General features: G+C 66.6%; 74 protein-coding genes, 2 tRNA genes and 1 riboswitch (1 of these 77 running past the window's edge). Of the genes, 40 read left to right on the top strand and 36 right to left on the bottom strand.

The genetic code is table 11. From position 1 onward, the window contains the following. Positions 1-141: 141 nt before the first annotated feature. Positions 142-591, top strand: a complete 450-nt coding sequence (locus ACETK3_RS07945; protein WP_236801060.1) for an Rrf2 family transcriptional regulator — start codon at positions 142-144, stop codon at positions 589-591. Between the two features lie 139 nt (positions 592-730). Then, positions 731-1,891, top strand: coding sequence for a globin domain-containing protein (locus tag ACETK3_RS07940; protein WP_236801058.1), 1,161 nt, complete (start codon positions 731-733; stop codon positions 1,889-1,891). A 154-nt stretch (positions 1,892-2,045) separates the two neighbouring features. Here the strand turns inward: ACETK3_RS07940 and ACETK3_RS07935 are convergent, their stop codons facing one another. After that, complete coding sequence (locus tag ACETK3_RS07935; RefSeq protein WP_236801056.1) at positions 2,046-3,872, bottom strand: phosphoenolpyruvate carboxykinase (GTP); 1,827 nt, start codon at positions 3,870-3,872, stop codon at positions 2,046-2,048. 276 nt (positions 3,873-4,148) lie between these two features. On the opposite strand from ACETK3_RS07935, the gene ACETK3_RS07930 reads away from it, so the two are divergent. From ACETK3_RS07930 to ACETK3_RS07910, 5 genes are all read left to right on the top strand, one after another. Continuing rightward, positions 4,149-4,225 (top strand) — tRNA-Arg (locus ACETK3_RS07930). Positions 4,226-4,300: 75 nt separating this feature from the next. Continuing rightward, complete coding sequence (locus tag ACETK3_RS07925) at positions 4,301-5,755, top strand: NAD(P)/FAD-dependent oxidoreductase (protein WP_236801055.1); 1,455 nt, start codon at positions 4,301-4,303, stop codon at positions 5,753-5,755. Between the two features lie 68 nt (positions 5,756-5,823). Next, positions 5,824-6,600 (top strand): ABC transporter ATP-binding protein, encoded by a 777-nt coding sequence (locus ACETK3_RS07920; protein WP_237429831.1) that lies wholly within the window; start codon positions 5,824-5,826, stop codon positions 6,598-6,600. Then, complete coding sequence (locus ACETK3_RS07915; protein WP_237429830.1) at positions 6,597-8,633, top strand: YhgE/Pip family protein; 2,037 nt, start codon at positions 6,597-6,599, stop codon at positions 8,631-8,633. The genes ACETK3_RS07920 and ACETK3_RS07915 overlap by 4 nt, the downstream gene beginning before the upstream one ends. Continuing rightward, entirely contained in the window at positions 8,630-9,277 is a 648-nt protein-coding gene (locus tag ACETK3_RS07910; RefSeq protein WP_237429829.1) for a TetR/AcrR family transcriptional regulator, read from the top strand. The genes ACETK3_RS07915 and ACETK3_RS07910 overlap by 4 nt, the downstream gene beginning before the upstream one ends. A 568-nt stretch (positions 9,278-9,845) precedes the next feature. On the opposite strand, the gene ACETK3_RS07905 is transcribed toward ACETK3_RS07910, so the two are convergent. Further along, positions 9,846-10,847, bottom strand: coding sequence for an EamA family transporter (locus tag ACETK3_RS07905; RefSeq protein WP_373992716.1), 1,002 nt, complete (start codon positions 10,845-10,847; stop codon positions 9,846-9,848). 72 nt (positions 10,848-10,919) lie between these two features. Between ACETK3_RS07905 and ACETK3_RS07900 the strand changes: the two genes are divergently transcribed. Continuing rightward, positions 10,920-11,831: a LysR family transcriptional regulator gene (locus tag ACETK3_RS07900; protein ID WP_373992715.1), complete on the top strand. Its 912-nt coding sequence runs from the start codon at positions 10,920-10,922 to the stop codon at positions 11,829-11,831. A 41-nt stretch (positions 11,832-11,872) separates the two neighbouring features. Here the strand turns inward: ACETK3_RS07900 and ACETK3_RS07895 are convergent, their stop codons facing one another. The 3 genes from ACETK3_RS07895 to ACETK3_RS07885 all read right to left on the bottom strand — a co-directional run bounded on the left by ACETK3_RS07895 (position 11,873) and on the right by ACETK3_RS07885 (position 15,224). Continuing rightward, positions 11,873-12,400: a histidine phosphatase family protein gene (locus tag ACETK3_RS07895; protein WP_236801049.1), complete on the bottom strand. Its 528-nt coding sequence runs from the start codon at positions 12,398-12,400 to the stop codon at positions 11,873-11,875. 447 nt (positions 12,401-12,847) lie between these two features. Further along, positions 12,848-13,714: a winged helix-turn-helix domain-containing protein gene (locus tag ACETK3_RS07890; protein ID WP_236801047.1), complete on the bottom strand. Its 867-nt coding sequence runs from the start codon at positions 13,712-13,714 to the stop codon at positions 12,848-12,850. A gap of 574 nt (positions 13,715-14,288) precedes the next feature. After that, positions 14,289-15,224: a hypothetical protein gene (locus tag ACETK3_RS07885; protein WP_373992714.1), complete on the bottom strand. Its 936-nt coding sequence runs from the start codon at positions 15,222-15,224 to the stop codon at positions 14,289-14,291. Between the two features lie 231 nt (positions 15,225-15,455). Between ACETK3_RS07885 and ACETK3_RS07880 the strand changes: the two genes are divergently transcribed. The 6 genes from ACETK3_RS07880 (at position 15,456) to ACETK3_RS07855 (ending at position 24,689) form a co-directional block, all read left to right on the top strand. Beyond that, entirely contained in the window at positions 15,456-16,196 is a 741-nt protein-coding gene (locus ACETK3_RS07880; protein ID WP_236801045.1) for a response regulator transcription factor, read from the top strand. Positions 16,197-16,208: 12 nt separating this feature from the next. Continuing rightward, entirely contained in the window at positions 16,209-17,687 is a 1,479-nt protein-coding gene (locus tag ACETK3_RS07875; RefSeq protein WP_373992713.1) for an ATP-binding protein, read from the top strand. A gap of 120 nt (positions 17,688-17,807) precedes the next feature. Next, positions 17,808-19,283, top strand: coding sequence for a glycosyltransferase (locus ACETK3_RS07870; protein ID WP_373992712.1), 1,476 nt, complete (start codon positions 17,808-17,810; stop codon positions 19,281-19,283). Continuing rightward, positions 19,280-21,484, top strand: a complete 2,205-nt coding sequence (locus tag ACETK3_RS07865) for an ArnT family glycosyltransferase (protein ID WP_373992711.1) — start codon at positions 19,280-19,282, stop codon at positions 21,482-21,484. Before ACETK3_RS07870 ends, ACETK3_RS07865 begins: the two co-directional genes overlap by 4 nt. Positions 21,485-21,508: 24 nt before the next feature. Further along, positions 21,509-23,599 carry an ArnT family glycosyltransferase gene (locus ACETK3_RS07860; RefSeq protein ID WP_373992710.1) on the top strand — a complete coding sequence of 697 codons (2,091 nt, stop codon included), beginning with the start codon at positions 21,509-21,511 and terminating at the stop codon, positions 23,597-23,599. A gap of 171 nt (positions 23,600-23,770) precedes the next feature. Further along, a riboswitch (cyclic di-AMP (ydaO/yuaA leader) is annotated at positions 23,771-23,931 on the top strand. A gap of 5 nt (positions 23,932-23,936) precedes the next feature. Then, a complete protein-coding gene (locus ACETK3_RS07855) occupies positions 23,937-24,689 on the top strand; it encodes a hypothetical protein (RefSeq protein WP_373992709.1) in 753 nt (250 codons plus the stop codon). 177 nt (positions 24,690-24,866) lie between these two features. On the opposite strand, the gene ACETK3_RS07850 is transcribed toward ACETK3_RS07855, so the two are convergent. From ACETK3_RS07850 to ACETK3_RS07840, 3 genes are read right to left on the bottom strand one after another with little or no spacing between them, the layout of a single operon-like run. After that, positions 24,867-25,283, bottom strand: coding sequence for a glyoxalase superfamily protein (locus tag ACETK3_RS07850; RefSeq protein WP_373992708.1), 417 nt, complete (start codon positions 25,281-25,283; stop codon positions 24,867-24,869). A gap of 44 nt (positions 25,284-25,327) precedes the next feature. Continuing rightward, entirely contained in the window at positions 25,328-25,963 is a 636-nt protein-coding gene (upp, locus tag ACETK3_RS07845) for a uracil phosphoribosyltransferase (protein ID WP_142030188.1), read from the bottom strand. A 12-nt stretch (positions 25,964-25,975) separates the two neighbouring features. Then, positions 25,976-26,800, bottom strand: coding sequence for a phosphatase PAP2 family protein (locus ACETK3_RS07840; RefSeq protein ID WP_236802781.1), 825 nt, complete (start codon positions 26,798-26,800; stop codon positions 25,976-25,978). A gap of 56 nt (positions 26,801-26,856) precedes the next feature. Here ACETK3_RS07840 and ACETK3_RS07835 point away from each other — a divergent pair, with 56 nt between their 5' ends. Next, the gene (locus ACETK3_RS07835; RefSeq protein ID WP_306970961.1) at positions 26,857-27,366 is read left to right on the top strand and encodes a nucleoside deaminase; all 510 of its coding nucleotides are present in this window, start codon (positions 26,857-26,859) and stop codon (positions 27,364-27,366) included. Between the two features lie 26 nt (positions 27,367-27,392). Here ACETK3_RS07835 and ACETK3_RS07830 read toward each other — a convergent pair whose 3' ends face one another. The 4 genes from ACETK3_RS07830 to ACETK3_RS07815 all read right to left on the bottom strand — a co-directional run bounded on the left by ACETK3_RS07830 (position 27,393) and on the right by ACETK3_RS07815 (position 31,769). Continuing rightward, positions 27,393-28,514, bottom strand: coding sequence for a glycosyltransferase family 4 protein (locus ACETK3_RS07830; protein ID WP_373992707.1), 1,122 nt, complete (start codon positions 28,512-28,514; stop codon positions 27,393-27,395). Between the two features lie 2 nt (positions 28,515-28,516). Continuing rightward, complete coding sequence (locus ACETK3_RS07825) at positions 28,517-28,912, bottom strand: 6-carboxytetrahydropterin synthase (protein ID WP_306970956.1); 396 nt, start codon at positions 28,910-28,912, stop codon at positions 28,517-28,519. A 3-nt stretch (positions 28,913-28,915) separates the two neighbouring features. Continuing rightward, positions 28,916-29,956 carry a zinc-binding alcohol dehydrogenase gene (locus ACETK3_RS07820; RefSeq protein WP_373992706.1) on the bottom strand — a complete coding sequence of 347 codons (1,041 nt, stop codon included), beginning with the start codon at positions 29,954-29,956 and terminating at the stop codon, positions 28,916-28,918. 226 nt (positions 29,957-30,182) lie between these two features. Continuing rightward, a complete protein-coding gene (locus ACETK3_RS07815) occupies positions 30,183-31,769 on the bottom strand; it encodes a DUF222 domain-containing protein (protein WP_373992705.1) in 1,587 nt (528 codons plus the stop codon). A gap of 184 nt (positions 31,770-31,953) precedes the next feature. Here ACETK3_RS07815 and ACETK3_RS07810 point away from each other — a divergent pair. Beyond that, a tRNA-Ser gene (locus ACETK3_RS07810) sits at positions 31,954-32,043 on the top strand. A gap of 140 nt (positions 32,044-32,183) precedes the next feature. After that, positions 32,184-32,867, top strand: coding sequence for a hypothetical protein (locus tag ACETK3_RS07805; protein WP_236801031.1), 684 nt, complete (start codon positions 32,184-32,186; stop codon positions 32,865-32,867). Positions 32,868-32,893: 26 nt separating this feature from the next. On the opposite strand, the gene ACETK3_RS07800 is transcribed toward ACETK3_RS07805, so the two are convergent. Next, positions 32,894-33,946 (bottom strand): alpha/beta fold hydrolase, encoded by a 1,053-nt coding sequence (locus tag ACETK3_RS07800; protein WP_236821214.1) that lies wholly within the window; start codon positions 33,944-33,946, stop codon positions 32,894-32,896. Between the two features lie 199 nt (positions 33,947-34,145). On the opposite strand from ACETK3_RS07800, the gene ACETK3_RS07795 reads away from it, so the two are divergent. The 3 genes from ACETK3_RS07795 (at position 34,146) to ACETK3_RS07785 (ending at position 36,544) form a co-directional block, all read left to right on the top strand. Then, positions 34,146-34,709, top strand: a complete 564-nt coding sequence (locus tag ACETK3_RS07795; protein ID WP_306970948.1) for a hypothetical protein — start codon at positions 34,146-34,148, stop codon at positions 34,707-34,709. A 264-nt stretch (positions 34,710-34,973) separates the two neighbouring features. Next, positions 34,974-35,690 (top strand): CPBP family intramembrane glutamic endopeptidase, encoded by a 717-nt coding sequence (locus ACETK3_RS07790; RefSeq protein WP_373992704.1) that lies wholly within the window; start codon positions 34,974-34,976, stop codon positions 35,688-35,690. Continuing rightward, positions 35,687-36,544: an alpha/beta fold hydrolase gene (locus ACETK3_RS07785; protein WP_373992703.1), complete on the top strand. Its 858-nt coding sequence runs from the start codon at positions 35,687-35,689 to the stop codon at positions 36,542-36,544. The genes ACETK3_RS07790 and ACETK3_RS07785 overlap by 4 nt, the downstream gene beginning before the upstream one ends. A 443-nt stretch (positions 36,545-36,987) precedes the next feature. Here ACETK3_RS07785 and ACETK3_RS07780 read toward each other — a convergent pair whose 3' ends face one another. Further along, on the bottom strand, positions 36,988-37,824 hold the full coding sequence (locus tag ACETK3_RS07780; RefSeq protein ID WP_306970943.1) for a hypothetical protein: 837 nt from the start codon (positions 37,822-37,824) through the stop codon (positions 36,988-36,990). Positions 37,825-38,031: 207 nt separating this feature from the next. On the opposite strand from ACETK3_RS07780, the gene ACETK3_RS07775 reads away from it, so the two are divergent. After that, positions 38,032-38,913: a Rho termination factor N-terminal domain-containing protein gene (locus ACETK3_RS07775; protein ID WP_306970940.1), complete on the top strand. Its 882-nt coding sequence runs from the start codon at positions 38,032-38,034 to the stop codon at positions 38,911-38,913. 80 nt (positions 38,914-38,993) lie between these two features. Here ACETK3_RS07775 and ACETK3_RS07770 read toward each other — a convergent pair whose 3' ends face one another. From ACETK3_RS07770 to ACETK3_RS07725, 10 genes are all read right to left on the bottom strand, one after another. Then, entirely contained in the window at positions 38,994-41,249 is a 2,256-nt protein-coding gene (locus ACETK3_RS07770) for a gluconokinase, GntK/IdnK-type (RefSeq protein ID WP_306971004.1), read from the bottom strand. A 114-nt stretch (positions 41,250-41,363) separates the two neighbouring features. Then, positions 41,364-42,593, bottom strand: coding sequence for a D-mannonate dehydratase ManD (manD, locus tag ACETK3_RS07765; RefSeq protein WP_236821212.1), 1,230 nt, complete (start codon positions 42,591-42,593; stop codon positions 41,364-41,366). 39 nt (positions 42,594-42,632) lie between these two features. Beyond that, a complete protein-coding gene (locus ACETK3_RS07760) occupies positions 42,633-44,000 on the bottom strand; it encodes a mannitol dehydrogenase family protein (protein WP_306968784.1) in 1,368 nt (455 codons plus the stop codon). A 56-nt stretch (positions 44,001-44,056) separates the two neighbouring features. Then, complete coding sequence (gene uxaC, locus ACETK3_RS07755; RefSeq protein WP_236821210.1) at positions 44,057-45,460, bottom strand: glucuronate isomerase; 1,404 nt, start codon at positions 45,458-45,460, stop codon at positions 44,057-44,059. A 2-nt stretch (positions 45,461-45,462) separates the two neighbouring features. Further along, the gene (locus ACETK3_RS07750; RefSeq protein ID WP_236821209.1) at positions 45,463-46,368 is read right to left on the bottom strand and encodes a sugar phosphate isomerase/epimerase; all 906 of its coding nucleotides are present in this window, start codon (positions 46,366-46,368) and stop codon (positions 45,463-45,465) included. 4 nt (positions 46,369-46,372) lie between these two features. After that, on the bottom strand, positions 46,373-47,533 hold the full coding sequence (locus tag ACETK3_RS07745) for a Gfo/Idh/MocA family protein (protein WP_236821208.1): 1,161 nt from the start codon (positions 47,531-47,533) through the stop codon (positions 46,373-46,375). Next, the gene (locus ACETK3_RS07740; protein ID WP_236801017.1) at positions 47,530-48,378 is read right to left on the bottom strand and encodes a sugar phosphate isomerase/epimerase; all 849 of its coding nucleotides are present in this window, start codon (positions 48,376-48,378) and stop codon (positions 47,530-47,532) included. Before ACETK3_RS07740 ends, ACETK3_RS07745 begins: the two co-directional genes overlap by 4 nt. Before the next feature lie 2 nt (positions 48,379-48,380). Beyond that, positions 48,381-49,304, bottom strand: coding sequence for a carbohydrate ABC transporter permease (locus ACETK3_RS07735; RefSeq protein WP_236801016.1), 924 nt, complete (start codon positions 49,302-49,304; stop codon positions 48,381-48,383). Next, positions 49,301-50,311 (bottom strand): carbohydrate ABC transporter permease, encoded by a 1,011-nt coding sequence (locus ACETK3_RS07730; RefSeq protein WP_236801015.1) that lies wholly within the window; start codon positions 50,309-50,311, stop codon positions 49,301-49,303. The genes ACETK3_RS07735 and ACETK3_RS07730 overlap by 4 nt, the downstream gene beginning before the upstream one ends. Positions 50,312-50,317: 6 nt before the next feature. Next, a complete protein-coding gene (locus tag ACETK3_RS07725; RefSeq protein ID WP_236801013.1) occupies positions 50,318-51,679 on the bottom strand; it encodes an ABC transporter substrate-binding protein in 1,362 nt (453 codons plus the stop codon). 220 nt (positions 51,680-51,899) lie between these two features. Here ACETK3_RS07725 and ACETK3_RS07720 point away from each other — a divergent pair, with 220 nt between their 5' ends. Both ACETK3_RS07720 and ACETK3_RS07715 read left to right on the top strand, forming a co-directional pair. Next, on the top strand, positions 51,900-52,952 hold the full coding sequence (locus tag ACETK3_RS07720; protein ID WP_373462148.1) for a LacI family DNA-binding transcriptional regulator: 1,053 nt from the start codon (positions 51,900-51,902) through the stop codon (positions 52,950-52,952). Between the two features lie 277 nt (positions 52,953-53,229). After that, complete coding sequence (locus ACETK3_RS07715; RefSeq protein WP_236801011.1) at positions 53,230-53,766, top strand: hypothetical protein; 537 nt, start codon at positions 53,230-53,232, stop codon at positions 53,764-53,766. A gap of 101 nt (positions 53,767-53,867) precedes the next feature. Here ACETK3_RS07715 and ACETK3_RS07710 read toward each other — a convergent pair whose 3' ends face one another. Next, positions 53,868-54,647, bottom strand: a complete 780-nt coding sequence (locus ACETK3_RS07710) for an SDR family NAD(P)-dependent oxidoreductase (RefSeq protein ID WP_237429799.1) — start codon at positions 54,645-54,647, stop codon at positions 53,868-53,870. A 92-nt stretch (positions 54,648-54,739) separates the two neighbouring features. Continuing rightward, the gene (locus tag ACETK3_RS07705) at positions 54,740-55,087 is read right to left on the bottom strand and encodes a hypothetical protein (RefSeq protein WP_236821207.1); all 348 of its coding nucleotides are present in this window, start codon (positions 55,085-55,087) and stop codon (positions 54,740-54,742) included. Positions 55,088-55,300: 213 nt separating this feature from the next. Here ACETK3_RS07705 and ACETK3_RS07700 point away from each other — a divergent pair, with 213 nt between their 5' ends. Then, on the top strand, positions 55,301-55,522 hold the full coding sequence (locus ACETK3_RS07700) for a hypothetical protein (RefSeq protein WP_236802777.1): 222 nt from the start codon (positions 55,301-55,303) through the stop codon (positions 55,520-55,522). A 160-nt stretch (positions 55,523-55,682) separates the two neighbouring features. After that, entirely contained in the window at positions 55,683-56,345 is a 663-nt protein-coding gene (locus ACETK3_RS07695; protein ID WP_237429798.1) for a DUF4232 domain-containing protein, read from the top strand. Between the two features lie 130 nt (positions 56,346-56,475). Here ACETK3_RS07695 and ACETK3_RS07690 read toward each other — a convergent pair whose 3' ends face one another. Beyond that, positions 56,476-56,949, bottom strand: a complete 474-nt coding sequence (locus ACETK3_RS07690) for a DUF4383 domain-containing protein (protein WP_373462147.1) — start codon at positions 56,947-56,949, stop codon at positions 56,476-56,478. Between the two features lie 192 nt (positions 56,950-57,141). On the opposite strand from ACETK3_RS07690, the gene ACETK3_RS07685 reads away from it, so the two are divergent. From ACETK3_RS07685 to ACETK3_RS07675, 3 genes are read left to right on the top strand one after another with little or no spacing between them, the layout of a single operon-like run. Further along, complete coding sequence (locus ACETK3_RS07685; RefSeq protein WP_306968775.1) at positions 57,142-58,707, top strand: FAD-dependent oxidoreductase; 1,566 nt, start codon at positions 57,142-57,144, stop codon at positions 58,705-58,707. A gap of 44 nt (positions 58,708-58,751) precedes the next feature. Further along, positions 58,752-63,857 (top strand): DNA glycosylase AlkZ-like family protein, encoded by a 5,106-nt coding sequence (locus tag ACETK3_RS07680; RefSeq protein ID WP_237429796.1) that lies wholly within the window; start codon positions 58,752-58,754, stop codon positions 63,855-63,857. Continuing rightward, positions 63,850-64,680: an Fpg/Nei family DNA glycosylase gene (locus tag ACETK3_RS07675; RefSeq protein WP_237429795.1), complete on the top strand. Its 831-nt coding sequence runs from the start codon at positions 63,850-63,852 to the stop codon at positions 64,678-64,680. Before ACETK3_RS07680 ends, ACETK3_RS07675 begins: the two co-directional genes overlap by 8 nt. Before the next feature lie 19 nt (positions 64,681-64,699). Here ACETK3_RS07675 and ACETK3_RS07670 read toward each other — a convergent pair whose 3' ends face one another. After that, complete coding sequence (locus ACETK3_RS07670) at positions 64,700-65,320, bottom strand: YitT family protein (protein ID WP_237429794.1); 621 nt, start codon at positions 65,318-65,320, stop codon at positions 64,700-64,702. A gap of 60 nt (positions 65,321-65,380) precedes the next feature. On the opposite strand from ACETK3_RS07670, the gene ACETK3_RS07665 reads away from it, so the two are divergent. After that, positions 65,381-66,889, top strand: a complete 1,509-nt coding sequence (locus ACETK3_RS07665; RefSeq protein WP_237429793.1) for a PLP-dependent aminotransferase family protein — start codon at positions 65,381-65,383, stop codon at positions 66,887-66,889. Positions 66,890-67,044: 155 nt separating this feature from the next. Further along, a complete protein-coding gene (locus ACETK3_RS07660; RefSeq protein WP_237430465.1) occupies positions 67,045-68,013 on the top strand; it encodes an RluA family pseudouridine synthase in 969 nt (322 codons plus the stop codon). A gap of 15 nt (positions 68,014-68,028) precedes the next feature. On the opposite strand, the gene ACETK3_RS07655 is transcribed toward ACETK3_RS07660, so the two are convergent. Then, a complete protein-coding gene (locus ACETK3_RS07655) occupies positions 68,029-68,553 on the bottom strand; it encodes an O-acetyl-ADP-ribose deacetylase (RefSeq protein ID WP_236821201.1) in 525 nt (174 codons plus the stop codon). 34 nt (positions 68,554-68,587) lie between these two features. Here ACETK3_RS07655 and ACETK3_RS07650 point away from each other — a divergent pair, with 34 nt between their 5' ends. Further along, complete coding sequence (locus ACETK3_RS07650; RefSeq protein ID WP_236801000.1) at positions 68,588-69,211, top strand: DedA family protein; 624 nt, start codon at positions 68,588-68,590, stop codon at positions 69,209-69,211. Here the strand turns inward: ACETK3_RS07650 and ACETK3_RS07645 are convergent. From ACETK3_RS07645 to ACETK3_RS07630, 4 genes are all read right to left on the bottom strand, one after another. Then, entirely contained in the window at positions 69,208-69,513 is a 306-nt protein-coding gene (locus tag ACETK3_RS07645; RefSeq protein WP_236800999.1) for a hypothetical protein, read from the bottom strand. The two genes, ACETK3_RS07650 and ACETK3_RS07645, sit on opposite strands and share 4 nt — an antisense overlap. Positions 69,514-69,547: 34 nt before the next feature. Next, positions 69,548-72,355 carry a phosphoenolpyruvate carboxylase gene (gene ppc, locus ACETK3_RS07640; RefSeq protein ID WP_236800998.1) on the bottom strand — a complete coding sequence of 936 codons (2,808 nt, stop codon included), beginning with the start codon at positions 72,353-72,355 and terminating at the stop codon, positions 69,548-69,550. A gap of 79 nt (positions 72,356-72,434) precedes the next feature. Then, positions 72,435-73,007 carry a hypothetical protein gene (locus ACETK3_RS07635; RefSeq protein WP_236821200.1) on the bottom strand — a complete coding sequence of 191 codons (573 nt, stop codon included), beginning with the start codon at positions 73,005-73,007 and terminating at the stop codon, positions 72,435-72,437. 8 nt (positions 73,008-73,015) lie between these two features. Next, entirely contained in the window at positions 73,016-73,702 is a 687-nt protein-coding gene (locus ACETK3_RS07630; RefSeq protein WP_237429791.1) for an NADPH-dependent F420 reductase, read from the bottom strand. 103 nt (positions 73,703-73,805) lie between these two features. On the opposite strand from ACETK3_RS07630, the gene ACETK3_RS07625 reads away from it, so the two are divergent. Beyond that, the gene (locus ACETK3_RS07625) at positions 73,806-74,678 is read left to right on the top strand and encodes a DUF1684 domain-containing protein (RefSeq protein ID WP_237429790.1); all 873 of its coding nucleotides are present in this window, start codon (positions 73,806-73,808) and stop codon (positions 74,676-74,678) included. Between the two features lie 13 nt (positions 74,679-74,691). On the opposite strand, the gene ACETK3_RS07620 is transcribed toward ACETK3_RS07625, so the two are convergent. After that, positions 74,692-75,897 carry an acyl-CoA dehydrogenase family protein gene (locus ACETK3_RS07620; protein WP_237429789.1) on the bottom strand — a complete coding sequence of 402 codons (1,206 nt, stop codon included), beginning with the start codon at positions 75,895-75,897 and terminating at the stop codon, positions 74,692-74,694. Further along, on the bottom strand, positions 75,894-76,688 hold the full coding sequence (locus ACETK3_RS07615; protein ID WP_237429788.1) for a 3-hydroxyacyl-CoA dehydrogenase: 795 nt from the start codon (positions 76,686-76,688) through the stop codon (positions 75,894-75,896). The genes ACETK3_RS07620 and ACETK3_RS07615 overlap by 4 nt, the downstream gene beginning before the upstream one ends. Positions 76,689-76,834: 146 nt before the next feature. On the opposite strand from ACETK3_RS07615, the gene ACETK3_RS07610 reads away from it, so the two are divergent. Beyond that, complete coding sequence (locus ACETK3_RS07610) at positions 76,835-78,115, top strand: glycoside hydrolase family 76 protein (protein ID WP_373992702.1); 1,281 nt, start codon at positions 76,835-76,837, stop codon at positions 78,113-78,115. Here ACETK3_RS07610 and ACETK3_RS07605 read toward each other — a convergent pair. Further along, positions 78,112-78,714: a YdeI family protein gene (locus tag ACETK3_RS07605; RefSeq protein WP_236800990.1), complete on the bottom strand. Its 603-nt coding sequence runs from the start codon at positions 78,712-78,714 to the stop codon at positions 78,112-78,114. The two genes, ACETK3_RS07610 and ACETK3_RS07605, sit on opposite strands and share 4 nt — an antisense overlap. A 106-nt stretch (positions 78,715-78,820) precedes the next feature. Between ACETK3_RS07605 and ACETK3_RS07600 the strand changes: the two genes are divergently transcribed. The 7 genes from ACETK3_RS07600 to ACETK3_RS07570 all read left to right on the top strand — a co-directional run. Continuing rightward, the gene (locus ACETK3_RS07600; protein WP_373992701.1) at positions 78,821-79,567 is read left to right on the top strand and encodes a VOC family protein; all 747 of its coding nucleotides are present in this window, start codon (positions 78,821-78,823) and stop codon (positions 79,565-79,567) included. Positions 79,568-79,576: 9 nt separating this feature from the next. Beyond that, positions 79,577-80,116 carry an NUDIX hydrolase family protein gene (locus ACETK3_RS07595; protein ID WP_236800987.1) on the top strand — a complete coding sequence of 180 codons (540 nt, stop codon included), beginning with the start codon at positions 79,577-79,579 and terminating at the stop codon, positions 80,114-80,116. Between the two features lie 88 nt (positions 80,117-80,204). After that, positions 80,205-81,236, top strand: coding sequence for a DUF6707 family protein (locus tag ACETK3_RS07590; protein ID WP_373992700.1), 1,032 nt, complete (start codon positions 80,205-80,207; stop codon positions 81,234-81,236). A 72-nt stretch (positions 81,237-81,308) separates the two neighbouring features. Then, a complete protein-coding gene (locus ACETK3_RS07585) occupies positions 81,309-82,037 on the top strand; it encodes an SRPBCC domain-containing protein (RefSeq protein ID WP_373992699.1) in 729 nt (242 codons plus the stop codon). A gap of 70 nt (positions 82,038-82,107) precedes the next feature. After that, a complete protein-coding gene (tgt, locus tag ACETK3_RS07580; protein ID WP_373992698.1) occupies positions 82,108-83,394 on the top strand; it encodes a tRNA guanosine(34) transglycosylase Tgt in 1,287 nt (428 codons plus the stop codon). Between the two features lie 35 nt (positions 83,395-83,429). Beyond that, positions 83,430-84,188: a dienelactone hydrolase family protein gene (locus tag ACETK3_RS07575; RefSeq protein WP_373992697.1), complete on the top strand. Its 759-nt coding sequence runs from the start codon at positions 83,430-83,432 to the stop codon at positions 84,186-84,188. A gap of 155 nt (positions 84,189-84,343) precedes the next feature. Then, position 84,344: a 1-nt sliver of a hypothetical protein gene (locus tag ACETK3_RS07570; RefSeq protein WP_237429782.1), read on the top strand. Its footprint extends 935 nt past the window's final position; a 1-nt sliver of its 936-nt coding sequence is all that appears in the window; the start codon is cut by the window's right edge — 1 of its three bases falls inside, at position 84,344; its stop codon lies off the right edge, out of view.

The raw sequence follows: 84,344 nt of genomic DNA, 5'->3' as shown, positions 1-84,344 counted from the left end.
GGAGTCAGCCGGGCATTACGGTGGGACATGAAGACCTCTTAGTCGTTGGCTGTGTGTGGTAACCACCAACCTAAGAGGTCTTCACCTATTCACGATGTAACCAACGTCCTGACTCAGTACAACTAGACCGGAACTCCAGCAATGAAGATCAACGCCTTCGCCGACGTCAGCCTGCGCGCGCTCATGGTGCTCGCAGCCGTGCCGGACGGAACGCTGCTCACCACCCAGAGCATCGCGGACTCCGTGGGGACGCCCTACAACCACGTGAGCAAGGCCATGGCCAAGCTGCGGAGCATGGGGCTGATCGAGGTGGTCCGCGGCCGGTCCGGCGGCTCGCGGCTCAGCCATGCCGGGCGGGTGGCCACGGTGGGCCAGATCCTGCGGCAGCTGGACACCCGTACGGATCCCGCCGACTGCGTGGCGCCGGGCGGCAATTGCCCCCTGATCAACGAGTGCAAACTTCGTAGCGCGCTGGCCCGCGCCCGTGAGGCCTTCTACGCCGAGCTCGACTCCGTAGTGATCGCCGACCTTCCGCAGGCCCGGCAGATGGCGCCGGTTTTCCAAATGATCGGCCTCCGGCCCGGGCTATAGCTTCCCCATAACCGGGCGCTTGCTATCGGTTTGGATCAAACTTCTACAAGGTGTAGAACTGAGTCAGAAATACTTGTATTTGAAATATGAGTTTTCCTCCGGCCGGACGAAGGCCCCGGCCATAACCTCAGGAGTACAGATGCTCTCGGACAAGTCCCGCCCCGTCATCGAGGCCACCCTGCCGCTGGTCGGCTCCCGGATCGGATCCATCACCCCCAACTTCTACGCCCGCCTTTTCGCGGCGCACCCAGAACTGATGGATGGCTTGTTCAGCCGCTCCAACCAGCGCTCCGGCAACCAGCAGCAGGCGCTCGCCGGGAGCATCGCCGCCTTCGCCACCCACCTGGTCAACAACCCGGGCACCCTGCCGGAAACCGTCCTTTCGCGCATCGCCCACCGGCACGCTTCCCTGGGCATCACCGAACCGCAGTACCAGGTGGTCTACGAGCACCTGTTCGCGGCCATCGCCGAAGACCTGGCCGAGGTCATCACGCCGGAGATCGCCGAAGCCTGGACCGAGGTGTACTGGCTGATGGCAGATGCTTTGATCAAGCTCGAGAAGGGCCTCTACGCCGCCCAGGCCAATGACAGGATGTGGACCCCCTGGCGTGTGGCCGCGAAGACTCCCGCGGGAACCGGGTCCATGACCTTCACCCTGGAACCAGCGGATGACACCCCCGTCACCCCCGCCCTGCCCGGCCAGTACATCAGCGTCAAGGTGGCGGTTGCGGACGGCCTGCGCCAGGTCCGGCAGTACTCCCTCTCCGGTGACGCCGGCACCAGCCGCACCTTCACCACGAAACTGGACGACGGCGGCGAGGTCTCCCCCGTCCTGCACAACACCGTCCAGGTGGGTGACGTCGTCGAAATTTCCAACGCCTACGGTGAGATCACGTTGAAGGAGGGCGACGGCCCGGTGGTCCTCGCGTCGGCGGGCATCGGCTGCACCCCCACCGCCTCCATCCTCCGCTCCCTTGCCGAGTCCGGCTCCGACCGGCAGGTCCTGGTGCTGCACGCAGAAAGCACCCTGGACAGCTGGGCCCTGCGCAGCCAGATGACGGACGACGTGGAACGCCTCGACGGTGCCGAACTGCAGCTTTGGCTTGAAAAGCCGGTGGACGGCGCCAAGGAAGGCTTCATGTCCCTGCGCGAAGTGGACCTTCCCGCGAACGCCTCGCTATACCTCTGCGGCCCGCTTCCATTCATGAAGAACATCCGCAATGAGGCCATCAACGCCGGCATCCCCGCCACGCGCATCCACTACGAGGTCTTCGGCCCGGACATCTGGCTCGCCAGCTGAATCCACTGCTCCGCACTTGTCGTTTTGCCGGTTGAAAACGACAAGTGCGGAGCAATCGAGGGAGTGGGCCCAGAGCTCTTCGGGAACGACGACGGCCCCGCACCTTTCACAAAAGGTGCGGGGCCGTCGTCGTACTTATTGCGGTGAAGCCTGATCAGCCGAGGCGGGCCTTGAGGCCGGCCAGCTCGGACTGCAGTGCCTGCGGCAGGGACTCGCCGAAGTTGCCGAACCATTCCTCGATCGAGGCAAGCTCGGTGGCCCATTCAGCGGGGTCGACCTTGACGGCTTCCTCCACCTGCGCGGGGGTCATGTCCAGGCCGTCCAGGTCAATGGCGTCGCCGGTGGGCACGAACCCGATGGGGGTTTCAACGGCGTCCGCCTTGCCCTCGAGGCGCTCGATGGCCCACTTGAGGACGCGCGCGTTGTCGCCGAATCCGGGCCAGGCGAAACCGCCCTCGGAGTTCCGGCGGAACCAGTTGACCAGGAAGATCCTGGGCAGCCGCTCCGGGTTGGCCTTGGCGGACAGGTTGACCCAGTGGTTGAGGTAGTCGCCTGCGTCGTAGCCGATGAAGGGCAGCATGGCCATGGGGTCGCGCCGGACCACACCGACGGCGCCGGCAGCAGCAGCCGTTGTCTCGGAGGACAGGGTGGAGCCCATGAAGATGCCGTTGGACCAGCTGCGGGCCTCGGTGACCAGCGGGATAGTGGTCTTGCGGCGGCCGCCGAACAAGATGGCTGAGAGCTCCACGCCGTCGGGGTTGTGGTACTCCTCGGCCACCATGTCGATCTGGTCGATCGGGGTGCAGAAGCGGGAGTTGGGGTGCGCTGCCGGCTTGTCGGAGTCCGGGGTCCAGGAGTTGCCCTGCCAGTCGGTCAGGTGCGAAGGGACCTCGTCCGTCATGCCCTCCCACCAGACACCGCCGTCGTCGGTCAGTGCCACGTTGGTGAAGATGCTGTTGCCCTTGGCGATGGCGCGCATGGCGTTGGGGTTGGTGCCCCAGCCGGTGCCCGGCGCAACACCGAAGAGGCCGGCCTCGGGGTTGACGGCACGCAGCTCGCCTTCCTTGCCGAACCGCATCCAGGTGATGTCGTCACCCAGGGTCTCCACCTTCCAGCCCTTGATGGTGGGGTCCAGCAGTGCGAGGTTGGTCTTCCCGCAGGCGGAGGGGAAGGCCGCCGCGACGTAGTAGGTCTTCTGCTCCGGGGAAGTCAGCTTAAGGATGAGCATGTGCTCTGCCAGCCAGCCTTCGTCGCGTGCCATGACGGAGGCGATGCGCAGGGCGTAGCACTTCTTGCCCAGCAGGGCGTTGCCGCCGTAGCCGGAGCCGAAGGACCAGATGGAGCGCTCCTCCGGGAAGTGGACAATCCACTTGTCCGGGTTGCACGGCCACGGCACGTCGTCTTGGCCCGGTTCCAGCGGAGCGCCCACGGAGTGCAGTGCCGGAACGAAGAAGGCGTTGGCTTCCGTAATGCGGTTCAGGACATCGGTGCCGATGCGGGCCATGATGCGCATGGAGGCCACAACGTAGGCGCTGTCGGTGATCTCCACCCCGAACTTTGGGTCCTCGGCGTCGAGGTGGCCCATGACGAAGGGGATGACGTACATGGTGCGGCCGCGCATGGACCCGGCGAACAGCCCGCGCAGCTTGTCCTTCATCTCGCGGGGTTCCATCCAGTTATTGGTGAAGCCGGCGTCGCGCTTGTTTTCGGAGCAGATGAAGGTCTGTTCCTCGACGCGGGCAACGTCAGCGGGATCTGAGAACGCGGCGAAGGAGTTGGGGAACAGGTCCTGGTTGAGCCGGGTCAGGGTTCCAGCAGCAACAAGTTCGTCGGTGAGACGGGTGTTTTCCTCTTCGGACCCGTCAACCCAGTAGATGCGGTCCGGCTGCGTAAGCTCAGCAACCTCTTCGACCCATGCCAGCAGACCGGCATGTGTGGTGGGTGCTTTCTCAAGCAGCGGCTTCTGCGCCAGATCGCCCATTGCAGTTCCCTTCCTCGGGTTCATCGGTGTGAGCTAAATGCTATGGTCCGGACCAGTGGGGTTTTTGGGGATTTTGACTGCCATCTCAGGTCACCGAAAGTGAATTCCGCGGAAAATCAAGGAATTATCGCCACAAATCCGCGGATTAAGTGACGAAGGTCACCTATACCGGTCTAGTTGCGGAGATTACAGGTGCTCCGATTTGGCATCAGGCCGCTGCTCGCGTAAAGTAATTCGAGGTTCGGGGAGAGCGGTTCTTCTCCCGGGACACGAAATGCGCCCATAGCTCAGCTGGATAGAGCGTCTGTCTACGGAACAGAAGGTCAGGGGTTCGAATCCCTTTGGGCGCACCAACAAGGTCCGCACCGGTTCGCCAGTGCGGACCTTTTTTGTACAGGCGGGCCAGCCATCACGGTTAGGCTTTGCACATGATGCCCGAGGCCGCTGAGCGCGAATTTGATGTTGTTGTTATCGGCGCAGGCGCCGTAGGGGAAAACGCGGCCGGCCGCGTCGTCGAGGGCGGGCTCACGGCCGTGCTCGTGGAAGCGGAACTGGTGGGCGGTGAATGCTCCTACTGGGCGTGCATGCCGTCAAAGGCCCTGCTTCGTCCCGGCACCGCCTTGCATGGAGCGCAGACCACCCCCGGCGCCAAGGAGGCGGTGACCCGGACCCTGGATGCGGCCGCCGTCCTGGAACGCAGGAACTATTTCACCTCCAACTGGCAGGATGACAGCCAGGCTTCCTGGGTGGAGGACACGGGCATCGAACTGGTGCGCGGCCATGGCTGGTTGACCGGCCCCAAAGCAGTGGAGGTGGCGGGCCTGGACGGGACCCAACACCGGCTGCGCGCGCGGCACGCCGTGGTCCTGGCTACCGGCTCCGCCCCGAACACTCCCCCTATCGAAGGCCTGCAGGACGTGCAGGTATGGGGAACACGGGAAGCGACGTCGGCGAGTGAGGTGCCGAATCGGCTGTTAGTACTGGGCGGCGGGGTGGCCGGAGTTGAACTCGCCCAGGCCTTCGCGCGGCTGGGCTCGAGTGTCACCCTGGTGGCCCGCAGCGGCTTGCTGGGCAACTTTCCAAAGGAGGCCGCTGAACTCGTTGCGGCGGGGCTGCGGGCGGACGGCGTCGAGCTCCGCCTGAATACTGCCACAGAGCGGATCAGCGGGAACGACAACGGCACTATCACCCTCACCCTGGGCGACGGATCCACGATCACCTCGGAGAAGGTGCTGGTTTCCACAGGAAGGCACCCGGCATTGGAGGGCCTCGGCCTGGAAAACATTGGCTTTGAGCCCGACGAATCCGGGCACCTGACCCTGACGGCGGACAGCTCCGGCCTGGTCCAGGGAACGCCGGGCGACGAACCCTGGCTCTACGCCGTGGGAGACGCGGCGGGCAAGAACCTCTTCACCCACCAAGGCAAGTACGAGGCACGGGCAACCGGCGCCGCCATCGCGGCCCGCGCCAAAGGCGAACTCAACGGCACCCCGGGCGAATGGACCCGGTACGCCCAGACCGCCAACCAGCACGCCGTGCCCAGCGTGGTCTTCACGGACCCCGAACTCGCCAGCGTCGGGCGCACCCTGCAGGCCGCCCACAAGGACGGCTACAACGCCTCCTCGGTAGAACTGCCCATCCAGGTGGCGGGATCCTCGCTCCACTCCGAGAACTACGAAGGGTGGGCGCAGCTGGTGGTTGATGAAGACCGCAAGGTCCTGCTGGGCGCCACCTTCGCCGGCCCGGACGTTGCCGAACTGCTGCATGCGGCCACCATCGCCGTGGTGGGCGAGGTGCCGCTGGACCGCCTCTGGCATGCTGTGCCTTCTTACCCCACCATCAGCGAGGTGTGGCTGCGGCTCCTGGAGAAGTACGGTCTCTGAGTTCTATTTGAACTGACCAGTCAGTTCGGTTAGCCTTGATACAGACTTCTTCTGCGAAAGGCAACGCCTTGCTCTCAGCACGCCAGCTCCATGCCAAAGGACGCCGGGACCCGCTGCTTCCGCCCACCTCCCTGAACCTCCGCCGGGGTGAATTGCTGCTCGTCACCGGCGAGCGCCAGGACCAGCGGACCGCCCTGGCCCTCCTGCTCAGCGGCCGGATGAAGGCCACAAGCGGAGACGTCAGCTGGGACGGCAGCCCGCGGACCAAGCAGCTGCGGGTGGCGTCGGCCCTGGTGGACTCCCCCGGGGTGAACGAACCCGAGGAACACCTCAGCGTCCGCGACCTGGTGACCGAGGACCTGGCCCTCATACCCCGGCGGTACCGTGGGGCACTGCTCAGCGGGCCATGGCTGAAGGTCAACCGGTTCGAGGACATCGCGGACCTCTGGACGGAGCAGCTGGAACCACGGCGGCGGCTTGAGCTGCTGACGGCTCTCGCCCTGGCCAACCCGCGCACCGACCTGCTGGTGGTCGACTCGCCGGACCGCCACAGTGCAGACGGGCTCACCTGGCTGCCGCGCCTCCAGGAATTGGCGTACGACGCCGGGCGGCCGCTCGCCGTCGTAGCGGCAGTCAGTGCCGTACCCGGTTGGTGGGACGGCCCGGTTGCCGCGATCGGCAATGACGCGCCCGAGCCTGCCCCTGCCGGTCCCGCCGACAGTTCCGACCCGCGCGATGACATCCAGGCGAATGACGCCACGGCCCCCGCCGGCAAGCACGCCGCCGAAGCCGGGCAGGACCCGGAACATACCAAAACCACACTCGAAACCGAGGTTGCCAAGTGACTGTCCTGCGGCTGGCCCGCTCCGAACTCAAGCGCATGACCGGCGGGCTGCTGCCCAAGCTGACCATCCTGGCGCTGACCATGGTCCCGCTGCTTTACGGTGCGGTCTACCTCTACGCGAACTGGGATCCCTACGGGCACCTCAACAACCTGGACGCTGCCCTGGTGGTGGAGGATTCCGGCGCCACCGCTGCAGACGGCACCCGGCTGGAGGCCGGCACCAAGGTGGCGGACAGCCTGATGGAAGGCAACGTGTTCCACTGGATTCCAGTGGACAGCTCCGCAGAGGCCGATGCGGGCGTCAGGAGCGGGCAGTACGCCTTTGCACTCCGGATTCCCAAGGACTTCTCGGCCAACCTGGTCTCCCCCGGCAGCTTCGACTCCGCCAGCCAGGCGATGCTGAACGTCACTACCAACGATGCGAACAACTACCTCCTGAGCACCATCGTGGACAAGCTGACCACGGCCGTGCACGCAACGGTGGCCAAAGAGGTGGGTGAGGAGACCGCCAACCAGCTGCTGACAGGTTTCGGCACTATCCACTCCAAGATGGTCCAGGCCGCGGACGGCGCTTCGCAGCTGGCCGACGGCGTGGCCACCCTGAGGGACGGAACCGTCACCCTCCACGAAGGGACCTCGGCCCTGAGCAGCGGCGCGGACCAGTTGTACGCCGGCCAGCTGAAACTGCGCGACGGCGCCAACCAGCTGACCGACGGCGCGGGGCAGCTCAGCAGCGGCCTGGCAGTCCTCAAGGACAAGACAGCCAGCCTGCCACCGGACACGCAACGGCTCGCCTCCGGTGCAGCCCAGGTCGCGGCCGGAAACGCACAGCTCAACGCCAAGGTCCAGGATGTGGCAGCCCAGTTGGACGCCGCGGACCAGGGCCTCCGCTCACGCGTGGTGGAGTCCAACAGCAGGCTGGTGGCCTCCGGCATCCTGACCCAGGACCAGGCAAACAAAGTCCTGGCCGACTTCGACGCCGCAGCGGCTTCCAGCCCCGTGGCAACGGCCAGGAGCAAAATCCAGACCGACGCGGCCCAGGTCCAGCAACTCGCCGACGGTTCCCAGGCAGTCAGCGCGGGCGCAGCCCAGCTGGCGGCCGGAATGCCGGCCCTCAAGGATGCCATCGGACAGGCCTCGGCAGGGGCTGACCAGCTGCACGCCGGCGCCGCAGCGTTGGCAGCCGGCGAGCAGTCCGCCGTCGACGGCGCCGCAGGCCTTGCCGACGGAGCAAAGAAGGTGGACGCCGGCGCCGCCCAGGTTTCCGATGGTGCGGCCCAGGCAGCCACCGGCTCACGGACGCTGGCAGACGAGATCGGGAAGGGCGCCGGGCAGGTCCCCAACCCCGACGATGCCCAGAAGAACAACCTGTCCCGGGTGATGGCCGATCCCGTGGCGGTCAGCAACGTCTCGCAGGCGAAGGCAGGGTCCTACGGCGCCGGGCTGGCACCGTTCTTCCTTACGCTGGCCATGTGGATCGGAATCTTCATGCTGGTCCAGGCCATGCGGCCCATCACGCAGCGGGCGCTGGCCTCCAACGCGCCGAGCTGGAAGATCGCTTTGGGCGGCTGGCTGCCTTTCCTGCTGGTCTCGGTGGTGCAGGCCTCCCTCCTGACCCTGGTGGTGGATATCGCACTGGGGCTGGACCCCGCCCACCCGGTGCTGATGTGGATGTTCATGCTGGCCGCCGCAATGGCATTCAGCGCGCTCATCCAAGGCGTGGTGGCCCTGCTCGGTTCACCTGGCAAACTGGTGGTGCTGATCCTGCTGGTGCTGCAGCTGGTGTCATCCGGCGGCACGTTCCCGTGGCAGACCACTCCGCAGCCGCTGCACGTTGTGCACCAGATTCTGCCCATGGGGTACGTGGTGACCGGCATGCGGCACCTGATCTACGGCGGCGACCTGTCCATGATCCTCCCCACCCTGGCAGGACTGGTGGGTTACACGCTGCTGGGCGCGGCCCTGTCCACGCTCGCGGTACGCAAGAACAAGTACTGGACGCTCAAGACGCTGAAACCGGAGATCGCAGTATGACCACGGAACCCACGGCCGCTGCCAAAAGCCTCCGCCCGGCCAGGACCAACGCCACCCGCCAAAAGCTCTTCGATGCCTCCATGGAACTGATCGGCGAGCGCGGGGCGGCCAGCGTCACGGTCGATGAGATCGCGGCAGCCGCGGGAGTTTCCAAGGGCACCGTGTACTACAACTTCGGCAGCAAGTCAGAGCTGATCGCGCAGCTCCTGCGGCACGGCGTGGACATTCTCAAGGCGAGGCTGCTCGAGGCCGCCGACGCCGAAGGGACGGGCAGTGACCCGCTGCTGGCCATGGAGGCGATGATCGGGCAGGCCATGGATTTCATGGCGGAGTACCCTTCCTTCGCCCGCCTTTGGGTCAGCGAGAACTGGCGGATCCCCAGCGAGTGGCAGGGTACCTTCTCGGTGCTGCGCGCCGAGCTCCTGGAGGTCATCGGCCAGGCCGTGGAGAAGGTGGCCAAGGCCTACCCGGTGGATGATTCGGTATCCCGGGGCAGCCTGGAGACCGCCATTTTCGGGGCCTGCTTCGTGGTGGGCCTGGACCGGCAGACGTACAACCCCGAGCGCACCCGTGACCAAAGTGTTGCAGCAATCATGGCCATCATGCGCGGCTACGTCCTGAAGGGGCTTGCTCCTCGGGGATGATGGAGCACATGCGCCATACGGGAAAGAGCGGAAAGTTTGCGGTGATCTGCGGCGTCGTCGCTGCGGGGCTGCTGGTGCTTACCGCGATGACCCTCGCCGAGCCGGTGTTCCTCGCCTTCCTGGGCGTCCTGGCGCTGGCCTACCTTGCCGCGCTGGCCGAAATCCTGGTCCGGCGGCGGCGCTTTGCCCTGCTGGCCGCCGGTGCGGGAACCGCCCTAGCCCTAGGCTTTTCCCTGGCGTTCCTCAGCACCTGGGAGTTGGCATTCGACGGCCAGTCGTCCTTCCTGGGCACCCCGCTGCCCACCCAGGACCCCGATAACTACTTCATCGGCGCTGCCGGCGCCCTTGTGGCCACCTTCGGAATCCTCTTCCTGGGTGCGCTGTGGCCGGGCAAACGGCGTACGGCGGCGCGCCGGCCTTCGCCCGCAGGACGCCAGACTTCCCCTGCAGCCCGTTCCGCCGCCAGGGGAACCGCGCAGGGCCAAGGCAGGTCAGCGGCGCAACGTCCGCGTCCGCAGGCCGTCCCGCGAGACGCTGCTCCGCGGGCCGGCGCCCAGGCATCCCCGCCTCAGCGGCCCTCCGCTTCCCGGCCCCCGGCCGGAGGTCCGGCGGCAGCCAAGCGCCCGCCGTCGTCGGCATCTCCTGCGGCCAGGCCGGCACCCCGGTCCGGCAGCGGCTCCGCCTCACGCCGCTGACGCCGGCGCCCTCCACTGGTCAGTACCGCCGTCGCCACGCCACCCAGCAGGAGCAGGCCGCCCGCCAGTTCCGTTGGCGATGGCACCTCCGCGAGGACCAGCCAGGCAGCGCTCATTCCCACCACCGGGACCAGCAGGGTGAAGGGGACAACGGCCGACGACGGGTGGCTGGCAAGGAGCCGGTTCCAGATCCCGTAGCCCACCAGCGAGGCAAAAACCGCGGTATAGAGTGCGCTGAGGATGGTCGGTGCCTGGAGGGTGGCCAGTGATCGCCAGACGGCGTCCGGGCCGTCCAGCAGTACGGACAGCGCGCCGAGTGGGAGCGGAACCACGGCGCCGGACCAGACCACCAGCCCCAGGCCGGAGGCTGCCTTCGCCCTGCGGGCGATGACATTTCCGGCTGCCCATGACAAGGCCGCAGCCAGGACGATGACCAGCGGCAGCAGCGGGGCCACGGCGCTGCGCCCCACCGCCACGAGCCCCAGTCCGGCGACGCCGAGCACCACTCCGGCCAATTGCCGCCGGCTGGGACGTTCGCCCAGGAAGGCGGCAGCGAGGAGGACGGTCAGCAGCACCTGTGCCTGCAGGACCAGGGACGCAAGCCCTGCGGGCATCCCCAGCGCCATGGCCAGGTAGAGAAGGCCAAACTGGCCGGCGCTCATGAAGAGTCCGACGCCGATGATGGCCTTCCAGCTGACATCCGGCTTCCTGACGAAAAGGATCCACGGGAAGACCACCAGGACGAAGCGCATGGCCACGAACAGCAGGGGCGGGAACTCCTGTCCGCCCGCATGCAGCCCGATGTCGATGGCAACGAAATTAAGGCCCCACAGCAGGGCCACAAGGACGGCAAGGAGGGAGTCGCGCAGGTTCACGCTTCCACTGTCGCAGAGCAGCAGATGAAGCACCAGCGCTCATTTATGCACTTGATCATGTACTTTTGCTTCATGATTGACATCGGATCACTGCGGGCACTGGCAGGAATCGAGCAGCATGGTTCCGTCATCGCCGCGGCCGAGGCCATGGGGTTCAGCCCCTCGGCCGTGTCCCAGCAGGTGAAAAAGCTGGAGAAGGAGGCGGGCTTCGCGGTCCTGGAGCGCCGCGGCCGCGGGGTGCTGCTCACGGAGCGCGGACTCGCGTTGGCGGCGTACGGCCGCCGCATCCTGGCCGAACTGGAAGAGCTGCAGTCCACGCTGTTGGCGGACCCGGCAAAGCCCAGCGGCAGCCTGAAGATCGTGTCATTCTCCACCGCCTGCCGCGGACTGGTGGGCCCCTTGCTGGCGCAGCTGGAGCAGTCCGGCGCGGCGTTGAGCGTTGCGGTCCTGGCGGAGGATCCGCGTGAGGCCGTGGCCCGGGTTGCGAACGGGGAAGCGGACCTGGGCCTGGTGCACAACTGGAACTCCGTGCCGCTGGTGATCCCGGAACACCTGGCGCTGGAATGGCTGTGCGAGGACGTCGCCGACCTCCTGGTGCACCGCAGCCACCCGCTGGCGCAGCGGGCGGAGGTTGAGCCGGCCGACCTGGTTGACGAGCGGTGGATCAGCACGCCGGGCGGGGCGATCTGCAACGAGGCCTTGCTCCGGATTTTCGCGGACCTGGGCCGGGTACCGGACGTTCGGGTCTACGACCCCGATTTCGCGACGCACGTCGCCTTGGTGGAACAGGGGGTAGCGGTGGCCCTCGTCCCGCGGCTGGGGCGGCCGGCGCTGCCTCCCGGCGTTACGGCTGTTCCCGTGGTCAACCCGGTCCAGGCCCGGCAGGTGGGACTGGTCCACCGCAGGACCATGACGGCCAGCCCGGGAATCAGGCACGTCGCAGGGCTCCTCCGCGGGATTGCCGCCAACGTCCCCAGTGCCTAGCGAGCCCGAGCTGGTTGGGGCAGAACCTAGTGGGCCAGAACCTAGTGGGCGCGGGGAACCGTAAAGCGGGTGATCCGGGCGTCCTGCCCGTCCAGTTCCGCCCATGGCTTTTCCGTTTCCAGGACCGTCAGGGCATTGGTGGGAAAGCGGGTGGCGGCGTCCATGTAGGCGTCGTGGTCGGAGTCGCGTGAGGCGAGGTGCATCGCCAGGTCCTGGACGCCGGGCAGGTGCGCGATGAGCATCAGCGTGGTTACGGTATCCGGCACATGGTTGACCACAGTGAGCATCCGGAGGGCCGACGCCGCATACAGCCCGTCTTCAAGCTTGGGCGTAGGGGCCTTGTCGCCGAGTTCCGAGCAGACCCACGTACAGGTTTGCCGCGTCCGCAGGGCGCTGGAGCACAGGATGAAGTCCGGGACGATATTGTGCTTGAGCAGCCACCGGCCGGCCAGCGGAGCTTCCCGGTGCCCACGCTCCTCGAGGGGCCGCTCATGGTCGGCCACCCCGCCGGGCCAGTCGGCCTTGGCATGGCGCATGATCACAAGGCGTCGGACATGGTGCGAACTCATGGCCCAAGCCTAGCCCCAGCAAGTACAGGCACGGACAGGCAGCGCAGCGGAGACAGCGTCACGCAAAGCAGGTTTCAAGAGCAGGCAAAGAGCCAAGGCCCGAGACAACAGGGCATAGCCCCCGGCGAGAGCGCAAACCCTGCCCAAACTGACGCGAGGCCCCGGCAGCCGCGGAGGCAAGTACCTAGAGAAGCGAAATGCCAGAGGAGGCAGTTGGGTGACGAGGTCGCCGTAGCGCAGCGAGGCATCCTGACAGCGCCGTTGTTGCGTTGGGCCACACGCCGCCAAGGTTCCCTGGCCGAGCTTGCGAGGCCCCAGCAGCCGCGGAGGCACAGTGCGTGGAGAGGGCTGAACGCGCAAAGGCGGCATGTCCCGACAGCGCCGTTGTTGCGTGAGGGACGAGCGCAGGCGCCGAGGGATATGCCGCCTTTCAAGCGCAGGTAAGACTTAGATCGAGTACTCCGGAGCGGCCCAGACAACAACTTCCGGGTGCTCGTAGAACCGGTACCCCTGGCCGCGGACGGTGCGGACGGTGTTGGCGAGGCGGCCCAGCTTGGAGCGGAGGCGGCGGATGTGGACGTCGATGGTGCGCTCGTTTGGCACTTCTTCGGCGTTGCGCCACAGTCCTTCGAGGAGTTCGTCGCGGCCCACAGTGCGGGTGCCGTTTTCGACGAGGTAGTTGAGGAGCTCGAACTCCTTGAAGGTGAGGTTCAGGGATTCGCCGTCGAGGTGGACTTCGCGGCGGGCGAGGTCGATGAGGACGCCGGACGGGCGCGGTTCCTGCTGCTGGGCAGGACGGGGGGCCTCGGTGCGCTGGCGGGAGTTGACGGTGGGGTCGCCGAAGGTGGAGCGGACGACGTCGAGTGCGGAACCGGGGGTGCCGGCCGGGGCCACCGCTACAGCGGCGTAGCTTTCGGCGCCGGAGACGAGCGACTGGGCGTAGGCACGGATTTCCTGGGCGAGCTTGGCGATGGAGGTGCCGGCCGCGGCTGCGGTTTCCTCATCGATGCCCATGTAAAGGACGAATCCGCGGGCCACGTTCTCATTGGCTACCGGACGCACGGCGTTTGGTCCGGCCACTACCGGGGTAGGTGCCGTAACGGGAGCGGACTCAGCCGGATGTACGGCTCGGAGCTGGCCGTAGGAGTTGGGGTTGTATCCCTGCGGGGCGAAACCCTGGCCGGGGAAGCTGCTTCCAGAGGTGGAGGGAGCGAGCGCCTGTCGCGGGCCGAAACCGGGACGGAGGCCGGAGGGCTGGCCGGCCTTGGCGGCGTTACGGACAGAGATGTGGACGTATCCGGATGCAACTGACATGGAATGCTTACCTCAATGTGAAATGGCCGCCTTCGCGGCTCGAATGCTGACTTCCCCGTTTGCACTGAGCGGGGAGGGCGCCCGACGCTGGGCTTGGGGGCGAATGCCTAAGAACTTCGGTGGGTGGGAAGGTCAGGCGTGCATTCGACAACAGCGCATGTCGGCAGCAGCGGATGTGCTGGGCCAATATTCTGCGGCTGCAGGTGCTGTTGAGTTCTTGTTCACATTGGAAGTGTGCAGCGTAACAATGCCAACTTGCAAGTAACAATGGACCGAAGAGTCCGCATCGTGAGACAAATCGCGGAATTGTGGTGGATGTCACGAGTTCGGCAGGGGGCTTATATTTCGACTCTTATCCGGACAATTAGCCCTTATCGCCGGCGTTACGGAATTTAATTCGCCTAAAAGGCGGCCTGCCGAATAGGTTCGAAATTCAACCGTTTGACGTGGAATCGGTCGGACGGGGTCAGCTCGTGTCCAGCCGACGTCCTGCCTCCGGCGGATTTTTCTGCTGAAGTTCCTCCACCCGGAGGCAGGATGAGCGCGTCTTGGCCGCTGCCCGTTGTCCGGGGCCTTAGTTGCTGCTGGTTCCCGAACCGGAAGTTGCTGCAGTGCCCGCTGCTGCAACTTGGATGGTCTGCGCCGTGTAGGTGTCCGGGTTCTTCAGGGCCGTGACGCGGACAGTCGCGCCGGCGGTCACGTTGGAAAAGTTGAGCGTACTGCCGGTGGAGCCGCCACGCTGGCGCATACCCTGGGTCACCTGGACATCGGCGCCCACAGCGTAGGTCCGGGAGAAGCCGTCCTCGCTCTTTACGGTCAAGGAGTTTCCCGAGATCTCCGTGACGGTGCCGGCCTGGCCCGCCATGGTCACATAACTGGAGTCCTGCAGGACCACGTATTCAGAGTGGACGGCTGCATTGAGGCCTGCTCCGCCCATTCCCAGTCCACCGGGTCCGCCGTCCAGGCCCATGCCGCCGTCCATGTCGCGCCCGGTCATGCCTCCGTCCGTGCCGGTTTGGCTACCCGGGCCTGCCATGCCGCCTTGCCCGGTCATGCCGCCTTGCCCTCCGGAACCGAACTGGCCGTTGGCGCCGGCGCCCGGACCGTTGTTGGCCGAAGCGGCAGTGGTTCCGTTTCCGGCGGCGTAGGCGCCGGCACCGGCTGCTGCGGCAACCACCACCGCCACCCCGCCCACCAGCAACCCCTTCTTCGCAGTCCAGCTTCCTTTCCCGTTCCGCGGCGAAGCGTTTGGCCCGTACTGCTGCGGCGCGCCCCATCCGGTGCCGGAGCCTGGCTCCTGGCCCACCGCCGGCGTCGTGCCCCATCCGGCGGAAGGCGAACCGGGAACGGGCGCACCCCAACCTTGTGCAGGCTGCGGCGAATTCGGCTCGTACGTGGTGTGGTCCTGAGCATCGTTGGCGCGATCGGCCGGGGCGCCGGCCCACACAGATGCCGGCTGCCCCTTCTGTGCTGATGCCCCGGGGACGGCTCGGTTGTCCTGCTGATCCATGGCTTTCTCCAGAAATCGATGTGGTGGTGATGCTCTTGTCCTGTTGTTGGATCAGGTTCTGCCGGTTTGCTGTGTGGAGGCTGTGCCACAGGCCAAGCCTGCCTGTGACCTGGTGGGACGGGCAGGCCTGGGCAGCATGTGCTGGGGGCCCCGGCTGGCTAGGCTGGAACTCACAGCTGGAACACAGCAACGGCAAAGCATCGGCAAACCGTCAGATCGGAAGGTTGTCCCATGGCATCCCCGCACCCCATGACCAACAACCTCCCGCAGCTCACCCACCCCGACGGCTCCCCCATCCGCGCCCTGGTGGTGGATGACGAGCCCAGCCTGGCTGAACTCATGAGCATGGGGCTGCGCATGGCCGGCTGGTCGGTAGCCGTGGCCGGGGACGGGCCCACCGCCGTCAAGCTCGCAAAGGACTTCCATCCCGACGTCCTGGTGCTTGATGTCATGCTCCCCGGGTTCGACGGCGTGGAGCTGCTGGGCAGGATCCGCGCCTTTGCGCCGGAGGTGCCTGCGCTCTTCCTGACGGCGAAGGACGCCGTCCAGGACCGCATCGTGGGACTGGCCGCCGGTGGGGACGACTACGTCACCAAGCCCTTCAGCATGGAGGAAGTGCTGCTGCGCCTGCACCGCCTGGTACAACGCTCCGGGGTGGCCGCCATGGACACCGCCGAACTGGTGGTAGGCGACCTTGTCCTCAATGTGGACACCCGGGAAGTCACCCGCGCCGGGGAGGACATACAACTGACGGCAACACAGTTCGAGCTGCTCCGCTACCTGATGGAGAACCCCAAGCGCGTGGTCAGCAAGGCCCAGATCCTGGACCATGTGTGGGACTACGACTTCGGCGGCCAGGCGAACATCGTTGAACTGTACATTTCCTACCTTCGCAAAAAGATTGAAGCCAACCATCCGCCGATGATCCACACCGTGCGCGGGGCGGGCTACGTCATCAAGCCCGCAGACTAGCCAAGGAAAAGCATGTCATCGCTTTCCGGCGTCCCCCGGCCTGCCGGCCGCTCCTTGTTCAACCCGGCCACCTGGCACCTGCGCACCCGGCTGATCCTGCTGTCAATGGCGCTCCTGGTGGCAATCTCCAGCGCGATCGGCGTGGCCAGCTATGCCTCGATGGACGTGGTCCTCACCAACCAACTGGATGCGCAGCTGAAGCTGGCGTCCCGTGGCCGACCGCCCGAAGGCAACCCCTCCGGCCGCCCGGATCCGCTCGACGCACGCGGACAAAGTGTGGGAACGCTGAATGCCCGGGTGGTGAACGGGCAGATCAGCAGGGAGGCAGGCTTCCTTTCCACCGATTTCACCCGGACTTCCCTGACGCCGTCTGATGTTGCCACCCTGCAGGCACTCCCCCACGATGGCCTGCCGGTGGACCGCGAGCTGTCCAAGGGCGACTACAGGGTGCTGGCCACAGAAACCCCTTACGGCGATGTGGTGATCACGGGGCTGCCGCTGTCGATGAAGCAAAGCACCGAGGCGTCCCTGGTGCTGACCATGGTGCTGGTCTCGCTGGGCGGCCTTGTCGTGATCGGACTTGCCGGCACTGCCCTGATCCGCAGGACCATGCGGCCGCTGGAACAGCTCTCCGACGTCGCAACCAAGGTGTCCAAGCTCCCCCTGGATGCCGGGGAGGTGGCGCTCGCAGTGCGCGTGCCACCCTCCGCAGCACACCCCACCACGGAGGTGGGCAGCGTGGGCCACGCCCTGAACCTGATGCTGGACAATGTCTCCAGCGCGCTGGAGGCCAGGCAACGCAGCGAGATGAAGGTGCGCCAGTTTGTTGCCGACGCCTCCCATGAACTTCGAACTCCATTGACCGCTATCCGCGGGTACACGGAGCTGATGCGCATGACCGAACACCTCACCGAGGACGGGCAGAAGTCGCTGGGCCGCGTCCAGAGCCAGTCCGAGCGCATGACCGCCCTGGTGGAGGACCTGCTGCTGCTGGCCCGCCTGGACGAGGGCAAGGCAACCGAAGCCACGGACGTGGACCTGACGCAGCTGGTCATCGAAACCGTCAGCGACGAAAAGGTCATGGCACCGGACCACACCTGGCAGCTGAAGTTGCCCGACGAACCCGTCACCGTGCGTGGAGACACCACCCAGCTGCACCAGGTGCTGGCAAACCTGCTCTCCAACGCCCGGAAGCACACACCTGCGGGCACCACCGTTATCACCGGCGTCATGCGTTCCGCGGACGGGAGTGTGGTGGTCACGGTCACCGATGACGGCCCCGGAATCCCGGCCGAATTCCAAGGCAACATCTTTTCCCGCTTCACCCGGGCCGACACCGCCCGCTCCGGCTCGGAAGGGTCATCAGGCCTGGGCCTGTCCATTGTCGAATCCATCGTGGCCGCCCATGGCGGCACCGTGGAACTGGTCTCCCGGCCGGGCCGGACCGAGTTCGCCGTGCGCCTCCCCGCCGCCGGGGCGGCCAGGCCCTAACCTGCCCAGGCAATGGCCGGTCACCGCGCGTTGACCAGAAAACCGGGGCGGCAGCACTTACACAGGCACGTCACAGGTTGTGCCTAAAGCCCACAAATCCGGCGGCGCCACTCTTGATTCATGACGCTCACCGACTCCACTTCAGGAACCCTGCAGGACGCCGCGGTGGTGCCGCCGGGCCTCCCTTCCGCTGGCTTCCCTTCTGCTGGCCTTCCTTCTGCTGGCCTTCCTTCCCGGGGGCGTGCCGTGCGCCGCGCCCCCGTGGACACCCGCACCGCGGTTCCCGTCCTCGATGTCACCATCCCCGTCTTCAACGAGGAACGCGATCTTGAGGAATGCCTCCGAAGGCTCCACGGACACCTGCAAGACACCTTCCCGCACAGCTTCCGGATCACGGTGGCGGACAACGCCAGCACGGATGGGACACTGAAGATCGCCGAACGGCTGGCCCGGGAGTTCCCCGAGGTCGCGGTGGTCCACCTCGACGAGAAGGGCCGGGGGAATGCCCTGCGCAAGGTGTGGCTGGCGTCGCCGTCGCCGGTCCTGGCCTACATGGACGTGGACCTGTCCACCGACCTTGCAGCCCTGCCCCCGCTGCTGGCGCCCCTGATCTCGGGCCACTCGGACCTGGCCATCGGCACACGCCTCACCCGCAATTCCCGCGTGGTCCGCGGCCCCAAGCGCGAATTCATCTCGCGCAGCTACAACCTGATGCTCCACTCCTTCATGGGTGCGCGGTTCAGCGACGCCCAGTGCGGCTTCAAAGCCATCCGCGCCGATGTCGCCCAGCAGATCCTTCCCTACACGGTGGACACTTCCTGGTTCTTCGACACGGAGCTCCTTGTCCTTGCCGAGCGCTGCGGCCTGCGGGTCCATGAAGTTCCCGTGGACTGGACCGACGACCCGGACTCAAGTGTGGACGTGGTCCGGACGGCGCTGGCGGACGTCCGGGGCATGGCCCGGCTCACCCGCGACCTGGTCTACGGCCGCATCCCCGTACCGGAACTGCGCGCCGCCCTGGCGCGGGGTCCGCTGCCGGCGTCATCACGGGCGGACGAGCAGACCCCGGGCAGCAGCCTCTTCGGCCAGCTGGTCCGGTTCGCCGCCATCGGGGCCGCCTCAACCCTGGCCTACCTGCTGATCTTCCTGTTCTGCCGCGGCTTCGTGGACCCGCAGCTGGCAAACTTCCTGGCGCTGCTGATCACCGCGGTGGCCAACACCGGAGCCAACAGGCGCTTCACGTTCGGCATCCAGGGCGGCAACCCGGTCCGGCACCACTTCGAGGGGCTGATTGTTTTCGGCATCGGCCTGCTGCTCACCTCCGGAGCACTCGCCCTGGTGCACAGGACGACGACACCGGACCGGTGGGCGGAAGTCCTCACCGTAGTGGCGGCGAACCTTGCGGCCACCGCAGTCCGATTCCTGCTGTTCCGGCTATGGGTCTTCCGGGACAAGGCACCCGGGACGACGGCAGCTCCCGGCGCCAACGACGCAAGTTCCGAACCCCGTACCGACGCCACAGACGCCACAGACGCCACAGACGCCACAGACGAAAACGCTACGGCCACCACTTCAACAGAAACGGCAGCTTCATGACCTCCACCATCTCCCCGGCAGGCGCCGACTCCACCGGGAGCGCGCAACTCACAGGTCCCCTGCACCCGGACCACCAGCACCCATCCGCCGGCACCACTGCACGCCCCACGGAAGGACCCGCTGGAACTGCCGGACCCGTAGCCCGCAACCCAATGCCGCGCTGGGCCGGCTACGCCTTCGGCAACCAGGCACGCTGGGTGCGGCCCTCAGCGGCGGGGCTCCTGGTGGCCACCGCGGTCCTGTACCTGTGGAACCTGGCAGCAACCGACTACGGCAACTCCTTCTACGCCGCGGCCATCCAGGCGGGCACCAAGGACTGGACCGCCTTCCTCTTCGGCTCGCTCGATGCCGGCAATGCCATCACCGTCGACAAGCCGCCCGCGGCGCTCTGGATCCCCGCACTCGCGGGCCGAATCTTCGGCTTTTCGCCGCTGAGCATGCTGGTGCCGGAGGCACTCATGGGCGTGGCCGCCGTCGGGTTCCTCTATCTGGCCGTCAAACGGGTATCGGGACCGGCGGCAGGCCTGTTGGCCGGCGGTGCGCTGGCCCTGACGCCGGTGGCGGCACTTATGTTCAAGTTCAACAACCCGGATGCCATGCTCACGCTGTGCCTGGTGCTCGCCGCATATTTCACCACCCGCGCCATTGAACGGGCCGGCTGGAAGTGGCTGGCGGCGGCCGGTGCCGTGATCGGGCTGGCATTCCTCACCAAGATGCTCCAGGGTTTCCTGATCGTCCCGGCACTCGGACTGGCCTACCTGTGGGCGGCCCCCGCCTCGGTCGGGCGCCGCATTGCCCATCTGCTGGGCGCATTGGGCGGAATCGTTGTCGTGGCAGGCAGCTACGTTGCCCTCTTCCAGCTGACTCCCGCTTCGGAGCGCCCGTACATGGCCGGATCCACCACCAACAGCTTCCTGGAACTGACCTTCGGCTACAACGGCCTGGCCAGAATCACCGGTTCGGGCGAAGGCATGCCCGGCGGCGCCGCCGGGGGTGCTGCAGGCGGGCCCGGAGGCAGCTTCGGGGGCGGCAACGCTGGATTCGGCGGGGCTGCCGGCATGTTACGGATGTTCGGGACGAGCTTTGGCGGTGAAGTCTCATGGCTTTTGCCCGCTGCCCTGATCCTGCTGGTGGCGGGTCTGTGGTTCACCCGGCGTGAAGCCCGCACTTCCCCAAGCCGGGCCGCCCTGATTCTGTGGGGCGGCTGGCTCTTGGTCACCGGAGGCGTCTTCAGCTTCATGAGCGGCATCGTCCACCCCTATTACTCGGTAGCACTGGCGCCGGCCATCGCGGCACTGGTGGGCATCGGTGCGGTGGAACTCTGGCGCGGCCGAACATACTGGCCTGCCCGCATTGTCCTTGCGGTGGCCGTCCTGGGCACCTCGATTTGGTCCTCTGTCCTCCTGGGCCGGGACGCATCCTGGCTCCCTTGGCTGCGCGTGGCGGTCATCATCCTCGGTGTCCTTGCCGCCGCGGCAATCCTGCTCCGCCTTGACGCCGTGCGCACCTCCGGACGGTTCCGGCGTGCGGGGGCGGCCGCCGTCGTCGTCGTATCCCTCTTGGCCGGCGGGCTTGGTGCCGGTGCCTGGACCCTGGCCACCGCTGCCTCCGCACACTCAGGCTCCATTCCGACGTCGGGACCCGCAGGCTCAGCGGGCGCTTTCGGCAACCGGGCCGCGGGCTTCCGCGGCGACCGGACCGACGGCAGGAACTCCGCCACGGACTCGGCCACCGGAACCGACGGCCTTGACCCAATGAACGACCTCGGCGGCACCCCCGGAGCCGGTACCGGCGCACCTGACGGCGGCCCGGGCGGTGCAGGTGGCCCCGGTGATGCAGGCGGCGCCGGCGGTCCCGGCGAAGGAACTGCCGATGCCGCGGTGACTGCCCTGTTGAAGGCCACCAGCACAAAGTGGTCTGCGATCGTTTCCGGCGCCACCCAGGCAGCCAGCCTGGAACTGGCCACGGACACCAACGTCATTGCCCTCGGAGGCTGGAACGGCGGCGATCCCTACCCCACCCTGGCCGAGTTCCAGGACATGGTGGCCAAGGGCCAGATCGGCTACTTCATCCAAAGCGGAGGCATGGGCGGTGGCGGCATGGGCGGCCGCGGCGGCAACTCCGAAGTGGCCGCCTGGGTCCAGGCCAACTTCCAGGCCCAGACCGTAGGCAACTCAACCGTCTACCAGCTCACCAAGTAGGACACGATGGCCAGCCAGCACAGCGTGCCTGTAACCACCGCAGCCCGCCCCCGGAGGAATCCACTGGGGCGGGAGCGATTCACCCTCCGGGGCCGGCCGGGCACGCGGGACCATGCGGCCTTCCGCGGAGACCGTGCGGCCTTCCACCGGAGGCTGGAACTGGCAGCTGTACTGGCTGGCACGGCCGTGCTGTACCTGTGGAACCTCGGTGCGTCGGGCTGGGCCAACGCGTTCTATTCCGCCGCAGCCCAGGCCGGATCGCAGGACTGGGCAGCCTGGTTCTTCGGCTCCTCCGATGCCGCGAATGCCATCACCGTGGACAAGCCGCCGGCCTCCCTGTGGATCATGGGGCTGTCGGTCCGGATCTTTGGCCTGAGCTCGTGGAGCATCCTGGTTCCCCAGGCTCTGATGGGGGTCGGCTCGGCGTGGCTGGTCTATCTGGCCGTGCGGCGGGCCGCAACGCCGGCCACCGGTGATGTCCGGCTTGCGCACCGGGCAGGGCTGCTGGCAGCGGCGGTCCTTGCCCTCACCCCGGTTGCCACCCTGATGTTCCGGTTCAACAACCCGGACGCCCTGCTGGTGCTGCTAATGACAGCAGCCGCGTACGGGTTCCTCCGCGCGGTCCAGGAGGACCGGCCTCGGTGGCTCCTGCTGGCCGGGGTATTCCTGGGCTTTGGGTTTCTCGCCAAGCAGCTTCAGGTCCTGCTGGTGGTTCCCGGGTTCGCCCTCGCCTACATGGTGGCAGCTCCGGGCGGCACCCGGCGGCGGTTGATCCGTCTGGCAGCCGCGGGAGCAGCGATGGTGGTTTCTGCCGGCTGGTGGCTGCTGGCCGTCGAGCTGACGCCGGCGAACATGCGGCCCTACATTGGCGGGTCGCAGAACAACTCCATCCTGGAGCTGACGTTGGGCTACAACGGCCTGGGCAGGCTCACGGGCGACGAAACGGGCAGTGTGGGCGGCGGCAACGGCTGGGGCGTTCCGGGCCTGTTCCGGATGTTCAACAGCGAGTTCGGCGGCCAGATCGCATGGCTGCTGCCGTCCGCACTCATCCTTGCGGCGGGGCTGCTGTGGGTGGGGCGGCGGGCTCCGCGAACAGATGTTGTCCGCGCTTCCGTCATCGTCTGGGGCTCGTGGATCCTGGTAACGGGCCTGGTGTTCAGCTTCATGGCCGGCATCATCCACCCCTACTACGCGGTGGCACTGGCACCGGGAATCGCCGGAATGGCAGGCCTGGGCAGCGTTCTCCTGTGGCAGCGCCGCAGGCAAGCGGCTGCCCGCATCTTCCTCGCTTCAGCAGTGGCCGTGGCGTCGCTTATGGCCTTCTACCTGCTGGGAACCACGTCCGCCTACGGCCCTTGGCTGCGCTGGCTGGTGCTCGGCGGAAGTTTGGCAGCCGCAGCAGGCATTGGGCTGGGCAAGTTCCTGCGCTTGGCTTCCATGCAGCGGACGACGGCGGCCCTCGCCATCGCTGCGTCGCTCCCCGGTCCGCTGGCCTACTCCGTCACCACCGCGGCTACGGCACACAGCGGGGCGATCGTCAGTGCGGGGCCAGCCTCGGGCTTAGGCGCCGGCGGCCGCGGACCGGGAGGCTTCAGTTCGACCGGTCGGAGCCCTTCGGGCCGGGGCGCCGGACAGGGCGTCACGGGCCAGGGTCCCATGGGGCAGGGCTTCCAGCAGCAGGGTTCCCAGCAGCAGGCCGCCCCGGCCGGAACAAACCCTGGCGGCGCTAACTTCGGGGGCAGGCCCGGCGGCGGACTCGGTGGCCTCCTCGGCGCACCTACTCCACCAGCGGATCTTGTGGCCGCGCTCAAAGACGGTGCAACCAATTACACCTGGGCAGCAGCGGTAGTGGGCTCCAACAATGCCGCCGGGTACCAGCTCGCCACGGAACTGCCGGTGATGGCCGTGGGCGGCTTCAACGGCACCGACCCCTCCCCCACCCTGGCGCAGTTCCAAGACCTCGTCGCGCAGGGAAAAATCCACTACTTCATTGCCGGCGGGGCCATGCCGTCCAGCTCCGGTTCGGATGCCGTCGGCCGGATCGCCGAGTGGGTTTCGCAGAACTTCAGTGCGCAGAGCATCGGCGGCACCACTATCTACCTCCTGGCACGGTAACAACACGGCCTGGTGTCCTGAACGTAACGATTCAACCGCACGCCAGAAGCAAGCCGGCGCGCTGGAGGCCGTGACTTCCGTTACCTAAATGTGACTTTGCTTCGCTTTTCCTGTACCGTCGATTGGGTGCGGCTCCCGTTCGGGCCGCATATCCCGGGTTGACGCCAAGCTCTGCCGCTTCCCCCGGATTCCGATTGAGCAACGGCAGAGGCGGGGGACCCACCGTCCCGGGCGATGAACGCCCTTGGGGTTAAGCACGTACGTGATCTTTCCGTGCGGCCGGATGCCCTCATCCGAACCCGACAGCTAACTCCGCAGGTGTGAGAGGCGATCAATCATGTCCAAAAACACGGCAGAAGCATGCCTGCATGCCAAGGGTAAACATCTGGCACAGCAGGAACCGGCCAAGAAACCAGCAAAGAAGACCAGCCTGGGCGTGCGTGCCGGGATCCTTGCAGCATCCTGCGCGGTGCTCGTGGGGGTAGGCGCGGCAGGCCAGGCAACCAGCAGCATGACCCCGGTGTCATCCACCGAATCAAACTCTTCCACGGCAGCGGCCGACGCCCAAATGAGCATCGAGAAGAGCGAAATCCGCTCCAACCCGGCAGCGTCCGTTCCGGCGGCAATCAGCGTAGCCCCCCAGGCAGCGGAACCAGCCCCCGCGCCTGCACCGGCGGCCCCCGCAGCGGAAGCCCCGGCACCTGCCGCGGCTCCGGCACCCGCCCCGGCTCCTGCCCCGGCTCCGGCACCCGCTCCTGCGCCGGCACCCGTCGTCGCGGTGAATGATCCCGCCGGTGCCCAGGCTTATGCTGCCGGCCAGCTGGCAACCTTTGGCTGGGGACCTGACCAGATGCAGTGCCTGCAGACGCTGTGGACCAAGGAGTCCGACTGGACCACCACGGCCACGAATCCCAGCAGCGGCGCCTACGGCATCGTCCAGTCCCTGCCTGCAGAGAAGATGGCCAGCGCCGGCGCCGACTACCTGACCAACTACCGCACGCAGATCAACTGGGGCCTGGATTACATCAAGAAGAGCTACCAGTCTCCGTGCGGTGCGCTGAACTTCCACCTGGCGCACAACTGGTACTAGGCACCTCTCCCTGGCATAGCGCCGCAAAGGGAAACCTTCAGCTGAACCTCCCGGCTCCAAGGACAGCCGACGGCTGGTCCCGCCACCCGCCGTCGTACGCCTTGGCCACGGGGTAACGCCGGGGATTCCAGCGACAGACCGCGGGCCGCATCATCACGATGCGGCCCGCGGTCTGTTTTAAGCGTTGCTGGGCGTACTGCCGGCCTGAGCTGCATCCTGCCCGGCATTCCGCCAAGGGATGTACTGGACGGCCCACTTATTGCCGTCCGGGTCGGCGAAGTAAACGAAGTGGCCCCAAGGCAGCACTTCGATGTCACTGACGTCCACACCATTGTTCTTCAGGTGGTCATGCGCCTTTTGGATGTCGTCGACCACCATCTGGAGGGTGGTTCCCGTGCCGGGAGGGGCGTCCAAAAGCCCCTCGCCCATGCAGATGGAGCAGGCAGAGCCGGGCGGCGTCAGCTGTACGAAGCGCACGTGGTCCGACGGCCGCTCGTCGTAGTCCGCGTTGAAGCCCACCTTGTTGACATAGAAGTCCTTGGCGCGGTCAACGTCGGATACAGGGACAAAGACAAGTTCGAGTTTCCAGTCCATCCGCACAGGCTAGCGGCAGGACGACGAGTGAAAAAGGGTAAAAACTACCCTGCGATGCCGTAGAGCCGGTCGCCGGCGTCGCCCAGGCCGGGAACGATGTAGGACTTCTCGTTGAGCTTCTCGTCGATGGAGGCCAGGACGATGTGCACGTTCGCGCCCGAGAGTTCCTCTTCCAGCCGGGCCAGGCCTTCAGGGGCAGCCAGCAGGCAGATGCAGGTGACGTCGGAAGCGCCCCGCTTGAACAGGAACTTGATGGCCTCACGCAGGGTGCCGCCGGTGGCCAGCATGGGGTCCAGCACGAAGACCTGGCGGCCCGTCAGGTCCTCCGGAAGGCGCTCGGCATAGGTGATGATGTCCAGCGTTTCCTCGTCCCGGGCCATACCCAGGAAGCCCACCTCGGCCGTGGGGACCAGCTTGGTCATGCCCTCCAGCATTCCCAGGCCGGCACGCAGAATGGGAACCACCAGCGGTGTGGGCTTGGTGAATGCCGTGCCGATGGTGGTGCTGACTGGCGTCTGGATGGTGACGGGCTCCGTGCGGACCTCCCGCGTGGCCTCGTAAGCCAGCAGGGTCACCAGCTCTTCCGTCAGCTGGCGGAATACCGGCGACGGCGTGTTCTTGTCCCGCAGGACGGTGAGCTTGTGGGCGACCAGGGGGTGGTCAACAACGAGAGTGCGCATCCCCCAAAACTATCATCCGGCGGTGTCCTTGCCTCGGCTGCCGGACGCGCCCTGCTTGCCGGCATCGCCGCCGTCGTGCACGGATTCGAGGACGACGTCCCGCACCACGGGACGATCGAACGTGGGGGCCGGACCCGCATGCTGCTTGCGCCTCAACAGGTGGAACAACCGATGCGCCAGGATCACGATGGCCACCCAGGCCAGCCCCAGCGTCCAGCCGGCCATGACGTCGGTCAACCAGTGGTGGCCCAGGAATACCCTGCTCAGCCCCATGGCAATGATGAAAATCACGCCGGCCGTGATTGCCGTGACCCTGACCCAGAGTTGGTGGAACTGCAGGCAAAGAACGTACAGGAGGACGCTGATGACCACGGTGGTGTTGAGGGTATGGCCGCTGGGGAAAGACGGCGAATCCTCGTAAGGCGGGACCGCATCGGCGTGGTCCGGCCGGGTCCTGCCCACAAGTTTCTTGCCGAACGTGGTGGCGAGGATGGAGACGGTTGCCGCGCCGCCCACCAGGAGGAGTGGGCGCCAGGTCCGGCTCAGGAACGTCAGCCACGCGGTAAGGATGCTGGCGAGGATGGGCATGCCGATGCCGCCGCCGATGTTGGTGAAGCCGGTGGCAAAGGCATCAAGGCCCGGGTTTCGCAGCGACTCAGCGTACTGGAGGGCCGGAACATCGAGGTTTGCGAGCCCGTCCTTGCCCACTACGTCGTCGTAGACCTCGGCGCCGGCCAGGGCCATGATGACAACCACGGTCCCGCCGATGATCAGGGTCAGCCAAAGGGCGGCGTAGGGCTTGAACCATCTGTCCATCCGCTCGTGGACTCTGCTCATCATGCCTCCCAGGAAAAGTACGCAAGCTTAGTATCTCTCGAAACTATCATTGAGCCATGCCGTTGCCCGAAAAGAAACACAAGGCCTGGATGGGCCTTGCCCTGGTTGAGGCCCGGCGGGCCCTCGCCACGGAGGACGTGCCCATCGGCGCCGTGGTAATAGGGCCCGACGGCGATGTGCTGGGTTCCGGCCGGAACCAACGGGAGGCCTTGGGCGACCCCACGGCCCATGCCGAGGTGGTGGCCATCAGGGAGGCGGCCGGACGGCTACAGGAACGGGCACGGCTCCACGGCGGCAGCGACGACGGCTGGCGGCTGTCCGACTGCACGCTGGTGGTCAGCTTGGAACCGTGCGCCATGTGTGCCGGCGCCATCGTGCTGGCGCGGATTCCCCGGGTGGTGTTCGGAGCGTGGGACGAGAAGGCCGGGGCCGCCGGGTCGGTGTTCGATATCCTCCGCGAACGCCGCCTCAACCATTGGGTCGAGGTGTACCCCGGGGTCCGCGAGGAAGAGTGCGCACAGCTGCTGCGGGAGTTTTTCGCCGGGCACCGGAGCAACAGCCTCTAACCCCGTTGGTTCAGTCGGGGCCCGCTTCAGTCCTGGCCCGGACCTTCAGTCTCAGCCGGTTCCTGCTGCCCCGCGCCCGACAGCAGGGCCAGCATCTCCTGGGCGGTACTGCTCCAGTCCGGCAGCCTGGTCCGCGCTTTCAGCGCTGCTGCCCGCCAGCTTTCCCGGGTTTGTTCGTCCGTCAGCCAGCGACGCAGGACCTCCGCCAAGCGACCCGGACTCTCACTTGCCCCGGCCGGTAGTGGCAGCGCTGCCCCCGGAAGGCGCGGCCCGCCGTCGTCCGCTCTTATCCCGGCGATGCCAAGCGCTTCCACTGCCCCCGTCCCCTCGCGGACAAGTACCGGGATTCCGTGCGCAAGGGACTCGGTGACCGCCATTCCGAACGCTTCGATCCGGGAAACGAGCAGGGTCAGGTCGGTGCGCGCCCATTCGGCTTCGAGGTCCCTACCCGTGAGCTCACCCTCCAGCCGCACCCGTTCCTGCAGCCCGTTGGCAGTGATGGCAGCCTGGACCTCCCGCGCGTAGTCCGGGTCGGCCTGGTCGGACCCCACGAACGACGCAGTCCACTCAAGGTCCTTGATCCGGGCCAGCGCCTCGACTGTCAGCACCTGGTCTTTGTTGGGCAGCAGGGCTGCGACGACCGCCAGGTGCGGAGGCGTGGAACCGGCAGCCTGGGGTGCGGGTTCCACTCCAGGCAGGACCACTTGGGCCTGGCGGAGTCCCCGCGTGGTAAGCACGGACGCCGCAGAAGCGCTGCTGCAGACCACTCCGGTTGCTGCACGCAGGGCCCTGACTTCGCGGTCGAGCGCTGCGGACCCCGAACTTTCCGGAACGGGCATATGCACCAGGACCCATGTTTCCCGCCCCGTATTTGCCGCGAATTCCAGTTCGTCCGGGGCACCAACGGCCACCAACCCGTCTACGATGACCACGGCATTCCCCGGAGCCTTGTCAGATTCCCACGCCCCGAGCAGGGTGCCCAGACGGCGTCGTTCGTCGGCGCCGGCATCCGGCCAGCCGCCATCGACGCTGATGACGTCCACCGCGGCACCGAGCGCTTGCAGGCCGGCAACCAGATGCGCGTTGTAGACGTTTCCGCCTGAGCTGTGGCGTATGTTGCCGGGGACCAGCAGCCGGATGGGGCGCACGGCTACGCGGTGAGGTCCAGGGAATAAGACGCCCACGCGTCCGGATTCTCGCGCAGGGTGACGTCAATTGCCGCCAGTTCCCGGCCGTCGTCGCTGTCCTTGATTTGGGCGGCGACCTGCTGGGTGATGTATTCGGCGAGCGCCTCCGTGGTGGTGAGCTTGCCTTCGAAGTCCGGGTGCTCGTCCAGGTTTTGGTAGTTCAGCCCGGCCAGCACGTCCTCGATGATGGTGCCGGCGGCACCGATGTCCAGGACGATCGCGTCGGCGTTAAGCACGCGACGGCGGAAGGTCACCTCCGCAACGAAGGTTGCCCCGTGCAGGCCCTGTGCGGGGCCGAACACTTCACGGGGAAGGCTGTGGGCGATCATGAAGTGGCGGCGGACGGTCAGGCTGAACATGGGTTACCTCAAGTTTCCGTTGTTGTCAGTGGCTGGACTGGGGGCGGGGCTGCTTTCGGGGTACTCGACGACGTGGCACAGGGCTTGCAGGGTGCCATCCGCCAGGTTCTGAACCACGTCCGGCAGGTCCTCGAAGCGGCACGATCCGGTCAGGAACGCGTCGAAGACGGGATCCTTGAGCAGCGATACGGCGAGGTCAAGCCGGTCCGCGTTGGTGCGGCGGTGACGGCGGGCACGTGCCACCATGCCCACCTGGCTGGCACGGATAGATAGGCGCCTCGCGTGGAAATCCTCCCCCAGCGGTACGGTGACCTCCCGGTTGGCGTACCAGGACATTTCGATGACGTCGCCTTCATCGCCGGCGAGCTGGAGGCTGCGTTCCAGGCCCTCCTGGGACGCCGAGCAGTGGAAAACGATGTCGCAGTCGGCCAGGGCGTCATCCGGCTGCGCGAAGTCCACACCCAGCGTGTCCGCGAGCTGCTTCCTGCCCGGATCAAGGTCCACGAGCTGCAGGCGCTGCAGCGGGAAGGTGCGCAGCAGCGTAGCCACCATGCCGCCCACCAGGCCGGCGCCGACGACCGCGACCCGGTCCCCCAGGCGCGGCCCGGCTTCCCACAGGGCATTTACAGCTGTTTCGACTGTGCCGGTGAGGACCGCCCTGCGCGAGGGGACCTCGTCAGGGATCCGGGTTAGGGATTCCACGGGAACCACGTAGCGGTCCTGGTGCGGGTTCAGGCAGAAGACGCGCTGGCCCTTCCACCCCTCGGGCCCCTCCTCCACGACTCCGACGGAGAGGTAGCCGAACTTCACCGGGCCGGGGAACTCGCCCTCCTGGTGCGGGGCGCGCATTTCCTCTGCGACCCGCGGCGGAACGGCCCCTGCGTGAACCACCATTTCCGTGCCCTTGCTGATGCCCGAGTAAAGGGCACGGACCAGTGCTTCACCCGGTCCGGGGGCGGCAACTTCTTCCGCCCTGAGTTCGCCGTGCTCTTTGGCAGTGGTCCAGTATGCGGTTGCGTGGATGGGAGTTTCTGAATTCGTCATCTTGCTGATGAATCTATCCGGACCCGTGGCGAGGGGGAAAGTCCGACGGCGGATGTCGGGTTTCGTTGCGGCTTGCCGGGACACGTCGGACAGCATCCCGGGCGGTGAAAGGCATGGCTTCGTGGCGGGGCTTAGTGACGCAGTTTCATTTCAGGGTTACCAATCCGCGGGCAAGCCAACGGTGATTTTCCCCGGCACCAGGCAGACAGCTAGGGAGAGGCCGCAGCTAGGCGGAGGGCGGATGGAGGATACCGTCAAGGCATGCTTCCCCCAGGGAGAAGCCCCCGACCACCAAGTCTGTGCAACCTGAGATTGCACTTTGCGCCGGATTCAGTTGCGGCACCAGCTGCCTGGGCCGTTTGGGTGGTTCCCAGTCCTGGTGTTCGCTTGGGTAGTGGCGGCCGGCGGGTGAGATCCAGCCGGGTGGTTCGTTCTTGGTGGCCCGGGTGGGTTTCCATCCGGTGCTGTGTCGGAGTTTGTGGTGCTTGGGGCAGGGTTGTCCCAGGTTGCTGATCCCGGTGGTGCCGCCCTTGGCCCAGGCGAGGATGTGGTCGGCATCGTTGTCCAAGGAATTGTTGCTGCAGCCCGGGAACGGGCACTTACCGTCCCGCATCCTCAGCCAGGCCCGCATCGCCCCGGTCACCCGGTAACTTGTCCGGCCAATTTCCAGCGGCGCACCGTCCCGCGGATCCACCAACACCCGGTAGAACGACCCCGCACCGTTCGCGACCAGGTCCCGTGCCATCGAGGGCGGGATCGGCCCATACCCGTCCAACATGGCCGGTTCATCGGTCAAACCCATCAGGGAGAACACCGGAACCGTGACCAGAACCTGCGCCCGGATCGGCGAGGACACGTCTTCCCGTCCGTCCCAGCCATTGCCACCGGCGCTGTCACGGGCACCGGTATCGCCGTCACCACCATTAGCTTCGTCAATCGCATCCGTGACGCTGGCGCCACGGCCGCTGATACTGCTCCTATTGCTGCCACTGCCACTGCCACTGCCACTGCCGAGGATCGCATCAGCGAACTTGTCCGCCCGCAACTGGGACATGGTCCGGGACTCCGCGCGCCCCTGCAGTGACCGGGACATCGCGGTGAGCCGGTTCCACCCCGCCAACGCCTGATCCGCCGGCAGACAGGCGGACAGCCACGCCATCCCGTCCTGGTCCGGCCGGAACTCCACCCGCCGATCCGCGACCCCCTTGGCATGGCGCTTCTCAGTGCTCTCGGCGTGGTGACATTCCCGCCACGTCCGTGCTTTGACCCTGAACCGGTGCGCGGGCAGCTGCCCCACCGGACAGCCCTTCGCGCTATCTGGCGCCTCCGGGTCCAAAAAGTGCGCCTCCAAGGCCGCTGCCCCCGCGGCATCCAGGCTCGCGGCCTCATCAGCCATCACCACCGCATGACTCCAGGACAACGTCCCCGCCTGCAGCCCCGCAAAAGTCCGCGGCAACGAGGAAACAACGGCGTGCGAAGTCGCCAGGAACGAGGACGCCGCCCGCGGCCCCAGCGCCAGTACACACCCGACCTCCGCAGCGACTGCCATCTCCTGCGCCTGCACTGGCGCATCCGGCCCCGCAACGACAGAGGCGCTCTCCGCGTACTTCACCGCGGCCTTCGCCTTCAAACCAGCGAACCCGGCCTCGACCTCACGGGCACCGGCAAGAATGTCCAGGCACCCATCCGCCAAGCCCGCCAACGGATCAACCACCGAAAACGGGTCCGAACCGCACCCGTCAACCTCAGTGTTCAGCACAGCAAGGGCAGCCCGGATGTCCGCATAAGCCTTGACCACTGCTGCCGTTCCCATGAATCAATCATCGCGGCAGGGTCTGACATTCACGCGAAGTGGCATGTGACCGCAATGTTCCGGGCCGGCATTGCAGTTATCTGCCACCTCGCAGATGCATCGGCAGAATCCAGCCCCTGCTCCAAGCCCGCGCTATACGTGCGTTTTGGGGATGCAGGCCTTACTCCGGTACCCTATTGAGGTTGGTGACGTGTCCGAGCGGCCGAAGGTGCAACACTCGAAATGTTGTTTGGTGTAAAAGCCAACGTGGGTTCAAATCCCACCGTCACCGCCAGGTAGAAAGGCCCTGCTTCCCTCTTGTAAAAGAGGGAAGCAGGGCCTTTTGCTTTGCCAAAAGGAGTCACTGGGAGTGCCTCCGACGGCGGGGACCTACGGCACTTATGAACTCTGAACCTTGACACTACTTTCGATGCCGTGACGGAGGCAGTGGAAGGACAGGTGCGCGGCTCTGACCGCGAGGTGCAGGGCCACCTGTTTGGGCTGGGCCAGTGGTCGGCGTGGGCCGTTTTCGCGTTTGATGTGGTGTATCTGGCCCTGGTAGGGGCAAGTGGGGCATTCTCGGGCGCGCCCCGGGATCCGTTCTGGGCGGCAGCTGAAGCAGTGACAGTCATTGGGGCGCCCATCCACGTGGTACTTTTCGCCGTCATTTTCCAGCTCACCCCCGCACCGGCCAGGGTTTTCGGTGTCCTGGCCTTTGGCTTCATGCTCTCCACGGCAGCGGTAACCTCGACCGTGCACCTGATCGAATTGTTGGTGGCCCGCCGGGTGGCCCCCGTCGGCGATCCGGCCCTCGGCTATATCTATGACTTCACCCAACCGTCACTGTTCTTTGCCGCCGACGTCACAGCCTGGCACTTCCTCTTCGGCCTCTCACTGCTGTTCGCGGCGGTGGCATTCACCGGCCCTGGCAGCCCCCTGTACATACGGGCCGCCTTCCTGCTGGCTGGCCTTCTCTGCCTGCTGGGGTTGACAGGCCCTGCTTTCGGTAATCCATACCTCCGCTTGATAGGTGTCTTTGGCTACGGCGTAGTCTTTCCCATCCTCTGCCTGCTGCTGGGCGTCCACTTCAGGTCGGCTCGAAAGAAGATCTTCCGCTGAGGAGCGGCCTGCTGTTCCGTCCGGACCTATTCCGTCCGGGCCAAACCTTCCAAAGGAAGATCCTGCAGAAATCCCAGTATTGCGTGGTTCACAACCGCCTGGGCCTCCATGGCAATCATGTGCCCGACCCCTGGAACCAGATGTGTCTGCGCACCGGGAATGAAGTTCCGCGCCTGCGAGACCGCGATCCGGGGATCGAACGCGGACTCCCGGTCGCCCACCATCAGCAGGACCGGCACCTGGATAGAACTGAGCTCCTTGGTAGTGAAAGGCCTGGGAAAGACACTCACCCGGGGATCTGCGGGCTTGAAGTAGCGGCCACCGAGGATGAACTGCTTTGCGAACCTCTCATCGAACCGGTATCCGGGTGCCATCATCCGCAGCGCAAGGCCTCCTGGCGGACCCCACGGAAGGTAAGGACCAACCTTGAGGAAAGCCAGAATGCTGCGCGAGTAGGGGGCGAGAGAGCCGAAGGGTGCGAGGAGCACCGTCTTGTCGACCCGCTCGGGCCTGTCGATGGTGAAGGCAAGTGCGGCCCAGCCCCCAAATGACCACCCAACCAAAGACGGCCGCTCCAACCCGAGCCCATCAAGGACGGACGACAGCCACTGCACGCAGTCTTTCCGGCCCCGAAGCAGCTTACTTTGGTGTGACTTCCCGGCTTCGCCGACGATGTCGACGGCGAAGACCCGGCACCGGGCACTGAGTGGTCCCACGTTCGCCAACCACCCCGTGGAGCTCGTCCCGGTGGCGTGGAGGAGGACAAGGGGAGGCGCCTCGGTGTCACCGCTCACCAGGACGTGGGTTATTCCAAAGGCTGTCTCGACGGCGATCTCCTCGTAGGCGGCCGGCCATTCTTCCAGTACGTCCTGGTAGGCCCGCAGGTACTGCTGCTCTCCTTCAGTACTCCGAAACCCGGAAAGACGGCCCTTCCTGCGAGTGGCTGCCCACGTGCCATACCTCGCAACTGCCGATAGGGCCGCAATGCCGCCAGCCGTGCCCCAGCCCCTTACCGAACTCCGTGGAGACTGCCGATTCCTCGGAGACTCGCTGTTGGCACGGGTTCGCGGCATCTCCATTGTTGTCACCTCCTTGCCTCAGCCTCCTGCCGCTTGAGTACGGCGGCCTAGGGCCTGAAGTCCCGGCACCTCCCACCCTTCGTTGTGGGCCCACTGAAACAAGGGAAGCGGTGCCGTTTGCATCAATCTGGAGGAGCAGTGTTTACTTTGCACCGCTCCCCTGCCCACGATTAAAAATGTGGGAACCAAGGGCAGGTGGATGGGGCGTGTATCCAGCTTGTCCCTGTTGATTGCAGCAGGTGCGGCAGCGGGCTGTTCCTACCAATACGACGAGCCTGCGCGGACTCCAACACCCGGCCCGGCACAGGCGACTAACTCCCCCGCGCCCTCCATTGATCCCCTGGTCCTGGAGCGTGAGGTCCACAACTACCGTGAGCTGGACAGGCTCCTCAAGGCAGTGCCGGGCCCGGTCCTCCTTTTTGAGGAGGGTCCCCTTGATGGCCCGGTCAGGGGCTTTGGCACGACGGCGGAAGTCCCGGCAGCCGGGCAGTTCACCGTTACAGCCGCTTGTGCCGGCGCTTCCGGTGCCACGGTCGCCGTCGGGCAGGAGCATCCCGGCGCTCGCTTCCAGCCCGTCGAGCTGACGCTGGATTGCCGTGGAGCCACCACGCAAGTCTTGGAGCTGCAGCAGGGGTACGTTTTCGCCCACCTGGTGTTGCCGGCACCCGGCGATACCCCCTGGACAGGAGCCGTCGGCGGAGTACGCGTGACAGGCCGGGTACCTATGCCCAGCCCTGCACAGTCCCCTGAGAATTCCCCCTGACGAAAGGCCCTGGTATCGCTGGCCCCGCCCGACCAAGCTGGGGTTGAAGGATCATTAGCCGCCATATCCAAAACGGGTGTCGGCCAAGGCAGGAGGTCTGTGATGACCGCACAGCCACAGCATGGATTGCCGCTGGTACCTGGCGCTGCCGGGAAAGGGTTCACCTCGTTGGTCCGTCGGCACCCTGTATCCACCTATTACGCCCTAACCTTTGTCTTGTCTTGGGGCGGGATGGCAGCGGTCATTGGCTTCGCACCGGTCCCAATGGCTGTTGGACTTACGCTGGCGCCCCTGGGACCCGCCGCCGCATCCGTCATCCTCACCAGCCTCCTGGACGGAAAGGCGGGGCTTCGGGACATGGGCAGCCGCCTCCGCCGGTGGAGGGTGGGTGCCCGCTGGTATGCGCTGGCGCTCCTCACCGCTCCGCTGGTCATGGCTGCGACGGCCGTGGCAGTGGCCGTCGTCTTTCCCGGTTACTACGGCGGCGTGCCGACGTCGGGCGAGCTGGTGACCATCATTTTGGCCGGGATTGCGGTGGGGTTGATAGTCGGCATGCTGGAAGAGGTGGGCTGGACTGGTTTCGCGCTGCCCCGCCTGCGCCGGCGGCACGGTGTTGTGTCCACGGCCTTGATCATGGCCGCCTTTTGGGGTGCCTGGCACTACCCCATGTTCGCCAACAGCACTGATCCTTCAGGGGCCATACCTGCCGCCCTTATCGTTGCCGTGTTCCTCTTTGCCTGGCTGCCCGGTTACCGGATGCTGATGGTTTGGCTTTACGACCGGACCGGGAGTCTCCTCCTGGCGGTGCTGATGCACGCGCCCCTTGCCGCGGGTGCCTTCATCAACTCCTTCATGGCGGCCTCCGGAAACGCATCAGGAATTGCCATCCTGGCTCCGGCCCTCAGCTGGGGTGCGGCCTTTTGGGTGATTGCCGCTGTCGTCCTTCTCACCGAACGCCGGCGCGCACGGGTGTCGACATGACGGCCCAACTTCCACGGGTGCCGGCCGGGGAGGCAATCCTGTCGGCAGCACGGCGTTTCGTCGCTGCCCACGGCCGGAAACTCAGGGCCGGTGAGGTGGAATGGCGCTATGTAAGGCTGGGCGAAGGACCGCCCGTGCTCTGGCTCACCGGCGGCCTGCGCCGGGCTGGGCTGGGATATGACTTCCTTGGGCGCCTTGCGCGCAGCCACACGGTGGTGGCGCCGGATTACCCCCACGTGAAGCGGTTTGCCGATTTCGACGACGGCGTCTCGGCCATCCTGCGCGCGGAAGGGATTGCGCGCTGCGACGTGGCGGGCCAGTCCTACGGCGGTTTGCTCGCCCAGGCGTTCCTTGCTTCCCATCCCGAACGGATCGGCCGGCTGGTGCTGTCCAGCAGCGGACCGGCCGACTACGGCCTGCTCTGGGTACCGGCCCTGACAGTGGCAACTTTCGCAGCGCGGGTGCTGCCCAAGCGCTGGTCGGCTTCCCTGCTGCTCGCCGGCCTTACCGGCCTGTTCCCGGCCGGGTCGGATCCCGACGGCGACTGGGCGGCGGTCCTTCGCCACACTGTCCGGCACGACCTCACCCGGGCGGATATTGTGTCGCATTTCGCGGTCGCAGCTGACGTGGCCAGGAGGCAACTGGTGCGTCGGGAACGGTTTCAGCAGTGGCACGGAGACGCTGTGGTGCTGCGGGCGGAGAATGACCGCACCCAGGCCACCCGCGACATCCCCCGGCTCCAAAGGCTGCTGGGCAGGCCAGTGCAGACGATTTCGATGGGCCTCGCCGGTCACACCGCGGCGCTGCTGGAACCAGAGGCCTGTGTGCAGTGGCTGGAAAAGGCGCTGGGCTGACATCCGGCGAACCACCGTCACGTAGACCGCCCCCCGGAGTTGGGATACCTGCCCCTGGACTTTTTGTCCTACCTGTCCGGCAGAATGGGGTTTCAATTAGTCAAGCGTCTGGAATACAAGCCCGCCTACGAGAACCAGGACAGGAATGAACGAATTCTTCACTGCCTCTTGCGACGGGGACATGCTGCGGTTGCAGTGGGTCCCGGATGTCCACATCACTTACCAGATGGCGGTGCACGCAGCCCGGGTTCTGGAGGGCTTAAGCGGTGGCCGCACTTTGCCTCTCCTGGTTGATCTCGCTGGTGTTGCCGGGTTAACGCCGGAGGCCAGGGCTGGCATGAACGCTTACCGCGGATTCTCCGCCGCGGCCCTCATCGGGGATGGGGCAATGGGCAAAGTCGTGGCCGCATTTTCGCAGCGGTCCCTGACCCCCACGGCATATTTCACCAAAGAACCCGAAGCCCTGAAGTGGTTGTCTGAACACGGCCGGGTGAGTGCCGTGCGGGAAGCCCGGCAAACGGAAAGCTGATCGTCACCAGGATCACGACGCCCCCGACGACGTGGGCGTCCCCCTCGGCGCGCTTCTTGATGCCCAGCAGCATGGCACGGTCCATGACGAGGTAACCAGGGCGGAGGAGGAAGTCCATGACCCGAAGCGCGGGCGGCCGGCCAGGGCCCGATCGCGTCCGCAGCAGCAACCTGGTTCCCCTGGCACCGGAACCGTGGAGGACGAACTGCCACGTGCCGGTGACTGTTCCGGGAGGGGCGCCAGGGCTTGAATCGAGCACCAGGTAGCGCGCGCTCTCCAACTCCACCACGCGTGGCCCTATCCTTCCTCCCGGATAGCCTTCCGGCGTGAAGGCAATGATGTCGCCAACCTTCAGGTCCTGCCACTCAGGGTGGATGCGGTCAGCATTGGTAACGCCCAGATGGAGCAATCCGTTCTCCACCCAGGTATAGGAATACAAGCCAGCGCGGTCCACACCCATTTGAACCAACCATGGCCAGACCTCGTCCGGAGGGGCGGAGATCGTTACTGCCATGGTCTGTACTTCGTCGGGATCCGGAATCAGGCGGTCGCCCGGAAGGGGCATGGTCCTTTCCAGCTTGGTCGCGCCCCAGGCCCCCAGCACACGCGGCAGGACCGCGTGCGTGAAAATCCCGGCCGCGGCCGCTCCGCCGAGAAAACCCGACTTTCGCCAGCGGAACCCAGTTTGAGCCCGGTGCCCGCGCACGGACGGCCCCATGAATGCCAGGAAACCCGACAACGCGTTTCCCATGCCAAACCTCCTTGTCACCGGAATGCATGGAGCCTACAAACAGTGATTGGGCCGCCCCCAGAGTCCAAAGGCCCCGCCGGTAAGTGCAGTGCATGTGTGGCGCGTCGGGCGCCGATGCTTGACGCCGACATCCGGCACACGCTAGAAAGTAAGCAGCCTTATTATTTGTCGATTCTGCAAAAGAGTTCTGCAAAAGGAGGACCTGACATGAGTGACAAGCCCGGTAACCAGACACCGAACACGCCCGATGTGAGCGAGACGGAACTGCGCAGCATGAAGGTGGATGAGCTCCGCAAGGAGGCCAGGGAAGAACACATCGCCGGCGCTTCGGACATGCGCAAGGAAGAGCTGGTGAAAGAGGTGGCCAAGGCCCGGCAGGAGGACCACGACGGCGGGCGGAAGGAAGCTTCCCGCTCCGGCTCAGGGAACTCCGGGCGGTCCAGCAGTGGCAAGGAAGGCAGCGGCAAGGAAGGCCGTGACGAGCCCGGCAACCAGACCCCCAACACCCCCGACGTGAGCGAAACCGAGCTGCGCAGCATGAAGGTGGATGAACTCCGCAGGGAGGCCCGGGAAGACCACATCCCCGGCGCCTCCGGCATGCGCAAGGAAGAGCTGGTGAAAGAGGTGGCCAAGGCCCGGCAGGACGGTGCCAGCGGCGGAGGCAGCCGGAATGAGGACGCCGGCGGAGACTCCGAAGACTTGGGCGCCGGCCCCGACGGCGGCAAGGTCCGCTACGGCGATGACTCGTCCAAGTCGCTGAAGTACTCGCAGGAAATCACCTCCACGGAGGAGCAGCCCGAGCGCGAAGGCCGCAGCCTGGCAACCACGCACCATGAAGTCATCAGGCAGTGGGCCGAAGAACGCGGCGGTGTCCCTGCCACAGTCGAGGGCACCGAGCATGGCGACCACCTGGGTGTCCTGCGCATTGATTTCCGGGATCGGGACGCCGACCTTCGCGAAGTCAGCTGGGAGGAATGGTTCAAGACGTTTGACGACCGGCGGCTGAACTTCATCTACCAGGAAGAGCGGACGGACGGGAACCAGTCCAACTTCTTCCGACTGGAGAACCCGGAGCGTGAAGACGCCTAGGGGCAACCGCACCACATTGAGCGGATCATGCAGGAGGCGCCATCGCTGTTGCGGTGGCGCCTCCTGCATGTCCAACAGTCCTAGAGCCGTGTATCAAACGACCCGCAGAACACGTTCTCGTTGAATGTTCCCTGGAACTCCGATTTGCCTTGGATCTTCTCTACGGCGGCCCGGATTGCTTCCCGTGTTCCCGCGTGGGCGTGGATGGCGGTCCTGACCATGGGCACGTCGATCAGGTGGTTCGGCTGGTTCAGGGACACAAACACTGTGGGCACTTCCGTGACGTACCAGGGGATCTCGGCCGCCATGGGAGACGACCATTTGATCCGGATGGCAGCCTCCTGCGCGAAGCCTTTCACGTTGGCGAAGACAAAGGCGGCGTCGTACTTTTCCGCGTAGTCGCCGGTGGCCTCCTCTGCCAGGACCCGCATAAAGTTCATCCCGGCCTCCCCGGCCGCTTCGCGCTGCTCAGCGGTCCGGAACAGGTGCACCTGGAACCCGGCAGCTTCCAGTTCCTCCTTCACCACCTCGAGGTAGGCCAGCGGATCGGCCCGGGTAAAGTCTGCCCCGCCGGAGATGCCGTACAAGCGGATCCGGGGATGCGTCGCAGGCGTGATGGGCAGGTTACCGGCCGTGTCCTTGACCAGCGTCACCGTCTTGTCTGCAATCTCAGCGGCTACGGCACGGTGCTCAGCAGACCCAATAACGGCAAGCGCCTCGGCAGGCGGAACCAGCTCATCAGCAGATTTCCGGTGCAGCCCCAGCGACGCCTTCAATCCCAGGATCCGTCGCAGCGCATCATGCAGCCGCTGCTCGGTGATGATCCCGGACTTGTAGCCGTCCATCATGTACTGGAAGTCCTCGGCGGGGTTCCGGAAGAACAGGAACATGTCACAGCCCGCCGCGATGGTGGCAGGCACCAGGTCCTTGCGCCTCATGGCCTGGGTCAGCCCAACCATTTGCGAAGCATCGGTGAGCACCAGGCCGTTGAACCCGAGTTCCCCGCGCAGCAGGTCCTGCAGGAGTTCCGGGGACAACGTGGCAGGCAGGACCTCGGAGTCGGACAGCCCGGGCCGGAAATGCCGGGATACCTCAGGCGCCCCGATGTGGCCGGCCATGATGGACTGCACGCCATGCGCAATCATCTCCCGGTACACGTGTCCGTACGTCCGGTTCCACTCCTCGTAGGGGAGGGTGTTGTAGGACGTGACCACGTGCTGGTCCCGCTCATCCATACCGTCCCCCGGGAAGTGCTTCACGGCGCATGCCGTGGGTGATTCGCTGATGCCGTCGAAGTACTCCTTGGCCCGCTCCACCACAACTTCCGGCGTGTTGCCGAAGGAGCGCGTGGAAATGACCGTGTTCCGCCAGTTGTAGTGGATGTCCACGATCGGTGCGAAGGCCCAGTTGCAGCCCAGGGCCGCCGTCTCCACCCCGGCCACCTGCCCCATCTGCCGGGCAATGTTCTTGTCCGGATGCGAGCCCGCCTGCAGATGCGTGGATACGAACGTTCCGTCGTCGCAGCTGCCGGCCCCGCCCATCTCCGGATTGGACGCAACCAGCAACGGAATCCGGGACTTGGACTGCGCGTAGCGGATGTGTTCCTGCACCGCAGCGGACGGACCCGGACGGTAACGCATGCCGCCCACGTGGTAGTTCTCCAGCACCCCGTCAAGGTACTCGGGTGAGTAGTCGTTGTTGTGGTTGATGAACAGCTGCCCGATCTTCTCCTCGAGCGTCATTGCACCAATGGTGCCCTCCACCCAGGCGACCGCGTCGTCGTCGAGATTGAACGGGGTGGCGGCCAGGTCGACGTCGAACTGCCGCGGCCGGCTGCCCTGTGCCCCCGTGGGAGAAGGTACGACGGCGGCAATCCAGTTGAGTGCCCCGGCCACGACTTCCGGGACGGGCGCGGCGATGTCCACCACCACGCCGCGCTCGTCCTCCTGCAGTGGTTCGAGGGTGGCGAGCTGGGAGTCCAGCAGCGCGGGTGGCATGAAGTGCCCGGCCCTGCCGCCCACACGCTGGGCGAGGACCTCCTTGCTGCCGTTCAGGTGCAGGAAGATGGTGTCCGGAGCCTGTTCCCGGATGGCGTCCCGGTAGGTTCGCCGCAGCGCGGAACAGGCCAGGACCAGCCCGCTGTCCCCGGCGGCAGCCAGCTCGCGGCCCACGATCGTCAGCCAGGGCCAGCGGTCCTCGTCGGTCAGCGGATGGCCCGCCGCCATCTTGGCCACGTTCTCCACGGGGTGCAGGGAGTCGCCATCGAGGAACGGGACGCCGAGTTCGCGGGCCACGAGGCCGCCAACCGTTGTCTTGCCGCAGCCGGAGACCCCCATGACCACAACACGGGGTTTGGCAGGGGTGGGGTTGTTGTTGTTCACCGAAATTTTCCTTCTCACCCGTGTGGGCAGTTTTCAGCCGTGGGCATTCTTACCGGCCGCGGGCCGGTTTCACCAGTCGTGGACGGTGCCGTCGACGAGGCGGTTGTAGGGCAGGTAGGCCTGCTGGTACGGGTAAGCTGCGGCGGCTTCTTCGTTGAATTCCACGCCGATGCCGGGCTTGTCGCCCGGGTGCAGGTACCCGTCCACGAACGTCATGGACTGCTCGAACACCTCGTTGGTCTTCACCGAATGCTGCATGTACTCCTGGATCCCGTAGTTGTGGATCGCCAACCCCACGTGCAGCTGCGCCGCGAACCCCACCGGGGAAATATCCGTCGGCCCATGGAACCCGGACTTGATCTGGTACTGCGCGGCGAAATCCATCACCTTCTTCAACGGGGAGATCCCGCCAAAGTGCGTGGACGCCGCCCGGACGTAATCAATCAGCTGCTCCTTGATCAGCGTCTGGTAATCCCACACCGTATTAAAGATCTCCCCGATCGCCAGCGGCGTCGTGGTGTGCTGGCGCACCAGGCGCAGCCCCTCCTGGTTCTCCGCCGGCGTGCAGTCCTCCAACCAGAACAGATCATAGGGCTCCAGGGCCTTGCCCAGCTTCGCCGCCTGGATCGGCGTCATCCGGTGATGCCCATCATGCAACAACGGGATCTCCGGACCGAACTCATTCCGCACCGCCTCAAACACCGAAGGCAAATGCCGCAGGTACGCCCTGGTGTCCCAGTCCTCCTCCACCGGGAACGCACCCCGGCCCGCCGGCTCATAGTCATACCGCTCCCCCGACGCCTGGGCCTGCGCCGCGACCCCATACACAGCCTTGATGCCTGGAACTGCGGTTTGGATCCGGATCGACTTATACCCCAACTCCAAATGCTCGCGCACCGAATCAAACAACGACTCAATATCGGCCCCCGAGGCATGCCCGTACGCCCGCAACCCGCTCCGGGAAGCACCACCGAGCAACTGGTACACCGGCATCCCTGCCAGCTTGCCCTTGATATCCCACAACGCCATATCCACCGCAGCGATCGCCGCCATCGTCACCGGACCCCGCCGCCAATACGCACTCCGGTACAGGAACTGCCACGTATCCTCAATCCGGTGCGGATCCTTCCCGATCAACAACTGCGCCACATGCTCCCGCAGATACGCGGCAACCGCCAGCTCGCGACCGTTCAGCGTGGCGTCCCCAATACCGGTCACACCATCCTCGGTGGTGATCCGGAGGGTGACGAAGTTCCGGGACGGACTGGTCACAAACACATCGGCGGCAATGATTTTCATGGGATCTAACTGTTCCTTCCGGAAGTGAAAAAGCAGGGTCTAAAGAGGTGACGGGGTGGCTGTCTTGGCTGCGATGGATCCGCACAGCCCGTGCACCAGGGAAACAATGTCGGAATCATCCGCGATCTCGGCACTCACCAGGCGGAGAAGGGCCTGGACCCTCCCGTTGCCCTCAAGGGCGTTGGCCGCGTGGATGTCCTCGGCCAGCGGGTCCTGGAAGTCCTGGGTGGCGGCCACGTAGTCAATCCATGCGGCAAGCATCAGGGCAGCCCCGCTGCCGGTTCGGCCGCTGGCCCGCTCCGCCGTGAGGACGGGCACGGCGCGCATCCGCAGCTTGGTGGTGGCGTCGGCCGCGATCTGGGCAAGCCGGTGGGCGATCCGGGCATTTCCAAACCGCTCCAGCAGCGCCTTCCGGTACGCAGGGATGTCCAGCCCGGCCGCCTGCAGGTGGTGTGCGGCCTCGTCCCAGAAGTCCTCCACGGCCTTCCGGCAGGCGGGATCGGCCAGGGCGTCGGCCACGGTGGCGTGCCCGCGCAGCTGCCCGGCGTACGCCAGGATGGAGTGCGAACCGTTGAGGAGCCACAGCTTGCGGTTCTCATAGGGCTCAATGTCGGCAACAACGACGGCGCCGGCGTCCTCCCAGCGCGGACGTCCAGCCGGGAAATCCCCGCTGAGCACCCAGTTCCGGAAAGGTTCGGCCACCACGGGCGAGCTGTCCGTGTAGCCGCACTGTTCGGCGACTTCAGCGATGTCCGCCTCGGTGGTCCGCGGGGTGATCCGGTCCACCGAGGTGCTGACGAAACTGACATTCGCCCCGACCCATTCGGCCAGCCCGGAACCCCATCCGGATGCCAGTCCCAGGACGGCGCGGCGGGCAACCTCCCCGTTGGCGGACAGGTTGTCACAGCTGACGACGGCGATCGGTCCCGCCCCGCTGTCCCGGCGCCTGGCGAGGGCCAGCACCAGGCGTCCCAAGGGTGTGCCGGGCACTCCCGCTTCCCCGGACGCCGCCGCCGACAGCGCGCGGAGGTCATCCGCCACACCGGGAGCGCCGCCGTCGAACGTTCCATCTGCCGCAAGCCCGTACGCGGCCTCGGTGATGGTCAGCGTGACCACCGCCGTCTCCTCCGCCGCGACAAGCTCACAAAGCCGGGCGATGTTGGCTCCGTCCACCGCTTCCACGATGCTGCCGATCACTTCGAAACTGTCCCCGTCTGCCGAACGTTCCACCAGCGTGTAATGGCAGTCCTGGGCCGACAGCGCTTCTGCGGCGGCCGGGCGCCGGCCGGTAAACGCCGCGATCCCCCACTCCGCGGCGTCAGGGGCGTGCTGTGTGTACCAGGCCTGGTGGGAGCGGTGGAATGCCCCCAGGCCGAGGTGCACGATGCGCACCGGAGGTTGGGGCATGGGCTTCAGGCTGCGGTCCAGGACAGGAAGTGAGCCCGGTGCAGGCGGGGCGGCGTTCACAGCTTGAACACCCGCCGTGGTGATGCGTCGATGATGTCCACGATGAGTTCGTGTGCCCGTTCCTCGGTGATTCGATGTTCTGCCACCAGCCGGGCCAGGAAGGATGCCTCGATCCGCCGGGCCGTGTCATGGCGGGCGGGGATGGAGCAGAACGCCCTGGTGTCGTCGATGAAGCCCGAGGACCGGGAGAACCCTGCCGTCTCCGTGACCGCCGAACGGAAGCGGAGCATGGCGTCCGGCGCGTCCAGGAACCACCACGGAGCGCCAAGGTAAACCGAAGGGTAGAACCCGGCCAACGGAGCCAGTTCGCGTGAAAAAACCGTCTCATCGAGGGTGAACAGGACCAAGTGGAAGTCCTTCGCCGTCCCGAAATCCTGCAGCAGCGGGCGCACGGCCTCGGTGTAGTTCACGGCAACCGGTATGTCGTGGCCGGTGTCCGCGCCGAAGGCCTCGAACGTGGGCGTGTGGTGGTTGCGGAACGAACCCGGGTGGATGGTCATGACCAGACCGTCCTCCACCGACATCCGCGCCATCTGGTAGATCATGTGCGCCTCGAAGGCGTCCCGGTCCGCAGCACTCGCCTGGCCCGTCCGGCCGCACTCGAAAAGCCGCTCCGCTTCGCCGTCGTCCAGTTTCAGCGTGGTGGGCGTGAAGACGCCGTGGTCCGCGGACACCGCGCCGCGCTCCACGAAGTGGCGCCGGCGAGCCTCGAGGGCCTTGATGTAGCCGGCGTAGCCCGAGGCGCCGTCCCCGGCAGCTCCGATGAGGCGCTCCACGTTGTCCTGCCAGGCCGGGTGCGCCATGTTCAGGTACTGGTCCGGCCGGAACGTGGGCAGCACGCGGGCGGCGAACGAAGGGTCCGCCTGCAGCGCGGCATGGCTGTCAAGCGAGTCAAGGGGGTCATCGGTGGTGGCGAGCACCTCGATGTTGAATTCCTTGAACAGCTCCCGCGGCCGGAAACCCGGCTCGGAGAGTTTGGCCTGGAGTGCATCGTAAAGCCGGTCGGCGTTGTCCTTGGACGGCTCCTCCGCCAGGCCAAAGACGTGGGCAAACTCCTGCCGGATCCAGTAGCCGGACGCCGTTCCTTCAAAGTTGGGCCACGCCTCGCAGAAGTGGCGCCAGACCTCCCGTGAATCAGCAGGCTGATTGCCGAGCCCCAACTGGTCCATGGGCACCCCGCCGGCGTGGATCAGCCTGGTGACGTAATGGTCCGGGGTGACCAGGAGCGCGGCGGGATCGGGAAAGGGCGTGTTCTGCTCGATGACTGCCGCATCCACATGCCCATGCGGGGAGATGATGGGCAGCCCTTCCACTTTCTTGAAGAGCGACCGCGCGATGTCCCGGACCCCGGGATCGGCCGGCAGCAGCCGGTCCGGGTGGTCCGCTATTGGCTGTGCCATGGTCAACGCCTTCCTGCCGCGACGGAGAGCCCTGCCAGGGCCGCCGTGGAACGCAGGTAATCGAGGTTGTCCGCGGTCCGTTCGGCCAGCGGGAGTTCGGTGGAGAAGTCCTCCACAGTCACCCACCCGTCATAGCCAAAGGCCGCGAGCGCCTTGAAGTACTGGAGGACACTGCCCTGCCCTGACCGGAGCGGAGCCCACTCGTTGCGGTAGACAGCCGCGCCGGACTCGTCGATTTCTCCGCTGTTGACCCACAGCGCGTTCTTGACGTGGACGTGCGCCAGGTAGTCGCCCAGGAGTTCGAAGGCGGGGAGGTAGTCCTCCTGGCCTTCGATAAGCAGGTTGCCCAGGTCATGGATGACGCCCACGTGCTGCGGATCCAGTCCGTCCAGCAGCCGCAGGGCGGAGGATGCCGAAGCGGTGATGGTCCGGTGGTGGAGTTCCACCAGCGCCTTCACTCCATGGTGTGCTGCCCGCTCGGCGATCCATTCAAAGTCACGCCGGGCTGCCGCGAAGAGCTCCGGGTAGGGCGTGCCGCTGGCCGGTTCGTTGCCCCAGGCTGCCGTCCCGAGCGGAAGCGTGGTGACACGAACCTTTTCCGCGCCCAGCTTGGCCGTGGCTGCCAGCATCCGGTCCACGTCAGCGTGGTTGTCACACCGGGCGTACCCTCCGATGCCGGAGAACTCCAGGCCGGCCCCGCTGGTGAGGGTGGCGAGCCGGTCCAGGTGGTCCTCCATGCCGGTGAGCGGGATGGTGGCCCTGTTGCCGGCCCAGAAGCCTGGCGCATCTGCTTCTGCCTGGTCGGTGATGCGCCATTCGACGCCGTCCCAGCCCTGGTCGGCGAGGTGCTTCACTGCCTCTTCGGGAGCCCATTCGGGGGTTGATGCCGTAAATACTGAAAACTTCATGGTGTCAGGCGCTTTCTGCCGCACTGCCGGTGCGGACTTCAAGGTCGTTGTACTTGCCTGCAAGGACGTCGTCGAAGAGGACGGGCTGGCCGAGGGTGGCCGAAACGTAGACGGAGCGCACGGCCGCGAGCGCGTTGACCGCGTCACTGACGGTGACGCCCGGCTGCCGGCCGCCGGCGATGGCGGCAAGAATGTCCCGGTACTGGCGGACGTGCCCGGCGGGGTACGTGGTGGGGTCCGCGGCTTTGTAGTCCTCCACCGGGTACTTGGCCAGTTCCTGTTCGGCCTGGTTGCCGCCGCCCTGGAGGCCCATGTCCGCGGACTCGCCGCCGGCGTCCTTGCTGTGGAAGTACTGCAGCCGGTCGTTGTCCACCACGGCGGATCCTTCGGATCCCATGAGCTGGACGCGGACAGTCAGCCCGGGGTAGGCGGCCGTGGTGGCGTGCAGGACTGCCAGTCCGCCGTTTTCGAAGGTGACGGTGGCTACGGCGGTGTCCTCCACTTCGATCCGTTCATGGGCCAGCAGGGCGGTGTGCGCGTGGATCTCCACGGGGCGCCCCATGAACCAGAGGAGCAGGTCAACGGTGTGCACGCCCTGGTTCATCAACGCACCGCCGCCGTCCATGGCCCACGTGCCGCGCCAGTCGCCGGAGTCGTAGTAGCCCTGGCTGCGCCACCATGCCACCGATGCGATGGCTGAGGTGAGCCGGCCGAAACGTCCCTTGGCGATAGCGTCCGCCACAGCCACGCTTGACTGGTCGAACCGGTGCTGGCTGATGACCGAGGCAACGACTCCCTTTTCCGCGGCTTCCTTTGCGGCGGCCTCGATTTCCTGGGCCCGGGTGAGGTCCACGTCGAGGGGCTTTTCGATCACCACGTGCTTGCCGGCGGCCAGGACCTCCAGTCCCTGCTGGATGTGAAGGCCGCTGGGCGTTGCCAATGCGACAAGGTCAATGTCCTGCGCAGCAAAGGCCTCCGCCTGCGAGGTGTACAGCGCGGGCCGTTCCCCGCCCTGCTTCTCGATGAAATCGGCAAGCGCTTCGGCTGCCGCCGGAATGGCGTCGACGAGGGCGACGATCCGGGCCTCCGGGAAGGACTGGAGGGCTACGGCGTGGGTGCGGCCGATGACGCCGCATCCAGTAATGGCTACGTTCAAGGTGCTCATGCGGTCTGGACTCCTGCGTCTGCGGTGACTTTTGCGAAGGCTCGGGCTGCGATGCCGAAGGCGGTGGGGCCGGAGAACCCGCCCAGCCCATGGGCGCCCGCAAGGTGCGGTTCAAGGGAGGCGAAGCCCTGGTACCCGTCGGCTTTGAGTGCTTCCACGGTCCTGAGCAGGTCACCGTCTCCCTCGCCGGCCGGCGTGACGTGGCCGTTCTCGAACAGTGCATCCTTGACCTGCAGGTATTCCAGGTACGGGCGCAGTTTCGTGTATGCCTCGTCGAAGGGCTTGACCCCCACCTGGACGAAGTTTGCCGCGTCCCAGGCAACCTTCAGGGCGGGCGAGTTGACGGTCTCGATGATGTCCAGGACCCGGTCCGGAACATCCCCGAAGATGTCCTTCTCGTTCTCGTGCAGGAGGATCACACCCGCTTCCTCCGCCACATCGGCGAGGGCCCGCATGCGCTCCATGACAGCGTCGCGGATGCTTTCCACCTGCACGGACTCGCCGTAGTAGAAGGAGAAGATGCGGATGTACCTGGCGTCCAGGACCTTGGCCGCATTCACGGCACGGCGCAGCCGCTCCACTTCGTGCTCCACCGGGAGGCTGACGTCCACCTTGCCAATCGGGGAAGCGATGGCCGAAACCTTCATGCCCTTCTCCGACAGCAGGGACGCGAGGGCCTGGAGCTGATCGTCGCTGAGGTCCACGATGTTGGTGCCCCACGCGCTGCGGACCTCGATGTGGTTGGCGCCGAGGGCCTGCAGCACTGCGATCTGGACTGCGGGGTCGTCGTCGATCTCGTCGCCGAAGCCTGACAGCTGCCAGGTGACCTGGGTGGTCGAAACCATGGTTATTTAACTCCTCCGGCGGTCAGCCCGCCTACTAGGTAACGCTGGAAAATCAGGTAGAGAATGACCACCGGTGCGGCGCACACCAGGGCTGCCGCCATCATCTGGCCGTAGAAGGGAATGGCGCCGCCTTCCTGGGAAGCACCAAAGATTTGAAGTGCGACGGCGGCCGTCTGGCTTTCGGGGCGCGTCATCACCGAGGCGAACAGCACGTCGTTCCAGCCGAGCAGGAACGCGAAGATGCCGGAGACAACGATGCCGGGCCAGCTGAGCGGCAGGATGATGCGGAAAAGGACTCCGACGTTGGACGCGCCGTCGATCCTTGCTGCTTCTTCGAGTTCCTTGGGGAGCCCGCGGAGATAGGTGACCATCACCCAGGTGGAGAACGGCATGGCGAACGTCAGGTAGGTGACGAAGAGGCCCCACTGGGTTCCGATGACCTGGATCCCCAGATAGGTGGCGGCCGAGGAAAACAGGACGAAGACCGGCAGCACCATCAGGGTGCCGGGCACGGACTGCAGGGCCAGCAGGCCACGGAGGATGGTCAGCCGGCCGCGGAAGGTGTAGCGGACCAGTACGAAAGCGGTGGAGATGGACATCGCGGCGGAAACCACAGCGGTTGCGCCCGCCACCAACACACTGTTGGTAAGGCCGGTGGCCAGGCCCACGCTGGTCCAGATCTTTGAGTAGTTCTCGAACGTGACTGTCGATGGCCAGAACTCGCCGTTGGCCACGCCGATGTCCGAGTTCACCGAGGCCAGGAAGATGTACAGCACCGGGATCAGGACCAGGGCGCCCAGGAACACCAGGACGAAAATCAGCAGCGGGGTCGGGAGCAGCCGCAGCACCTCGTGCTGCCGGTGCGAGCCCGGACGGTCGATGTCAGAGGCTGGGGCACTCCGCCGGGTGGCTGTCGTGGTGCTCATTTCTTTGCTCCAGGTGTTTCGGCGTCGTCAAGCTTGACGGCACGGAGGTAGACGAACAGCGGAATGGCGATGAGCACCAGGGAGATGAAGGCCATGGCGGCGCTCAGGCCAAAGCGGAAGCTCTGGAAGCTGGTGACGTAGGTCAGGATGGGCAGGACTTCGACGTCGGCCGGGGCCGGAACACCGAACAGCACGAACGGAAGGGTGAAGTTGTTGATGTGGTGCAGCATCCCGATCAGGAAGGCCAGCGACAGCGGGCCTTTCAGGTAGGGGAAGATCACGTACCGCAGCTTGTTCCACCACAGTGCCCCGTCCAGGGCCGAAGCTTCATGTACTTCGTGGTCCACGGACTGGAGGCCAGACAGCGCCAACAGGTAGATGAACGGCCAGGAGGCCCATATCTGGACCAGGACCAGTGTCCAAAAGGTCTGCGGCCCGTTGAGCCACAGCCCGACGTGAATGCCCACGGTGGCCAGGGCCTCGTCCACGATTCCGCCGGGCTGGAGCATGGTCCGCCAGACGGTGGCCACCACGAAGGATGGGAGGACGTACGGGATGAGGAAGATCGAGCGGATCACTGCCCGGCCCTTGAACGCGTTCTGCGTGGCAACCGCGGCGGCAATGCCCAGCGGCAGCGTCACCACCATGGCCAGCAGCGAGTAGCTGACACTGAGCCAGACGGCGTGCAGCAGCGGCGAAGCTGTAATCGCTTCAACGAAGTTTTCCACTCCGATGATCGGCGCGCTGATCCATTTCCGCAGGGTGTACTGGTCCAGGTTGAGGACCGACATGTAGATGCCCAGCAGGAGCGGTACCACGATGATGATGATCATCAGGGTGCCGCCGGGGATAAGCATCCAGAGGGGGCGGTTTCGTTCGCTCAGGCCTTTGCGGCGCAGTCCGCCCTCGTGGCCGTGCTGCTGCCCGGAATCGGGGACGTTTTGGGGCGCCCGGCCCGCGGCGGTATCTGCCGCGGGCCGGACTTCATGTGAGGCGTCGGTTGACATCAGAACTTATCCTTTGGAGGCCCGGTCCAGGGATGCCTGGCCCTTGTTCTGGGCGTCCTTGATCCTTTGTTCGAGGGCGGCCTCGTCCACCTTGCCGGCGGCCAGGTCAGGAACGGACTGGACGGTGACGTTGAGCAGTCCCAGCTGGATGTCGCCCCAGGCACCGGTGAACGGCGTTGCCTTGGATTTGGCAGCGGCATCGGCCAGCGGCTTCAGTTTGGGATCCGTCAGGCTGGCAAGCGCCTCGGCGTTCGCGGGCAGGTCACCGAAGGTCTTCTGGTAGTTCAGCTGCTCTTCCTTGGACGTGATCAGCTTGATGTACGCGAAGGCCAGGTCCTTCTGCTTGGAGTAGTCAGCCACCACCAGGTTGTCGCCGGACAGGATGCTGGCGGCATCGCCGTCGGACTTGGACTGGGTCTCACCCGGTGCGATGGTGGGCATCAGGGTGTATTCGTACTTGCCCGCAACTGCGGACTTGTCGAGGGTGGGGATGGAGCTGGACGTGGTCATCATCAGGTAGCCGGCCTTGCCGCTGGCGAAGGCCGCCACAGCGTTGCTGTTGCTCCAGCCCACGGACGCGGGGTCAACAACCTTGTCCTGGGTCAACCAGCCGAAGTAGGTCTGGTAGGCCTTCTTGACCGTGGGGTCATCCATTCTCAGCTTGTTGCCGTCCACCAGCGGGTTGCCGGCCTGCACGGACATGGCCCAGATGAACTTCCAGGGATCGTAGTTGTCCTTGTAGCCGGTGGCGATGCCGTAGGTGTCGCCGTTGGTCATCTTCTTGGCCTGGGCTGCCAGCTCATCCCAGCTGGTGGCGGGCTTGTCGATGCCTGCCGCTGCCAGCAGGTCCTTGTTGTAGGCCATGACGAAGGGCCGGCTGACGAACGGGATGCCGGCCAGGTGGTCCTTGTCCGGGCCCGAGATGCCCAGGGCGGCCTGGTTGAAGCGATCCTTGCCGCCAACTTTCTTCCAGTCGTCATCGGAAAGGGTGACAAACGCCTTGGTGGCGTAGGCCGTGGGGGTGAATGTTGTGCCAAGTCCGTAGATATCCGGGCCCTGGCCCGATACCACCGACGTCTGGATGCGGGTGAGCTCATCGTTGGCCGAAGCGAAGGTTTCAAACTTTACGTCCGCGCCGGTCTCAGCCTTGAACTTGGCCGCTATATCGCTCTGCCACTGCTTCTGCTGCTCGGGGTACTGGCTCAGGACGCCCACCAGGACGTTGAGCGTCTTGCCCGTACCGTCCACCTTCCCATCGGCGTTGGTGGAGCCGCCCCCTCCGGAACCGGAGCCTGATCCGCAACCGGTCAGGGCGAGTGCTGCAGCCGTGACAATCGCCGCGAGCCCAGTAGTCGATTTAAACCTCATTGTTTTTCTCCTCTAGGACACCCGCATGGCCACATCCGTCCTGTGGCGGAAATCACTGCAGGCGACTCGAAAGCCAGTCTAGGAAGACGGCAAGCCGGTGGCAAGCGGTTGCCAAAAGTTGCCATAAATGCTCAGATAGGTGCATCAGGCATCCAGCGGCGAGTAGCCTTGGAGGCCCCACTTGGCCGGCGATTCCGGTCCGCGAGGAAAGGCCACAGCGATGGCAGACCCGACAATGAAGGCGTCACGCCAAGCCAGTCCTGACGTGGGCGCACAGCGGGACCGGCCGCCCACCATCCGCGACGTTGCCGAGCTCGCAGGGGTGGCCACCTCCACCGTGTCACGTGCCCTCGCCCGGCCGGACCGCGTGAATCCCCGCACCCGGGTGCGGATCGAGGAAGCGGCAGCGGAACTCAACTACGTCCCCAGTTCCCAGGCGCGTGGGCTCAGTTCGGGCCGGACCAATGCAGTGGCAGTGCTGGTTCCCGACATCACCAACCCGTTCTACTTCGACATCATCAGGGGCACGCAGCACCAGCTCAAGGCCGCCGGCGTCACCCAGCTCCTGGTGGACACCGAGGAGTCAAGCGAGATGGAGCTGGACGCGCTGCATAAGATGCGGAAATCCGCGGACGGGTTCATCCTTGCTGCTTCCCGCCTGTCGGACGCCCAGTTGGCCGAGGTCTCACAGTCGCAGCCCCTGGTGACCTTCAACCGTGCTTCCACCAGCGCTCCGACCGTGATGATCGATACGCCCTCCGCCATCATCCAGGCACTGGAGCACTTGGCCTCGCTGGGCCATCACAAGGTTTGCTACGTCGCAGGCCCACCAACCTCATGGTCCAACCAGATGCGGTGGAAGGTCTTCGAGGAGGATGCGGGCAGGCGTGGAATGGAAGTGCACCGCATTGGCCCCTACACCCCGAAGACCACTTCGGGGGCTGCTGCTGCCGATGCAGCGGTCAGGACCGGTGCAACGGCCTGCATCGTCTTCAACGACCTGCTGGCCATCGGCATGTTGCAGCGCCTGCAGGCCCGTGGCATCCGTGTCCCTCAAGACATGAGCATTATCGGATCGGACGATATCTTCGGCGCGGACTTCTGCAACCCACCACTGACCACCATCTCCAGCCCCATCGAACAGGCGGGCAGGGTGGCGGTGTCCATGCTGCTGGCACAGCTCAACCCGTTGTCAGGAAACGCCTCCCGCCAACTGGCCGTCATGCCCACCCATCTCACTATCCGGGAGTCCACGGGCCCCGCGCCGGCGTAGCCCCCGCATGGCGGCGTACATCCGTGGGTACCCCGGTGGTGTCTCCGCAGGACGTTCGAGGGGAAACCCATTACCCGGGCGTAGCCTACCGGCTCCTTTTGGCGCCAGCGCATACTTGAAGCACCACTCAGGCCAATGGACAGGGAATCGTCCCAACCGCACCCTCACCGGCAGTCCCGGGGATCCTGCCGGCCTCCTGGCGAAGGGTGGAGGCCATTTCCATCGCTTCGCCCTTGAACAGAAACAGATTCGGTCTCGAAAGGGCTGAAGATCAACAATGAACCGCACCAAAATGGGGCTGCTGTCCGTCGCCTCCGCTGCCGCGCTTGCCGTGGGCCTTGCTCCCGGCACAGCGCTGGCACACGGCGGATCCGGGCACGGGAACCCGGACCACAGCGACGACTGGCGGAGCAATGACGATCAGCGCCGGCTCGTCAGGACCCTGCGCCACGTCACCGACGACTACCGCTGGCTGGAAAATGCCGAAGCAGACGGCTACCGCAAAATCACTGAATGCATCGACAAAAGCGGGGTGGGGGCGATGGGCTTCCACTACGCCAAGCAGGAACTGATCGATGACAAGACCCAGGCCCGGAAACCCGAGGTGCTGGTGTACATGCCCGATGAGGACGGACGGTATGAACTGGTGGCAGCCGAGTTCCTCTCGACCGCGGCGGAACGTCCTGAGCTCGCCGGACTCGATTTCGAGGACGGACCGTTCCCCGGCTCGTACGCACTCCACGCATGGATTTGGCGGGACAACCCGGACGGCATGTTCGCTTCCTACAACCCGGACCTCACCTGCCCTAAGTAGGTCCGTCGCGCCCGGAATAGGGAAAGGCGGGCGTACGACGCCGGGAGCCACCCGCCGTCGTACGCCCGCCTCAAGCCGCCAGGCAGCTTAGCCGGCGTCAGCTACAACGCCGACCACCCGCCGTCGGAGGCAAGGATTGCACCGTTGACGTTGGTGCCGTCGTCGCTGAGCAGGAACGTGATCGACGCCGCGAGCTGCGCGGCAGTGGCCGGTGCTGGGATGTTGGCCTGCATCAGCGGGCCAAGGCGCTCGGCCGCCAGCTGCGAACCCCAGTTGGCCACGATGTTGGTGATGGTGGCGCCAGGTGCCACAGCATTGAAGCGGAGCCCCTTGGGCCCGTACATCACTGCCGAATTCCTGGTCAACCCATTCACAGCGTGCTTGGACGCAGTGTAGGCCGCGCCGGCTGCTGAGCCCCGCAAGCCGGCTTCGGAGGACACGTTGACCACAGAACCCGTCCCGGCATCGAGCATCAGCGGCAGCACCGCCCGGGTCAGCCGCATCAGGGCGGTGACGTTGATGCGGAACACACGCTCCCAGGTCTCGTCATCCACGTCGTGGATCGGCGCGAAGTTGTCCATGATGCCGGCAACGTTCGCCAGCGCATCCACCCGGCCACCCGCGGCGCGAACCACCGCTGCCACCGTTTCCTCCGTGGAGATGTCCCCCGCCACCGGGACCGGGTCCAGTCCGGCGTTCTGCTCCACGAGCTCGTCCAGCCGCTCCTTGCTGATATCGGCGGCTATCACCCGCCCGCCCTCTTTTGCCACCCGCAGCGCGGTTGCCTTCCCGATGCCCGAGCCTGCACCGGTGACGATGACGGTCTTGCCTGCGAAGCGGCCCTGCGTGACCACTTCCTGCCATGAAGCCTCGTTGCCCATGAGTTTCCTTCCAAGGTGCAAGCGGAATGCCCACGCCCAGGGCGGTGAAGGGCGGCATCCCCGGGATGCCGCCCTTCATTTCTGCTGAAAGGCTAGAGCTTGTCAGTCCTGTCTTCGCCACCCTTGTGGCCGGCTCCGCGCAGGTTTTCCTGGACCTTCCCGAACAGGTCCTTGATGGTGGACTCCGCGTTGGAAATGACGTCCACGGGAACGAAGACCTCATGGGTCACCGGCAGGTCGTATTCATCCTTCAGGTGCGTGCCGTTTCCCACGCCCGTCAGGGACAGGTAGACCATGGCCTCAGTCCGGGCAATGCCTGCGAGCTTGCCGAACACGACGGTGAACTCATTCGGCTGGAAACTGATGGTCTGCCCGATGTGGCTGCGGCCCAGTTCACCCGCGGGAACGGCCTTCTCCGACTGGCTTCCGGTGTAGTCCATGAACTTCTCCTTCGATCGCCAACACGTACGCAGGCAGTCTAACCCTGGCCCCTTCACCCCGTCACAGGCTCTGCTGGAGCCGTGCACAAAGTCCAGCCTGCGCTGGTGGCCATTCCTCCATTGAGCCCGGCAGTGGCGCCGCTGTTTGATGGCATCACCGGGCGGCAACGGCCGCGCCGGCCGGACCCCCTCAAAGGAAAAACCGTGACTTCAATGACGAGCCGCGTTAAGAGCCCGATAAAGAGCCCTGTCCGCTGGGACACCGTCGAGAACGGCGATGCAGTGGAAGTCAGGCACAATGGACGCACCGTGTTCAGCGGTCTGGTGGACGCCAGGACCGACGACGGCGATGTGGTGTGGGTGACAGCTCCTGCGGGCGGCCGGCGCCTGTTCCACATTGCAGACGGCTTTGACCTGGCGGGAGTGCCGGCATGACGGACTGCCCGGAGGACTGCCACTACTGCACCGGCCCCGAGACCGACTGAGGCAACCAGGGACGTGTTTGATACCCGGATCATCACGATCCGGGCATCAAATTGCCGCTACTGCAGGTGGCATCGTTGACGCGGGCAACAGGTACCGCGAAGGTGGTGCCATGAGGTCTCAGAAAATTTCCCAGGGGTTGGTTATGACGACGGCGGCTGCAGCGGCAGCACTGTTGCTCACCGCGTGCGGTCCAAGCCAGCCGCAGTCCCAGACGACGACGTCGCCCTCGCCCTCGCCCTCGGGCAGCGGGCAGGCCAGCCAGTCAGCCGCACCGTCGGCCACCACGCAGTCTTCGGCGCCGCCCACGTCAACGCCGTCCTCCCCGGCTCCCGCCACCACTGCCGCAGGCGCCCCCGGCCTGTGCAAGGCAGCCGGCCTCACCGCCGCCACCGACGCTTCCGGCGGCGGCGCCGCGGGCAGCGTCTACATGAAGCTGAACCTCACCAACAAGGGCTCCGAACCCTGCATCCTCAGGGGCTTCCCCGGCGTTTCCCTGGTGGCGGACGCCGCCGGGGAACCGATCGGCGCCCCGGCGACGCGGGACGACTCCGCCGGTGTGGTGGACGTCCTGCTGGCTCCCGGCCAGACCGGCACAGCAGTGCTGCGCTACACGCAGGCCCTCAACTACCAGGGCTGCTCACCCGTGGATGCCGCCGGCTACCGGATCTACCCGCCGGAGGACACCGACTCGCTGTTCATCCCGCAGCCCACAACGGCCTGCAGCAACGCAGACATTGCCCTGCTCTCCATCGGAGCATTCCAGCCCGCCTGACCCGCAAACCATTCCGTCAATGACTGAAGGCGGCCCGGCTATCAAGCCGGGCCGCCTTCAGTAGTCCTGGGCCGCCGTCGGAGGTTTCCCCCCGACGGCGGTCCTGTCAGTTATCGGCAGTGCAGTGTGGTTACCGGGCTGCCGTGCTGGTGCGGCCTGTGCGCGCCGTCCCGCGGGACAGCGCCACGCCCAGGCCGATCATGGCGACTCCGAGGACGAAGTGAAGCCAGTTGTCAGCACTGTTGACCGGCACGAAATTGGCTCCGCTGTCCTGGCCGATGAGCAGGCCGTAGAGCCACAGCACCAGATAGATGGCGCCGCCGACCACCAGGTAGTTCTTCGACGCTGCCGCAGTGCGGGCCATGGCGATGCCCGCGATGCCGAAGAGCAGGTGGACGATGTTGTGCAGGATCGAAACCTGGAAGATGCCCAGCAGCAGGGCGCCGGACCCGTGTCCAGCGAACCCCAGGGACTCGTAGTTGGAAATGATGCCCGGGATGAACCCGAGGACCCCCACCAGGAGGAACACCACGCCTACGGCAAGGGTGGCTTTTTGGATGTTGGTCCGGCCTACGGTGCGACCGCCGGAATTCATGGTTGTCATGATGTCTCCTGCTTGTGTCGTTGGTGCATCACTGGCTGCCGGGCGATGCACGACCATTGGTGCTCGACCGTAGACTTAACCCCCGACATCGTAAGTATACTTAGCAAATCCGCCGCGGATAGTAAGGGTCAGTAACAGACCCATCACAAATTGGCCTGTGAAGGCCTTGGACCGGAGGCAGGTTGGACCCGCATGACGTCGATTTGGCTGGACCGCAGGGAACCTTTCACATCTGACCCGTTCGAACCCGACACGAGGTACGACACAGTGGTGGCCGGCGCCGGCCTCACCGGTTTGGTCGCGGCGCTGCTGCTGGCCCGCTCCGGGCAGAGTGTGCTGGTGCTTGAGGCCCGCCACCCCGGCGCCGTGACCACCGGCAACACCACAGCAAAAGTGACCCTGCTGCAGGGAACGTTCCTGTCCCGGCTCGCCCGCCAATACTCCCAAAAACAAGTGCAGGCGTACGTTGACGGAAACCGGGAAGGGCAGGCATGGCTGCTGCGCTACCTCGAAGAACAGGGCGTGTCCTTCCAGCGCCGTGACGCCTACACCTACGCCGCCTCCGCCCAGGGCACCGAAAAGCTGCGGGAAGAGATCAGCGCCGCTACCACCGCCGGGCTGGACGTGGACTACGTCCGCGACGCCGGCCTGCCCTTTCCGGTACACGGTGCCGTGCGCATGCGGAACCAAGCCCAGATCAACCCGATGGACGTCCTTGACGCACTGGTGGCGGACATCCGCAGCCGGGGCGGACGGGTCGTCAGCGGCGTTCGCCTCCGGGACGTCACCGGTGACTCCCCATCCGCCGTCCGGACTGACCGGGGCAGCGTCAGGGCGGACAAAGTGGTCCTGGCCACCGGCATCCCCGTCCTGGACCGCGGCCTGTATTTCGCCAAGTTGAAGCCAAGCCGCTCCTACGCGGCCGCACTCCAGCTGCAGGAGGACCAGGCACCTCCGCCCGGAACGTACATCTCCGTTGAGCAGCCCACCCACTCCCTCCGCGACTACGAAGTGGACGGCAGGAACCTGCTGCTGGTGGGCGGCCACGGCCACCTGGTAGGCCGCACAGAGTCCGAAAAGGCACACCTCACCGGCCTGCTGGACTGGGCCGGGCAGCATTACCCCGGCGCCGTCACCACCCACAGATGGTCGGCGCAGGACTACATGCCCACCAACGGCATGCCGTTCTTCGGCAAACTCCCCCGCGGCAAGGGCCAGATCTACTTCGGCACCGGGTACAACAAGTGGGGAATGACCAATGCCGTGGCCGCCGCACTGGGCATCTCCGCGGACATCCTCGGTGGCCAGGTGCCTTGGGCGGACACCATCCACCACCGCATCACGTCGCCTGCCGGTGCGCTCTCCGCCGTCACGCTCAACGCCGGCGTGGCTGCCAGGATGGCCACGGATTGGGGAAAGGTGACCGCGGAGGGCCGGAAAATCGACGGCCTGAAACGGGGTAGGGACCAGGCTCCGGCACCTGTGGCAACTGGTCCGTCCGCTGCCGCCACCCCGCCGGAAGGGCAGGGCAAGGTCTACCGTGACGGCAACCGCCCGGTAGCAGTGTCCACCGTGGACGGAAGCACCTGCCGTCTGTCCGCAGTCTGCACCCACTTGGGCGGCATCCTGCACTGGAATGACAACGAACGAACGTGGGACTGCCCGCTGCACGGCTCCCGCTTCACCAACGAGGGCAAGCTCCTCGAGGGCCCCGCCACCAAGGATCTGCAGCAGGCCGGAACCCAGGCGCAACCCTGATCCATCGGGAGTTGAGTGTCAGTGGCTTGGGGCATGATGGAGGCATGAACCAGGAACAGCGTCCTGCCGGCAGCCGTGCTTCCGGCGCAGCTGCACCCATGGGCCAGTTCAGCCGGCCCACCCGGGAGTGGTTCCTGGGCGCCTTTTCCGAGCCAACTCCCGCACAGGCCGGGGCCTGGAACGCTATTTCCTCCGGCTCGCACGCGCTGGTGGTTGCTCCCACCGGCTCCGGTAAGACGCTCGCCGCCTTCCTCTGGGCACTCGACCGGCTCCTGGCGTCTGCGTCCCAGGCCCCTGAATCGGCGGCAGCTGAGACGCCCGCCAAAGGCAAACGGGCCCGTCCGCCCAAACGCAAGACCCGCGTCCTCTACATTTCGCCCCTTAAGGCTTTGGGCGTGGACGTTGAACGGAACCTGCGGTCACCGCTGATCGGGATCACCCAGACAGCCAAGCGGCTGGGACTTCCCGCGCCGCTGATCACGGTGGGGGTCCGGTCCGGGGATACGCCTGCCGCGGACCGCCGCGCACTTTTGAGCAGTCCGCCGGACATCCTCATCACCACTCCCGAGTCCCTGTTCCTCATGCTCACCTCCAAGGCCCGGGAGACCCTTGCCGAGGTGGACACCATCATCATTGACGAGGTCCACGCCGTGGCCGGCACCAAGCGCGGTGCACACCTCGCTGTCTCGCTGGAGCGGCTTGACGCGCTGCTGCCCAAACCCGCACAGCGCATCGGGCTCTCCGCCACGGTGGAACCCAAGGAACTCGTGGCCCAGTTCCTTGCCGGTTCGGCCCCCGTGGAAATCGTGGCCCCGCCCGCCAGGAAGAACTGGGACCTGACGGTCTCCGTACCCGTGGAGGACATGTCGGACCTGCAGGGTGCCGCGGGAGCGTTTGATTCCGGGCCGGCCTCCGGGCTCCAGCCGCAGGCATCCATCTGGCCGCATGTGGAGGAGAAGATCGTCGACCTGGTGCTGGCAAACCAGTCCACCATTGTCTTCGCCAACTCCCGGCGCCTGGCAGAGCGCCTGACGGCCCGGCTCAACGAAATCTACGCCGAACGCCAGCTGATTGCGGTGGGCGGCGGCTGGGACGATCCCACTCCGGAAGGGCACGCTGGTGCCTCCGGCACCCAGGAGGCAACGGCGTCGGGCGTTCCCGCGTCAACCGCCACGCCGGCCCACATGATGGCCCAGGCCGGAAGCTCCGCGGGGGCGGACCCCGTCCTGGCGCGCGCCCACCACGGTTCCGTCTCCAAGGACCAGCGCGCACTCATCGAGGACGACCTGAAGTCCGGCCGGTTGCGCTGTGTGGTGGCGACATCATCCCTGGAACTTGGGATCGACATGGGTGCAGTGGACCTGGTGGTGCAGGTGGAGTCGCCGCCTTCGGTGGCCAGCGGGCTGCAGCGGGTGGGCCGGGCCGGACACCAGGTGGGTGAGATCTCCCAGGGCGTCCTTTTCCCCAAGCACCGGGCAGACCTTGTCCACACCGCCATCACCGTGGAGCGAATGCTGAACGGCAAGATCGAACGGCTCAGCATCCCGGCCAACCCACTGGACATCCTGGCCCAGCAGACCGTGGCCGCCACCGCCCTGGGCAGCATCGATGTGGAGGAATGGTTCAGCACCGTCCGGCGCTCGGCCCCTTTTGCCTCGCTTCCCCGCTCAGCGTTCGAGGCCACGCTGGATCTTCTGGCGGGCCGCTACCCGTCCGATGAGTTCGCTGAACTGCGGCCTAGGATCATCTGGGACCGCAACGCCGGCACCATCGAGGGCCGGCCCGGCGCCCAGCGCCTGGCAGTCACGTCAGGCGGCACCATCCCGGACCGCGGCTTGTTCGGTGTCTACATCATCGGCACCGAGCAGGAAGGCGTGGCTTCCCCTGCGGAGGACGGAAAACCGGCCCGCGCTCCGAAAGGCGGCCGGCGCGTGGGCGAACTGGACGAAGAAATGGTCTACGAGTCCCGCGTGGGCGACGTCTTCGCACTGGGTGCCACCAGCTGGAAGATCGAGGACATCACGCACGACCGTGTCCTGGTCTCCCCCGCCTTCGGGCAGCCCGGCAAGCTTCCGTTCTGGAAGGGTGACTCCCTGGGGCGGCCAGTGGACCTGGGCCGTGCGCTGGGCGCCTTTGTCCGCGAGCTCTCGGCCTCCGACGCTGGCCCCGCCGCCGAACGCTGCAAGGCCAGCGGGCTGGACGACTTCGCGGCGAACAACCTCATCCAGTACCTCACCGAGCAAAAACAGGCCACGGAGGTGGTCCCCAGCGACACCACCCTGGTGGTGGAGCGGTTCCACGACGAACTCGGCGACTGGCGCGTGATCCTGCACAGCCCCTTTGGCATGCCGGTGCACGCGCCGTGGGCACTGGCTGTGGGGCAGCGGCTCCACCAGCGCTACGGGCTGGACGGCTCGGCGATGGCGGCCGACGACGGGATCGTGCTGCGGGTGCCCATGATGGAAGACGAGCCGCCCGGCGCCGAGCTGTTCCTCTTTGATCCCGAGGAACTGGAACAGATCGTCACAGCGGAGGTGGGTGGCAGCGCCCTGTTCGCGTCGCGGTTCCGGGAATGTGCGGCCCGCGCGCTCCTGCTGCCCAGGCAGACCCCAGGCAAACGCCAGCCCCTGTGGCAGCAGCGCCAGCGGTCGGCCCAGCTGCTGGACGTGGCCCGGAAGTACCCCACGTTCCCCATCGTCCTGGAAACGGTGCGCGAATGCCTGCAGGACGTCTACGATTTGCCCGCTTTGAAGGACATCGCCGCGTCCGTGGAACGGCGGGAACTGCGGATCCTGCAGACCACCACGCAGCAGCCCTCACCGTTCGCCAAGTCCCTGCTCTTCGGCTACGTGGCGCAGTTCCTCTACGAGGGCGATTCTCCGCTCGCGGAACGGCGCGCCGCCGCCCTGGCCCTGGACTCCACCCTCCTGAACGAGCTGCTGGGCCGCGTGGAGCTGCGCGAACTCCTGGATGCCAAGGTCATCGAAGCCACCGAGCGTGAGTTGCAGCGCCTGGCGCCGGACCGCAGGGCACGCGGGATGGAAGGCGTCGCGGACCTGCTGCGGCTGCTGGGTCCGCTGGCCCCTGAAGAAACCGCGGCGCGGTTGCAGGGCGGCGTCCCGGCGGTTGAATCTGTTGGTGAACCTGCCGAAACCGGGGCCGTCGAGGCCGGGCAGTTCGAAACCGGGCACGTCGAAACCGCAGCCCCTGAAACCCCGGCCGCCACCGTGGCAGAAGCGGCAGCGCACCTCGCCGCCCTCCAGCGCTCCAACCGCGCCATCAAGGTCAACATCGGCGGGGCTGAGCGTTTCGCCGCTGTAGAAGATGCAGCGCGTCTGCGGGATGCCATCGGCGTTCCGTTGCCCATGGGTGTGCCGTTGGCGTTCATCGAAACGGTTGCCGATCCCCTGGGCGATCTTGTCTCCCGGTACGCACGCACGCATGGTCCCTTCACTGCTGCCGAAGCAGCCGCCCGGCTGGGCCTGGGCGTGGCCGTGGTGGGAACCGCGCTGAAACGGCTGGCAGCGGACGGCCGCGTGGTGGAGGGTGAATTCCGGCCACATGTCACCTCGACGGCAGCCGCACTTGCAGAGTCAGCGTTGGATGAAACTGCACTTCCTGAATCAGCGCCGGTTGATGAACCAGCGCAGCCAACTGACGAGATCGCTTCGCCCGCTGAGGCGCCCGCGCCGGATGTCCCGCACTCCATTGCCAGTGAATGGTGCGACGCCGAGGTGCTGCGCAAGCTCCGCCGTCGTTCACTGGCTGCCCTGCGGGCGGAAGTGGAGCCTGTGGATGCCGCTGCCTACGGACGCTTCCTGCCCGCGTGGCAGCATGTCAGGACGCCAGGCGGTGGCCGCGGCCAGCCCTCGCTGCGCGGACTGGACGGCATCATCACGGCCATTGACCAGCTCTCGGGGGTGCCCGTCCCGGCGTCGGCGTGGGAGCCCCTGGTGTTGGCCACCCGCGTGTCCAACTACCAGCCCGCCATGCTGGACGAACTCATGGCCGCCGGTGAAGTGCTCTGGTCCGGCGCAGGCCCCCTGCCCGGCAACGACGGCTGGATCAGCCTGCACCTGGCGGACTCAGCTGAGCTGACGCTCAACCCCGCACCTGAGTTCGAGCCGGGGGACGCGGGCCGGCGGCTCCTGGACCATCTGCGCAACAACGGCGGCGGATACTTCTTCCGGCAACTGACGGAGGTGGCCGGCGGCATGGACGCCGTCCTGAGCGACCAAGAGGTGGTGGCAGCACTCTGGGATCTGGCGTGGGCAGGGAGGATCACCGGCGACACCTTCGCCCCCGTCCGCGCCCTGATCGCCGGTGGCCACACCGCGCACCGGCAGGTAGCCCGTGCACCGCGTGCCAGGGCGCCTCGGCTGAGCCGCCTGGGCCGTTCCCATGGCACCGGCCTCATGGGCTCCCCCGGACTGGCCGGCGGGCGGTACGGACCGCAGGGTACCGCCTCTCCGCCCACCGCGGCAGGCCGCTGGTCAGCGCTTCCGGAGCCTGAACTCGATCCCACTATCCATGCCCGCGCCACCGCCGAACTCCTGCTGGACCGTTACGGCGTGGTGACCAGAGGTTCGGTCATGGCGGAACAGATCATGGGCGGCTTCGGACTCATGTACAAGGTGCTGGCGCGGCTCGAGGAAGCAGGCCGGTGCCGCCGCGGCTACTTCATCGAGCACCTGGGCGCCGCCCAGTTCGCGGTTCCCGCCACCGTGGACCGGCTCCGCTCCTACTCCGAGGACAACCAACTGGCCAAGGCCGAACCCGTGGCCCTGGCCCTCGCCGCCACCGATCCCGCCAACCCCTACGGTGCCGCCCTGCCCTGGCCCGCGCTGCAGGAGGACGCCGGCACGGGGCACCGGCCGGGCCGGAAAGCGGGGGCGCTGGTGGTGCTGGTGGACGGCGCGCTGGTCCTCTACGTGGAGCGCGGCGGAAAGACCCTGCTGGCCTTCACCGAGGACGACGCCGTGCTGGCGGCAGCGGCTGCCGCGCTGGTGGGGGTGGTGACCCGCGGAGCGGTGGACAAGCTGTTCATGGAGAAGGTAAACGGTCACGACCTCCTGGACACCCCGGTCGCTGCTGCCCTGAGCTCGGCAGGCGCCTACTCCACCCCGAAGGGACTGAGGATCCGTGCCTGAGGGCGATTCCGTCTGGCGGGCCGCCCACCAACTGCATGAGGCCCTGGCGGGACAGACTTTAATTGCGTCGGATTTCCGCGTGCCCCGGTTCGCCACGCTGAACCTGGCCGGCTGGACCCTGAAGGAGGTTGTCCCCCGCGGCAAGCACCTGCTGATGCGGGTGGTCAGCCCGGAAGACAAAAGACTGACCATCCATTCGCACCTGAAGATGGAAGGCACGTGGCAGGTCTATCCGCCCGGCGGCAGGTGGCGGAAACCAGGCTTTACCGCCAGGTGCGTGCTGCGGACGGCAGTGGCAGACGCCGTCGGCTTTTCGCTTGGCATCGTGGAGGTGGTGGCAACCGCTAACGAGGACGCCATCGTCGGCTTCCTCGGCCCGGACCTCCTGGGCCCGGACTGGGACCTGGACGAGGCAGAACGCCGCATCCGCTCCCGCCCTGAAGTCCCCATCGGAGTAGCGCTGCTGGACCAGCGGAACCTCGCGGGCATCGGCAACATCTACCGCTGCGAAGCGTGCTTCCTTTCAGGGGTGCATCCTGCTACGCCTGTCTCCGAGGTGCCGGACGTCCGGACCATGATGACCGACGCCAAGCAGCTCCTGGAGGTCAACCTGGGCCCGGGACGCCGGGTCACCATCCTCAACACCCGTGGCATGCCGGTGGGCAGGATGGCCGGCAGGCCCGGCTACTGGGTGTATGGCCGGGAACGCCAGCCGTGCCTGAAGTGCGGTACGCCCATCCGGCGAGGACTTCTGGGCAAGCCCAATGGCGAAGAGGAACGAGACATCTACTTCTGCCCGAAATGCCAGCCTGCGCCTGGCTGACGTTCTGCGTTCAGGGCAGTCAACAGTTCGCCGCGCTGCTTTCACTGCTGGTCTTCCGCGGTGCGGGATTCACGGTGAAGCGCGGCAGCAGCACGTGCACCAGGGGGCCGATGGCCAGCGCGTACACCACCGTTCCCACGCCCACCGAACCGCCCAGCAGCCAGCCGGCCGCCAGCACGGTCACCTCGATGAGCGTGCGGGACATCCTTACGGTCCATCCGGTCCGGCGGGCCAGGCCAGTCATGAGACCGTCACGGGCACCCGGCCCAAAGCCGGCCCCGATGTAACAGGCCGAGGCGATGGCGTTTACCAGTACGGCCCCGGCGAGGAGCACAATCTGGACGGCCAAGTGGGATACCGGTGGGAGCAGTGCCAGGCCGATGTCCGCGAAGACGCCGACCAGGATGGCGTTGCACAAAGTCCCGAACCCAGGCATCTGCCGCAACGGGATCCACAGCAACAACACCAGGAAACTCACGATGATGACCACCAGGCCAATACTGAGCCCGGTGCGGTTGGCCAGCCCCTGGTGGAAGACGTCCCACGGATCCAGGCCCAGGCCGGCGCGGATGAACATGGCCAAGGAGATGCCGTACAAGGCGAGGCCGGTGAAGAGCTGGATCAATCTGCGGGTCATCATGCAACCATGTTCGCAACCAACTGGCATTTGTTTACATATCCAGTCTGAGATACTGGCTACATGGCCGCCGCCCTTACCGCCCTCTCCTTATCCCGCCTCCTTGGCCCTTGGAACAGCGGAACGGGACCGGCCTACCGTGAACTGGCCGACGTGGTGCGGCTGCTCATCCTGGATGGTCGGATACCGCTCGATACTGCCCTGCCCAGTGAGCGTTCGCTGTGCGATGCCCTGGCAGTCAGCCGCACCACGGTGACCGCGGCCTACGCCTCCCTCCGCGAGCAGGGGTTCCTCAGCAGCGGGCAAGGGAGCCGGGGCAAGACCCGCATTCCCGAACTCACTCCGTTCGGCCCGGCACTCTTCGGTCCCCAGCCGCCGTCCGCCGTCCCCCCGGCGCCAGGGCTCACCGCACCCGGGCTCACTGCGCCCGGGCTGGCTGCGCCTGGGGGACTTATCGACCTGGCATATTCCGCGCTGCCCGCGAGCGGCGAGGTGGTGCACCGGGCCTTTGCCGCGGCCCTGACCGAGCTTCCCGCCCTGCTCCCCGGCTTCGGGTACGACGCCCTGGGACTGCTGCCGCTGCGCCAAGCGGTGGCGGACCGGTATTCAGCAGCCGGAGTGCCGACCCACCCAGGCCAGATCATGGTGACGTCCGGCGCCCAGCACGCCCTGACCATCATCATCCGCACCCTCGCCGACCGGCAGGACCGCATCCTGGTGGAGCACCCGAGCTACCCCCATGCGCTGGATGCCGTCCGCTCGGCCCGGTGCAGGCCGGTACCGGTGTCGTTCGCGGAGTCCGGCTGGGACCTGCCGGCACTGGAATCCGCCATGGCGCAGCAACAGCCAAAACTTGCATACGTGGTCCCGGACTTCCACAACCCCACGGGCATGATCATGCCTGATGCCCAGCGCCGCCGACTGGCCCGCGCCGCCGCGGCGGCCGGAACCGTGCTGGTGGCGGATGAGACGCTCCGGGACCTCAACCTCGACGGCGTTGCCACAACTCCCCTTGCCGGGTTCAGCAGCTCTGTTGTGTCCATCGGATCGCTGAGCAAGTCCCACTGGGGCGGCCTGCGCACCGGCTGGATCCGGGCATCGGAACCGATGATCCAGCGCTTCGCCGCAGCCCGCACCACCCTGGACCTTGGCGGCCCCGTCATGGAGCAACTGGCCGCTGCCCACCTGGTCCGGGCCCTGGAAGAACCACTGCCCGCACTGCTGCAGACGCTGCGCCGCAACCGCTCCGCACTGCTCGGCCTCCTCGCGGAGCACCTCCCGACGTGGCAGGTGACGCCGCCTCCCGGCGGCCTGTCCGTGTGGTGCAGGCTTCCCGGACCCATCAGCACGGCGCTTACCGTGCTGGCGCCGGACTTTGGCATCAGGCTGGCGGCAGGCCCCCGGTTCGGGATCGGCGGCGCATTCGAACGCAACCTGCGGCTGCCCTTCACGCTCCCGCCGGCGAAGCTGGAGACCGCGGTGCTGGCCCTGCGGGCCGCCCAGGACAAACTCGACGCCGCACCCCAGCTTCGGCGCTCACTGACCCAGGCGCCCGCCATCGCCATCGCCTGATCCGGGAACAACTTCCCCACGGAGGTCGCCGGAACGGTGCGGGAACCCCGGGAACGGTACGGCGTCCCCGCACCGTTCCGGCGGTTTGGGGAGGCACCGGTCACGGGAGCCTTCAAAGGAAGGACAATATTCGGCACCGGTAGAATGGACCGGTGATGCAATCCCCCCTCCCCGTGCGCGACGGCGTCAACGCCACCCGCCTGCGGCTTCCGGACGAGGGTCCGTGGAACACTGCGATGGACTACATGATGCACCGGTGGGGCCACATCGATCCGCAGGGCATCGAGGACCGGTTCGACGCCGGCGAGATCGTGGGCGAGGGCGGCGTGCCCCTGACCCGGCACACCAAGCTGGAGGACCACACCTTCATCTGGTACTACCGGACGCTGCCCCCGGAAACCCGCCTGCCGGTGGAGCTCAGCATCCTGCACCAGGACGAGCACCTGCTGGTGGTGGACAAGCCACATTTCCTGCCCACCACGCCGGGCGGCACCTACATCCAGGAGTCCGCCCTGGTCCGGCTGCGCAACCAGCTGGACCTGCCGGACCTGATCCCCATGCATCGGCTGGACCGCATGACCGCCGGCGTCCTGCTCTTCTCCACCAATCCGCTAACGCGCGGCAAGTACCAGGTGCTGTTCGAGAAACGGCAGGTGCAGAAAGAGTACGAGTGCGTTTCCGCCGCCGAGCCCGCGCCGGGATACCCCGCCGTCGAATTTCCCGTGGTGGTCCGGAACCGGATGACCAAGTCCCGCAGCTACCTGCTGGCGGAAGTCGTCGACGGCGAGCCGAACGCTGAAACCAGGATTGAGCGGCTGGAAACGTTCGACGGCGGCACGGCTGTGGGTGCGGCCGGAACCTCGGGTGCCCACCGCCTCGCACGGTATCGGCTGGAACCGCACACCGGCAAGACCCACCAACTGCGCGTCCACATGGCTTCCCTGGGACTGGGGATCGTCAACGACGCCTTCTACCCGGACCTGCTGGACAAGGCCCCGGACGATTACGCCAAGCCGCTCCAACTCCTGGCCCGCGGCATCCGTTTCGTGGACCCTATCTCGGGGGAGCCCGTGGAGTACCGCAGCGGCCTGGAGCTCAGCGAAGCGGTCCGGGCACATCCCTAAACTTCTGGCCCGTCCTTAAACCCCGAGCACTTCCCTAAACACGGCCTCGACCCCGGCGGTGTGCAGTACGAACTCCACCAGCTCCAGACCGCTGTCCGGGTGCGAGGACCGGAACCCTGCCACAGCGTCCTGCGCTGCCTGCGCCACAGCCGCCGCGCTCCACCCGTAGGCTCCGGCTCCCACCGCGGGAAAGGCCATCTCCTGCGCACCCAAAGTGTCGGCCAGCCGCAGGCTTTCGCTGAAGCAAGACACCAGGAGCGCACGGTTGGTCTGGCCCGCATGCCGGTTGGGCCCCACTGTGTGCACCACCCAGCGGGCGGGCAGCTGGAACGCGGGGGTCGCCACGGCGGCGCCGGTTTGGAGGCCGTGCGGCAACGCGCTTTCCCGCAGTTCTCTGCACGCTGCCAGCAGCTCCGGCCCGGCGGCCCGGTGCAGCGCTCCGTCCACTCCCCCGCCGCCGAGCAGTGACGCGTTGGCGGCGTTCACCACCACGTCCACCCGCCGCTGCGTAATGTCGCCCTGCAGAACAGAGATCCGCATGCCGCCAGTTTCCCAAGTGCGGTACGTTGTGGCAATGGACTTCGGCAGCATCGACAGCTGGGGAGCGACCTTCTATTTATGGGTCGTCCCGATGGTGATCGGCGACGCCATTTTTCCGCCCATCCCGTCCGAAATGGTGGTGATTACCGGCGGCGCGCTGTCCGCGGACGGTCGGGCCAACGTGTTCCTGGTGCTGGTGCTCGCAGCCGTGGCGTCCTGGCTGGGTGACATGGTGGTGTTCCATCTCTTCCGGCGTCGCCTCAGCCATGTGCTGGACCGCTGGAAGTGGGGCCGGCGCGTCCATGCCGGCATTCATTCGGCGCTGGCCAAGGCGGGGCGGTCCTCCACCTACGGAACCATCATCGGCGCCCGGTTCATCCCCGGCGGCCGGCTTGCCACTTCGGCGGCGTCTGGCGTGGCCAACGTTTCGGTCCGGGGCTTCGGCCTGTGCGCCGGTCTGGGAGCGGTCCTGTGGGCGTGCTGGCTGGTGGGCCTGGGGTACTTCACCGGTTCAACCACCAAGCTGCCGTTCTGGGCCAGCTCCCTCATAGGCGTGGCGCTGGGCCTGGTGATCGGCGCCGTCGTGGGCATCATCGTCACCCGCCGGCGCGGCAACCGCTCGCCGGTGGAGGACGAGCCCATCCCCGACGCAGGCTAGACGGGCAGCCACTTGCCGCGGCTGCGCCGCAGCACGCTCAGTGCACCCGTCAGCGCAACGCGTTCGACGGCGTCGCGCATCATGGCTGCCGATTCCACCGCCTGGCGGTTCTCGCCGCTGTATTCACTCGCCTCCACGAGGAAGCGCAGGTTCAGCTGCGGCACGCCTCCGGCGAGCTGGAGCTGGTGCGCCTCCACATGGTGTCGGGTACCCAGCGCCTCCACCGCCGCGTCCATGACGGACTCCGGCGGATTGCCCGGCCGAAGCCCGGTGATCTTGAGGCGGGTCTGGAAGGAAGGCATGCCCTCCACCCTATCCAAACGCCGGGTTGGAGGGTTACCCGGTGTTGCGGAGGCCGGCTGCCACGCCGTTGACGGTGATGAGCATGGCCCGCTGGAGGCGTTCGTCGGGTTCGGCCCCGCTGATTTCGGATTCTGTCCGGATGCGGCGCAGCAGTTCCACCTGCAGGTAGCTGATGGGGTCCAGGTACTGGTCGCGGATTTCCAGGGAGCGCTTCAGGGTTGGCTGCGCGTCCAGGAGGATGTCCTCGCCGGTGAGCTTTCGCACCTCGGCCACGGTGAGCTCGTACTCCTCGCGGATGGTCCGGAAGAGGTGGTGGAGTTCCTCCGGGACCAGGGTGGACACGTAGTAGCCGGCGATGTCCATGTCCGTCTTCGCAAGTGTCATCTCCACGTTGGACAGCACGGAGCGGAAGAAGTGCCAGTGGTCCATCATTTCCACCAGCTGGGCGGAGTGGCCGGCCTCGCGGGCGGCCTTGAGACCGGATCCCACACCGAACCAGCCCGGCACGATCTGCCGGGACTGGGTCCAGCCGAACACCCACGGGATGGCGCGCAGGCCGCCCAGGCCGGAACCCGAATCCGGGCGCTTGGACGGGCGGGAACCGATGTTCAGGGAACCCAGCTGCTCTACAGGCGTGGAGGCCATGAAGTAGGCGGGCAGGTCGGGATGGTCGATCAGCTTCCGGTACCGGTCAAAGGCGGCGTCCGAGATCACCTCCATGACGTGCCCGTAGCGTTCCCGCTGGTCCTCTGAGGTGCGCGGGTCACGGTGCAGGGCGGACCCCTGGAGCACAGCGGCCAGCGACAGCTCCAGGTTTTCGCGGGCGAGCTCCGGCAGGGAGTACTTGTCGGAGATGACTTCACCCTGCTCGGTGAACTTGATCTCGCCTTCCAGGACACCGTTGGGCTGGGCCAGGATGGCATCGTAGGTGGGTCCGCCGCCGCGGCCTACGGAACCGCCGCGGCCGTGGAACAGGCGTACGCGGACACCGTGCTTGGCGGCGATATCACGCAGCTTCCGCTGGGTCTTGTGGATTTCCCACTGGCTGGTCATCACACCGGATTCCTTGTTGGAGTCCGAGTAGCCCAGCATCACTTCCTGGACGTCCCCGCGCAGCCGCACCAGTTCGCGGTATGAGGGATCGGAGAGCAACTGGTCAATGATCTCGGCGGAGGCCCGCAGTTCCTCCACGGTCTCCAGCAGCGGCGCGAAGCCGAGCTTGGCGTAGGGCTTGTCACCGAAAAGGTTGATGAGTCCGGCCTCGCGGGCCAGTACGGCGGCGGCCAGGACGTCGTCGGCACCGCGGGTCATGGAGATGATGTAGGTCTCGATGACGTCCGGGCCGTACAGGCGCAGGGCGCGGCGGATCTCCCGGAAGACGTCGTACGTGCCGTCGGCGGCACCGTCGAGCTTGATGGGGTGGCCGGACAGCGGACGGCGGGAGGCCAGCTCGGAGCCAAGCACCTCAAAGCGTTCCTCGCGGCTCAGCTCGGCGTAGCGCAGCCCAGGGCCGCCGATCCGGTCCATCAACTGCCCCACGGCGTCGTGGTGGTGGTCTGCATGCTCGCGGATGTCCAGCGTGGCCAGGTGCAGGCCGAAGGAGGCGATGGCGCGGCGCACCCGGGCCAGGGAACCGTCGGCAGCCAGCGCTGCGGAGTGGTTGCGGAGCGACAGCTCCAGCAGGTGCAGGTCTGCCAGCAGTTCGTCCGTGCCGCTGTAGTCACGGCCGTGTTCGTGGTTGGAGTTCGCAGCCACGCGTTTGCCGGTGTTGATGAGCTTGGCCTTGATGCAGGTGAGCTTGAGCCGGTAGGGCTCCTGGGCGTTCAGCTCCAGGACGCGCTTGTCCAGGCCGGGGAGCTTCTGCAGGTCCTCGTCGATGGACTTCAGCAGCGATTCGTCCGCGCCTGCCAGTGCAGTGGAGTTGGAGAGGATGGAGATCAGTTCGTCGATCATCCCAATGCTGATCCGGATGGCACTCTGGTTCTGGATCTGCAGGATTTCCCGGGTCACGGCCGCGGTGACGTTCGGGTTGCCGTCGCGGTCACCGCCGATCCAGGAGCCGAACCGGATGGGGGCGTCCTTGGAGGCAAGGGTGACGCCGTGCTCGCCCAACAGCTCTGAGAGTTCGGACAGCATTTCGGGCATGGCATCGGTGAGGATGCCGCCCAGGTAGTAAATGGCGTTCCGGGCCTCATCGACCGGGGTGGGGCGGACCTGGCGCAGCTCATCCGTCTGCCACATCTGGTCGATGATCTCCGCCAGCTGCCGGTCCTGCCGGCGCCGGGCCGTGGACCCTTCCGCGGTGGACTGGGACAGGACGTCGGAGAGCTTGCGGATCTTGTCCAGGACCGAGCGGCGGGAGGCTTCGGTGGGGTGTGCCGTGAAGATGGGGCGCACATCCAGGCCGTTGACCACTTCCTGCAGGACGTCGGGTCCGGCCTGCGCGGCGATGTCCGCCACGGTCTTGGCCAGCCAGCCGTCCTTTTCGGCGCGGGTCCGCAGGCCGCGGACGCGGTGGACCTGTTCTGCGGCGTTGGCCAGGTGGAAGTAGAACGCGAAGGCACGGACCAGGTCGGTTGCCTGCTCGATGGGCAGGGAGCCGAGGAGTTCACGGACCTGGGCAACGACGTCGTGCGCGCTCCAGGGACCGGTGGCGTGCGCACCGCCCCGCGCCGCTTCCTTGGATTCCTTGGTCAGGAGCCGGACCTGCTCCACGAGGTCCAGGAGCTCCGGCCCGTGCTGGCGGACCAGGGACTCGCCCAGCAGCGTGGAGACGCGCCGGACGTCCGCGCGCAGTTCGGAGGCAAGATCGGTTTCGGGGGGTGTTGCAGTGTGAGCCATTGAAACAATCTTTCGAGGGGTTCGGACTTGGCTCGTACACTGCGCTGGATACTGTGAGCCACGTTACTAGCTAAAGATGCTACCCCCGCTCCTGCGCGGCAGTGGAATCCGTCTCAAAAGATGTCGTGATACCCACGTGGCGTTTGACGGCTTCGAGTTCCCTGCGTAGTTTTTCCACCTCGTCCTGCCATGCGACAGCCTCGGCCTTCCGGCGGCGTGCAAGCCGGGCCTGCACTGCTGCGGCTGCCAGCGCCAGCGGGACGGAAACGGCCAGCGCCCAGCCTGCGGCCGCGAAGAAGCCCAGTGCAACAGGCAGTGCGGCCTGGAAGTCGATGAAGTCGTTGACGCTGCCGGCCATTCCGGCCATCGCTCTCTCAAGGGGCTCCAGGAACTGGCCCACCACAGGGGTCCCGGACAGCGACGGCGGAGCGAGCTTGGCCTGCGCATCCCCGCCCCAGCGGCCGTCCGCCAGGTGGTTCAGGACGTAGATGCCGGCACCGATGTTGACTGCCATAAAGACGACGACGGCGGCGAGCGCCGCGAGGTCCACTCTTCTTCGCCGCCACACCAGCACGCCCGCGCCGGCAGCCGCGGCGGCTATCCAGGTGAGCGCCGCCAGCCACTCCCGATTCACTCCGCCAAGGATGTCCACCTCCCCATTCAAACCCGGCGGATGACTTTGAAGTTGAAATCAGGGGTCCCCAGCGCGCCGAACAACCGCAGCCAGAGCGGCAGCACCATCTCGGCGCCGCGGGCCGTGGTGATGTCGCCCAGGTCGATGATGTCCCGGTGGCCCAGCGATTCCAGCAGGCCGGTGACAACCTTTTTGGCTTCGGCGTCGTCGCCGGAGACGAACACTGAATGGTCTCCATCCGCCAGCCGGCGCGGATCCACCATCAGTCCGGCATTCATGGTGTTGAGCGTCTTCACCACCCTGGCCAGGGGAAACGCCTGTTGGATCCGCTCAGCCAGGCTTTCCGTGTTGACCGGGTTCAGTACCGGCGGCATCCCCTGCGAGAAGTCGAGCGGGTTGGACACGTCCACCAGGACTTTTCCCGCCAGCCGTGCGGCGCCTGCCGCGCCCAGGGCCGCAAGGGATGCGGCGCCGTTCGTGGCATTGACCACCAGCTCACTGTCACCCGCAGCGTCCGCGAAGGTGCCCAGCAGGATGTCGCCGTGCCCTGCCTGCCATTCCTTGAATGGCGGACCGCCCATGGGATCCGGGCTGGTCCGGCCGGCGGTTTCGCCAGGATCCCGCGTGCCCAAAACCACCTGGTGCCCCAACGCGCTGAACGCGGCTGCCAGGGTGCGCCCTACTGTGCCCGTGCCAAGAACTGCGATCTTCATGGCAGAACGCTACTCTCCGCACCACATGGAACAAGAGGACTTGGTACGGAATGAACACGCCATTCTTGCGGTTGTAGCGGGAGCACACGCAACGGAAGGAACCATGGCCACCACCCCAGCCGCCCCAACTTCAACTGCCGCAGCACCAACGGCCACCGCCCCAGCCGCGAAAGTGGAGCGCTGGCACCGTTTCCGCACCAACCGGGACAAGGCCCTGGCCTCGCCCCATGGCTGGCTCACCCTCACCTCCTTCCAGTGGCTTGGGGACTCCCCCGCCGCCGTCGACCTCGCCCCGGGGTTGTGGTCCACTGACGCAAAGGGCACGACGGCGTTCCTCACCGCGGTCCCTTCAGACGGGCTCACGCTGGTGGAGACGGGCGAACGGGTGGACGGCACCCTGTCCGCCGTCCTGGCGGACGAGGAGTCGCTGATGTGGGTGCAGTTCGGCGGGCCGGACGGGGACCAGGTGGTGGTGGAACTGGCCATGCGCGGCGGGCGGTACGCCATCCGCACCCGGGACAACGCCTCACCGGTCTTCACGGAATTCGACGCCGTCCCCACTTACCCCTTCAACCCGGAATGGGAAGTGACGGGCCGGTTTGAGCCCTACCCTGCGCCGGTGGACGTACCGATCGGCACCGCGAACCCATTGGTGGACGGCGTGCACCGCAGCGTGGGCGAGGTAGTCTTCAGCCTGCCCGGCAGCAGCCACGAGTTCCGGCTGCAGGCGGAGGAAGAGAAACTCGGCGCCCTGACCGTCACGTTCCACGACGAAACCAACGGGGACACCACAGATGACTGGCGGAAGCTTTCCCTCTCCAGGCCGCGGCCCGACGGTTCCGTGGTCCTCGATTTCAACCGGGCCATCAACTACCCCAGCGCCTTCACCCCCTTCGGCACCTGCCCCATGCCCGTGAAGAACAACAGCCTGGACGTGCGGGTGGAGGCCGGCGAGAAGCAGCCCTATCCCGCCTAGCGCCCGGGGAAGTTCAGGAAATGGCCGAAATGCCCGTGATGGCCCGGCCCACGATCAGGGTGTTGACCTCGAATGACCCCTCGTAGGTGTAGATGGCCTCTGCGTCGGCGAAGATCTTGGCCATCCGGTAGTCGGTGACGATGCCGTTTCCGCCCAAAATCGACCGGCCCAGCGCCACGGTTTCGCGCATCCGGGCACTGAGGTAGGACTTGGCCAGGGCCACCTGCGGCATGTCGGCGGCGTCCTGGTCCTGCAGCCTGGCGATCCCGGCCATCATGGACATGCTGGCCACCGCGTTGCCCAGCATGGTCACCAGCTGCTGCTGGATCAGCTGGAAATGGGCCAGCGGCCGGCCGAACTGGTGGCGTTCCACCGCGTACTGCCGGGCAACGTCGAACGCTGCCAGCTGCTGGCCCACCGCTTGCCAGGCCACCATGATCCGGGAGCTGCGGAGCAGTTCCTTGGTGTCCTCGAAGCTGTTGATGCGGGCAAAGCGGTCCGCTTCCGGCACCAGGACGTCGCGGAACTCTATGTTCGCGTTCTGCACCGTGCGCAGGGCGATCTTGTTCTCGATCCTGCTCCGGCTGACCCCCGGCAAAGTGGCGTCGACGATGAAGCCCCGGACCGCGCCGTCCGCCTCGTCCCGGGCCCATACCAGCATGTAGTCGCAGAACGTCCCGTTGCCGATCCAGCGCTTGGCACCGTTGAGCACCCAGGCGTCGCCGTCGTCGTCCGCTTCTCCTGTCATCGACGAAACCCGCCTGGCACGCGTCTCCATGCCGCCGGCCACGTCGGACCCGTGGAGGGGTTCGGTGAGCGCGAAGGCACCGGTGGTGCGCAACTCCGACGCGTCAGCGAGCAACCGCTCCTTCTGGTCCTCGGTGCCGAAGGTGTGGAGGGATTCCACAAAGAGGTCGTGATGGACCAGGAAGAAGGTGGCCAGGGATGTGTCCACCCGGGTTATCTCCGCGATGACCAGTCCGGCGAAGAGGTGGCTGTAGCCGCGGTGCACGGGCGTGCTCAGTTCCAGGGCGGCCAGCTTGGGCAGGATGTGCGCCGGAAACTCGGCCTTGTTCCACCAGTCCCCGGCGTAAGGGGCAACCTCGGCCGCCAGGAAGTCCCGCAGCTCGGCCAGCTTGTTCCGTTCGGCCTGGCCCAGCATCGATTCCACCGCGAAGAAGTCCGCGGCCGGCAACAGCGAAAGGTCCGGGGCGCTCATTTCGGTCCCATCCTGATGGCACCGTCCAAGCGGATGGTTTCGCCGTTCAACATGGCATTGTCCACGATGTGCGCCACCAGGTTGGCGTATTCCTCCGGCTTGCCCAGCCGGGAAGGGTGCGGGACCTGGGCGCCGAGTGAATCCTGCGCTTCCTGCGGCAGCCCGGCCATCATGGGTGTCTCGAAGATGCCCGGAGCAATGGTGACCACCCTGACCAGCGATCGCGCCAGCTCCCGGGCGATGGGCAAGGTCATCGCCGCCACTGCACCCTTGGACGCGGAGTAGGCGGGCTGGCCGATCTGTCCGTCGAAGGCCGCCACGGAGGCCGTGTTGATGATGACCCCGCGTTCGGGGCCGCCCAGCGGGGTGGCGGCGGGCTCGGTGGCCACCATGGCTTCGGCGGCCAGCCGCAGGACGTTGAACGTGCCCACCAGGTTCACCTGGATGACGCGGCTGAATGTGTCCAGGGGCAGCACACCGTCGCGTCCCAGCACCTTGCCGGGCGTGGCGATCCCGGCGCAGTTCACCACGATCCGGAGCGGGCCCATTCCCGCGGCGGTCCCGACGGCGGCCCGCACGTCAGCCTCGCTGGTCACGTCCGCCGGGGCGAAGACGGCGGACTGGCCGGCTTCGGCGCGGCCGTTGAGTTCGTCCGCCATTGCCTGCCCGTTCGAGGACGGCAGGTCGACGAGCACCACCGAAGCGCCGCCGTCGAACAATCTCCGTGCGGTGGCCGCTCCCAGCCCGGACGCACCGCCTGTCACCAGTGCGACGCTGCCTTTGATGTCCATACATCCTCCTTGATGCGCGTGTCCCCATGCCGCGGCGCGGCCTCGAGCAACAGTTAATGAATGTTAACTGAAATCGCCCGGGGCCGCACCCTTCGCACAGGCCCCGTTGCCTTGGCCTCCCCGTCGGCACGGTTAGGGTGGACGGCATGACGTCCAGCAGCACCTCCATGACCGCCTGGCCAGACAGGGCAAACCATGCGGCCCGCTCCGTCACCGCCCTGTTCGGCCACAAGCTGCTGTTCCTCCCCGGCACCCACCTGGGCGCGGTGCTGTGGCAGGGCAGGCACCCGGGCCGGCAGGCCCAGCAGGAACAACAGGATCAAGCCGCCCATCCGGGCAGCCGGTGGTTCGCGTTGCTACGGCGGGCCCGGCCTGCCGCCGCTATGGCGCTCCCGTGGCACTACTGGTGGCAGGCGCATTACGTGGACTGCCTGGTGGACACCGGCAGGAGGGAACTGGGTAGCGGAGCGACCCCCGCGGCCCGGTTCGACGGCCCGGACCGGCCCAGCGCAGGCCACCTGGCCTCGCGGCTGGTGACGGGCATCAGGCTCCGCAACGCCCTGACCTTTGTGAACAGCTATTACGACGACATGGCCTGGCTTGCCCTGGCCACCCTGCGGCTGGACCGGCTGGCCGAGGAGACACGGCGCCCCGGCCGCCGCCGCAACGCCAAAGTCCGCGCGTCGCTGGCGCTGCAGTTCGACGCGGCCTGCACCGACGACCTGGGCGGCGGCACGTTCTGGAGCAAGAAGCGGGACTTCAAGAACACCCCCGCCACGGCGCCGGTGGCACTGTTCTATGCCCGCACGGGCCAGCCGATCAAGGCACAGGCGCTGCTGGACTGGCTGGATGCAACCCTGTTCGACGCCGGGCAGGGCCTCTACCTGGACGGCGTCCGCCTCAACCCGGCCGGCGACGTGGTGGTGGAACGGGCGGTGTACACCTACAACCAGGGCCCGGTGCTGGGCGCGCTCCTGGAGTTGGGCGGCGAAGCGAACCTGGCCCGGGCGGCCGTCCTGGTGGACGCGGTGGAGCGGCTGCTGAAGGTTCCTGCCGGCACGGACGGCAGTTCAGCTCAGCGCTCGGTGCTCCGCTGCGAGGGAACCGGCGACGGCGGCCTCTTCACCGGGATCCTCTGTCGTTACCTGGCCCTTGCCGCAGCGGATACCCGGCTTCCCCACGCCACCCGTGCCACAGCCGCCCGGTTGGTGACGGACACTGCTGAGGCGTTCTGGTCCGGCCGCCGCCCGGTTGGCCCCAGCGAGGCCAATGCGCGGCTGCAGGGCAGGAGCATTTTCTCGATGCACGCGGCCCAACCGGCGGCCGCGACGTATCCGCCGGGGGCCGCCGTCGAGCTCGCCACCCAACTGCAGGCATGGATGACGCTGGAGGCTGCCGCGGCCGTAACCGCCGCAGGCCTCCCCTAGTCCAGCCCGGCGGGCCGCCTCTTCTGCGGATAGGGCGTCTCGCCGCGGGCCAGCATCTCAACGAAACCGGCGATCCTGCGCTCCCGCGTTGCGGCCTGCTTCGCCGAGTTGGTCCGGTACACCAGGGAGAACAGGTTGGTTTTGGTGAGCACATCGAACATCGCCTGGGCGGCCGGGTTTGCAGCGATGGCGGCGGCCAGGTCCTCGGGAACCTGCACATCGGCCTGCCCGCCGTAGGCCGCTTCCCAGCGGCCGTCCGCCTTGGCGGCCTCCACTGCCGCCCGGCCGGCGTCGGTCATCTTGCCGGCCTCTTCCAGCCGGGCGACGTGCCCCACGTTCCGTGCGGACCAGATGCTGCGGGGACGGCGCGGGGTCATCCGCTGGAACACGCTTTCGTCATCGCGGCGCCGGCCCTGGCCGTCAATCCAGCCGAAGCACAGTGCCTCGTCCAGTGCGGCCGCGTAGTCCAGGCCCGTCACCGTCCCGCCCTTCTTGTGCAGGACCAGCCACACGCCCGGGCTGGTGCTGTGGTTTTCCTCCAGCCAGGCGCGCCAGGCAGCGGCATCCGGCACCAGCAATTCCTCAAGGTCATCGGCCATGGCCTAATTCTGCCTGTGGAATGGCAGGTCACAAGCCCCGTGTGCACCGGATCTTCAGGTGGCATTATGGCCCTACAGACCGTCCCCCAGCCCGAAGGACAACGCCATGCTTCGAGTCCGCCCCGTCCACTTCACCTCACGCACTGACTCCTGGAAGCAGTTCCTCACCGCGCTGGGGATGGTGCAGACAGAGGACGACGGCGGCTGGCAGGTTTTCGATTCCGCGTCCGGCCGGCTGGCGCTCCACGGGGCGGAGGCCGGGTCCGGGCAGGACGGCCACACCGTATTCGCGGTGGAGGTGGGCGACGTCGCCGAATTCGCGCGCCGCACCAACCTGTCCGCGCAGGAAGAGGATGGAGTGCAGGGGGAAGGAACGCGGCCTGCTGAGCTGGTCACGGCGGCCCACGGCGAAACGTGCCGGATCAGCGCCCCCGACGGCTTCAGTTTCATGGCCGACAAAACAGCCCACGCCGCCCAGTGCGCTGACGCCGACCCCGCCCTGGCCGTCGTCGCGGTCTGGTACACGGCGGACCCGGAGGGAGCCGTCCGCACGCTGCTGCATGTGGGCGCCCGCCCCCGTCCCGTCCCCGACAACGACGAAACTGCGGACTTCACGGCCAAGAACGGCGGCGTCCTCCTGGTGCGTCCGGCAGCAGGGGCACCCCGCTCGGGTTTGGGCTTTGAATACGACGGCGGCCTGGAACCGTTGCGGGACCGACTCACCGCGGCCGGTTTCACCGCCAGCCTCACCGAAGAGGCGTTTGGGAGCACCCTCCACGTGGCTAATCCCGACGCGGGCAGCCCCAACGCGCCCGCCACGGTGTGGATCTCCCAGCGACGCCCCATGGGGTAGAACTTAAGCATGAACGTGCGCACACCTGACCCGAATCCCGGCTGGCTCTCTGAAGAAGACCTCTTTGAGGCGCGGGGGCGGCTGCCCATGGTGTACGTGGAAGCCGTACCGGTCAGGCTGGATCCGCTGGGGTACGTCAACGAGGTGGGCACGCTGCTGCAGGCGGATTCGGACGGGACCATGGTGCGTTCCCTGGTGTCCGGCCGGGTCATCTACCGCGAAACCATCCGCGCCGCCCTGTTGCGCCACATGGAAAAGGACCTGGGTCCGCTGGCGTTCCCGCAGCTGCCGTTGAGCCCCGTGCCGTTCACGGTGGCCGAATACTTCCCCGCGCCCTCCCAGACAGGGTTCACGGACGAGCGGCAACACGCCGTGTCGCTGGCCTACGTCATCCCGGTGACGGGCGAGTGCGAGCCCCGCCAGGACGCCCTGGAACTGACCTGGATGACCCCCGAGGAAGTCCTCAGCCCGGGCGTCCAGATGGAATTTTCCGGCGGCCGCGGCGGCCTCATCCGGCAGGCCCTGGCGTTCGCAGGCGTGGGCTTCTAGGCACCCCGCCGGGACGTGGGGGTCCCCGGTTTTAGGCGCCCGCCTTTGTAGACTGTAGGGCGGACCGCAAGAGAACTTAAGGACTCCCATGACCGAATCACCAGCCGCCAGGCACCACACTGAACAGCAGGCTGGATCTCTGACCACCGGCAGCCACATCCTCCTCCCCGACGGCCGGCGCACTGCCGAAATCGACCAGGTGGAGCTCGAGCACGACGACTTCGGCTCCCCTGCACTGGTGCTGGCAAGCCTTTCCGGCGGCGGAACACTGCGGGTGGCTATCGGCACCATGGTCACGGTGGTGGACGGAGCGCACGACGACGTCACACAGCTTCCGCTGTCGGCAAACCTTCCGGAGCCCACCCCGCCGGCGGAAGCCGCCGCGCGCAAGGACGGACGGCAGGAGCAGCCCGGCGCCGGAACCGGGCCGATCGCCGTTTCCCCCGCCGTCGTCGTGCCTCCCCTCCCGCCGCTGCCGCCCGCAGTGACCGGGCCCAGCGAGGAGGAACTCGCGCTCATCCCGGCCCCTTCCGGCACCCCCGAGTCCGTGGTGGAAGCCGCCGCCGAGGCGCACCCGGACGCAGAGGGCGTCCTGCTCCTGACCGACCGGCTGTCCAAGGGCGTGAACTTCAAGTCCGGAAGCTGCCTGAAGGACCTCAGCGACCTGGCGCACGAACTGTTTATCACCCTGAAGGACGCCGACGGCGCACTGTCCGTGGCGGACCTTTTGACCGTGCTGCCCTATGACGGGAACCCGGGCCGGTGGACCTCCGTGGAGGCGTCCCTGGCGCTGGCCAGCTACATCTGCCGGCAGGACGGCCAGGACAAACGCGCTGAGGTGTACGAGAAGCTGATCCGCACGCCGGAGAACCAGGAAACGGACCCGTTCAAGGCGCGGATGGCCGCCAAGGTGCGGCAGCGCTCGCTCAACGAACCCAACCTGTACGACAAGGAAATCTTCCGCTCCATCGATAACTCCAACCATGACGCCGAGCGCGAATGGCGGCTGCTGCGGCTGGAGTCCCTGCTCTTCCTGCGGGCCCACGGCGGCTCGGAAACCATCGGGATGTCGGAGCTGGAACGGCGCATCAGCAACGAGCTGGAGGCCGTCCGCTCCTGAGCTTCCGGGCATCTGCCTGACGGGGGAAATTGCCCCTACCCGGGGCAGTTTCCGGGGCGTACATTCGGGGCTATGACCAACAATCTCAGCGTAGTGATCAACGCCGACGCGCCGCAGGTCTGGACCATGCTGCGTGAACCGTCCAAGGTGGCCCAGTGGCATGGCTGGCAGTCCGAGGACCTCGAGTCCGAGATTAAGGAGATCTACTTCTCCAGCGATGTGCAGGAAGCACCGGACCACACCAGCCTTACCGTGCACGGCGGGGACACGTTTGAGCTCCACCCGGAGGCCGGTGGAACCCGGGTCAGTGTCACCCGCTCCGCCGTGGACCATGACTCCGAGTGGGCTGCCTGGGACGAGGACATCACGCAGGGCTGGCTGACGTTCCTGCAGCAGCTCCGCTTCGCCCTGGAACGGCACCCGCACGGCAAGCGGCATACCCTGTTCCTGCACTTGACCGAGGGAAACGGCTCAGCCATCGAGAAGCTGGGGCTCGCCGACCTCCCGGCGCCGGGTGAGCCGTACCAGGTGACGCTGGGCACGGGCGAGGAGATCAGCGGCAAGGTCTGGTACCGCACCAGCCACCAGGTGGGCCTCACGGTGCACAGCTACGCGGAGCACGGCGAGGGGCTGCTGGTGGTCGCCGACCACCCGGCCATCAAGGACGTCCGCGCGGAGGGCGAGGGCTCGCTGATTGTCGCTTCCACCTACGACCTTGGGGCAGGGGCTTTCGACGCCATCCGGCATTCCTGGGATTCCTGGCGGGCTTCGAACTACCCGGCCTCGGAACCGGCCAGCTGAGCTAACCGGTCCCGGGGTTTACTGGGGCCGGGTTTACTGGCGCCGTGCGCTTTGCTGGCACACTGGTACGGTGCCAGCCAACCCTGCCTTCGCCCTGCCGGATACCCGTTCACAGTTTTCCTTCACGGTGGGCACGCGCCTGGCGGAGTCCTGCCCGCCCTCCCAGGCGCAGGAGGCCGAAAACGGCGGGGAGTTCCTGGGCCGCACCGGCACCATCACCACCCCGCACGGTGAGATCCAGACGCCGGCGTTCATCGCCGTCGGGACCAAGGCAACGGTGAAGTCCGTCCTCCCGGAATCCCTGGCGGACCTTGGCGCGCAGGCACTGCTGGCCAACGCCTACCACCTCTACCTGCAGCCGGGACCTGACATCCTTGACGAAGCCGGCGGCCTCGGCGCATTCATGAACTGGCCCGGCCCCACATTCACGGACTCCGGCGGATTCCAGGTGATGAGCCTGGGCTCCGGGTTCAAGAAGGTCATCGACATGAAGTCCGTGGACGCCTCCGGCCCGGATGACGCCGTAGCCCCCGGCAAGGAACGCCTGGCACACATCGACGATGACGGGGTCTGGTTCAAGTCCCACCTGAACGGGGACCGGCACCGGTTCTCCCCCGAGATTTCCATGCAGGTCCAGCACCAGATCGGTGCGGACATCATGTTCGCGTTCGACGAGCTCACCACGCTGCAGAACTCTCGGCGCTACCAGGAGGAGTCGTTGGAGCGGACCCGGCTCTGGGCGGAGCGGTGCCTTGAGGAGCACTTCCGCCTGACGGAGGAACGGGCCGGCAAGCCGTACCAGGCGTTGTTCGGCGTGATCCAGGGCGCCCAGTACGAGGACCTGCGCCGAAAGGCGTGCCGTGATCTGGGCGCCATGCCGTTCGACGGGTTCGGGATCGGCGGTGCGCTGGAGAAGGAAAACCTGGGCACCATCGTGCGCTGGTGCAATGAGGAACTGCCGGAGGACAAGCCGCGGCACCTGCTGGGCATCTCCGAGCCGGACGACATCTTCACCGCCATCGAAAACGGCGCCGACACCTTCGACTGCGTCTCCCCCACCCGCGTGGCACGTAACTCCGCCTTCTACACCCCGGAGGGCCGATTCAACCTCTCCGGAGCCAAGTACAAACGCGATTTCGGCCCGCTCCAGGAGGGCTGTGACTGCTACGCCTGCGCCAACTACTCCCGCGCCTACATCCACCACCTGTTCAAGGCCAAGGAAATGGTGTCCGCCACCCTCATCTCCATCCACAACGAGCGGTTCGTGGTGAAAATGGTGGACGATGCCCGGCTGGCCATCGAGTCCGGCACGTTCTTCGACTTCAAGGCCGAGACCCTGGGCCGGTACTACTCCTGAGACTCGCTTCCGGGTGCCTCCGGTAGGGTGGCCCCATGCCTATCGAATCCATCGAAATCCCTGCCGCTGACGGTGCCGCCGAGGCCTTCGTAGCCCGCCCGACCAACGGAACCGGCCCTTTCCCGGGCGTCATCTTCTACATGGATGCCTTCGGCCTGCGTCCCCGAATCCAGGAGATGGCCCAGCGCATCGCCGACTGGGGCTACGTGGTGCTGGCACCGAACGTTTTCTACCGGGAAGGAACGGCTGGGGAGCTGGCCCCCGCCGGGGACATGACCAGCCAGGAAGGCCGGGAGGCAGCCGGCAAGGCCGCCTTCCCCAGGGTGGGCCGGCTGACCTCGGACAAGGCGCTGCCGGACATCGACGCCTGGGTTTCCGCGCTCCGGGAGCTCGACGGCGTTGCACCCGGCCCCATCGGGGCCACCGGCTACTGCATGGGGGCCCGGCTCGCCGTCCGCACCGCCACCTCCCACCCCGGCGAGGTGGCAGCCTGCGGCGGCTTCCACGCGGGCGGCCTTGTCACCGACGAGCCGGACAGCCCGCACCTGGGGCTCAAGGACGCAAGGGCCCGGTTCGTCTTCGGCCATGCGGACCACGACCGGAGCATGGCCCCGGAGGCCGTCGCGCAGCTGGGTGAAACGCTCAAGAACGCGGGTCTTGAGGCGTCCAATGACATCTACGAGGGCGCTCCGCATGGCTACACCATGGCGGACACCTCCGCGTTCCACCCCGAGGCCACCGAGCGGCACTTCACGGAACTGCGGGCGCTGCTGGACGGTGCGCTGAAGGGCTAAGCCGGCGCCCGCCGTCGAACTCGCCGGAAAGCTGCCGGATCGCCGGAACGTTGCGGCGAGTTCGATGGGTTCCGGCGAGCCCGCGCCGCAGGACGTTTTACACATAACGACGGCGGCGCCTTCCGGCGGTGCCGCAGCGGCAGGATCCTGTGGGGA

The organism is Arthrobacter sp. E44, from assembly GCF_041877125.1.
Classification (GTDB): Bacteria; Actinomycetota; Actinomycetes; order Actinomycetales; family Micrococcaceae; genus Arthrobacter.
Note: the sequence above shows the minus strand (reverse complement) of the source record. Positions and strands in the feature narration are given on the sequence as shown.

Coding starts and splice junctions, on each gene's coding strand:
- ACETK3_RS07945 (WP_236801060.1), top strand. CDS start 142: ATGAAGATCAACGCCTTCGCCGACGTCAGCCTGCGCGCGCTCATGGTG.
- ACETK3_RS07940 (WP_236801058.1), top strand. CDS start 731: ATGCTCTCGGACAAGTCCCGCCCCGTCATCGAGGCCACCCTGCCGCTG.
- ACETK3_RS07935 (WP_236801056.1), bottom strand. CDS start 3,872: ATGGGCGATCTGGCGCAGAAGCCGCTGCTTGAGAAAGCACCCACCACA.
- ACETK3_RS07925 (WP_236801055.1), top strand. CDS start 4,301: ATGATGCCCGAGGCCGCTGAGCGCGAATTTGATGTTGTTGTTATCGGC.
- ACETK3_RS07910 (WP_237429829.1), top strand. CDS start 8,630: ATGACCACGGAACCCACGGCCGCTGCCAAAAGCCTCCGCCCGGCCAGG.
- ACETK3_RS07900 (WP_373992715.1), top strand. CDS start 10,920: ATGATTGACATCGGATCACTGCGGGCACTGGCAGGAATCGAGCAGCAT.
- ACETK3_RS07895 (WP_236801049.1), bottom strand. CDS start 12,400: ATGAGTTCGCACCATGTCCGACGCCTTGTGATCATGCGCCATGCCAAG.
- ACETK3_RS07890 (WP_236801047.1), bottom strand. CDS start 13,714: ATGTCAGTTGCATCCGGATACGTCCACATCTCTGTCCGTAACGCCGCC.
- ACETK3_RS07885 (WP_373992714.1), bottom strand. CDS start 15,224: ATGGATCAGCAGGACAACCGAGCCGTCCCCGGGGCATCAGCACAGAAG.
- ACETK3_RS07880 (WP_236801045.1), top strand. CDS start 15,456: ATGGCATCCCCGCACCCCATGACCAACAACCTCCCGCAGCTCACCCAC.
- ACETK3_RS07875 (WP_373992713.1), top strand. CDS start 16,209: ATGTCATCGCTTTCCGGCGTCCCCCGGCCTGCCGGCCGCTCCTTGTTC.
- ACETK3_RS07870 (WP_373992712.1), top strand. CDS start 17,808: ATGACGCTCACCGACTCCACTTCAGGAACCCTGCAGGACGCCGCGGTG.
- ACETK3_RS07865 (WP_373992711.1), top strand. CDS start 19,280: ATGACCTCCACCATCTCCCCGGCAGGCGCCGACTCCACCGGGAGCGCG.
- ACETK3_RS07855 (WP_373992709.1), top strand. CDS start 23,937: ATGTCCAAAAACACGGCAGAAGCATGCCTGCATGCCAAGGGTAAACAT.
- ACETK3_RS07850 (WP_373992708.1), bottom strand. CDS start 25,283: ATGGACTGGAAACTCGAACTTGTCTTTGTCCCTGTATCCGACGTTGAC.
- upp (WP_142030188.1), bottom strand. CDS start 25,963: ATGCGCACTCTCGTTGTTGACCACCCCCTGGTCGCCCACAAGCTCACC.
- ACETK3_RS07840 (WP_236802781.1), bottom strand. CDS start 26,800: ATGAGCAGAGTCCACGAGCGGATGGACAGATGGTTCAAGCCCTACGCC.
- ACETK3_RS07835 (WP_306970961.1), top strand. CDS start 26,857: ATGCCGTTGCCCGAAAAGAAACACAAGGCCTGGATGGGCCTTGCCCTG.
- ACETK3_RS07825 (WP_306970956.1), bottom strand. CDS start 28,912: ATGTTCAGCCTGACCGTCCGCCGCCACTTCATGATCGCCCACAGCCTT.
- ACETK3_RS07820 (WP_373992706.1), bottom strand. CDS start 29,956: ATGACGAATTCAGAAACTCCCATCCACGCAACCGCATACTGGACCACT.
- ACETK3_RS07815 (WP_373992705.1), bottom strand. CDS start 31,769: ATGGGAACGGCAGCAGTGGTCAAGGCTTATGCGGACATCCGGGCTGCC.
- ACETK3_RS07800 (WP_236821214.1), bottom strand. CDS start 33,946: ATGGAGATGCCGCGAACCCGTGCCAACAGCGAGTCTCCGAGGAATCGG.
- ACETK3_RS07795 (WP_306970948.1), top strand. CDS start 34,146: ATGGGGCGTGTATCCAGCTTGTCCCTGTTGATTGCAGCAGGTGCGGCA.
- ACETK3_RS07790 (WP_373992704.1), top strand. CDS start 34,974: ATGGCTGTTGGACTTACGCTGGCGCCCCTGGGACCCGCCGCCGCATCC.
- ACETK3_RS07785 (WP_373992703.1), top strand. CDS start 35,687: ATGACGGCCCAACTTCCACGGGTGCCGGCCGGGGAGGCAATCCTGTCG.
- ACETK3_RS07780 (WP_306970943.1), bottom strand. CDS start 37,824: ATGGGAAACGCGTTGTCGGGTTTCCTGGCATTCATGGGGCCGTCCGTG.
- ACETK3_RS07775 (WP_306970940.1), top strand. CDS start 38,032: ATGAGTGACAAGCCCGGTAACCAGACACCGAACACGCCCGATGTGAGC.
- ACETK3_RS07770 (WP_306971004.1), bottom strand. CDS start 41,249: ATGGGGGTCTCCGGCTGCGGCAAGACAACGGTTGGCGGCCTCGTGGCC.
- manD (WP_236821212.1), bottom strand. CDS start 42,593: ATGAAAATCATTGCCGCCGATGTGTTTGTGACCAGTCCGTCCCGGAAC.
- ACETK3_RS07760 (WP_306968784.1), bottom strand. CDS start 44,000: ATGCCCCAACCTCCGGTGCGCATCGTGCACCTCGGCCTGGGGGCATTC.
- uxaC (WP_236821210.1), bottom strand. CDS start 45,460: ATGGCACAGCCAATAGCGGACCACCCGGACCGGCTGCTGCCGGCCGAT.
- ACETK3_RS07750 (WP_236821209.1), bottom strand. CDS start 46,368: ATGAAGTTTTCAGTATTTACGGCATCAACCCCCGAATGGGCTCCCGAA.
- ACETK3_RS07745 (WP_236821208.1), bottom strand. CDS start 47,533: ATGAGCACCTTGAACGTAGCCATTACTGGATGCGGCGTCATCGGCCGC.
- ACETK3_RS07740 (WP_236801017.1), bottom strand. CDS start 48,378: ATGGTTTCGACCACCCAGGTCACCTGGCAGCTGTCAGGCTTCGGCGAC.
- ACETK3_RS07735 (WP_236801016.1), bottom strand. CDS start 49,304: ATGAGCACCACGACAGCCACCCGGCGGAGTGCCCCAGCCTCTGACATC.
- ACETK3_RS07730 (WP_236801015.1), bottom strand. CDS start 50,311: ATGTCAACCGACGCCTCACATGAAGTCCGGCCCGCGGCAGATACCGCC.
- ACETK3_RS07725 (WP_236801013.1), bottom strand. CDS start 51,679: ATGAGGTTTAAATCGACTACTGGGCTCGCGGCGATTGTCACGGCTGCA.
- ACETK3_RS07720 (WP_373462148.1), top strand. CDS start 51,900: ATGGCAGACCCGACAATGAAGGCGTCACGCCAAGCCAGTCCTGACGTG.
- ACETK3_RS07715 (WP_236801011.1), top strand. CDS start 53,230: ATGAACCGCACCAAAATGGGGCTGCTGTCCGTCGCCTCCGCTGCCGCG.
- ACETK3_RS07710 (WP_237429799.1), bottom strand. CDS start 54,647: ATGGGCAACGAGGCTTCATGGCAGGAAGTGGTCACGCAGGGCCGCTTC.
- ACETK3_RS07705 (WP_236821207.1), bottom strand. CDS start 55,087: ATGGACTACACCGGAAGCCAGTCGGAGAAGGCCGTTCCCGCGGGTGAA.
- ACETK3_RS07700 (WP_236802777.1), top strand. CDS start 55,301: ATGACGAGCCGCGTTAAGAGCCCGATAAAGAGCCCTGTCCGCTGGGAC.
- ACETK3_RS07695 (WP_237429798.1), top strand. CDS start 55,683: ATGAGGTCTCAGAAAATTTCCCAGGGGTTGGTTATGACGACGGCGGCT.
- ACETK3_RS07690 (WP_373462147.1), bottom strand. CDS start 56,949: ATGACAACCATGAATTCCGGCGGTCGCACCGTAGGCCGGACCAACATC.
- ACETK3_RS07685 (WP_306968775.1), top strand. CDS start 57,142: ATGACGTCGATTTGGCTGGACCGCAGGGAACCTTTCACATCTGACCCG.
- ACETK3_RS07680 (WP_237429796.1), top strand. CDS start 58,752: ATGAACCAGGAACAGCGTCCTGCCGGCAGCCGTGCTTCCGGCGCAGCT.
- ACETK3_RS07670 (WP_237429794.1), bottom strand. CDS start 65,320: ATGATGACCCGCAGATTGATCCAGCTCTTCACCGGCCTCGCCTTGTAC.
- ACETK3_RS07665 (WP_237429793.1), top strand. CDS start 65,381: ATGGCCGCCGCCCTTACCGCCCTCTCCTTATCCCGCCTCCTTGGCCCT.
- ACETK3_RS07660 (WP_237430465.1), top strand. CDS start 67,045: ATGCAATCCCCCCTCCCCGTGCGCGACGGCGTCAACGCCACCCGCCTG.
- ACETK3_RS07655 (WP_236821201.1), bottom strand. CDS start 68,553: ATGCGGATCTCTGTTCTGCAGGGCGACATTACGCAGCGGCGGGTGGAC.
- ACETK3_RS07650 (WP_236801000.1), top strand. CDS start 68,588: ATGGACTTCGGCAGCATCGACAGCTGGGGAGCGACCTTCTATTTATGG.
- ACETK3_RS07645 (WP_236800999.1), bottom strand. CDS start 69,513: ATGCCTTCCTTCCAGACCCGCCTCAAGATCACCGGGCTTCGGCCGGGC.
- ppc (WP_236800998.1), bottom strand. CDS start 72,355: ATGGCTCACACTGCAACACCCCCCGAAACCGATCTTGCCTCCGAACTG.
- ACETK3_RS07630 (WP_237429791.1), bottom strand. CDS start 73,702: ATGAAGATCGCAGTTCTTGGCACGGGCACAGTAGGGCGCACCCTGGCA.
- ACETK3_RS07625 (WP_237429790.1), top strand. CDS start 73,806: ATGGCCACCACCCCAGCCGCCCCAACTTCAACTGCCGCAGCACCAACG.
- ACETK3_RS07620 (WP_237429789.1), bottom strand. CDS start 75,897: ATGAGCGCCCCGGACCTTTCGCTGTTGCCGGCCGCGGACTTCTTCGCG.
- ACETK3_RS07615 (WP_237429788.1), bottom strand. CDS start 76,688: ATGGACATCAAAGGCAGCGTCGCACTGGTGACAGGCGGTGCGTCCGGG.
- ACETK3_RS07610 (WP_373992702.1), top strand. CDS start 76,835: ATGACGTCCAGCAGCACCTCCATGACCGCCTGGCCAGACAGGGCAAAC.
- ACETK3_RS07605 (WP_236800990.1), bottom strand. CDS start 78,714: ATGGCCGATGACCTTGAGGAATTGCTGGTGCCGGATGCCGCTGCCTGG.
- ACETK3_RS07600 (WP_373992701.1), top strand. CDS start 78,821: ATGCTTCGAGTCCGCCCCGTCCACTTCACCTCACGCACTGACTCCTGG.
- ACETK3_RS07595 (WP_236800987.1), top strand. CDS start 79,577: ATGAACGTGCGCACACCTGACCCGAATCCCGGCTGGCTCTCTGAAGAA.
- ACETK3_RS07590 (WP_373992700.1), top strand. CDS start 80,205: ATGACCGAATCACCAGCCGCCAGGCACCACACTGAACAGCAGGCTGGA.
- ACETK3_RS07585 (WP_373992699.1), top strand. CDS start 81,309: ATGACCAACAATCTCAGCGTAGTGATCAACGCCGACGCGCCGCAGGTC.
- ACETK3_RS07575 (WP_373992697.1), top strand. CDS start 83,430: ATGCCTATCGAATCCATCGAAATCCCTGCCGCTGACGGTGCCGCCGAG.